Consider the following 115,343-nt stretch of genomic DNA (forward strand, 5'->3'; position numbering starts at 1 on the left):
CGCTTCAGCTCGAAACCGTGCTGTTCAACGCCCGGCATTCGCTGATCGATCAGAGCATGCATTCGCGGCTCGGCGCCACCACCACCAATGGCGACGGCTTCGGGATCGGCTGGTATGGCCATCCCACCGACATTCCGTTTCGCTACCGCTGCATTCAGCCCGCATGGAGCGATCGCAATCTACGCGAGGCCGCCCGGGCGATCCATTCGCCGCTATTCGTTGCTCATATACGCGCGGCGACCGACACGCCGTCGCAGGAAACCAACTGTCATCCGTTTCGCCACGGCCGCTGGCTGTTCGCGCACAACGGGCTGGTGCGCAACTACCCGAAGGTCCGCCGCGATCTGATGGTGCAGATCGACCCCGATCTGTTCCCGTCCATCGAGGGCTCGACCGATTCCGAGGTGCTGTTTTTTCTGGCGCTGACTTTCGGGCTGGAGCTCACGCCCGTCACCGCGCTCGAGCGGATGGTCGGCTTCGTCGAAGCCACCGGCCGCCGGCATGGCGTCGATGAACCGCTGAACATGACCGTGTGCGCGACCGACGGCGAGCAGATCATCGCGGTCCGTTATTCGAGCGAAGGCCAGTCGCGCTCGCTGTTTCACAGCACGTCGTTCCGCCATCTGCGCGAGTTGTATCCCGACGACGAGCGCATCAGGACGGCCGGCGAGAATGCGTTCCTCGTGCTGTCCGAGCCGCTCTCGGACTTGCCGGGCATCTGGGAGGAAATTCCCGAGAGCACGGCGGTGGTCGCACGCGGCGGCGAGATCGAGCAGTATGCGTTCAAGCCGCGAATGGACTGAGCCGCGCCTGGAATTTTGCGCCCTGCCGCCCTATGCTGCGGGAATGAGCAAGGTCTACGGCACAAAACGTGCGTACCGGCTCGGGAGAAACGCGGCGTGTCATCTTCGAATCCGGGACCGACGGCAGAAGACAAGCTCGCCTTCTGCGTTGCCTGCACCGCACTGGACCAGGCAACTCGCGTTCTGCAACAGCTGAGAAGTAACCCGGCAACATCGCTGAATGCGCTGTCGAAAGCGCAGCGCCACTACGAAATGACCCGGGTGCAATGGCAGCGCTGTCAGTGGCAACTGCGGGCCGCGACGGCCCACGCAGTGAAAAGACCATCACAATGCATCGGCGCGGTCGTCATCGTTGGAGACGACAAGGCGGTCCGGGATTCTCTGCGGGTTCTGCTCAATGTAAAGGGATATGGGCGCTCCAAAGCGCTCGGTTTCGACCATTGGCATGAAATATGGCTAGAGCCGTCGCGCCAATTGATCATCCTCGACGTTCCCGTCAATTCGATTACGACAGCGTTGTGGTTCGCGGAGAGCTTCGATACGAGCATCGATAAGCCGCACATCATTGCGGTGGCGCGGCCGGAAGACGCGGCCAGTTTCGCTGGCAAGGTCGATGCCGTCGTTGCCAAGCCCATCGTGCTCGAAGAACTGCTTTACGCAATCGACTTGATCCAGTTGCAGACGAAGGCTCCAGCGCATCATGGGTGACCGTATCCGTCGGCACGGCCCCAGGTTCATTCCTACCCTATAGAAGCTCGCATTCCGCGCACTTTCACCGAAGCCGCGCTTCGCATCTGCTCGACGAAGCCGCGCAACGCCGCCCCGAACACCCCGGGCCCGCAATTTGCTAAATGTGGCGGCGAGGTGACATATATGAACGACGATAAATTGATCGAGCCGGAATCCGCCGTACGCGATCCCGTCGAGCGATCCTGGATCAGACGCCTGGGCCCCGGCCTGATCACGGGCGCGGCCGACGACGATCCATCCGGCATCGGCACTTATTCGCAGGCCGGCGCGCAGTTCGGGTTCAACCTTCTGTGGGTGATCCTGATCACGTATCCGTTGATGACCGCAATCCAGCTGGTGAGCGCGCAGATTGGCCGGGTGACCGGCAAGGGCCTCGCGTCGAACATCCGCGCGCATTATCCGGCGTGGCTGCTGTACGGCGCGGTTGCCCTGCTCGTCGTGGCAAACGTGATCAACATCGCCGCAGACCTATCGGCGATGGGCGCCGCGGCCGGACTGCTGCTGCCAGGTCCGCAGCACCTTTATGTCGTCGGCCTCGGGACGTTCTCGGTCATCCTGCAGATTTTTGTCCCATACGATAGCTATGCGCGGATTCTGAAGTGGACCGCCGTATCGCTTCTTGCGTACGTCGCGGTCGCTCTCATCGTGCCGATCCCTTGGGGCGAAGTCGCGCGCGCGATTGTGTTGCCGCGCATCTCGCTGACGTCGGACTATCTGACCATGATCGTCGCGGTGCTGGGTACGACGATCAGTCCGTATCTATTCTTCTGGCAGGCGTCGCAGGAAGTCGAAGAAATGCGCTCGGCACCTGAACAGGCGCCGCTGCGCCGCGTGCCGCACCAGGCGCCGGCGCAGTTGCGAAGAATCCGCTTCGACACGTGGGTCGGCATGGGGGTGTCGAACTTCGTTGCATTTTTCATCATGTTGACTGCGGCGGCTACGCTGCATCTGCACCACATCGAAGTAAAAACCTCGGCCGATGCCGCGCGAGCGCTCGAGCCGTTTGCCGGGCGTTTTGCTTACGTACTGTTTGCGCTCGGCATCATCGGCACCGGCCTGCTCGCACTGCCGGTTCTCGCCGGCTCGGCCGCCTACGCCGCCGCGGGCAGCTTTCGCTGGCGCAGCAGTCTGGCGTTGCATCTGACGCTCGCGCGCGAATTTTATGCGGTGATCGCACTGGCCATCGTCGGCGGTGTGGCTATCACCTTCATGCATTTCGACCCGATCCGCGCGCTGTACTGGAGCGCGGTGATCAATGGCGTTACCGCGGTGCCGATCATGGTCGTCATGATGCTGATCGCGCGAAGTCGGCGGGTCATGGGACAGTTCGCCGTCAAGGGCGTGCTGGCGTGGGGAGGATGGCTCGCAACGCTCGCGATGGCGCTGGCGGCGGTTGGCGTGTTCGTGCCGTCGTAACCAGACGCGTGTTCACCACGAACCCGGCTTTCGTACGGGAAAACCATGCTTAGCAATTCGCGCCATACGGGTTGCGCAACGGCAACCGCATCTGAACTTCCTGGTTATACGTTCGTCTGAACGGTGCATCTGGCCATCGACAGTGCCGTCACATGCTGACGGTTTGCCGACAACCGCGTGGCCGCTCCCGTTCCACGACCAAGGAGGATTGCACATGCCGAAGAAGCGTTCAGACGAATCGTCACCCTCACGCGGCAACCGCAGCGGCAGGATTCTCGCCGCGCCGGTTTTCTCGCAGCCGCAGCCCACGCCGGACCCGCAAACTTTCGTGGTCAGGCATGCATCCGATACCGCGGCCTACAAGGTCATCGACGAACTGAACCGCGAGCACAAGCTGAAGGCGCTGCCGTTTCCGCCGCCGCGCGGCGGCACCGAGCCCCGGCTGACGTTTGCGGAGGTGGTGAACAACAACCAGCAGCTCATCGATACGATTAGCCAGAGTGGACAGATCGTCTTTCACGCCACCGGCGATTGCGGCAGTACGAAGGGTCCGGCCACCCAGAACGAAGTCGCGGACAAGATGGTCAGCGACTTCGACGAAACCGATCCCGCCGAGGTGCCGCAATTCAACTTTCTGCTGGGCGACATCGTCTACAGCTTTGGCGAGGCGCAGTACTACTACGATCAGTTCTATGAGCCGTACCGCAACTACCATGCGCCGATTCTCGCCGCTGCCGGCAACCACGACGGAATGGTTTCGCCGTTGAAGCATGAGAAAAGCCTGCAGGCGTTTCTGAGGAACTTCTGCTCCGACTGCTTCCAAGTCTCTCCCGACGCGGGCCACCTTTCACGGACCGCGCAAATTCAGCCAGGCGTTTTCTTCACTTTCGAGGCGCCGTTCGTGCGCATCATCGCGTTGTACAGCAATACGCTCGAGGACCCCGGTGTGATCGCGGACCGTGACATCGGCAACAGTCAGCTGAAGTTCCTGAAAGCGGCGTTATTGCGGGTGAAGAAAGAGAACTATCGAGGCGCGCTGCTGTTCGCGCATCACCATCCGCCGTATGTGGCGCGCGGGCGTCACGGCTGGAGCGTGGAAATGCAACAGCAGATCGACACGGTTTGCGATGAGGTCGGGATCTGGCCGCATGCGGACCTCGCGGGACACGCGCACAACTATCAGCGCTTTACGCGAACCCGTTCCGATGGCACCCACATCCCTTACATCGTTTGTGGCAACGGCGGTCACGCGGTGCAGCAGCTCACCACCAACGGACAGCCGCCCCTTCGCGCGCCGCAGCTGATCCAGGCCGCGTCGAAAGACACCGATGCGGTCGTCCTTGAAAGCTACGACGACCGCAACTTCGGCTATTTACGGCTCGTCGCCAACGCGAAGCAGTTGCGCATCGAATACCATCCCGCGGTCGACGGCCCCAACACGAAAACCCCCGACGATCAGGTGACCATCGATCTGGCCACCCGGCAGGTCGCGCACTATGTCGCTCGCGACTCGGGCATACCCGCTCTTGCGGAGCGCATTCGTCAATTCGCGCGGGTCCAGCCTCGCGAAGACTGACAGGTGCGCAACTCGCCTCGATCCGATGCGATCCGCGGCTCCCGCTGGTTTTCCCGCATTAAAGATCCGACTACCGGGTTGAGCGACGGCTCGAACGCTGCGAGCCGCCTCACTTTTACGATTACGGTAGATCTTCGCGAATCTTGTGCTCGGAGATTTCGAGCTGGAGTGCCATCTGCCCACGGCGCTGGCGTCGAACCAATTCGTGCTGCATTTCCAGGGTATTCACGAGCCAGCCTCTCTGGCGGTGAAAGGCGTCGAAGCACTGGTTCGATGGAACCATCCAGCGCGAGGTCCGGTGGGTCCGGCAGCTTCATCCCGATCCTGGAGGAAAGCGGGTTCATCGTCGAAGTCGGCGCATGGGTCATGGACGCGGCCCTTGCTCAACTGGCCGTCTGGCAGGCCGCCGGCAAAAAAGAGCTGTCGATGTCGGTGAACGTGTCCGCGCGTCAGCTGCGGGATGACTCGCTGGTCGCGATAGTCGACCAGGCGCTGCGAAAACGCCGGGTGCCGCCGCACTGCCTGCAGATCGAACTGACCGAAAGCGCGTTGATGGAAAACCCCTCACTCGCGCAGGCAACGTTGATGGCGCTCAAGCGCCTGGGCGTGCGCATCGCCATCGACGACTTCGGAACCGGATACTCGAGCCTGCGCTATCTGGCCGATTTTTCGCCGGACATCGTCAAGATCGACCGCTCGTTCACGGCCAGGCTGGGTCGCGACTCGGCGGCCGCGTCGATCGTCCGGGGCAGCATTCAGATGTCGCACGAACTCGGCATCAAAGTGACGGCCGAAGGCGTCGAAACGAATCAACAGTGGCATGCGCTGCGCGACGCAGGCTGCGACTTCGTGCAAGGGTTCTTTTTGACGAAGCCGATGAAGGCGGAGAATCTGGTTCAGCGCGAATACTCTGTGCCCTCATCAGCAGCAGCCGGGGCAACTAGCTTCTGCTCCCATTGAGAAACAGATCCGCGACGACCGAGCGCAGCCAGCGATTGCCGGCTTCGTGATGGTATTTCGCGTGCCAGTGCTGGCGCACCGCGAATTTGTCCACCGGGAAAGGACACGAATGGACCACGACATCATTCGCCCGCGCCAGCGTCTCGCCAATGTGGCGGGGCAAGGTAGCAATCAGATCGGTCGACTTGATGATCGATCCTAGTCCGAGGAAGCCGGGCAATTCGAGCACGACGTCGCGTTCGATGTTCTCGCGCAATAACGCCTGTTCGAGCAGTTGCCCGCCCGTGCCAGCCGCAATGACGACATGCCCCTCGCTGCGGTATTGCTTCAGACTCAGCCGCGCACGCACGCGAGGATGATTGCGGTTGGCAAGGCATACCCAGTCCTGCATATAAAGCTGTTGCTGGTACATACCGCCCCCCAGCCAGGGCACGTGCCCGATCGCAAGATCCGCCTCGCCGGATTCGAGCGCCCGCTCCGTATTGCCGTCGATCCTTGCCGCTTCGAGCCGAACGCCTGGCGCCTGCGCCCGCAAATGCGCCAACATTCGCGGCAGCAGCGTAATGTGGCTCGCGTCCGTCATGCAGATTCGAAACCGTCGTTTGGCCGTGGCGGGATCGAACGATATCTCCCACGCAGCGAACCGGCGCAGCGACTCGAGAATTTCCCTGCACGGTCCGATCAACGCGTCAGCCTGCGGAGTGGGCGTCATACCGCCCGGCGTGCGAACGAATAACGGGTCCTGCAAATGCTCGCGCAAGCGACCCAACCAGATGCTGACCGTCGGCTGACTTTGCCCGAGTTGCTCAGCGGCGCGCGTGACACTTCGCACATCGTAAAGCAGGTCGAAAAGCTGAAGCAGCTTGAGGTCCGGAAGCTCAGTGGTACTCATGGCGGTATTGTCATTTGCAATATCGCCATTGTATCCATTGCGCTATGCCCATGAACGAGCCTCCGTAACCTGGGCCTCCTCGCCCCACCGCATGCGTCAAATGAGCGGAACGCTCAGCCGGTCGATGATCGCTTGCGTCTGCGGTCGAACGCCGCGCCACCACTCGAACGCTTCGGCAGCCTGCTCGACGAGCATGCCGACGCCGTCGGCGATGCCCTGCACGCCCGCATTTCGCGCGAGCCGCAGGAACGGGGTGAGCCCCTTTCCATACGCGAGTTCGTACGCGGTTCCTGCTCGGCTGAACACGTCCGGTGGAACCGCAGGCAACTGACCGGTCAGGCTCGCCGATGTCGCGTTCACGACGAGGTCGAACTGCCCCATCCCGTCGAGTTCCCGGTAGCCGCATGCGATCAATGGGCGGCTGCTCGCGACTTGCGCGACCAACGCCTCGGCCTTGCGCACATCCCGATTCACGACGACCAGTTGCGCCGGACGCGCCGCGATGAACGGCAGCAACGCGCCACGCACCGCTCCGCCCGCACCCAGCACGAGCACGCGCTTGCCCGCCATCGGCTGAGCGAGGTTCACTTCGATATCGCGCACGAGACCGACGCCGTCGAAGTTCTCGGCAACGATCCGGCCGTTTTCGAACTTCAGCGCGTTCACGGCGCCGGCGAGCGTGGCCCGTTCGCTGCGCTCGTCGGCAATCGCGAACGCCTGCAGTTTGAACGGCGCGGTGACGTTCATGCCTCTGCCGCCCGCGGCGATGAACGTCTTGACGGTCTCGGCGAAAGCGTCGGCGGGCTCGATCGGACCTTCGATCGCCGAGTAGCTGATGTCCTGTCCGGTCGCCTGCGCAAACAGACCGTGAATCAGCGGAGATTTCGTGTGGCCGATCGGATTGCCGATCACCGCGTATTGGTCGCTCATCACGCACTCCCCTTCGAAAACAGCACGCCCTGGGTCTGCATCGCGTCGATTTCTGCGGCGCTGAAGCCCAACGACTGCGCGACTTCCGCGTTGTGCTGACCGAGATCCGGGCCGACTTCGCGGATCGACGTGTCGCAGTCAGAGAAGCGGAACGGCAGGTTAGGCAGGCGCAGCTTTCCGAAGCGCGGATGGTCCTGCTCGATCACCATGCCACGCGCGACGATCTGCGGATCGTTGACCACTTCATCGATGCGCTGCACTTTTGCGCAAGGCACGTCGACGCCATCGAGCAGCGCCAGCACGCCGGCGACCGGCCGCGCCGCAACCCACGGCTTCACGACCGCGAGGATTTCGGTGCGATGCGAGTTGCGTCCGTTCAGGCTGTGGAACCTCGCATCGGTGCCGAAGCCGGCCGGCCCGCCGTGCTGTTCGACGAGCGAAGCAAACCGCTTCCACGCATCGTCGACCTGCGCGGCGATCACGAGATCGCCGTCGGCCGCGCGGAACACGCCGTACAGCGTCGACGTCGGCATGTCGTGCCCCGTCTGCTCGGGCAGCACGCCTTGCATCGTGTAGCACTGCACCGCGTATTCGTGCATCGACACCAGCGTGTCGTACAACGCCATGTCGATATGCTGGCCGCGACCGCTCTTCACGCGGCCGAGCAAGGCGGCGTTGATCGCGGCGACCGCGTGAATGCCCGTGTACATATCGCCGAGCGAAATGCGCATCAGCGGCGGCGGTTCGCCGGGATTGCCGACCATCTGCATGATGCCGCTCTTCGCCTCGGCGATCAGACCGAAGCCCGCGCGATGCGCGTCGGGCCCGGTGTGACCGTACGCCGAAATCGAGCAGTACACGAGACCCGGATTGCGTTCGGACAACGCGGCATAGCCGAGGCCCAGCTTGTCGAGCGCACCCGGCCGATAGTTTTCGATGAACACATCGGCCGAATCGCACAGACGCCGCATGAACTCCTTGCCGCGCGGGTCTTTCATGTCGACGCTGACGCCGCGCTTGCCCATGTTCAATTGCAGGAAGTAGGCGCTTTGCTGGTCGTCGAGGATGGTCGCGTGCTGCCGGCCGGCATCGCCGCTCCCGGGACGCTCCACCTTGATCACTTCGGCGCCGAGCGCCGCGAGGCAGCGGCCCACGTACGGACCGGCAAGAAAGTGGCTGTAGTCGACGACGCGAATACCTTCGAGGGGGCGGGCTTGCATCAGTTCGCTCCCGGACGGCGCGGCACCATCAGCCGATGTTCGCCGCGCTGGACGACCTGACCGTCCTGATTGATCAGTTCGGACGGCAGCACGACGATGCCCCAGTCCGGACGGCTGTTGCTCGCGCGCATGTTGCCGACGCGGAACTTGACGTGAAGCACGTCGTTGACCTTGATCGGCAACAGGAAATCCCACGTCCAGCCGAGCGACATGCCTGGCAGGAAGCGATAGTCGCTCTGCGTCTTCAGGCCATCCGCGATCGACAGGCCGAACAGCCCGTGCGCGACGATCGAACCGAAGTGGCTCGCGTTCGCATATTCCTCGTCGACGTGCACGGGCGTGCGATCGCCGGTCAGATCCGCGTAAGCGAGAATGCGTTCTTTGGTGACGGTATAGGTCGGGCTCACGCACTCGTCGCCTTCGTTCGCGTCGTCCCAGTACTTTTCGATGATCGTGCTCATGCTTTACGCCTCCGCGCGTGGATTGATCGCCAGCGCCTGCGCAACGCACGTGGCGGGTTTGGCCTGAATCAGTTCGACCGCGAGTCCATCCGGCAGGCGCAGCCAGTTGCGCCCTTGCGGCATTTCACTGACGCCGAACGCTTGCGCCGCGGCGAGCGAAGCCTCGAGGTCCTCGCACATCACGCCGAGATGCGCGAGCCGGCCCTCGGGACCGTCGTAGCGCGGATCACTGATGAACTGCAGTCCACCGAGCGTCCAGTACTGACGCGGCTCGTCGCGCGTGCCATCCACCTCGCGCATGGTCATGCCGAAGACTTGTTCGAAGAAGCGGATATGCCAGTGGATGTCCGTCACCCAGATGGCCACGTGCTCCAGATAGGCTTTCGCGCCGCTCATGCCGTCGCTCCTTCTCGCTGACGGTCGGTCATCGCGCGCTCGATGCCCTTGATGCACGCGACGAGCGTCGAATTGACCGGCGTCGGCACGCCGAGCCGCTCGCCCCACCGCACGACCGCACCGTTGATGAAGTCGATTTCCGTGACCGAGCCTTTTTCGAGGCTCTGCAGCATCGAGGTCTTGAACGCGGGCGAGAGACCTTCGGCCGCGAGCGTCCAGGCTTGTTCCGCTTTCGTGATCGAAAGACGGACGCCGGCGGCCTTCGCGGCTGCCATCGCTTCTTCGATCGCCGCCAACGCGGAGGCTTTCAGAACGGGCTCCTCGTACAGTTGCCCATACGTCAGACCGGTGATGCCGGTGATCGCGCCCGTCGCGACGTTGATCAGCAACTTGTCCCACATGGTGCCGAGGATGTTGTCGCTGATCGTGGTCGTCAGCCCCGCACTGTTGAACGCGTCGGCGATGGCGCGGACCCGGTCGGTGACCCGACCATCGAGCTCGCCGACGATGGTCAGCTTTCCGTTCACGCCCGACTGGATGTGCCCGGGCGCCTTCAGCACGCCGCCCACATAGGTCTTGCCCGCCAGCACGCGCTCCCGGCCGACGATTTCGCCGAGCACGTCTTCATGGCCGAGGCCGTTTTGCAGCGACAACACGAGCGTGTCGGGTCCGACGAGATCGAGCGCGCCGCGCATTGCCGAATCGGTGTGGAAGGACTTGACCAGCACGATGACGAGGTCCACCGGCCCGACTTCGGCGGGGTTCATCGTCGCGCGGACTTTTACGCGGCGTGAGCCGTTGGCATCGTCGACTAGCAGGCCGTCTCGGCGCATGGCCTCGACGTGCGCCGCGAAGCGGTCGACCAGCCACGTCTGATGGCCGCCTTCAGTCAGCGCGGAGCCGATCGCGCAACCCAACGCGCCGGCTCCCAGGAATGCGATCTTCATAGATGTCTCCGTGATTTAGGGACGAAGATACGATTCCTATCTCATGCTGGCAATGCAATGAACGCAATAGGATCATTGAAAATTTTAATGTTATGGTACGCCAGCGGGGGTGGATCAACGTTCCAGTCTTTCCCCTCAATGCGTGCGCACCGTCTGACCGCTCTGTCCCGCGTTCATCGCCGCGGCTCTATCCGCTCGATGCATCGCGGCCACCTTCGCTTCCGCGGCCTGAATATCGGCGGGATACGAACCATCATCGCCCATCGACGGGTTGTATCCCGCCGCTTCCAGCTCCTCGAGTTCGTGCATGACCTCCGCGCGCGTGAGTTGATGAGGCTCGGGCTCCGATACAGTTTGCGCCTCCGCGCTTGTGCAGCCCGCCATCAACATCACACCGGCGAACACGCAGCTCAGTAGCGAGCAAACCGCGTATTGATTCAACGATTCCGATTTCATGATGTACTCCTTTTGACCTGAGGATGTATTCGCGCATCCGTATTCACTTCGGACCGTCTCGTCAGATCGTGAGTGTTACGCGATGCACATCCGGTAGACGGAGTTTTCTCGTTGGATATTCCCGGTATTTTCGTCAAGGAGCATCGTGATTAGCCAAATACTTCCGGATGTCTAGATGGAACTACCACGCAATTTCCGACGCTCGATCCCATTGCGCAATTGACCTGCGACGAACGCGCCGACGATCAGAGACAGATACAAGGCCACGAGATCGTGACGCCATGTGTTCAATGCAAGCTGATGCGCAATCAGTTTTGGATCGGGAGTTGGAAGGACTGCCCGCTTCGCTTCGACGGCTCGCATCATCCTGACAAAGCCTGCCGCGGACAACAATGGCAGCACGATGACCCATGTCAACAGCACGGGCTTCATGCGAAGCGCCCATCGCATGTGACGCAAGCGAAACCATAGTCCGAGGCATCCGTGTATCCATCCGGGCGCGAGCAGCGCAAGCTGCAAACCCTGCGTACCGGTCGTCAGCAACTGGATCACGACACGCTCGTAGTCCGGTTCGAAGCCATAGAGTGTGGACGCGAGCCGGGTCGTCACCGCATGACGGATCAGCAGCAGCGGCAGACTGAGTCCTGCCCACAGACGCACCCACTCCGCCGGAGGCAACGCCCAGTGACGGCGCGCATAAATCGTTCGCATCGCCAGCACGAAATGCAGCGCAGCCGCTCCGTATAACGCGATCGTTCCAGGCGCGCTGCGCCAGAGCCGCAGCGCCAGAACCAGACCGCGTCCGGCGAGTTCGAGCGACCAGATTCCGAGTGCGTGATTGAGCAGATGGAGAAAGAGATAGACCAGCAACACCACGCCGGAGCCGAGTTGCAATCGCCGCAGAGCGGCTTGCATCCGCAACGTCATGCGAACGTCCCGTTGATGTCGTATGTCACGTGCGGGGCAAACGCCGCCTCGTCGATCAGGTTCATTTGATCACCCATCCGATGTCAGTCTTACCTGCAAGACCATCGAGATGCGGTGCTTATTCCCGGTTCGATTCGCCGCATCATCGCCCCATCACGCGTTGCGCGCGACATCGCCCGACACCGCATACCCGACCTGCATGCCGTGAAGGTGGTGCCGGGGAGGCTTGCAGGCCTCTGCGGCGGCGGCCTGAAAGCCAGTCAAAGCGTCGCCGTCACCCCACCATCGACATAAAGAACATGACCGTTGACGAAGTCAGACGCGCCGCTCGCGAGGAAGATCGCCGCGCCGACCAGATCCTGCACATCCCCCCAACGTCGCGAAGGCGTGCGATTGACCAGCCAGTTGCTGAACGCTTCATCGTTGACGAGCGCGTCGGTCAGTTCCGTCCTGATGTAGCCGGGGCCGAGGCCATTGACCTGAATGCCATACTGGCCCCAATCGATCGCCATGCCTTTCGTCAACATTTTCACGGCGCCTTTGCTCGCGGTATAGGCGGCGATATTGGGCCGGCCGAGTTCGCTTTGCACCGAGCAGATGTTGACGATCTTGCCGCGCTTGCGCGCGATCATGTGGCGCGCGACCGCCTGCCCGACCAGAAACACGCTATCCACATTGGTCTTCATCAGCTGTTCCCATTGCGCGTGGGAGAACTGCTCGAGCGGCGCGCGCCGCTGCATGCCGGCGTTGTTCACGAGAATATCGATCGCGCCGATCTCGCTTTCGATCTGCGCCACCGCCGCTTCCACCGCCTCCGGAGCCGTCACGTCGAAACATCGCCCATGCACGGTCGCGCCTGCGTCGCGCAGGCGGCTGACCGCTTCCGCCAGCCTCGCTTCATTGCGGCCGTTCAGCACGACTTCCGCACCAGCTCCTGCCAGCCCTTGTGCCAACGCATAACCGATACCGGTACTCGATCCGGTAACGAGCGCGCGACGCCCGCTCAGGTCGAACATCTGCAGACTGTGGTTCAACTTCATCCCCCTTTTGAATTCGATGTAGCAGCGTTCGATTCGTGAAGCTAACCCGATGAATCGAGATCGTGCCGGAACCGGCGGCGCTGCGCGGCGTCGCTGATGCAAGCTTCTACCCGTTGAACGAACTCGTCGAAACTTGCGGCATGCCGCGCCTCGCGACTGGCAATCATCTTCGCGATCGGCCCCACATAGACGGCCAGCTTAACGGCGACGGCATCGATGCTGGCCTGATCGATCGCACTGCCCGGTGACGTGCCTGCGGCGCTCGCGGGCGATCCAGCCGATACCTTCGCCGCAGCCGCAGCCACCGCGACGCCTGAGCCCGGCGATGACGACGCGACCATCGACATATCGGGCGAGCCCGCCGTCAGCCGCGCGAAGGCCTGCTCGAATTCGAGCCGCGCCGTGTCGGGCAACACCGCCGCCAGTTGCGCGCCGAGCGCTGGCAGGTCGTTCGCCTGGGTGGCCGCGCGTCGCACCAGCAGGCTCGCGAGCGGGCCCATGTGGATCGCGAGTTGGCGTTCGATGCGCGCGAGCGTCTCAGGGGGCCAGTTGCGCGGCACCGAAGGCACAGGCATCGGCGGGTTGCCGCCGCCCGTCGCATGCGCTGGCAAGGCTGCGGACGCGGACCAATACGCGGAGGGCGTCACGATAGTCCGGTCATCGTCGGCCGCGGCGGGTGAATCAGCCAACGACCTCAAGCTCGCGAGCCATTCCGCGGCCGAACCGAAGCGGTCTTCTGGCCGCCTCGCAAGTGCCTTGACGAGCATCGCGTCGATCGCCGGCGGCAACGCGGAGACGATTTCCGACGGCCGGGCCGGCGCATCTTTGAGGATCTTCTGCCTGATCGTAGCCGGCGAGCCGACGAACGGCTGACGGCCGGTCAGCATCCGGTACAGCACGACGCCGGCCGAGAACAGGTCCGCGCGGGCATCGACCGATTCGCCCTCGAACTGCTCGGGCGACATATAGCTTGGCGTGCCGATCATCCATCCGGACGAGGTTGCGGATGAGCCGATGCGCGCGACGCCAAAATCGGCGACTTTCAGCAGCCCCGCCGCCGTGACGAGCAGATTCGCGGGCTTGATGTCGCGATGCACGACACCCGCCTCATGCGCATACGCAAGCGCGGCGAGCAGTTGCGCAAGCCAGTGAAAAGCGTCCGACAGCGGCAGCGGGTGGCCCGGTACCAGCAAGGTATCGAGGCCATGTCCGGCGACGTACTCCATCACGATGTAGGCCGTATCGCCGTCTTCGCCGAAATCGTGGACCGTGACGATGTTCGGGTGCGCGAGCCGACCGGCCGCGCGCGCCTCGTTTCGAAAACGCAGCAGCATGTCGCCGCTACTGTCCTCGCTGGCGAGCAGTTCGCGGCGCACGGTTTTCAGCGCCACGGGTCTTTCGAGGTGCGGATCGAACGCAAGATACACGACGCCCATCGCTCCCGTGCCCAGCACGCGGTCGATCCGGTACTTGCCAATCCGAGTAGGCGTTGCTTCGTTGCTCATGCGGGTTCCGGTCGAGAAGCGCCTGGCCGATCACGCCAGCTTACGCCCCCAGCATCCGCAGCGCTTCGACGAGACTCGTTTTCATGCGGTTGAACGACACGGCGAGCGAGGCGATTTCGTCGCCGCCGCGCGTCGAAAACGATGCGGTGTCGAGCTTGCCGAGGCTCACTTCATCGGCCGCGCGCGACAAAGCCTTGAGCCGCTTCGTCACGAGGAAATGCACCATCAGGTTCAGCGCGATCAGCACGCACCCGAACACCGCGGCGAACGACAGCATGAACGTGCGCCACACGCTGTGCGCCTGTCCCAGCGGCAGCGACATCGGCACGGACACGACCTGCGCGCCGATCGTTTCATGCAGAGGCCAGTTGAAGCCGTTGGCCGGTCCGTACTTGTCGATCATCGTGCGCGGCGCCGCACCAGGCGTGCTGTGGCATTCGAGGCAGGCGGTCGAGTCGATGCGGGTGGGCCGCGCGATGTAGAGACTCGGGCCCGACGGCGTCGCGCGTTCGCCAATCAGCTCGGGCAACTCGGGATGGTCATGCAGGCGCCGGATCACATCGGTCTCCCAGTCCGTGGCGCGGTCGCGCGGGTTGGTCGGATCGAGCATCGCGCTCTTGTACGAGAAGCCCGGAAATTTCTTCTGGATCGCAAGCAGGCTTTCGACCGCGGAATACGCGGGAATCGACTGCGGGACGAACGCGTATTTGATCTGCGTGGCCAGCAGCGGCGTCACCTGATCGGACGTGTAGTTCTGCGCCGCGGTAGCCGCTTCGATCATCAGGCTCGCGTCGCGCACGGTCGTCTGCACCGCGTTTTCCTGCAACACCCGGTCGGCCACGAAACCGGTCGCGGCGAATCCCGCGGCGAACACGACGAGGAAGGCGAGATTGAACTTCACAGTCAACGACAGGTTCATGGCTGCTCCACGCGAATGGTGTGCAAGGGCGTCAACGCCCGGTGCTGCATGGTATGTCAATGATGCTCGTAGTCCGCCGTGGGTTTGTCCCGGTATATCGAGCCGGGGCCGTATTGTGGACGCACTAGCTGCGGTGCTGATGCGGGCCCTTTGTGTGGCTCGCCCGCCGGGCGCGGCGGCGGCAATGGCGGTGGCGGCGGATGCAAAATCGGCCGCCATTCCGGCAAAACGTCCAGATGGGTATCGACCTGCGCGCGAAAGGCAGCGGTTTTGAGCCGCGGGACGAAGCGTTTGACGAAAGTGCCGCGCTCGCTGACGCTGCTCGTGAGCCAGTCGGAGACGTCGGCGTAATCGACGGCGCGCACTGGCGCGGCAAGTTCGTGTCTGCTCGGCAGCCGCCCCGCTACCCCGACCAACGCGTCCCGAAAGCCTGGCGGCATCGTGCCGATGAACTCCGCGGACGGCCGCGGTTGCGCACGCAGGGGTTCGTCGGCATGTCGCTCGAGGTACTGGCCCGCGTGCAAAGTCTGTTTGGGCGCCTGGGCAGGGGCGCGAACGACGGCGATCGCGTCATCACCCGACTCCGCGAAGATGGCGGCGCGCTCGCCGGCGGTCATGGTGACGACCGACCACGGGCCATTGCCTGAAGGCTTGATGTCGAGGCCGTGAAGCTCGATCGACAGCGGCGCTTGCGCGGCTGCGCTCGCGTTGCGGCCGACCTTGAGCCAGCCGCTCAGCATCGTGATCCGCAGCGGTCCCGCCGCGGCGTTTTGCGGCGCCGACGGCGCTTTGAGCAGCACTTGCGTTTGCGGCCCGAGCGCGATCAGCGTCCCCGCACTGTCTTCGAGCTGCGCGGATTTGCCGGCGTCGGTTTCGATGATGTCGTCGTCGCGCAGCCTCGCGCCCTCCCCGGTCCGATACAGTGAGGCGCCGCGAATCACCGACACCGGACTCTCGGCGAACGACACGACGACCTCCGCATGGGCCAGCGGCACCGCCGACCCAAGCAGCGCCAACGCGCCGCCCGCGCGTGCGCGCAGCAAGGCTGACGCCAGCATGACGAGGAAACGGCGAGCGAATCGCATCATCGGGGTCCGTTGCGTCGGTGTCTGCGGTACTGTGTATCGTAGACGGTCCGATTCGTCGAGGGGTTCACCGACGATGGCCGACACACAACGTATTTGCCCCAATCGCGGCGCGCGGACCGCCGCGCCTGCGTCAATTCGCAAACGTCGCCAGCTTGAACGTGCACGCAGTCGCCCCCGGCATCAGCAGCCCCTGCTCCACCCCGACGGGCACCTGACTCTGGCCCGGCCCGTACAGCCAGTAGGTGAAATAAAGCGCTCCCGCATGACTGACCGCGAGCCGTTCCAACGCCTGGAATGGCCCCGAATTGATCTTGCCCAATTGCGGCACGAGGTTGATATCGGTCGAACCGCCGAGCGTGTGCGGAATCGCGTGGCCGCGGTGGTAGGTCCCGCCGTTGGCGAGCGGATGTCCGCGCATCCGCGTGGCGATTGCCTTGCGCGGCACCGGACTCTTTCCCTGACTGATGCCCCACGCCGCGACGAGGCGCTCGGTCGACATGTCGAACAGATATGAAAACTGGCCCACGGACGTTTCGAGCAGGTCGCACGATGCCACGCGCCCAACGTAGTCGTCAGCCCACAGCTCGACCAGCAGCGGGGCGACCTCGTCGCTGAACGCGTCTGCCGCATGCGTTCGCGACAGGCGCGGCAAAATGCGGTTGAGTTCTGCATAATCCGTCATACGTCACCTCGACAGCGTGGGTCGCGCGTTTCGCGCGGGCTCGCTTCGTCCTCGCCTGGTCCTCGCCTGGTCCTCTTTATCCGCCCGCCCTCGCGACCGCCTCCTGCAAGCGCCGCCGCACCTTGCCGACATCGATGCCGCCGGGTCCCGGCGTATCGATGATCGGCATATAGCGCGCGGGCGTATGCAGCAAATAGGCCTGCATTTCGTCGATCACGATCCGGTCGCTCGGGTCATAGCCGAGGTTCTCCAGTTGCCGGGTCAGCTCCGCGCGTTCCTCGTAGCTCAGTACCTGCCACCAGAAGGCGCGGCATGCGTGTGCGTATGCGCCGTCCGAGAAGTACTGCCAATGACCCAATTCGTGACTGAGGATCGCGGCCCTGACGGTGGCGTCGATCGTCTCGCCGCCCGGCGCGCGACCCAGCCCGGGAATGGTGATCAGAAAATCGTGTGCGCTCGCCGCTTTCCAGGTCCCCTGCTCGTCGCGAATCAAACGCCATCGCACGAGAATCGCCTGCAACATGCGCTCGCCCTGGTTCAGCACCACCCCCTGCTCGCGCGCGAGTTGGAAAAAATGCGTCAACTCCTCCGTGCTGAAGTTGTTGCCCGCCGTCAGCCCGGTCGGGTCGGTGCCGAAGCGCCGCGCGTGAGCCGCGATGGCCGCTGCCGACACCACCCGGTCGTGCGGCATGTCGCGGCGTTCGAGCAATGCCACCACGCGCGCGAACATCGCGCCCTGTTGCTCGAGGCTGGCCGCCTGCATCACATAGAGGCCGGGATGGTCCGTCACGGTGAACAGTTGCTGGCGGGCGTCGGGAGCCAACGCGGCGGCGAGCCGGGCAAGCGGCAAGCGCACCGCGCCGGTGTCGTCGTCGACGGCGGCGGGTTTGTCGGCGGCGTCGTTCGAGGCCGGCGGACCGGCGGCGACCGCGATCGTAGTCACGCACGCGAACAACAGCATCGCGCTCGTCGCGACGTCGCAGTACACGCGATAACGTGTCATCGGCGGCAACCTCGAAAGCGCCTAATCCGTGACCGTGACGATCGTCACCCGACGGTTCTCGGGCGCCGTCGGATTGCGCTTGTTCAGCGGATCGGAAGAACCCTTGCCGAGCGACGACAGCCGCTCCGCCGCGATGCCGTCCTTCTGCGTCAGATATTCGACCACCGCGGCCGCACGGTCTTCGGAGAGCTTCATGTTGGCATCGGCCGAGCCGCGAGGATCGGCGTGCCCTTCGACGCGAAACCGGTACGCCGCGAGTTTCTCCGACTGTAATGCGCCGGCGACCTTGTCTAGCGCGGCCTTCGCGCTGTCGGTGAGCGTGGCCGAATTGGTGGCGAACGTGATCAGGATCTGCGCGGCGGGTTTTCTCGCGGGCGCGGGGCGCGGCGCGGCGGACGGCGGCTTGTTCGACAGCACGAAGCCGCGCGTCACGACGTTCTCGCCCGACTCGCTCGACTCGTCGGGTTCGAGCGCGCGTGTCACCGACTGCTCGTTGATGTCCTGCTCGTTCAGGACCGGTTCGGCCGCGCGCGCGACCGTGCACAGCAAGGCAAGCAAGCACAGCGCGGCGGACAGAACGCCGCCTGGAAGGCGTCGTACGGAACGGGAATGGGCCAGGCGTGACAGGCGTGACAGGCGTGACATACGGCGATCTCCGCGCAATGAAGTTGCGGTAAGGCCGCCAGCGCCCCGTCTCGGACCGTCGGCGAACGCCGGCGGGAACCGGCGTATGACAGCCTCATCACTTAAAGACGAATGATGGGAAGTCAATTTGAAACGCTGCCCCTCACCTGCGGCGGGCGTGTTTGTGTGAGGCCGTGACTACGCGCCAGCGTTCGAAATCACGTCGATCACTGAGTCCCACTCCTGCCTGCCGACGTCGAGCAGACTCGCGAACTGCAAGCCGGTCGTCGCGGCTGTGGAAACTCTCGCCGAAGCCGGCACCGCCGGCGAACCTTCGCTCCACCAGACCGCGTGTCCCATTGCGACGGTTCGTTCGAGCAATCCCGCGAATCCGCCGTCGGCTGCATCGGGGATGGCGAGCCGCCACGGCATCAAAGTGCGATCCTCGTTGAACAGGCTCTCGGCACACAACGCCGCGTCGAATGCATCGAGGGCGAATTCCGGCGTCAGTGTCGACAAGGCCAACGTCACCAGCCGGTCATACCATCCTTGCGCATCGGCCAGGCGCCGTTGGAGTTCGGCGCCGTCGATCGCCTCGGCGATCGTGAACGGAAAATAGCGCCCCACCCGGTCCACGCCCGGCGTCAGAACGCCCGCCCACGCGCTCGGGCCATACAGACCCGCGCCCAGCGCGAAACACCACACAGGGGCATTCAGATACAGTTCGAGCCACTGTGCGCCGAAGCGCTGCCGCGCGAGCAACATGCCTTCCTGCAAACGCTCATCCCAACGCGTGACGAACTCTGCGGCCAGGCGGCGCCCTACGAAATCGCCATGCGTGCGTACTTTGCCGAAGAAACCGGGCCCCGGCGCCGGCTCCTGCGCATGCTCGCCGCTCATAGCCGATCCGGACAGCGGAACTGCTCGAGCATCGCGCGACGAAACGGATTCACGATGCTGCTGGCCGCCAGTTCGAATTCCGCACGCCGGCCATCCGAGTCGAAGCTCAAGCGAAAGCGGTCGGGCTGCGCGGTAGGTTGCAGCCGCGCGTCGTCCATCAGATGCAGCAGTGCCCACGGTCCGTCGGCGCGCGCCGCCGGTGCGCTGCCCGCCGGCGTGAACTCGACGTGCGCCTGGCCGGTGCCCTTGCCGCTCGGCCACTGGAACACCATCGATTGCGGCGCCTCGGGTTTGACGACCATTTGCTGCCCATCGATGTCGAGCGTGAACTGGGTAATGGATGGATCGATCGTCAGCGGCTTCACCGTGAAGCGGACCGACACGTCGCGGCCGCCGGCCCGGAAGAACGCATCGCGGATCTGCGCCGCGCGCTGGAATTGCGCGAGCACGTCGACCGGGATGCCGAGCGTATCGGCGCCGCTGCGCCATTTCCATTGCGGTCCCGACATGTCGACCATCGTTGCGAGGTTCTTCTGGAAGAACTCGTCGATCAAGCCGCCGGGGCTCAGCAGCCTGCCGAAATCGTCAGGCGCGACGTCGCGGGTGGAGACACGCACCAGCGGATAGCGACCGTCGAGCGCCTGCCGGCACAGCTGCGCCACGTTCGCCTGCCACAACGCGTTCAGGCGCGCCCGCTCGCCGCCCACCATCAGCGACCCCGCGCCGCCCGCGACGTCGGTGGCCACCGTCGCGAGCGGCGGCGGCGCCCCCTGGGCCACCAGCTTGAGCTTGTTCAACGCATCGCCGGGTGGCGGCGGCAAGCCCTGGCGGCGCGCCGAGTCCGCAGCCTCCAGATAGGTCGCGGCGTCCTTCAGCGCGGCGAGTTGCGTGTCCAGCGGCACCGGGCCCGGTGCGCCGGGTTTGCCGGCCAGTTCATGCAGCGCCTGGAAATGCGCGTCGACCGGATTGAGTTCGGCAGGCGCGGGCGGCGCCGCGTCTTCCGGCTGATTGCCGAGCGCGCTCTCGAGGCGCTTTTTGGCCGCATCGAGCTTGTTGGTCAATGCGGCAACGCCTTGCTCCGTCAGCGAACCGCCCGTTCTGGTGCTGCCCAGCGTGGTTTCCTGCGCCGCGGCCAGCATCAGCGAGCGCAGCGGCGAGTCGGGCGCCGCGAGCACATTCGTCACGCGCGCTCCCTGCTGCACGCCGTCGAACGGCACCACGTCGATATCGTTGAGCAACGTGTCCCACTGGCGGATGTACTCGTCGTAGTAAAGCCGGGTGATGCCCGTCTTCAGGTCCTCGATACCGTTCGGCGTCAAGACCGATTCCTGACGGCCGAGCACCCAGTCGTCCTTCGCGATATCGATCACCGCCGCGTCGCGCAACTGGCCGAACTTCTGATAGCCGGCCCGCGTGTACGCGCCTGAAACACCGCGCGTCAACGGCGCACCGCTCTTGCGCACGAGCACGAGCGAGGCATTGCGCCCCGCCGCGTTGGCGACGCTGAACTCCGGCAGTCTGCTCTGTTCGAGATCCCGTTTGACGCGGTTGAACAGGCGCTGCGTCAGCGGCATTTTCGCGAGCGTCGCGCGCGCCTGCGCGATCAGCTCCTTGTCGAGCGGCAGCGACGCATCGAAGCGCGCCGGCTCGAACAACGCGGCGAGATGACCGTCGATATCGTTGCGCTGATCGTCGCTGGCATCGCGCAACGGCCCGCGGCGCCAATCGACATCGGCCCACAAGCGCACCGAGTCGGCGTCGAAATGCAGCGAATCGCCCAGCATCAGATACGCGCGCAAGACTTCGTACTGGAAGTCGGGATTGTTCGCGTCACCGCGGCGCAATTCTTCTTCCATCCGGCTCACCACCAGAGGCAGCAGCGTCTGCCGCAACAGCCGCCGATAACTGGCCTGCGCTTCGAGGCCGAGCTTGTCGCCCTGATAAAGGCCGAGACGCGACAGCCACGGCACGCTTTTATCGCGGTCCGCATAACCGCCGGGCAGGTCGCGCGCGGCATTGAGCAGCGGCAGCAGCGCCAGCGGGTTGTCGCCGGGCTGGGTGGTCTGCGCGAGCTTCTGCAAGTCGGTGACATGCTGTTGAACATCGGCGACGTACGCGCGATTGCGCTGATAGCTGACGAACAGCAGAACCAGCGCCAGCACGGTGACGACACCGATCGCCGCCAGCGCGGCGCGCTGAAACCACGCGCGGCGCCGCTCCAGTTTCTGGTTCACGCCCGCGAGTCCGGCTTCCTCGAAGATCACGCCGCGCAGCAGCCGCGTGATGAAGTACGCGCGGCCGCTCGCCGGATCGGGCAACACGGCCTGTTGCTGGAAGCCGAGCGCCGAGGCCACCGCGCTCATTACGCGATCGATAGGCCTGCCTTCCTGGGTGCCGCTGGTGAAATACACGCCGCGCAGCAACGCGGACTGCTCGAAGCGCGAGGTGCTGAAGGTTTCGTCGAGAAAGCTCTTCAGCACGGCTTGCAGGCCCGCGAACTGCTGCGGGAATCCATAGACGAGCGCACGCCGGCGCACGTCGGTCTCGCGCTGCATGCGGCTCAGCACGCGGGCTTGCAACTGCTTTTCCAGCGCGCCGAATTCGGCGGGGAATGCGGCCAGTGTGTCGTCGGGCGAACCGCCCTCGGTGAACGGGAACGTCATGCCCCAGACCTGTTCGCGCTCGTCGCGGCCGAGGTCGTCGAAAAATTCGGCGAAACCCGCGAGCAGATCGCATTTGGTCACGACCACGTAGACCGGAAAGCGCATGCCGAGCTTGCCGTAAAGTTCCCTGAGACGCTCGCGTACGGCTTGCGCCTGCTGCGCGCGTTGCGTGTCGGACAATTGCAGCAGGTCGCGCGTCGACAAGGCCACGATGACGCCGTTCAGCGGCCGGCGCGGCCGATACTTGCGCAGCAGTTGCAGGAAGCCGGCCCACGCGGCCTGATCGGCTTCGGCGAAACTATCCTGGGTGGTGAAACGGCCCGCGGTATCGAGCAACACCGCGTCGTCGGTGAACCACCAGTCGCAATTGCGCGTGCCGCCCACGCCGCCGATCGACTGTTTGCCGAGCCGCTCGGCGAGCGGAAACTTGAGCCCGGAGTTCAGCAGCGCAGTGGTCTTGCCCGTGCCGGGCGCGCCGACGAACATGTACCACGGCAACTGATACACGTACTGACTGCCGAAGCGCCCCTTGACCCGCGCCTTGCGCAAGGTTGCCATCGCGGCTTCGAAACGCTGCTTCAACGCGGCGATGTCGGCCTCGGATTCTTTCTTGCCGGGTGCGGGCTCGGCCGGTCCCTCCGCCACCACGCGGGTGAACCTGATGTTGGCGAGACGCATCGCGATCCAGCGCACGCCCCAGTACACGGCCCACACCAGCAGCAGCGTGATGATCGCGGTCCGGCGGCTGCTGTCGCTTTCGAGCGGCTCATGACCCGCGTATGCGACGAGCGGCCCCTCGACCCAGATGATCAGCGACAGCGCCAGCACGCCGAGCAACGACAGCACGATGGCTCGTCTGAGCCAGCCAAAGGTTTTCATACCCGGCTCTCCTGTGCCACGCGCGACGGACCGATCCCGAAGGCCTTCACGATGCCGCTCCCGGCGCCAGCACCGTGATATCGACGCGGCGGTTGCGCGCGCGATTCGCGGCGGTGTCGTTCGGCGCGATCGGCTCGGCGTCGCCGCGCCCTTCGGCGCTGAAGCGGGGCGGGTCGCCGGCCCGCGACGCGAGCATGTCGCGCACCGCTTCGGCGCGCGCCTGCGACAGATGCCAGTTCGACGGAAAGCGCGCGGACAAGACCCGCTGGTTGTCCGTGTGCCCCGCAACCACCACGTTGCCAGGCACTTCCTTCAACGCATCGCCGATGCGCTGGATCAGCGGCACGAAACCCGCGGCCACATCAGTACTGCCCGACGCGAACAGGCCGTCGCCATTGATCGTGACGACGGTCCGGTCGGGCAATTCCGAGACCTTCACGAGACCTTGGGCGATTTCCGGCGCGAGGAATTGCGACAGCTTCGGCGCGGGCTTGGGCGCGGCCGCGAGTTTCGACGCAAGCACCGGAGCCGGCGCGACGCGGATGCCGTGCAGCGCTTCGAACACGCGGTCGGACATGTCGTTGAGCCGGAAGCTCAGCACCAGATGAACGATCACCAGCACGAGGCAGGCGATTGCCGCGGCCACCCACAACGGCACGAGTTGCAGCAACGGCTTGCGCTCGACCTTGACCGGCAGCCAGTGCGGCGACAGGTCGCGTTCGGCCGCGCCGCGCTGGCCGCGAATCATCTGTTCGAGGCGTTCGCGGATCGTGTCGAGCTGAGTGCGCCCACCGTCGATCAGACGGTAACGGCCTTCGAAACCGAGGCCGAGAATCACGTAGATCAGTTCGAGCACGTCGATATTGCCCGCGGGGTTCTGCGCGAGACGCTGCAGGATCAGGAAAAAGCGCTCGCCGCCCGAAGCCTCGTTATGGAACGTCACGAGCAGGCTGCGGCTGCCCCACAAGCCCGCGCCCCACGGCGTGCTGGCGATCGCTTCGTCGAGGAACGTGCACAGGCAGTAGCGCGAGGCGCCGAGCTTCTCGTCGTCGATGCCGTTGGCGCGGCCCTGCGTCTCGAAGTTGCGCACCATTTGCATCAGCTGGTTGCGCAGGTCTTCGACATTCGGATGGGTCGGCAACTGGCGCAACGGCAGCGCCAGTTCGATCAGCGGATTGGCCGCGCGCAACAGCGGATTCAGGCCGCCGCCGGCGGGCAGCATCGGCGCTGGCGTCGCGGCGGTTGCAATGAACGGCGCGCGCGCGCCGCCCGGCGTCGGAATCAGGATCGTCGCGCCGGGATCGTCGGCGGGGCCACGCGGTTCGTCTGGACTCACGATGAACTTCCTCAATCAATGCGTCAGCGGCGAATTGCCCAGAACTCCATCGTCAGACCGGGAAAGTCGCCGGCGACGTGCAACGCCATGCCCGCGGAATTCGCGAACTGCTTCCACAGTTCGTTGCCGCGATCGAGTTCGAAGTAGGTAAAGCCCGCATGGAACGGCAGTTGCCGCGGCGCCACCGGCAACGCGCGCAGGCCGACGCCCGGCAATTGCAGATTGACGAGATCGCGAATGCGTTCGATCGGGCCGATCTTCACCTGCGGCGCGAAGCCGGTCAGGATGTGCTCGGCCGGCATTTGCGCGCGCACCGCGAGCACGAAGGTAGCGCCTGCAAACAGCGTCTTGTCCGGCACGATTGCCACGCGCAAACCGAACTTGCGCTCTTCGAGCGGGATCGCCACCGCGTGCGGGTCCATCACCATGCTCAGCGACGCGCGAATGTCGTCGATCACCGGCGCGAAGGTTTCGCGCAACCACTCATGGCGATACACCGGATACGCCGGGGGCCGCTTCGACGCCTGGCTGAAGGTTGCCAGTTCGCCGGCCAACTGCACGGCCAGCTGGTACAGCGCTTCGGGATGCAGACCGGTCATCGTCGACAGATGCGCGGCGAGCGGCTCATGGCGATTGATCAGTTGCAGCAACAGGAAATCGGCCACTTCCGCGACGCCGGTCACGCCGGGCTGCGCAAGCCGTCCGGCCAGCGCTTCGCCGCGCTGATGCAAAAGGCCCACGAGGTCGTCGACGAACGCCGCGAGCCGGCGCGCCACCCGATAGTCGAGACACGGCGGGCTGTAGTCGTTCTCGAGCACGACGCGGTTGTCGGGCAGACGCTCGAGCACGCGTGCGACGCCGAGCGCCGTGTACGCATTCGCCACTTCGGGCGCGAGCGCGAGACGCACCCGCAGTTTGCCGATCTGCAGCAGCGCCGCGCCGGCATTCGGATCGTTGCTGTCGCTGACGTCGAATTCGGCGACACGGTGTCGCGCGAAGTTCTCCTCGCTGGCTTCGTTGCCGGTTTCGGCGACGCCCGGCCTGCGCACCGGCAGCGCCAGTTGGACCAGCACGTTGCGGGTGCCTTCGGGAATCTCGAGCGGCTCGGGCAAGTCATCGTCGGCGGGCAGATCGAACGGCGTGCCGTCCGGCATCACGCCGGAGCACGACAGCAGCGCGAGCTTGCCGAGCTTGAGCAGCGGCTCGTCGATCTCCAGCGCGGTAAAGCCCCAGCTATACGGACGCAGGCCGCCCGCGCGCGTCTCCAGTTGCCGCTGCAGATAGCGGTCGTGCTGCTGCAGATGCTGGGGCTGCAGAAACATCCCCTCCGACCAGATGACTTTGCTGTTCCAGGACATGTTGTCTCGTTCAAATATTGCTAGATGGGATCGGCGGGATGCTTCGGCTGACGCTCGCGGGCCGCGCGCAGTTCGTCGATCTGGGCCTCGTACGCTTCATTGAACGCCTGACCGAAGAACTTCTGGAAGTCGTCGTCGGCATCGCGCGCGACGGCGCCCTGCAATGCGACGAACAGATCCCACAGCTTCGCTTTGCGGTTGGACAGCACTTTTTCGAGCGCGCCCGGGTCTTTCAGCTGCGCTTCGATCGAAGCGGGATTGAAGCGTCCCAGCACGTGCGCGAGCGCCGCGCGCATGCCGGCGAGGACCGCGAGCTCGTGCGCTTCGATATCGTCGAAGGCGCGCCTGAGCGCTTCGTCGGGCGGCAGATAACCGGCCGAGCGGCCGGTCAGCATCTGCGCCAGCGCGCTGTCGACGTCGGGGAAAAATTTGAGCGGGTTGTTGTCGCGCGCGACGATTATCGTCATGTCGAGACGGGCTTCGCGTTTGGTCATCGAGCGCGCGCGCAGCACGCCCATCGTGCCGCGCAGCGCTTCGCGCAGCATCGTGCCGACCAGACGCGCGAACTCCGGTTCGGGCAGATGCGGCGCGCGCGACGGGTCGAGGCCGAGGCCTTCGAGCAGCGCCTGCAGGGTGGCGGGGTTCTGGCTCGCGGTGGTGGCGGTGGCCGTTTGGCGAACCGGGGCTGGCTCTGCGCTCGGCGCCGGTGCGGCAGGCGGTGAGGCGGTCGGGCCCGCGGACGGAGCCGGCTGCTGAACCGGCTGCCCCACTGGCTGCGGGACCGGCTCCGAAGCGGGCTCCGAAGCGGGCTCCGAAGCGGGCTCCGAAGCGGGCTCCAAAGCGGACTGCACAGCAGGCGACGGCCCCGGCGCCGCAGCCGGCACGGCGACCCGCGCGGTGGTGGCCTGCGGTGCGACCACGGGCACGATCACCGGCACCACCGGCGCCAGAGGGGTCGATGGCGCGAACTGGGCCGACGGCGTGGACGGCGTGGACGGTATCCCGAACAGATCATCGAACGGTGTCGCGACCGACCCCGCCGCGCCGGGATCGAGCAATCCCGGCGGCAAGCCAGTCGGGCCACCCAGAGGCGCGGCCGACGGCGCGGGCGCAGTGGGCCATCCCGGCAACTCGTGCGCAGGACGCGGTGCGGCAGGCGACCCGCTGCCCGGCTGCCCGGGCGTTTCCCACTGCGCCAACGCATCCGCGAGCGGATCGTAGTCCGCAGGGATGCCCCCCGCGGGCGTGGCCGGCCTGCCGGGCTCGGGCCGGGATGCCTGCGGCGCCGAGAACGCCTGCAACTCCGGCGACACATGATCGCTCTCCGAGCCCGCAAAGCCCGGACGCGACGAGATCCGCTGCGGTGCGCCGAAGCCCGGTTGCCCGAGCGGATCGAGCGCGCCGATCTGCAACACGTCGCCCTGCGAATCGGCCGCCAACGGTCCACTGAGCACTTGCGCGGCGCTCAGCGGATCATGGCCGCCCGTCAGACCTCGCACGCTCGCCGCCTGCTCGCCGATCGACACTTCGAGCAGATACGGACCGATCACCAGACGGTCGCCGTCCGCGAGCCGCGCCTCGCGCGTGCCGCCCAGCGCGCGCTGATTCAACACGCTCGGATTGCTGCCCAGATCGCACAGCAGATAATCGCCGCCGCGAAACTCGACGCGCGCGTGCACGCGCGAGATCGCGCGCTGTTGATCGGGCAGCACCAGCGTGCAGTCGTTGGCCCGGCCGATCGTGCCGCCGGCGGGGCCGAACGCGATCACGATCGGCTCGGCCAGCGTCTCGTCGTTGAATCGCGCAACCCGCAACGAAAGAATCGGATAGTTCACTTGGCTCCCCACGAGCGGTCAGGTGCATCACTCACGATTTGATTTTTTTGGTTCCATCATCGGCATCTTTCGGCGCGCTCGGTGCGCTCGGGGACGAGCCGCTGCCGGAGCCCGCCGAGCCGCCCGAATTGAGCAGGATCGGCGTGCCCGACACCGCCACGCTGACCGGGCCGACCACCACGAACGCGCCGCCCGCTTTCAGCGTAATACTCGCGCCCGCTTCGATCACGATGTTCATGCCCGCCTTGATGTGGATATTCATGCCAGCGTCGATCGCGTAGTCCATGCCGACTTTTTCCTGCAGCTTCTGCCCGACCTTCAGCGACGCATTGCCGTCGACCTGGGCGTTCTGATCGCCCGTCACCGCGTCGTGGCGCGCGCCGGTGATCGCGACGAACTCGTTGCCGGTCACCTTCAGATGCCGGTCGTTGCCGACATTGCTCAGCATGTCGTTCTTGACCCAGGTCTCGTGATCCTTCTCGGCGTGGAAGAACAGTTGCTCACTGCCCTTGTCGTCATCGAAACGCATTTCGTTGAAACCGCCGCCGCCCTTGGTCGAATTGCTCTTCAGCGTCGAGAACATCTGATTGGCGGGCAACGCGTACGGCGGCATCGAGTTCGCGTTGTACACGCATCCGGTCACGAGCGGCCGGTCCGGATCGCCCTCGACGAATTCGACGACCACCTCCTGACCGATCCGCGGCAGGAAGAACGTGCCCCAGTTCTTGCCAGCCCAGCTCTGCGACACGCGCACCCAGCACCGCTTCATGCGCGCGTCGGAATCGGACGGCGGGGCGAACTGCTCCCAATGAAACTGCACCTTGATGCGGCCGTATTTGTCGGTGAGGATTTCTTCGCCGTCCGGGCCGACCACCATCGCGGTCTGCGGGCCCGCCACGACCGGCTGCGGCGTCAGCCGCTCCGAACGGAAGTGGTTTTCCTTGCGCAACGCGCTGAACGCGCAGTCGAAGAACGGCAGCGAAGGATCGTGGCGCACCGTCGACACATAGACATCCGAATTGATCTCGTACGCGGCGCTGACCACCAGATAGTCGTGATTCTGCGCGTCACAGGCGTGATTTTCGAGCTTGAACTGACCGCCCGGCCAGATGCCGCGCGCGCTCGCGCGGCCCGAGATGCTGTCGTTGCGTGCCTGGCGGATCTCGATGCCGACCTTCGCGTAGCGGTCGCCGTCGCTCGCCTGCACGTGCCCGCTCAGATGCTCCTGCATCGTGTAGACCGGCGGATCGTAGACTTTCGGCCGGGTCGCGCGCGACAGCAGCCCTTGCTGATTGCTCGACGTGGGCTTTTCGAAATCGTAGTCGTTGACTTCATACTTGCCGGTCTGCAATTCCGCGCCCGAACTCCACGCATACACGCATTCCTTCTCGTTCGAAGGCTCGTACCACGCATCGTATGAAATCGACGCATAGTGTTCGATCGGTGCGTGCACGTCGCTCGAATCGGTCAGCACCAGCGTGTGCTTGCCCCCTTTGTGCTCGAAGTAGTAGTAGATGCCCTCGTGCTCCATCAGGCGGCTCACGAACGCGAAATCGGTCTCCCGATATTGCGCGCAGTGCTGCAGCGACGGATAGGTCGCCTGGCACTTGTTGCTGACGTCGATGTTGTAGTCCTGCAGCACGCTGGTCACGATATCGAGCACGCTCTTTTCGTGGAAAAAGCGGCTGTGCGACGCGCGCGTGAGCAGCCACAGCCGCGGACGCACCACCGCTTCGTAGCGCGCCATGCGGTTGCGGGTGTTGTCGCCCGGCGCGACGATCCGGAACGCCGTGACGATGCCGTTGAATTGCCGCTCGCCGTCGCCCGGCAACGACAGCGCAATCGAGATGTCATGCCCGAGCAGATCGCCGGCTTGCAGATCGTTGCGCTTGCTCAGCAGATCGAGCCGCCATTCGCTCAGGCGCCCCAGCTCCTCGGTGCCGCGCAGATGCAGAAACAGCAGATCCTCGCCGGCAGGCGCGCAACTGACGGTGACGTGTCGGTTCGGGTTTTGCGTGGTCATATCATGGAATCATGGTCTTGACCGTCGCCGGATTGACGACCGTGACCACGCCGCCCCAGTTGCACATGCAGGTCGACACGTTGTCGAGCGACGGCTGGTTGCCGAGCAGCACGGTCGGCGCGCCCGGCGTCCACGGCGTCATGGTGGCCGGGATGCACGGCATCGGCGTCAGCACGCCCAGCGCCGCGGCCGTCGCGGCGGCGACGGTCGGGTTGGCCGGCGAGCTGCACACGCCGAACGGCATGATGTTGACGAGCGGTATGTGATCCATGATGTTGGCCGCGGGCGGCCCCTCGCCCATCACCCGGTTGATCGGCAACACCACGAGCGTCGAAGGCGCCGCGCCGAACGAACACTGCAGCGTCGCGCCCATGCTGACTTGTTGCGGCATATGAAGGCATCCTCCGGTTGGATCGATCAATCGAACGTATACAAAAATTCACCGTCGCGCGCGCCGATCTGCACTTTCGTGACCGGGCTTCCGTTCATCATGCGCGTCAGAAATTCCGTGCTGATGCGCGGCAACAGCGTGTTGGTCAGGATCGCGTCGATCATGCGTCCGCCGCTTTCGAGTTCGGTGCAGCGGCTGCCGATCAGCTTCACGACGTCATCGTCGTACGTAAACGGAATCTTGTGCGACATGCGGATGCGTTTCTCGATCCGGCCAAGCTGTAGCCGGATGATCGCGCCGAGCATTTCGTCGGACAGCGGGAAGTACGGAATCACCACGACACGTCCCAGCAGGGCCGGCGGAAACACCTTCAGCAACGGCTCGCGCAACGCCTTGGCGATGCCCTCCGGCTCCGGCATCAGCTCCGGGTCCTTGCACAGGCTCGTGATCAGATCCGTGCCGACATTGGTGGTCAACAGGATCAGCGTGTTCTTGAAGTCGATCACGCGGCCCTCGCCGTCTTCCATCCAGCCCTTGTCGAACACCTGGAAGAACAGCTCGTGAACGTCGGGATGGGCCTTCTCGACTTCGTCGAGCAGCACCACGCTGTACGGACGGCGGCGCACCGCCTCGGTCAGCACGCCCCCTTCGCCATAGCCGACGTAACCCGGCGGCGCGCCCTTCAGCGACGACACCGTATGCGCTTCCTGATACTCGCTCATGTTGATCGTGATGACGTTCTGCTCGCCGCCGTACAGCACCTCGGCGAGCGCCAGCGCGGTCTCGGTCTTGCCGACCCCCGAGGTGCCGGCGAGCATGAACACGCCGATCGGCTTGTTCGGATTGTCCAGACCCGCGCGCGAAGTCTGAATGCGCCGCGCGATCATCTCGGTCGCGTGAGCCTGGCCGATGATGCGGCGGTTCAGGTTCTCCGCGAGCTTCAGCACGTTCTCGATTTCGTTGCGGACCATCCGGCCCACCGGTATGCCGGTCCAGTCCTGCACGACGGAGGCGACCGCCTGCTGGTCGACGCTCGGCAGGATCAGCGGGTCTTCGCCTTGATGCTGCGCGAGCTGCGCCTGCAACTCGCGCAATTCGGCGAGCCGCGCTTCGCGCGTCGCGTTGTCGGTGGCGAGGCTCCCGGTCGCGCCGGGTGCGGCTGTTCCGTTCGCAGCTTCGTTCGCGTCGCTCACTTGCGCCGCGCCTTCCACCTTGCCCGTCTCGCCGCGCAGTTGCGCGCGCAGCGCGAGAATCCGCGTCACCAGTTCTTTTTCCGCCTGCCAGCGGGCGTCGAGCGTGGCGAGACGCGCCTGTTCGGCGGCGAGCTTTTCCGCCGCGGCGGCTTCACGCTCCCGCGTGTCGACGCCCACCGCGCTTTCGCGGCCGATGATCGCGAGCTCGGTTTCGAGCGCCGCGATCCGCTTGCGCGAATCGTCGACCGATGCCGGCGTCGCATGCTGGCTGACCGCCACGCGCGCGCAGGCGGTGTCGAGAAGGCTGACCGCCTTGTCGGGCAACTGCCGCGCCGGAATGTAGCGATGCGACAGACGTACCGCGGCTTCGAGCGCTTCGTCGAGCACCTGCACCTTGTGGTGCTGCTCCATCGTCGAGGTGACGCCGCGCATCATCAGGATCGCGCGGGTCTCGTCCGGCTCGCTGACCTGCACGACCTGAAAGCGCCGCGTCAGCGCCGGGTCTTTCTCGATGTGCTTCTTGTACTCGGCCCACGTGGTCGCGGCCACCGTGCGCAGCGTGCCGCGCGCGAGCGCCGGCTTCAGCAGATTGGCCGCATCGCCGGTGCCGGCCGCTCCGCCCGCGCCGACCAACGTGTGCGCTTCGTCGATGAACAGGATGATCGGCTTCTCCGAGGCCTGCACTTCCTCGATCACCTGCCGCAAGCGGTTTTCGAATTCGCCCTTCATGCTCGCGCCGGCCTGCAACAGACCGACGTCGAGCGTGCGCAACTGCACGTCGCGCAGCGACGGCGGCACATCGCCCGCCGCGATGCGCTGCGCGAAGCCTTCGACCACCGCGGTTTTGCCGACGCCCGCTTCGCCGGTCAGGATCGGATTGTTCTGGCGGCGGCGCATCAGGATGTCGACCACCTGGCGGATTTCCTCGTCGCGCCCGACGATCGGGTCGAGCTTACCGTTGCGCGCCTGTTCGGTCAGATCGGTGGTGAAGCGGCGCAGTGCCTCCTGCTTGCCTAGCGCGGCGGCCGGCACCGGGCCGCCGGTGGTGTCCGCGTCGCTGCCTTCGCGCTGCGCGCCGCCCGCCTGAAAGCCATCGCTCGCGCTCATCGCCGCTTCCGGCGACTCGCGCAGCAGGCTGTGAAATTCATCGACGAGCGAATCGAGCTTGATGCGCTCGAACTGACGCGAGATGCCGTAGAGCCCGTTGCGCAGCGACGGCGTCTTCAGGAGGCCGACCACCAGATGCCCGGTGCGCACCTGCGACTCGCCGAACATCAGCGAACCGAACACCCAGCCACGTTCGACCGCCTCCTCGACCTGCGACGAAATATCGGTCACCGAACCCGACCCGCGCGGCAAACGGTCGAGCGCTTCGGTCAGATCGCGCGCCAGCGCGGAAGGCTCGAGCCCGTAATGTTTGATGATGCGATGCAGGTCGGAGTCCTGCAGTTGCAGGATCTGATGGAACCAGTGCGACAGTTCGATATAAGGATTGCCACGCAACTTGCAAAACACGTTCGCGCTCTCGATTGCGCGGAATCCGAGCTTGTTCAGCTTGCCGAACAACGCTGCCCGTTTGATCTCGGCCATTTTTCTATTCCCTCGCTGATGTCGATGGCGGCGCCCCCGCGGACGCCTCGCGGGCCGCCACGGCAATCCGTGAACGGCCGTCAGGACCGGTCGGCCGCAACACCAGCTGACGCTGATCGCCGCGCGCCGGGCGGCCGAGCGTCCACGTGGTGTATCCGAGCCGCGTGTGGCGCCCGAGCTTCAGGCGTGGTACGTCCTCCTGCTTCAGCACCAGCCGGAGATCCCAATCGAGCCCGTCGCGCGCGTAATTGCGCACCCAGTCGACGAGGCGGTTCAGACTCTCGCCGCCCGGCAGGAAGCGCTCGTAATCAGCGCGGCTCAACGGTCCGATGACGATGCGGAACTTATGCTGGCAATCCCACACGCGCGCGCCGAGCAGCGTCGATACGCCGAGCGAGGCCGAGCCGTCCGCTGCGCCGAGGCGCAACAGTGAGTTCGCGGGCAGCGTCATCCAATGGCCGACCCACTGCTCGATATCGACCGGCAAGTCGAAAAAGCGCGCCAGCACGAGTTTCAAACCGGCTGCGGGACGGGTCGGCCCGCCCAGCAAACCGGCGAAGTGCAGTTTGGCGAAATCGGGCACCGCGTCGCGCTCGCGCAGCGTCGGCTCGCCGAGCCCGAACACGCTGCCGACATAAAACGAAAAGCGATCGCGCCCCGGACGGTCGAGACTCACAGCCGGTTGCGCATTCGCCCAGGCGCGATAGAACAGCGACACCATCCGGTGATGAAAGACATCGAGAAAGCGCGCGAAGGTCGGATCGTTCGCGTTGCGGGCGCGGTCGCGCGCGTACTCGGTCAGATGGGTCGGCAGGGGTCCGTGCGGCCCGAGCAGACCGAAGAACTTGACCGCGAGGCGCGCGGCATGATGCTCGCCGGCCGGCGTGAAGGCACCGAGCGTGGTCGGATGAAAAACCAGTTCGGGTTCCTGCACGAAGCGGATCGCGTCGTCGCGCGGCTGCATCGACTCGCCCACGCGCGGCTTGTCCGGATACGCGTTCTCCAGCAGCCGCACGACCTGAAAGAAGTCGAAGCGGCGCGCATCGTCCTCGAGCCGGCGCAGCAGTGTCAGAGCGTCCGGCATTGTCCGACCCTCGCTGGCCAGCGCATGATCTCGCCGCGCGAAAGCGTCTTCACGACGGTCTCGGTGAACGAGTTGATCGATACGTATTGCGCGAAATAATGCGCGAGCACGGCGCCGAGCAGAAACGCGCCGGCGCCTTCGAATGCGGCTTCGTCGAGCGTCAACGTCACTTCGAGACCGCGGCCGAACACGATCGGCCCAGCGCAGGGCAAGCGTCGCGTCACCGAGCGCGAATCGATCGAGCGCACGCCCTCGATCAGACGCTGACTCGCGATCTCGTCGGCGGGACAGTAGAGGCTCAGCAGATCGCGCAGCGCGCGGGCGCCCTCCTGCGCATCGCTATCGAGCAGCGACGAGTAGTTCAACGACAGGTGGCTCAATAGCCGCCACGCCACGGCCCCATGCGCATATGACGGCAGCGGCCGGCTCGGGCCGCTCACGCAGCGCACGCTTTGCACCGGCGCTTCGACATCGAGCGTGAAATCGGCGGGGCCGACGCCGACCGGCATCGTCAATGGCAGGTCGCGGTTCGTGCATAGCACCTGCAAGCCGAGTTGCCGCAGGTCGGCGCGAAACGGCGCATTGCTCGCGTCCACCAGCGCGATGAACATCTCGCTGCCGAGATAGCTCGTGCGCGGGCCGCGCTCATGCTGACGCGCAGAGGGCAGACGCTTTTCGCGGCGCACCTGGTAGTAAGCACCGGCACGATACGTCGCGCCGAGATCGCGCGCGTGATAGAACGGCTCGAAGCGCTGCTCGCCGCCGGCGCCCGCGCTATAGCCGGTCGCACTCTCGATCTGATAGATCTCGAAGTCCATCGGCCGGGTGCGATCGGCCACCACGTGGTACTCGAACTGTTCGTCCGACAGCGCGATGCGATCCGTGCGCTTCGAAAAGAGATTGATCGCGGGCGTGCAATGCAGCGCGAAATTATTGGCGTCGAGCGATTGTTCGAGCAGCGGGTCCCCGCGTTTGAGCAGCACGACGACTTCGATCTCGCTGTCCGCGCAGCGCCGCAACGCCGCTTGCAAGCCGTCGATGGCGACGAACATGAAGCGCTGCGGAAAGGCGAAATACTCCTGCAACAACCGGTAGCCCTGGAACGACTGCCGGCTGACCGGCAGCAATGCCTGATCGTCGGTAAAGCCGAGCGGCCGCAGCGCGCTCGCCGGCAACTGCACATGCCAGGCCGCCGGACGTTTGGCCGGCATCACGACGACACCGCTCACCGTACCGAGCAGACGCTCGTGGATGCGCGTGGCCATTCCGTCCGTGCCGCGCAGATACAGCGTCAGCCGGTCGAGTTTCAACTGATTGAGTTTCAGACCGGCGGTGGCGCGCAGACGCAGTCTCAGACCCGCCTTGATACCGGCGCCCGCCGCCATGCTCGCCGGCAGCGCGCTGTCGACGCCGCCGAGCGAGCCCGCGTGCGTAAAAAACCGCGCCTCCGCGATTTCGAGCGGCCAAAGCGTCAGTTCGTGCGCGCTGCGGTATTCGCAGCGCGTCGAGCCGTTCTTGTCGAGCACGCTGCGCAGCGCGCTGCCGCGTGGAACCCGCACGCCGTCCGCGAGACTGGAGCTCGTCAGGTCGGGCTGGATCTGCACCACGGCCATCGACGGCGTCGGCGCGAGGTAATGCGGATACACCAGTTCCGCGAGATGCTGGGTGAAGCGCGGAAACTCGTCGTCGATTTTCAGCTGCACGCGCGCCGCGAGGAAACTGAAGCCTTCGAGCAGGCGCTCCACGTAGGGGTCCGCGCATTCGAGGTTTTCCATTCCGAGGCGCCCGGCGATCTTCGGAAATTCGCGCGCGAACTCGCCGCCCATCTCCCGAAGATGCTGCAGTTCCTGGCTGTAGTATTTGATCAGGTCGGGATTCATGACTTCAGCGCGGCCCGCCCTGGTCGATCACGCGGATTTCGCCCACTTCCAGATCCAATTCGGTCCTGAAGTAGAGCCGCTCCGGATACGGCTGCGCCCACAGATCGCCCTCCACCAGAAACGACACGGTGTTGTGGCGCCCGGTCGTCTCTTCGAGTTGCATCGAACTGACCCGCACGGTATCGCGCAGAATGCGCGGCTCGAACGCCCAGATCGCATCGCGCACCAGCCGCTCGAGCCGCAACGGATCGATGCCTGAGGCGGTCTTGCCGGCGATGTCCGGCAAGCCGAAATTGATCACGGAAGTTGCGACATACGGATAGCCGCTCAGATCCTGCACCGAAGCGAGACCATTCGCGTTCAGCAGCCAGCCGAGGTCGCGCTGCACGCTCTCGCGCAGCGCGCGCATCGACAGAACGCGGCGCTCGCGCGCTTCCTGTTTCACTTCCGGTTCGAGATCGGTCAGCCGGTCGAGCAGCGACGGTTGCAGGCGATCACGGGCGGTCAGCTCAGCCATGATCCGGCACGGCCGCGCCGCCCTGTTCGGCAGGCGCGTCGCCGCTCGTCAGTTCGATACTGCGCACGTCGAAGAGCGCGTAGTCGTTCGCATCGGAGGCGTACATGCGCTGTCCCACCGGCCGCGCGAGCGCGGGATCGTCACCGATCCATTCGGTCAGGCGCGCGAGCCACAGCGCGCGATTCGCTTCGGCGAGCGTGCCCGGATAGCGGGCGGGAATCAGGCCGGCGGCCTGGCCGTCGTTGGCCCACGTGAAGATGGCCGGCATCCAGACCCGGTCGCGCAGGTCGGACGGCGGCTCGATTTCGATGCGCTTGATGCGCGAAAAAGGAATCCAGTAATAGCGGCCGTTCAATACCGCTTCGAGTGTCGGGCCGAGCCGGTTGTCGGCGTCGGCGAGCCACTCGAACGGTTCGCCGTTCAATGCGCCGGCGGTGGCGGGCGCTTCGTCGAGCGCCCGTGCTCGCGCGGCGGCCGCCGCGCCGCTGTCGCCCGCGGCATCGAGCCGCAATGCCTCGAGCAGCAACGCGAGCCAGCCGGTCGGCTCGCCGAAGATCAGCGGCGCGCGCTCGCCTTTGAAAACCGCTTCGCGCAGCGCCTCGCATTGCAACGCTTCACGATAGGTTTGAACCATCGGCAAAGCGGCAGCGTCGAGTTCGCCGACGACGTTCAGTTGCGTCAATGCGCGATCCCAGGCGCCCGTCACCGCGAGCAACTGGAACAGAAAGACGCGATAGGCGGCCTTCGACGGATCCTTGCGAACCTGGTTTTGCAATTCGCGCAGACATCCGTCCAGATCGCCTTCGCGCAAGCATTCTTCTGCGTTCATGCCGGTTCGCTCCGGTCTGTCTCGAGTCGTCCCACCCGCCGCCGCACTGCAGCGGCGCGGCCGGTGCAGTGCAGTCGCCCCTTTTTGCCGACAGCCGATCAGGTTTCCGCGTTGCCGGGGATGTTCCATTTCACTTCGACCACGCCGCCCTCCTTGGCGCCCTTGGCGTTTTGCGGCTGGTACTCGACATGGAATTTTTCGAAGTTGAGCGTGACGTTCTCGGTGAAGCGCTCTTCGCCGCCGGAGCCCCCCGTCGAGTACGAGCTGACCAGCACGCCTTCCAGCGTGATCTTGTAGTACTCGAGCGGATTGTCGCCGCCGGCCTTGCGCACGGTCAGCAAAGCCTTGTCGATGTGGGTGCCCTTGGTGCAGGCCGCCATGATCGGTGGACTCGCCTTGTCGCTGTATTTGGTAAACGACAGGTCCTGCACCGACACCTTGCCGGCGCCGCCGCCCGTGCCCATGTGCATCGTGCCGCTCTGGCTCAGGCCCCAGCTCCATGCGAGCACTTCGATCTCTTCCTTGTGGGTCTTGTCCTGCGACTCGCCCTTGATGTCGCCCAGCTTCATGAACATGTCGATGGCCATCTTATTCTCCGCTCAAAGCAATTCGTCACTGAATGGGGATTTCCGTCATGCCGCCTTGGCGGACGGAAGCTTCGAAACCAACCGTAGCGATACGGTCAGGCCTTCCAACTGGTAATGCGGACGCAGGAAAAATTTCGACGTGTAATAGCCCGGGTTGCCCTCCACTTCCTCGACGACCACCTCGGCGGCAGCGAGCGGGCGTCGTGCTTTGGATTCTTCGCTCGAGTGCGCCGGATCGCCGTCGACGTACTGGAGGATCCAGTTCTGCAGCCAGCGCTGCATGTCGTCCTTCTCCTTGAAACTGCCGACCTTGTCGCGCACGATGCACTTCAGGTAGTGAGCGAAGCGGCTGCACGCGAACAGATAAGGCAGACGGGCGGCCAGGTTCGCGTTCGCGGTGGCATCGGGGTCTTCGAACTCGGCGGGCTTGTGCAGCGATTGCGCGCCGATGAAGGCGGCGAAATCGGAGTTCTTCTTGTGCACGAGCGGCATGAAGCCGTTCTTCGCGAGCTCGGCTTCGCGGCGATCGCTGATCGCAATTTCGGTCGGGCACTTCATGTCGACGCCGCCGTCGTCGGTGGGGAACGCGTGCACCGGCAGATTTTCGACAGCGCCGCCCGACTCGATGCCGCGAATCCGCGAACACCAGCCGTACATCTTGAACGAGCGGTTGATATTGGTCGCCATCGCATAGGCCGCATTGGCCCACGCGTATTTGCTGCTGTCCGCGCCGGCGGTGTCTTCCTCGAAATCGAATTCCTCGACCGGATTGGTCTTCGCGCCATACGGCGCGCGCGCGAGAAAGCGCGGCATCGCGAGACCGACGTAGCGTGCATCCTCGGATTCACGCAGCGAGCGCCACGCGGCATGCTCAGGAGTCTGGAAGATCTTCGTCAGGTCGCGCGGATTGGCCAGCTCCTGCCATGAATCCATCAGCATCACCGCGGGATCGGCGCCCGCGATGAACGGCGCATGCGCGGCGGCCGAGATCTTGGCGATCTGCGTCAGCAGATCGACGTCGGGCCCGCTGTTGTCGAAGTAATAGTCGGCCACCAGCGCGCCATACGGCTCGCCGCCGAACTGGCCGTACTCCTCTTCGTAGAGCTTCTTGAAGATCGGGCTCTGATCCCACGCGGTGCCCTTGTACTTCTTGAGCGTCTTGTACAGATCGCCCTTCGATACGTTCATCACGCGGATCTTCAACGTTTCGTCCGTCTCGGTGTTGTTGACCAGATAGTGCAAGCCGCGCCACGCGCTCTCGACTTTCTGGAACTCCTCCGAGTGGATGATCTGATTGACCTGGGCGGTCAGCTTCTCGTCGATCCGCGCGATCAGCGATTCGATCGTCGCGAGCACGTCGCCCGAAATCACGTTGGTGTCGCGCAGCGCCTGTTCGGCGAGCGTGCGCACCGCCGTCTCGACGGCTTCCTTCGCCTTCTCGCTCTTCGGCTTGAATTCCTTTTGCAGCAGATTCGCGAAATCGCTCGTTTCAAGCGACGTCTCGCCGGGTTGCGCTTGCCCTTCGGTGCTAGGTTCAGCCATGGTCAGACTCCCCTGTAAATCACGCTCATTCCTGCGGCTTCGGTGCGGACGCCAACGACTGCAGCAACGCAGGATCGTTGAGCAGCTTCGCGATCAGTTCCTCCGCGCCGGTCTTGCCGTCCATATAGGTCAGCAGGTTCTGCAACTGGCCGCGCGCCTCCAGCAGTTTCGCCAACGCGTCCACCTTGCGCGCGACCGCGGCGGGCGAAAAGTCGTCCATGCTCTCGAAGGTCATGTCGACGGCGAGGTTGCCTTCACCGGTCAACAGGTTCGGCACCTGCACGGCGACGCGCGGCTTCATCGACTTCAGACGCTCGTCGAAGTTGTCGACGTCGATCTCGAGAAACTTTCGATCCGCCACCGGCGCGAGCGGGTCGGCCGGCTGACCGGACAGATCGGCCAGCACGCCCATCACGAAGGGCAGATTGACCTTCTTCTCCGACCCGTAGACTTCGACGTCGTACTCGATCTGAACCCGCGGCGCCCGATTGCGCGCGATGAATTTCTGGCTGCTTTCCTTGGCCACGACGATTCCCCTGGTTGACGCCGCACGGCCGCGAGCAGCGTGGCGCATGACTGGCGTTGCTAGTAGCGAAAAGGCACATCCCCGCCTGACTGCTTACTCGTTTTCTATACCGCCGACCTGCCGGGCCTGGCTCACGCCTTCGGGCGCGAGGTCCTGCAGAATTTCCATGAAGTTCTTGTCGACCAGCCGGCGCGCGCGCAGCAGCAGCAGCGGCACCGGGCTGGAGGGTTCGTGACGCTCGTAGTACGCGCAGATCTTGTCGATCATGCGGATCACGTCCTGACGGTCCGTGATGTCGCCGGACACAGGTACCGGTGCGGGCGCCGCGCCGGCATGTTCGCCCGGCGCCGCGTCGCCGTTCGACGCTGCTTGCGGCGCGCCGCCCGGTACATCCAGACGTTCGCCGAGAAAGTCGGCCGCACGCCGCAGCAGTCTCGACAGCGGCGACAGATCGATGGAACGCGCCGCGCCGACACGCTCGGTCAATACCGTCTCGATGCGCGTGGCGCTATGCGTGGCCGCGAGCAAGGCGGTGTGCGCTTCGGCGGCATCTTCGTGCGCGTCGGCGATCACCGCGTCGATCGAACTCAGCGACGGCGCCTCGACGCCCTTGGGCAGCGGCACTTCTCCGGTCGCATATTCGATGTCGCGCAAACTGACCACACCGTGCGCGCGCGACGACGCGAGCGGCGCGTCACGCACGTCCACCAGCATGCCGGACGCTTCGACGAGCGCGGCGAGCGCGTTGACGCGGGCGGTCGGATCGTTGTCGTCGTCGGGATCGAGCTGTGGATAGACATGGTCCCAGCGCTGCTCGAGCAGCCCTTCGACGAGCGCGAGGCCCTCGGCGAAGCCTGCGAAACGCCGGCGATTGAGCAGCGCGCGCGCCAGGTGTACCGCGACGCGCAAGTCGCGGCCTTTCGCGAGCAGATCGAGCGATAGCGCTTCGGCCACTTTCCAGTCGGGCGGAGTGGCGGCGACCATGGTCTCGCCGAACTGCACCTCCGGCTTGCCATGAACGACCTGTTCGAGCGCAAGGAAGTCAGGGTCGTACTCGAGGTCGTCCCCGCACGGACTGGCAGCTGATATGTCGGCGAGCATTTCGCCCGCGAGAAGCGTGGCCATGTCTGTATCGGTCTCGGATGAGAAGTCTCGACGCACCGTAAGTGACCGGTACGGGTTGCCCTTGCCCGCCAGGAATCAGCGTTCCCGGAAATACGCGTTAACTCTAATTAGATTGCCCGTGCCAGCTATTGCGATGTTTTTAGCGGGCATTGTCCATTCTCGGCGGCAATCCGATATGAGAATAGCACGCAGCCCGGAAAAACAAAGCCGGATAGCAATAGAAGCGGATTTTGTTTAATTAAGCGAAACAGTATATGTAATACCATTCAACTCCATAAACATTTAAAAAATTTCCGCCTTTTCGTTCCGTCACCATTAACAATCCGAAGCTCGGCCAGTCGTCCTACGACCTCGCCAGCGCGCCCTTTCAGGACAGGCGATTGGCGGGATCGCCCGACATCTAAGTAAACGAATCAAGCGCTCGAATTTTTAAAAAATTTAACCTCTCCGGACTGCCGGTAAGCGTTTACATTGCGTCCAGGGTTAATCCTGATAGCGATAGAACAACGCGACAAAGCGGTGAATAACATATTGAGTTTTACCTTGTAATAAATAAAACGTGCCAATAGACTAACTTTGTTTTCCAATCAGCGCCGGTTGCACGGCCGAATTGCCGGTATTGCAGGCGTTTGGCACTCGCATCAGCCCGATATGGCGGCAAGGCGACGGCCGGATCCGTTGGGGGCAGGAAGCCGGCGCACCAACAACGCGGCGCAATGGGTAGTGTCAGCAGCGGGCTCCGCCCCAGGAAGCGGAGTTCACCACCTCGGGGTGAAAAGTGGCAGATATCCAAAGCGCAGCAATGGCCGACCACGTTGGAGAGAGCGCACTGCCCGACCTGTGGCAACGCCGCACCTGCCTGAGCCATGACGAAATGGCGTCGATCTATACGATCGTGCGCCGCGCGCTGACCGGTTACCATCCGTCGGAATTGCAGGCGCTGGGCGAGGACAAGGAGGAACTGATCTCGCAGTTCCTCTACTTCAAGGTGTTCCGCCTCGATACCGCGCCTACGGCCTCGCCCACCTTCCCGCTGCATAGCGCGCCTTCGAACAGCCATGCCGTGTGCGCGTATTTCCGCCGCTATCTGATCGACTGTCTGCGCAGCGCGAGCCATCAGCGCAACGTGTCGCTCGACGAAGACGACGTGATGCTCGAGATCGACCGGCAAACGGCCTTTCACCCCGATCCGATCGGCTCGGTCCTGCTGCAATACGGTCTGCACGAAGCCGAAGTCCGCGAATCCGCGTCGCATTTCATCGCCTCGCTCGACGAAGCGAACCGCATGCTGCTCGCCGGCAGTCTGGGCTGGCTGTCGAATGAGAAAGGCGGTCTGTCGCAGGTCGCCGCGCGTTACGGCATCGCGTCGTACCACTACCGGGCGCGCAAGCTCGGCGTCACGCTGAAGAAAGGCTCAATACCTGCCGACTTCGCCCGCACGGAAATCGGCCAATGGATCGAGCACAGCCTCGGCATCGACATCGCGCCGGGCAATCGCATCGTCATCCTGCTGGTTCTTGGCATCCTGTCCGCGCAGTCGCACGCACAGGAATGAGGTCGACGGACCACGAGCACATGAGAGGACAACGGTGCAACTTGCCACCGCAAGCCTGACCGACCGGGGCGATCGCCCGCGCAATGAAGATTCGTTCGGCGACTGGTCGAGCGAGCGGCTCTACTATTGCGTCGTCGCCGACGGCGCTGGCGGTCATGGCGGCGGCGACACCGCCTCGCGCCTCGTCGTCGATTCGGTGCTGGCGGATTTGCGCTATCTGACCGTTGCCGAATTGCCGCCGACCGGCGAACGGCTGATCGGCTCGCTCACGCATGCCAACGAGAACATCGTCGAAGAACAGTTGCGCGGCAAGGACAATGAAAAAGACATGCGTTCGACGGCCGTGGTGCTCGCCATCGATCGCGAATGCGCGACGGCCGCGTGGGCCCATTGCGGCGATACCCGCCTCTACTGCTTCCGCCACGGCGAAATCAGCGCGCGCACGCGCGACCACAGCATGGTTCAGCAGATGGTCGACGCGCAGTTGCTCACCGAGGAGGAGATGCGCCATCACCCGCGCCGCAACGTGCTATATGCGGCGCTGGGCACCCGCAACGCGCTTTCCATTGCGGGCATCGACGGCACCTTCGCGCTGCGTGACGGCGACGCTTTCCTGATCTGCACGGACGGCCTGTGGGAGTACGCCGACGACGCCGGCATCGCCGACGCGCTGGCTCATGCCGCCACACCAGGCGACTGGCTCGATGCACTCGCGCAGCAGGTGCGCGCGAGCGCCAGCACGAATCACGACAACTTCACGGCGCTCGCGGTGTGGGTCGGTGACGATGCGCAGGCGACACAATTGATGCCAGGCCCGTCACAGACGTGACGCAGCGGATCAGCATCGCAACGGGGCTCGCATCATGCCGATCTCGATCATCATTCCCTGTCTGCAGATGGCGGCAACGCTCGGCCGCGCACTGGAGAGCTGCCTGATTCAGCCGGAGGCCGCGCAAATCATCGTCGTCGACGATGGCTCGACCGATGCTTCGATCGAAGTCGCGCAACATTACGGCCGCCTCGACGCGCGTGTGCAGGTGCTGCGCATGCACGTGAACGGCGGCGTCGCCGTCGCGCGCAACTGGGCCGCGATGCACGCGAGCGAGGATCTGCTCGCTTTCATCGACGCCGACGACGAATACCTGCCCGGCGCTCTGGCCGCGGCGAGTGGCTATCTGCAGCGCTGTCCCGGGGAGGCCTCGGTGCGGCTCGACGTCGACTATGCGGGCTTTCCTCGCGCGATCGCCGAGCATCCCGATTTCGAAAAATACGCCGCAATCCTCAGCAACACCGTGCCGAGCAGTCTGGTGATCCGGCGGGCGGTCTATCGCGCGCTGGGCGGGTTTCCGCTCGACGCGTTCTTTCGGCGCGTCGGCGGAGAAGACGGGGCGTTTGCGTGGGCATTGAGCCGGCTGTTCGGCAACCGGCGGCTGATCGACGCGAAGCGGGTGCGCCAGCATTACCACCCGGAAATTCACGCGGAACGATTCTTCCGGATTCACCTCGGCCTGGAGCAGCCCGTCCACGAGGACGTCGTCGAAGCATGGCGGCTCTCGCAGCGGTTCGTCGCGAGCGCCGAGGCCGCCATCGCGCAATTGCGCGCGCTGCATTCGCCCGAAGGCGCCGCGCCGCCGGTTCCGCCCGCTCCCCCTCGCTCCCGCTAGAAGTCGCCGCAGCCGTGCTGGGCGTTGGTCAGCATGCAGCTGTTCAGGTTCGGCTGCGAACGCACGCGCTTCCATTCGAGCGCGAGGATGTCCTGATTCTCGCCCGGCGGCGTCGTGCTGAAGAGCGGCTGATTAGAGCCGATGCAGATGTTGGTGCCCTGCAGATTGTTTTCGTAGACGAACGTCTGCTCCTGGCTGCTGAAAAACGTCTGCAGACCGCTTTGCGCGACCGGATTCGGAATCGGGCCCTGCGGGTTCGAGTTCTGTAACGGGATCACCGTCAGCGTGCCCGGCACTTCGTTGACGATATAGCCGACGCTGGACGCGAAGTTGGGGTCGATCGGATAGCCGCCCGCCGGTGACGTCAGAGTGGCCGTGGTCGTCTCCGAGCCGCTCAACGTGCCCGCGGCAGTATCGCCATTGATCAGGCCGCTCGTCGTGTAGGTGAACGCCGGATTCGGCGCGCCAACGAAGCGCGTCGCGCCATCCGCGGTGACCGTGAGCGTCGGCCGTGCGGCATAGACGAAATGATTGCCGCTGATGGGCACCGTGCCACCCCAACTACAGCCCGAGCCGAACAGGCAGCCGTAAAAATTGGGCTGCGCGGTATTCGGCTGCACGCTGCCGCGTGTCTCGCCGCTCCAGGTGCCGGCCCAGATTCGCCATGCGTTGCCGGCGCCAAGTGTGCCGGCGTTCGCATCGACGAACACGCCGTTCTCCATCACCAGATCGATCGACCCGCCCGCGCTCAGATTCGTATTCGGCGCCGTCGCGGACGGCGTGGCTGCGCCCAGCCCGATATTGCCGCTCGTGGCGGTCGCGACGAGGTTGCCGGTCAGGGAGGAGTTCGTCACGCTCATCGGGCTCAACTGGCTCGCGGCGGAGTCGAACGTCCGGCTCGTCAGCGGGCCGATCACGAAGCCATGCGAGTTCGAGAAGTCGACATTGCCGGCATTGGCCATCGCCACCACGCTGACGTCGTTTTGCGGATCGGTCAGCGTGAAGGTACCGGGGCCGGCGAGGATCAGCCCGGCGGTCTGGATGCCGCCGGGGTCCGTGACGGGACCCGCGGAAAGCAGCATCAAGGTCTGGCCCGGGGTCGAGATGCCGAAGCTCAGCTCGATCCCTTGACTGCCCGCGCCCGGGTTGGACAGCGTCAGATTGTTCGCGAAGGACGGCCGCGTCGGCACGCAAGGCGAACCGGCCGATACGCACTGACCGTTCACTATGATGAGCCCGGTTTGTGTGCTGGAACCCAGCACGATGTTCGGAATCGATGCGAAGGTCGAGAAAGTCGCGGCGTCGATGCTGAGGCCGCCGCCCGTGCCGAGCAGCGTGATCGGCGTCGCGTTTTGAGCGGTGATCGCGAAGCTCGACGGGTCCACCGAAGCCGGCGTGATCGACAGCACGCCGCCCGGCGACGTCAGCGTCGATTGCGCGATCGCGAGGCTGCTCGCGGTGCCGTCGTTGAATGCGCGCAATACGATCGAACCGGGGCTCGCGGTCGAGATCGTCACGTTGTCGGTCGCGGCATTGGCCAGCGCAGTCGTTATGCCGCCGGTGACGACGGTGGTCGGATTGAGCAGCCCGAACTCGCTCTGCTCGACCTCAGGGACGGCCAGGCCGATCGCGACGCCCGGATCGGACGTGGTAGTCGAACCGGCGATGCCGATCGTGGCGGTGCGCGTCCCGGTCGCGCCGATCGTGCCATTGGCGATCAGCACGCCATAGTCGTTCTGCAGGTTCGGACTGCTGCCGGCCCGCCCGCTCACCGCGCCGCGAATATCGATCGCCCCGCCGTTGGTCGACGTGATCGTCGTGCGGTCGGTGATCAGCACGCCCTGCACGAACGGACCGGTGCCGCTGCCGAACAGGCTTACCGTGCCCGTTCCGGTCGTCACCGATACGGGGGCCGTCTGGACGCATTCCACGCATGGCGTGTTCTCGAACATCAGTCCGATCACCGAGTCGCCGTTGACCGCGGCTCCGACGCTTTGTCCGCTGAACTTGATGTTGCCGCTCGTCGACTGGACCGACGACCCATGCATGTCGAGGCCGATACCGACGTTCATGTTCGACGACACGCTGCCGGCGGCGGAAATGTCGCCGCTGCCGGTGCTCAGCGTGGCGCCCGAAAAAAAGACGCCGTCCGCGAAGGTGCCGCCGGTGGCTGTGCCGTTGACATTTCCCGTCACGCCGATCGAGCCGGTCGTGTTCGAGATCGTGGTGTTCTGAATTTCGACGCCGAAGCTCCCTTGCGCGCTTTGCGCGACGCTACCGTTGACCGAGATCGCGCCGCCCGAACTGCTCAGCCCGGGCTGCGGCGCGGCACTCTGGCCGACCGTGGCGCCGCCGCTCAGGAACACGCCCGTCCCGCTGCTGCCTGAGGAACGACCGTTCACGCTCAGTGCCCCGCTCGTCGTGCTGGCTGAAGTGCTGGATAGAAACACGCCGATGCCCTGATCCTCGATATTTGAACTGCCGGCACCGCTGATGGTGAGCGCGCCGCTGCCGGTTTGAATCGTGTTGTTACCTTGCGCGAACACGCCGTCGTTGCCTCCGCCGCCAGCGGCCGCCGTGCCGGAGATGCGAAGCGCGCCGCTCGTCGTCGCCAGCGAGCTGGCACCTTCGATCGCCACGCCGTTGGCGTTCGCGCCCAGCGCGACGCCCGTCAGGGAGAACAGGCCGGCCTCCGTGGAAATGGTCGACGCGTCGATGAAGATGCCCGACGACGACGTGACCAGATAGCCAATCGCCACGCCATTGATCGGGAACGTGCCGGTCACCGTCAGATCGCCGCCCGACGTGTCGATGTTCGAGTTCTGGATCAGGACCGGGCTCGCGCCGCCGCTGCCCAACGTCACGCTGCCGCCGTTGGTCTTCACCGTGACGCCCTGGAGCGAGACCAGGCTGAGCGGGCTGGTACCGCCCACGTTCGCATCGAATACGAGGCTGAGCGGCCCCGCGCTCGACGTGATGGTGTTGTTGACCAGCACCGATCCCGTCGCGCTCAGCTTCAGCGTGGCGGGAAGCGTGCCGGCCGTGAGGTTGAGCGGCGCGTCGACGACGATGTCGCCCGCGCCCAGGTTGGGATCGGTCCCGGTCAGTACGGTCACCGACGTGCCGAGGCTCAGCGGGCCGGTGAGCGCCGTGTTCAGGATGAACGTGCTGCCGGTGATCGGTCCGAACGTCATCGTGTTGGAATCGGCCGCGGTCTGCGTTTGGACCGGCGCCGCGGAGACATCCGGTATCTGCGTCACGATGTCGACCTCGAACGGATCGAGCAGCCACCGGCCGCCCTGCCCTTTCGGCGCCGATGCATCGACGCTCATGCCGGTCGTATCGAGCGTGTGGCCGGACGTTTCGATCAAACCGCCGTTGCCGCCCTGCGGCCCGCCCTTCGCGGTCAACGTGCCGTAAATGCGGCTGGCCGTTTCGCTGTAAGCGACGACGTTGCCGCCGTTGCCGTCGACGAGCGCATCCGCATGGAGGCTGGCTGTCGGCGACATCCAGATCGCATTGGCATTGCGAACCGAGGGGTCCGCGCCCGCCGGGCCGCCGCCGAAGTGCACGGTGCCGCCGCCCGCGGCGCCGCTAGCATCGACGTACGCTCCGGGCAGCAGCGCCACGTCGTAGCCGGTCACGTCGATCCTGCCGCCGCTTTGCCCCGTGCCGCCGCTGGCGTCGAGCGTACCGCCCACCTGTGTGACGCCATTCGTGCCGCCGTCGAGCAGGATGTGGCCATCATGCTCGCTGAGGCCTTGTGCGCGCACGATGCCTTGCTGGTTGATGACCGTGCCGGCCAACGCATCGGCCGTCTGTGCGCTCATCACGACGGTGCCGCCATCGGCGGCCAGTGTGCCGGTATTGCCGATCAGCGCGTGCGCCGCGCCCTGCTTGATCTTCAGCGTGGTCAAACCGTCGCCGGCGAAGTCGACAGTGATATCGTTGCCCGCGCCCAGCGCGACGGTGCCCAGTTTCGCGCTGACGGTACCGCTATTGCTGACCGCGCCGCCGAGCAATGCGATGGTGCCGCCCGCTGCCGCGCTGAGCGTTCCGGCATTGCTGAGCGCCGCCGCGGACGCGCCGACGAAATGGTAGTTGCCGGCAAGGAAGTCGGCATTGGAGATATTGAGCGTCGAAGCGACCATCGATCCCACGTTCACCGATGATCCGGGCGCAAAGATCACCCCCGCCGGATTGACGAGAAACACCTTGCCGTTGGCCTGCAGGCGTCCGGCGATCACGCTTGGGTCGTTGCCCATCACGCGGTTGAGCAGCGCGGAGGAAGCCGACGGCTGCGTGATGCGGACCGCTTCGCCGCTGCCGATCGAAAACGTGTTCCAGTTGACGATCGCATTGGACGAGCCCTGCGCGATGTCCATCTGCCCCGCAGCCGGCGAGTTGATGCTGACCGTGCCGGCCACCACCTGGCCGCCGGTCGGATTCGCGAGCACGAGCGGCATATACGATGCCGCGAACAACGCGGCGACCGCGCCGGCGATCGTGCTCGCATGCGCGGGTCGCACATTGCATGGCTTGTTCATCACACACCTCGGCACAGATTTTTGCTTGTCGTCGCGTTTCGTTGCGTTTGGTTGCGTTTGGCTGGCTGCTAGAACGTCTTGGTCAGTTGCACATAAAAGCGCGGCAGCCTGTCGTTGCCGGTCGTATCGGGCCCGGTCGTGCGCCATGCGACCGTGCCCTGTAGCGAAATGCCGCCCGGCGCGGCCCAGAACGCGCCGAGACCCACGCCACTGCGCGTGATCACGTTCGCCCCCTGGCCCGGACGCGGCGTCGCGTTGTACCAACCCGTACCGAAGTCGAAGAAGGTGAACACGGTGGCCCGCGCATCGATCGCGAAGCGCCCTTCGAGGCTCGCGACGAAACCCTCGTCGACCAGTGCCTCGGACGGCGAATACGCGCGCACCGCGTGCGGGCCGCCGAGCAGGAAGCGCGACGAGCTGTCGAGCGTGGTTCCGGCCCACTGGCCGGACACGCCGGCGAACACGCTGAGCCGCTCGGTGATCGCGTTCAGGCGGTTGGCGAAGAACGTGGCGCGCACTTCGGTGCCTTGCGTGTCGCGCCCGAGCGGCGACGCGTCGAGCGCCTCGGCCTGCGCGTTGCGGAAATGCAGACTGCCGATCAACAGCTCGACATCCGCGCTGTTGAAGCCGCCGCCGAACAGCGCGTCGCGGCTTTCGTAGCTGAGGCCGACACTGCCCTCCACGAGCGATCTGGGATTGTGTTGATCGACAATGCCTACGTTGTCGATCAGATCGCGATACTCGAGATTCACGCGCGCCAACAGGCTCTGGTTGCGTGTGCGGATGAGCGGATGCGTGAGCGTGAAATCCACCACGGTCGCCTCGCCCTGCGCGTCGAGCGACGCAAATTCCTTGCCGAGCACATAGTTGAGCCGCGACAGCGCGACCCCGACACGTGTGCCTTGCGCATTGATCGGCGCCTCGTAGCCGACGCGCCCGTAAAGCGTGTCGGCGCGTTCGCTGCCGAGCAGCCGCAAGTCCAGGTTGTCGCCGATCATGAACGGCGAGTTCAGGCGCGCGAGCGCACCGAGCCGCCAGGTACCGCTGGACTCCGCGCCGAAGTTGTCGAGATCGAGCGCAAAGGTCCAGCGTTTGGCCGGTGCGACGTTGACGGTCAGATCGACCGTACCCGGCTCCTCGCCCGCTTCGATTGCCGAGGAGACCTGAATACCCGGCAGATCGGACAGCAGCAGCATGGTCCGTTCGAGTTCGTGCTGCTGCAGCGGCTTGCCCAGCGGAATCTGCGCGACCCGCGCGCGCAACAGGTCTTCGCGGATCGGCGTGCCGGCCGCGATGTCGAGCCGCACATGGCCGACGCGCCCTTCGAGTACGCTCATTTCGACGTGACCGGACGTGACGTCCTGCGGCGGGATCACCACCTGGGCGAGCAGATAGCCGTGATCGCGATAGACCTGCGTGATGCGCGCGGCAATTTCTTCGAGCCCGGCGAAACTGGTCTGCTTGCCGAGCTGGTCCTGCACGGGCGCGAGCAGTGCGTCGCTGGCGATCGTGTCGTTGCCCTTCAGCGTGATGCTCTTCAGCAGGAAGGTCGGGCCCGGCGCCGTGACGGGTGCCGCCGGCGGCGGCACGGCGGGCAGCGCCTGATTGCCGCCCGGCGGCGCTGGCCGGGTCTCGCGCGGCGCCGTCTGGTTCAGGATGCTGCCCGCGTTCGGCAATGTCTGGCCCCACGCGAGCGCACTACTGCAGGACACCGCCGCGGCGATCAGTCGGAGTCTTCTCATCGGTCTAGGGTTGGTTGGGTTCATCCCTGTTGCTGACGCGCGATGGTCAAACGCCAGCCACCCATCAGATCGAATGGCGCCCAGAAGAACGGATGCGCGAAGCGCGGCGTGTGCAGAACCGCCAGTTGCGCGGTGCGCATCGCGTCGATCGCATCATGGCCTTGCGCGAGTTGCGCGTAGAAGGTGCGCATCGTCAGCGCGCTCGATTCGTCCGCGACCGGCCACATCGACACGATCAGGCTGGTGGCGCCGGCATAGAAAAACGCCCGCGTAAAGCCGAGAATTTCGTCGCCGCGCGCGATCCGGCCAAGTCCGGTCTCGCAGGCCGACAGCGTGACGAGCGAGACGTCGTTGAGCTTCAGGTTGTAGATGTCTTTCGCGAGCAGCGAGTCCGGGCCGTCGGCGGGCTGCGTCGCGGGCGCGAGCAGGATGCTCGAGTGCAACGGATCGATGGTGTCGGCCTGCGCGTGCGTCGCCACGTGCAGCACGCGTCCGGCGGGCGCGTTGTCGCGAAAGCTCAGGCGCGTGGCATCGCTATGCAGAAACACCTCGTTGCGCGCGAACAGCGGCGCGATGCCCTGCACTTCCGCTTCGGCGCCCGGCAGCGCATAGGCCGGCGTGATGGTCGGATTGCCGAACGCGACCAGATCGCTCGCGATCTTCTGCTGGCGCTGCGCGAGTTGTACCGCGACGCTCGCCGAGGGGACGAGTGCGATCGCATGGCGTTCGATCAGAAAGCCGTCGGCATCGTGCAATGCCTGAAACGGCAGATAGTGCAGCGCGCCGTGCGGCACGATGATCAGCCGCTCGTTCGGGCGCAGGCCGAGTGGCGCGATCAGCAACGCGTTGAGCTTGTCGCCGTAGGTCAGCGAGGCCGGGCGCCGGCGCACGATCGCATTGCGCAGGTCGGTGACCGCGGCATCCATGTCCGCGCGCGCAATCGGCAAGGTGTGGCCGGTCAGGCCATCGCCACGCACCACCCAGACGATCAGCTCCTTGTCGAGACTGTGAAACTCCACGATCGCCTCGTTGGGCTCGAGCGCGTTGCGCGTCGCGGCGAGGCTCGGCACCTGCCCGTTCAGTTGCCGGTCGTCGACGCCGGTATCGACGCGATTGCGCACCACGTCGAGCAGCGCGCGCGCCCGGCTGCGTTCGGATAGATCCCAGGCAATCGCATAGTCGCCGGTTTCGACCGTCAGCGCGATCGCCTGTTCGAAGACCGTTTGCGTGTCGCCGAACAGCGCCGTCTTGAACTCGTCGCTGCGAAACCGCGCGCGGATTTTCTCGGAGTCGTCGACGGCCAGAAGATAGGCTTCGCGCGCCTGCGGCTTGTCGCCGAGCGCGAGGTCGGCGCGGCCGATGCCTTCGTGCGCCCACAGGCGGTCGTAGTTGGCGTCGCTGGAATTGCCGCTTTGGCTCAACAGCGTTTCAAACGCGTGTTTCGCATCCTCGGGCTTGCCTTCGGCCAGCAGCAGATTGCCTTCGATGCGCCGGTAGGCGGGCCCGAGCTCCGCGGTGGCCGGGGCGCCGACCGCATCGAAGGTTTGGCGCGCGCCGGGCGTATCGCCCTCGGCGAGCTGCGCGTTGATGATCGACATCAGCACCAGCGGCTTGTAACGCGGCGAGGCGGTCGTCAGCGCGTCTTCGTAGGCGGCCAGCGCCTGCTGCGGCTTGCCCCGGCGCAACGCGACATCGCCGAGCACCTTGTTGGCCGGCGCAAAGACCTGCTCGGGCGCCTTGGGTGTGGAAGCGAGCGCGTCGCGGGCATAGCGTTCGGCGTTGTCGAGGTCGCCGGCATAGCTGTAGGCGATCGCGAGATCGCGTTTGGACAGGGCCGCCAGATCCTCATTGTTGGTCTGCCCGGCCACCACCAGCGCGCGCGCCGCGGCATCGACGCTGTCGCGGAAGTCGCCGCGCTCGGCGGCCGCGACGGACATGCTGCAATAGTCGTAGGCAGGGAGTTTGACGCGATCACGCGACAGCAGCAGACGTCCCTCGGACGTCAACGTGTTGATCGTTTCGGCGTCGCGTTCGCGTTCGTCGGCCTGACGAAAGGCGAACGACTCGGGTGCAAGGGCCGCGGTGCTCGCGGGCCGCGCCGCGGCGGCGGACGGGCCGGCGGCCAGCGTATTGCTCGCGGCGCCCAACAGCATCGAGCCAATCACGAGCGCGCCCGTGATCCACGCAGCAGCGATCCGGCGGGCCCTTGCGACGAGCGCAGGCCGCGAATCGCGTTGCACGACGCTGTGTGCCATCCCGCTCGATAGGCCTTGGCGCTCGTTCACTTTAACTTCCTGCAAGAAGGCAAAAGGAAGCGGCTGGGATGGAATGCGCGCACAACCCGCAAGCTGCACGCAGCGGTTGACAACACCGTATAGACGAATTCGGCCTGCCGATTTTGAAACTGGCGGCCGCACGCGGACCGACGCTCGGGCGCGCGGGCCGGCCTGATTTCAAAAAATGGCTCGCTTGATCGTCTTAAGGGTGGACGCGCCTGCGCGTGAGGGTGGCGCTCGCGTGTGCCGGGCTCAGCCGTCGTACCCTCCAGGGAGCCAAAGCCGATGAGCAGCCCCGACGACAAAACCGTGATCGTGCAACGGGCGTCCGGACCGGACGGCCAGCAGAACCCCGCCGAAGCGGCGGGCGCGGATCGTACAGTCGTCACCCGCCCGGCCGCGCAAGGTTCGAACGCGCAACATGCGCTAGCCGCGGGCACCAGGCTCGGCGAGTTCGAGATCGTCGATCTGATTGGCGAAGGCGGCTTCGGCATCGTCTATCTCGCCTACGACACCCAGCTAGGACGTCACGTCGCGCTGAAGGAATACATTCCCGCGGCGCTGGCCACGCGCGTCGGCGCGGCCGAAGTGTCGGTCCGCTCGGAACGTCATGAAGACACCTTTCGCGCCGGCCTGAAAAGCTTCATCAACGAAGCGCGGCTGCTCGCGCGCTTCGATCATCATTCGCTCGTCAAGGTGTACCGGTTCTGGGAGGCCAACGGCACCGCGTACATGGTGATGCCGTATTACGAGGGCGTGACGCTGCGCGACGGCTTGCGCCGCATGAGCGCCCCACCCGATGAAGCATGGCTGCGCGCGCTGCTCGCGCCGCTGCTCGAAGCGCTGGCGGTGTTGCATGCGGCGCAGTGCTATCACCGCGACATCGCGCCGGACAACATCATGCTGCTCAAGGGCAGCGGCCGCCCCGTGCTGCTGGACTTCGGCGCGGCGCGGCGCGTGATCGGCGACATGACGCAGGCCTTGACGGTGATCCTGAAGCCCGGCTATGCGCCGGTCGAGCAATATGCCGAAGAGGCGGCGCTGAAACAGGGACCGTGGACCGATGTGTACGCACTCGCCGCGGTCGTCTATTTCGCGATTCAGGGCAAGACACCACCGCCTTCCGTCGGCAGGCTGATGAGCGACACGTATGTGCCGCTCGCCACTGCCGCGGCCGGCCGGTATAGCGAGCGGTTCCTGCGCGCGATCGACCATGCGCTCGCGGTGCGCCCCGAAGATCGTCCGCAAAGTGTAGAGGCGCTGGCGGACGAACTGGGCATTGCGATCGATACGCGTGATGACGCGAATGCGGCGATCGAACCGACGGCTCGCGCTTCTGTCGAGTCAGCGGGCACCGGTGCGCCGCGAACGGCGCCGGCCGCGACCGTCGAGGCGAAGCGCGATGAGCCAGGCACGGCGGCCGTTCCCGCGCCAGCCGGTAGTCAAGGGAAACGCACGGGCTTGATCGCGGCAGGTGCCGTTTGCGTCGTGGCGCTCGTGGCGGTCGGTACGTGGTTTGCGATGCGTACGCCGCCAGCCGCTGGCCCGGCAGTCGCCGCAAGCACGAATGGGCACGACACGGCTTCGCCGAAGCCGGCCGAGACTCCTGCGCCGACGCCGGGCAATGCCGTTCAAAGCCCGGCCGCCGTTGCTGCTGTTGGCCCTGTTGCGCCGGTTGCTCCTGCCTCGCCTGCCACGATCACCGCGGCCGCCGCACCACCCGCAGAAGCCGACATCCTCGCGCCCTTCACCCCCGCCAGCGAACTCGAGCGAATCGTGACGCTGGCCGATCCGTCGATTCAGGTCACCGCTACACCGGGCAGAACGTCCGCCACGATCGGCAAGGACTATCTGCAGTTCAAACTCGACAGCAACCGCGCGGGCTACGTGTATGTGTTCATGGTCGATCCGGACGGTCAGTACCTGATGCTGTTTCCGAACGGACTCGATCGCAATAACCGGATCGCCGCCGGTCAGACGCTGTCGTTGCCGCGCGCCAGTTGGCCGATGCTGGCGGGCAACCCGCCTGGCCCCAACCACTTTCTGACGCTGGTATCGACGACGCCGCGCGATTTTTCCGACGGTGGACTGAAGTCCGCGGCGCCGTTCCAGTCATTCCCCGCCGATGCCCAGCAGCAAGCGGCCGCGCGTCGCGGCCCGCGCTATTCGCCGTTCGCGGGCAAGCCGCGGTGCCCGGCAGGCACGGCGGATTGCGCCGGCGCGTTCGGCGCCGCCACGTTCACCATCGATGCCGTCAAGCCGCGCGGCTAGCGCGCGCGGCGTTTGCGATGGTTCGCAAGGAGGCCGCATGCAAAGGGCTCAGCTTCTCCTGGTTGCGCTGACAGCCACGCTCGCGGCTTGCGCGAGCAACACGCCCGCGACCAGCGTGATCCTGGGGGACGCGAGCCATGCCGCGGCATCGCCGGTCGAGCAGGCGCCGCCGACGATAGCTGCTGCTACGCCCACTCCCGCAACCACACAAGCGACGGCACCGGGCACGTCCAGCGGCTTGGATAACCCGCGACCCAAGACCGAGTCGAGCGGCGGCTTCGCGACACGCCACGCTTACTACGAGCCGACCGCTTTCGCCGACCTCCCCGGCTGGGATACGGACGACGTCACCGCATCGTGGGAAGCGTTTCGCCGCAGTTGCACCGTGCTCGGCGCGCGCAGCGGCTGGTCGGAACCGTGCAATGCCGCAAGAGCCGTGGACGTTGGCAACGTCGCGGCAATCCGGCGTTTCTTCGAAACGTATTTCAACGCGTACCAGATCCGCAATCCCGACCGTTCGCTCGACGGCACGATGACCGGCTACTACGAGCCGCTGCTCAACGGCAGTCAGCAGTACGGCGGTGCCTACCTTTATCCGGTCTATGGCATGCCGGCCGACATGCTCTATCTCGACGCGCGGCGCTTGTCGGACCGCGCGCGCGGCGGCGTGAGCGCGGCGCGCATCGATGGACGTAACGTGATCCCGCTCGGCGATGCAACGACTGGCGACCCGAAGGGCGTCTACGCGCTGGACCTGCGCGATAGCGTGCCGGATATCCGCGACAAGAAGATCCGGTTGCGGCTCGACGGCGGGCGCATCGTGCCGTACTACACCCGCGCCGAGATCGAGCGCGGCGCACTGAGGGCACCGATCCTCGCCTACGTGGACGACCCGGTGATGCTGTACTCGATGCAGTTGCAAGGCGCGGGCAAGGTCCGCATGAGCGACGGCTCGATTCGCCGCTTCGCCTATGCGGAACAGAACGGCCGACCGTTCCTTCCGCCGCTCGCGCACAACGGCACCGCGACGGCCGGCGCGCGCAAGCTCGTCGTGCGCGGCATGGAGATGGAGGTCGATGTCAGCGACGATGGCGCGGCCGCCGCGAGCAACGACAGCAACGCAGCGGCTGCCGACGGCGACGACGAACCAACGTCACCCTTGCTGCGCGGCTTCACACTGGCGACGACCACGCCAGCGAATGCCGGCGCGATCAGGCCGGCCGTCACTGGCCCCACTGGCGGGCACGCTGCCGGCAATGCGGCTGGAGCCGGAACCAACGCACAAACGTCGAACGCGCCGAAGCCTCATCCCGTGTTCGCGATTTCCGATCCGAGCTATGTGTTCTTTCGCGTGATTCCCGACTCACCGAACGGTCCGCTGGGCGCGTTGGGCGTGCCGCTGTCGGCGGGCCGCTCGGTGGCCGTCGATCCGCGCACCACGCCGCTCGGCGCGCCGGTATTCGTGTCAACGCGTGACGATCCTCAGGCACCCGGTGCGATCGACCGCCTGATGCTCGCGCAGGATTCGGGCGGCGCGATTCAGGGCGCGGTCAGAGCGGACTATTTCTACGGCTTCGGTCAAACCGCGCAGACCCAGGCGAGCCGCACCAAAGAGCGGCTGCGCATGTGGGTGCTGCTGCCCAAAGGCTTGCGCATCGCCGCGCAGCAGACGTCGTTGAAAACGCGCGGCGGAGCACCTGGTGCATCCGATGCGGATTGTCTGGTCAGCGATCCGGTGCTGTGCGTGGACGACGCGCCGTAGACGTCTGGCGGAACGCGAGCAACGCTTCGTGCTGCGGCATGAATTTTGCGAAATCCGCGTGATCGCATTCCGACACGGAGACCGACATGGACACGCGGCAAATCGAAGATCTGCGTCCGACGCAGATGACCCACGGCGCGCGCGAGGTCAGCGAAAAAGCCCGCCAATACCGATCGCTGAGCGCCCATGACCTGCAAATGGCCATTGCCGAAAAGCCGATACCGGTCGTCTGCGGACCGAACGGCATACCGTTCGCGATCGATCACCACCATGTGGCGGCGGCGCTGTGGCAGGTTGGCGTGCGCTCGGTTCCGGTCGTGCTGGTGCGGGATCTTTCCTCGTACACGTGGGCGTCGTTCTGGCTCAGCATGGAAAACGAACGATGGACCTTTCCGTATGACGCGCAAGGGGTGCGCCGGCCTTTCTCCGAACTGGCGGAGCACGTCTGGGAACTGAAAGACGACGAATATCGAAGCCTCGCGGCAGCGGTCCGCGATGCCGGCGGCTATGAAAAAACCAATGTCCCGTTGGAAGAATTTCGCTGGTCCGACTTCTTTCGCGCGATGTTGCCGCGGCCCGATAACGACGAAAAGTTCTCGGCTTTGCTCAAGGAAGCCTTGAAGCTGGCAAAGAGCGACCGGGCATTGGGACTGCCGGGCTATCTCGGTCGAAAGGATTGAGCCGGTGGCTCACTCAATCGTGGGCCACATTGCCCGCCGTCACCAGAAACTGATCCATCAACGAGATCTTCAACGGCTTGTCCGCGTCGAGCTTTTTCTTCTCGATCACATACTTCCAGGCATCCCCGTTGCCGGGATTGCGATAAAACGCGACGATCGCCACATAGTTCGTATCGGCCTGCATCGGTTGCGACAGGCTCGCCGACGCCCCCGGATTCAGCACCGATGCCATGCTCGCCTGCAAATCCTGCGCGAGCAGCGTGCGGTCGTTCTTCAGCAGATCCTCGTACGACGCGCCATCGAACACCTTGCGGTCCTTCAACTGATACACGCGCACCGCGACCGATGTCGCGCGGCCGGCGTCGTCGGGGTTCAGCGCTTCGCGCGCGGACAGATCGACGTCGAGCACCTTGATCCGCTTGAAAAACACCGCGTGATACGCGCTCGACGACGCGTCCGACATGGATTGCCATGCGCCGCAGGCGGACAGCAGCGCAACGGCCGCAACCGTGGAAACGGTAGAACGAAGATTCATCGATAGTCCTTTGGGCGCGTTGTTCATCACGCGGATCGAGTCAGGTATGGATTGGCCGCGGGCTTCGGAAACGCTTGATAAACCCCGAGCGCGACGTTGATCAGGCGTTCACTCGCGGCGGGCAGCACGGTCGTCCAGCCGAGGCGCGGCGCGGATCCAGGCGATCCGCCGTTGATCGCGCAAAGCGGCGTGAGGCGCGACGACATTTCCATCCGCAGATGCACGTCGGCCTTCACCCCGACATACAACTGCACGAACGCCATCAACTCGCGATGCAGCCACGCACCCGGCAACAGATCGTGCGCCTGGGCGGCATCGGCCGGCCGCAACCTCACGCGCACCGCCCGGCTGCGATACGCAAGCCGCTTGCCGAGCACATAGCCGCCGCCGAGGCCGCGGCGCGCGTTGTCGTCGCCGGTTGCACCAGCACGAGCGGCCAACGACGTCAGCCGTTGCGGCCTGCCGGCGCGCGCGAGCGCGGGAAAGAACTCGTCCACCCGGACATCGACGCCCGGAACCGCGAGCGCGATCACGCCCGCGAGCCCCTCAGGCGTGCGCGTGCGCTGAATCAACAGCCCGAGCAGCGCGAGCATGCGCGAATCGGGCAAGCCTGCGCGTTGCGGCTTGTCGCCCCAGCCGAAGCCGGCGAGGCACAGGAGATTGCGCGAATGCGCATCGCTGCCGCCCGCGCGAAAACTCTCCGGATAGCGGTACTTCTTCCACGCGCGATACAGCAGCGTGACGAAGCGGTGATTGAACTGATCGAGAAAGGCTTCGACCACTTCGTGCCCTTCCTCGCGCAGCACGATCTCATCGATCATGTGCGACGGCATCGCCGCGTCGACACCGTAGAGTCCCATGAAGGTCGTGCGCACGGTCGGCGGCGCATAACCTACGAAGGCATCCGGATCATCGTCGAATTCGACCGCGGCGATCTCGCCCGCCGGAAAACCGGTACGCGCACGTGGCCGGAAGCGTACCGGTTCGTGCGCCGGGGTATCGCGAGTGCCGAAACCAGTATGGTCCGGTGCCCGCAATTCGAGCAGTCGGCACAACTGCATGAAGTTCATCCGTGGCGCACGCGCGAGCAGCGCCGCGACGAACGGTTCGAGATTCGGCGGTTCGTCGCGCGCCTCGAAAGCATTCGCGTATGCGCTCATAGCGGAGCCCGTTGCGCCTTGCTGCGCGGCCAATCGGTGCGGGCCTGCGACGGCAGGCTCACGATCGATAGCTTCGTGAACAGATTGATCTCCGCATACAGCGCGAAAAACCGTTGCAGCAATTCGCCGAACAGCATCACGTCGCCCTCGCCCGCGAACGCGTGCGAATCGAGTGTCACCTCGATATGCACGCCGCGCTCGACCGAGCCGCCCGCCACCTCCTCGAGCAACTCCTGCGATACCCACAGAATGCCCGCGAGCCGCCGGCGGTTCAGTTCGTCGCTGGTCCAGTCGTATAGCGCGAGCGCGCCGCGCAGCACCTCCGCGTTCATCATCGACAGGAAATTCGGCGCGAGATGCGATAGCACACGCCACTGGAAGCGGTCGCCGGTCGGCGGATAGAGCGGCAGCGTCGGCGCGACGAGATTGTTCACGCCGACGACGTTCGGCGTGCTCGCCGCCAACTCGGCGATGCGCGCTTCGCGCAGGCCCTTGCGGGGCAACATGCCGTTCGTGCCGGTTACGCGCAGCGACAGGCTTTCCTCGGGCAGCGTGTGCATCGTCTCCCAGGCGTGACCGCCGAGCACGACCCACGTCTCGTGCAGACCCGCGACGCCGGGCCGCACGCGCGCATGGAAGTAGCGCTCCGGCGCCTCGTGTCGCAGCATGCCGCCGCGATGCCGGAACGTCGCGAACGGCACGTACTCGTAGCGCTCGGCGGTGTCGTGATCGAACGCCTCGATCGCATCGACCGAATAGGTCTCGACATGCTCGCCCTGATGACCGGCGGGCAACACGCGGTATTCGGTTTCGTGATGGTCGATCTCGATCGGCTCGGCATCGAGTTCGAACAGGTTGATCACCGGCGTGCAGAAAAGCCGCACGTTTTCCGCGCTGAAACACTGATCGGACGGATATGCGTGCTTCAGAACGATCTCCAGTTCGAAGCGCGTCGAATTGTCCGGCAGCTTCGTCACGTCGAGTCCGTACAGATCGACGAACAGGAATTTCTCGCGGAACGTGAAGTATTCGAGCAACAACTGGTATCCGGAAAACGCCGCATCGGCCTTCGGCCACAGCCTTTCGTCGGCAGAGAAACCGGCCGGCTCGATCGTCACGTTGGCGAGCGGCAGCGCTTCACCATCGCGCACTTCCGGAATGCGCCAGTGGATCGCATCGACCTCGCGCGTAAGTGCCAGATGCATCGCGAACGCGGTCGGCAGATCGGCATTCAGATACAGCCGCACGCGCGACAGGTCCATTTCCTTGCGACGCGCGGACTGATCGAGCTCGAAGCCGAGCCGGACGATCGAGCGGCCGTCGTGGCGCACGGTGGGCCCCGCGTGCGTGATCGACAGTGGCTGCAGCGTGACCGGCTGCGTGGTCCGGTACAGACATTGCACGGTCTTCGGCGTCGCCCCCTCGGCGCCTGCCGCGTTCGGCACCGCGATCGGTGCCGAGCGCACCGGCACGCCGGCCGGCACCAGCTCGGTTCGCTGCAGCTTCTCCGCGAGCGGCAACAGTTCGACGATCGACAGCGACGGAATCATCCGCAGATAGTGCGGCCACAGCAGACTCACGAGGCCTTCGGTCAACTCCGGCGATTCATCGTCGAGCTTCTGCTGAAGACGGCCGGTCAGAAACGCAAAACCTTCGTGCAAGCGCTCGACGTAGGGATCGCGATCACCGACGCGATCGAGGTTCAGCATGCGCGCGCGGTCGGGATGCGCGTTCGCGAATTCCTTGCCGGCCTCGCGCAGGTAGCGCATTTCGGCTTCGTAGTAGCGCAGGATGGGGTCGTCGTGTTTCATGCCTGGTGTTCTTATCAGAAGATCAACGCCCGCGCCGGGTCCAGCACGGTCAGCTCGGCTTGCAGTTCGCCGATGCGGCGCGCGAGCGCGGGCCTATCGGCGTCCTTGCGGTTGCTCAGCGCGTTCAACGCGCGCAGCAACTGCTGCTTCACCTCGAACACGAGCGCGGGTTCCCAGCGCGTGAGTGGCAGCGAGCGTGCGCTCGTGTCGAGTTCGGTGAGCAGTGCGAGCGCCGTGTCCGCGCGACCCGCGTGATCGGCGAGGCGCGCCATCACTAGCCGCTGCAGGTAGCGATGCCGATCGGTGCGAAGGCCGGGCAACCCTTCGAGCCAGGCAAACGCGGCCTCGATGCCACCCCGCCCCGCGAGATCGCGCGCCTGCGCTTCGATCTCGGGCCAGTCGCCGGTCGCTTCGTGGTCGTTGCCGGCCGCTACCGGCAGCGGCGCGATACTCTCGCCCGCCTCGATGTTGCGCACTACCGCGTGACGTGCGATCCATTCGAGCGATGTGTCGTCGGCGAACGGCGTGCCGTCGTTGAACGCCAGGCGCTCGATGCCAGGCAAGCGTTCGAGAAACAGCGCGAAATCCGCGCGCAACTGTTCGCGCCATGCGCTGTAGGGCGCGCCGACGTGATCGAGTGCGACGTGCTGGAAATACTGCAGATCGAACCACAGGTGATTGACGCCCTCCAGGAATGCGCCCTCGACGCGTTCGAGCAGCTCATGCCACTGCTTTTGCAGCACGAGCCGTTTCATCTGCTGACGCAGCTCGCCGCGCGGTGGCATCAGACGTGTGCGTGATGCCGCATCGGCGGGCGGCACTTCGTGCAGCGTGTCCCAGCGAACCGTGCGGACGAGCCGCACCGACGATAGGTAACCGTTCTCCTCGTCGCGTAGCCACAGCGCCATTGAGCGGGCCTGATCGAGCAGGTCGCGCGTCGATGCGATCGAGACGTTCGGGCTGCCTGTAAAAGCTGGGCCCGGCGATGGGGGTGAGGTTGCGGAATCGAGTTCATTGCCACGCGTCGATGCGTCGTTCTGCTCGAAGCGCGCGACCAGCGCGGCGAAATTCGGCCGAGCTGCGTCGGTCCATGTGGCCGTACGCGTGACAAGCAGATCGAGCGCGGCGATCGCGCGTTCGAGGTCGGCCGCCGCGAACTCGCCGCGACTCTCGAGCAGTTCGATGACGCGTGTGGTGGCAAGCATGTCGAGCGCGCCCTTCTTTGCCTCGGCGCGCGCGGGCAGCACATTCTCGCCGAAGCGCTCGACGAGCGACGCCGCGAGTTCGAGCCCGTCTGCGAAGCCGGAAGGACCGTCCGCGCGCAGACGTGCAAACGCGTAGTAACCGGCGACACGCAGATCCTTGCCGGTCTCCTTCAGCAACTGCTCGCACGAACGGACGACCAGGCTGTGGTCGATACCGGAGAGTTTTTGCGTTTCGTCGCGCAACTCGAAGAACAGGTCTTCATAGCCCGGGTCGCGGCCGCAGCCGTGCTCGCCGGGCAGCGGCTGCAGCCATGCGCTCCACGCATCGAGACGCGCGCGTACGCGTTGTTCCTCGTCGCGCGACGGGAACAGCGTCTTCAACAAACTCGACAGCATTTATTCGACCTCCGGCAGCGAACCTTGCGGCAAGCCCACGGTCGCGTGCTTCGCCGCGTTGAGCGCCGCGGGCGGCAATGGTGGCGGCGGGTTCGCCCCGGATACCTTCGGCGCGCTCTTTGGGTTGCCGGTCACGAAGATTCGCGCGGGTAGCTTGAAGTGACGCAGCGAGAGCACTTCGAGCGGGCCCGCGCCCGTCTCGTTGCGCAGCTGCACGCGCAATGGGATGCCCTCGCTCTGGTCGGGCTGCCACGACAGCACATAGCGCGCGGCGTCCTGTTGCGACACCTGCGCTCGTTCGAGCAGACGGATCAGGCCAAAGCGGCCTTGGGCGTCGAGTGCCGAGCGCAGGCCGCCGTGTTCGGTCTGCCATTCGATACGCGACAGGTTTTCGAGCGAATCGCCGGGCCACAGGAATGGCGTCCACTCTTCCTTCTGGTTGAAGTAATGCAGTTCGCGGCCCGACAGCACGAAGCGCGTGTCGGTGACGCCCGGCGTCGGCACCGCGCGCAATTCGTAGCGCAGGTGGGCGTCGCCGGACGGGAACAGCACCGTCGATGCGCGCGTAATTTTGTTTAGTCCGTCGAGGAACGTGGGATCGAGCGTCAATGCGCGGCCGTGGCTCGCGCCCTGCGCGGCGATCCAGCGATCGCCCTGGCGTTCGACCACACCCGCCAGTTGCGTCGTCACGAACTGCGTAATCACGCCCTTCTCGGGGCGCATGAAGCGCGCCATTTCCGGCAGCGACGCGTCGTTGTCGGAGTCCGCGAACGGATAGCGCCCACCGAACGCGCCGTTCCAGTCAGCGACAATCGCCGTGCGCCAGATCTCGTTGAGGCTCGCCGCGGCCGGCTGCACCAGCACCTGCCAAGTTTGATCGAGCGGCGCCTGGAACAGCCCGCCGAAGCCGGCCCACCGTTCGCCGAGACTCGCGGCAAGGCGGCTCGCGTAATCGCGGCTGTCGGCGATGTCCGAGGTCTTGCCCTGCAGCACCGCCTGCGCGGCGATGCGCGACATCGCGTCGGTGTCGGGACTCGACACGATCTGCCCGATCTTCAGACGCATCGCGGTCACGCGTTCGAGATAGCGCGCGACGCTGAGATCACCGGTCGCGGCCAGTTGCGCGGTGGAGTTCGCGTTCGCCCGCGTGGCGCCGGACGCGAGATCGTTGCCGGCAAGCCGCAGGATCGGCCCGAACGCGACCGCGAGCGGTGCAAGCGGCGGCGGCGTTTGCTTCGACGGATTTTCTTGGTCTGCGTGGACCAGTTGCTGCGCTTTGCTGACCAGCGTGTCCGACAGCGATTGCGGGCGCGCGCCCGTGCCCGCCTGATAGACGATCGCGTTCATCAGCATCACGAGCGGCGAGCGCTGTGGGTCGCCGAGCAGCGTTAGCTGATCGGCGGTCGCGGACAGCGTCGGTGCCGATTGCCAGCGCAGGCTGTTCAGGAACAGGCCCCAGGCGCGCGCGTAATCGTCGAAATAGCGCTGACGCAGCCCGGCTTTCAGCGACGACGGCGGCTCGGTTTTGTTTTCGACGTCCGACAGCACCCAGTCGCCCGTGACGTTGCTCTGCTCGCTCGCGTCGTCGATCGCTTTTGCGATGCGTTCCTCCCACGCCGTGCGCGTGAAGACGCCGGGGACCGTGGCCGTCGTGCTGAACAGACCGCGGCTCGATGTGTCGCCGAGCAGCGTCGCGAGCGACACGGGCGGATACTTGGCTTTCGCGTCGTCGAGGATCTGCTGATAGACCGCGTCCGTCGAGTTCTGGATACCGCGCACGCCGATGATCGTTTGGCGCGTCGCCGAGATGAGTCCGATGTTATCGACGATCGCGAGCGACGAGCCGCTTGTCGATGCACGACGCCCTAGATGATTCGCGAAGAAGGTGATGGTGTGCTGACGCAGGTCCTCCCATGCGCCGGCCGACAGCGGCGAGTTGTCGGGACGCGTGGGCGCGGACGTCGCGGTGAGCTGCGGTGCGAGGAAGGCAGCGGCCGCGCGTTCGGGCCTGGCGAGCATCATGTAGGTCTTCAGCGTGTCGTAGGCGGCCTGCTCCTCGCCGCTGCCGCCGCTCGCAATCTCGGCGTCGGTCAGTGACGCAAGCTGATGCAGCCGCGCCTCCAGCTTCTCGCGGATCGGGCCGACGAGAATGCGGCCAGCGGCGTTTTCATAGCTGGGCCACAGGGCGTTTAGTAGCGCGGTGTCGCGGTTCAGGCCGAAACGTGCGAGGTGTGGGGCGCCGTCAAGCTGGTGGGATTCGAGTGTGTCGATCTGCTTGTCGAGTGTGTCGAGCGTTTGTATCGATCGGGTTGGGTCGTGTGCTTCTGCGAGCTTCGTTAGAGTGTCGGCGGCGGTTTGGATCGTTGTGCGGTTCGTGAAACCCGAGATCATCGTGCCGGTGATCCATAGGGTGATCGCCGCGGTGACTGTCCACGCGGCCGTGGTCGATAGAGAGAAGCCGATGCGGTGGCCGTGGAGCTTGCGACTGTGGTCGGCGATGGTTTGCCAGACGGTGCGGTGTTGGGGGGCGATGCGTTCCGCCTCGGCGTCTTCACCTGCCTTGTCTTTGTCGTCGCCCAGGGTCGCGGGCGCGGCTAGTTCGCGCTCCTTGAAGAGCGGCGCGAACAGAAGGCCGTGGACGCCCTGGCGCCAGTAACGTGAATGCGCCGTTTGTGCGATCACTCCTGACAACGCGCTGGAAAGCCTTTCGATGTGTTGCGATAACTCCGCGGGGTAACGATCGTGTTTGTCGTCGGCGAGGCGCAGGACGCCGGCGTCCGCGAGGTGGCGGGTGAGGTTTTGTAGCGAGTCGTCGATGTGGGCCGCGTGCATGCGCGCGTTTGACCACGTTAGGCCGATCGCTTCGTCGTCGCACTTCGGTTCGGTGCTGAAGTCCGTTACGTTGAGCAGATAGGCAGGCGCGGACCAGCGCAGTGCACGCGCGTGGCGCGCGAGGCGTTGGGCGAGCGCGTCGGCGTTGAAGGGGGAGTTGGCTGAGCTGCGGTTGCTGGTTATTGCGACGATTGCGTCGATCGGCCGGCGGCGGCGCAGGCGGCGGATTTGGGTGAGCCAGGTGGTGTCGAGGGTCGTGCTGGTTTGAGCTGCGTAGAGCAGGACTGTGTTGCCGGTGATGGCGTAGCCGGTTTCGGCGAGGCCCGGGGCGAGGCGTTTTACCAGGGGGAGGTCGCCGGTTAGCAGGAGCCAGCGGTTGCGGTAGCGCCAGTGGCGGCCGTGGAGGTCGCGGAGCGCTTCGCGCAGGCTTTTGCCGCGATGTGCATTGCGGTCGAGTGTCGCATCGCGTGTAGCTGCACCGACACGAGCCGACGGGTCACGGTCATACTGCCTCGCAGAGCGGCCAGGCGCATTGCGCGCGAAGACTCTCCAGCCACAGGAAAGCGGCGCGCGCAACAGAAGAACAGCGCTTCCGACCAGCACTACCACCAGCACCCGATACGAAGGTGATGGATTAAGAGCGGCGCCTTTGAAATATGCGAGGATGGCCGCGATTGCCGTCGCTGAGCAGACGAGAATCCAGTATCCCTGGATTTTGCGAATAGTCATGCTTTGGGTGCCATTTCTTCTTGTCCGCGAGCAGCGTTGACAACAGCGAATCTCAATGTCGCTTCGTGCCACGCGATAAGTTGAGGTGCCGCTGTTTGCATCGCACTTTCAATACCAAGCGCAACGGCGAGCCACCCAGCGCAGACGCCCGGCATACCGACGGCCAGATCGATGTCGTGTACGCCCGGAAGTCCCACTGTTTGGGCTACACCCAGATTCACTTCCGAGGCAACTCGAAGCAGGTCCGCCTTGAGCGTGCCCGTCAAACCGGCCTGCCAAAGAACTTTGATACCGGCACTTGTCGCGTTGCCCCACAGCAAGGCTCGGGAAATTCCCGCTTTCAAATCTCCAGCTTCGGTTTCCACAGGCCGATGCAGCAATGCCTTCGTCTTCAACGCACACCGCTCAGCAAGGGGAGCCCACGCAAGCAGCACGCAAACCGCCGCTTCCGCACTCGATTGCGACGCGTGCTCATGCAGTTGAACCGAAACATACAATGTCGCTTTTTCCAAGCCCGAGCCGCCGCGGACATCGAGCCATTGATCGAGCGCCATCAGACCTTGAATCACGCTCAACGTCTTCGTCTTCGTCGGCCGCAAATTTTTTGCAGCCCAGCACACTTCCCACGTCCGAAGCAAGGATTGCCGATCTCCATCAGCTGGCAAATGCAATCGAACGCTGAACGGCACCTCTTGCGGTATCGCCGTCACCGCGTCGCTAATTCGCTCCAACAGCGCATCAAAGCAAGCGCGGTAACGGGAAAGTATGTCCGTGCCCTCCAATGTTAGTGCGGTGTGCCGCACCGCGACCATCCCGTTGCGCGATGTTCGTGCACTCAACATGGATTCGCCCTTGGCGATTCTGGCGGCGACTTTCTCATGGCCCAACGCAGTCAAATATTCGAAGCCCAGAACCGCCAGCGGCTCGCTACCGAATCGAAGTGCCGCGTCTCTGTCCCGTGACCGAACCTCTCTTTCTGCCTGAAGTCGCTGCATCTCTTCGCCGTAGTAGTGCAAACGCAAGCCGAACAACGCAAACCACGTCAAGGCGGGAAACCCGAGCAGACGTATCCAAAACCACAAGGTATTGATGGGTTCGCCCGTCGACCATGTCAACAAGGCGACGATCACACCCGCGAGCATGACTACGACAAATAAACCAAGCCAGGCTATCGCGCGCGGAAGTTCCGGCGGGACCTCGGATGACTCTAATTCGGGCAGTTCTACTGGCATAGCCTGCCCTTCACAATAGACTCGAAATCAGATGGCATCCACACATGGCTCGATAGCCATGTCGAGCGATCGGCACGCCGCCATCCAACAAGGCTTCGTCCCCGTCGACGATGAGATTAGGACGAGTATCATGCCGCGGGCACGTCACCTCATCGCCTTTACGTGCAACATATCTGCCATCGAAACACATCGTGTCGGAGGCCGATATGACCGTCCCTCCATGGTCGGTAGCGTCGCCCAAACGAATCAAATCGATCATTTTCTCTAAAACACTCCGGACCAGACTGACCAAGGACCACCCGCGCCTTCAGAAAAACAGGAGCCCCAATTTCCCGTTCAAGAAACATCCGTCTCCAACACCAGAGCTCCGCTCGATCAGGATCTCCGCATATTTAGGCTTGCTTGACTCCACGTCGATGGTGATCGTGATACTTCCGTTTGGAACTGTGCCTTTGAAGATATTCGTCTTCACGACATCGCCGTTACGCAAAAAGGCCGAATCGTCCTCGCGGTCATCGAACTTTGCAGTGAACTCCGCCTTTCCTTCAAACGTTGCAGGGCAAATGGACGAACTGGTCACGATTCGGTATGCGATCACACGCTTACCTGAAACCGTACTTCCCGCATCTCGAAGTGAAATAGTCGCTGGATATGGCGACTCATATGCGCTCAGCGTTGTGGTCGTGAATGCGTTCGCCGTCGCAGGAAGAGTCGTGAATGACGCGATAAGTGTTGCGGAAACGAATTTATTCTTCATAACGTCGAGTAATGTCCCTGTAGTGACCGACCAATAGACTCAGCGCGTCGAAGCAGCCGTCATTGCAGCCGAATCGACTTGAACTTTATCCAGCTCATAATCTTCGTCTAATTCCACATAGCCAACAGGGAAGCGATAATGCACGACCCATGACGCCGGCAATTTACTGTGGCTCACCTCATGCGCATGTCCTTGATTCCCGCCTAACGTCGCGATCAGCCGTCCATTGATCACGTTTGAAGGTCTGCCATTGACAAACGTGACGTGATAACCGCCCTCGGGAAAGTGCACCAGCGCAACGGCGCCATATGCCGGTTTGTTTCCACGGGTTGCCCGCCCCCATTTCGCGAATGAGTTGGCCATTGCACTATGGCTTCCGTTGTATCCAGATTGGGTCAAGCACCAATTAATGAAGGCAGCGCAATATGCAATCGTGTCAGTCTTCTGTCGACCAGCCGACGTCGCCGTGAAGTACTCGAGGATGTGCTGATCTGGATGCTTCGCGCCACGTTGGCGAACGCCTGCTTTGAACTCTCGCTCGGCAATTTCCATCCATGGCGCGTGGCGGCCCAGCATCAAATCGGTTTGCGGATGATCTGCTTCGCTCCGGTATTGAATGACATGAAGCGCATTGCCTTGCTTCGTATCATGCGCTTTATGTACCGCAACCTCGGAGGTAGGCGTTTCCCCCTTTCTCGCTGTACTCAGGGGAACTTTGATGATCTGACCCGGATAGACATAGTACGGCGATACAATTCCGTTCAGCTCTGCAAGAGTAACGTAGCTTGTCGAGTGAGCTTTCGCGATACGGCTGAGCGAATCGCCCTTCTTGATCGAATATGTTTCGTATTGACTCTTGCCCAGAACGACCGCCGGCTCGCTGGACGCCGCGGAATCTGGTGGACCTGGCGACGCACTGGATTGCTTGTGAGGCTCGGTGGACAGAACGACTGTAATCGTCGGCGCGATCAACGTCATGGCCGTCGGTGCAGGCGTCGGCGTCACGGTTCCATCAACGGTCGCCCACTGATGGTCATGCTCAGACCATACCCATACAGACACAGGCCCACCGGATTGCGCCGCCTGAATCTGCGCGTGACCGGCCGAGTCTGTCGAAAGCTCAGCCGTCTTCGCGCCTTGCGTCACCTTGAGTTTGGCATTTGCGATCGGTTGCCGCCCGGCATCGAGCACTCGCACGTTGACTACGGGCAAGCATCCTGCACAACCTTCCGCTCTCGCGGCAGTAATCGCGCGTTGCATTGACCGCCCTTTATAGACCTTTTCCAACTCTGACGCATAATTCGGATCAGTCGCGTAACCCGCCTTCTGCAATACTTTGGCTTCACTGACGAGGTCACCTTTGACGTCCGCTTCAAAAAGACCAGCGCGAGCAAATCGAGGGTTAGCCGCGAGAAATCTCTGCCGATCGCGCAAACTGTCAAGCACGCTCTCATAAACACGAAACAAGTCGTCGACCCATACCTTCTCTCCGCCGGTGCTCATCTCCCAGACGTGAAACATTCTCGACTCGCCGCGCCAACCCGCGTCTGCCTTGATGTTGAAGATATTGTTCGTCCCGGGAAGCACATGCTTTCCCCAGCCGGTTTCCTGCACCGCCTGTGCGAGAATCAGTTCCCACGAACACCCCGTTTCCGCCGCAACCTGTCGTGCAGGACAATAGAGTTTTTTCACGAACGCAAGCTTGTCCTCGTACGTGTATTCGCTCATGATTCTCCTCGCCGTCACTGTGCTTCGTGCCGCAGCACAATGCCGCGATCGCCGGTGTCTACCACTGCCGCCCACGTGTCTCCATCGAAGCGCGCAGCACTTATCTTCCCGGTGATACGGCGAGTCAAAACGGCTCGTTGAGTTGCCAGATCGATTTCAGCAAGAGTACTCACACGCGGCTTGTCGCATGTGGTTCCGATCACGTCAATCCTCGAACCACGCACGCCAATCGATGTGAGGTCACAGACAATCTTCTGTGTCGCAAACTGCTGGACCAGCTTGCCCACAGGTGAAACGACCGCCACGAACAGTCGGGTCGGCGTCGTCGCCACATAATATGCGCTCCCGTCTGGCCCGAACACCGAGGTTCGGGCACGTTCGTCTGGCGCCGAAACATACGTCGAAAACAGGTACCGCTGTCGGTCGACGTCGATCTTTGCGACCGCAAATGCATCTTGCCCCCCCGAAATCCCACCTTTGGTGGGGAGGAACTGACCTGCGACTCTCAACTGGTTGACCTCTATTGCCGCATTTGCATCGGTCCAAAATGCGCCGCTGGTCATTACGGTCAGGGCCGTGCGTTCGAGTTGCCCATTGAATCGCGCAATGTAGGTGGCCAGTTTGCCCTTGCGATCGAGTTCATCGCCGGTACCGCCCGCAATCGTAATGGCATCACCGTTGACGTCGAGTAGATACGCCCACTCGTCGAATCCGACACTTAATGGCTGCTGCATCAATAGCTTGCCATCCCGCCCTAGCTTGCTAAGCATCACTTTGGTCTGGTTAATACTCGCTTCTGTATGCGTCTGCTCCTGGGTAAGCACGAAATAAGCATCGTTTGTCCGCACGCAATACAGCGCGTAGTTGCTGACGTACGGTTGTTTGAACGGGAGACGTGTCTTCCATACCGTTTTTCGAGCGCCAACATCGACCAGAGCAACCCACGCAGTGTTTGTGAGCGCGGTGTCATCGACAGACCGTCCGCTTACGCAGTACTGTCCGTCAGCGACTCTGTTGACCGATGACGCGATAAACCCCGCAGGCGAGCCGAGCGGAACTTCCTGCGCATGCGCAAAGCCTGCAAATACTGCAATCGTAGCTGCCAACATCAGTGACAGACTTGCGACTCGACACTTCATCTCTATTGTTCCTCTTGTCAACGAGCGCGCCGTTAAATATCCGACGTATTGCTCTGTCGTTGGTCCCGACTGCTGCTGGTCTTACCGGCGATCAACTCGTCATGATCTTCGTAGTCGAAAATAGCGCGATGCTGATCGCCCAGGCTTTCCCGGGGGAAGTGGAATGGATCGTCGTACTTCACGTGGGTCCAGCGACCCTCGCGAAGATCGATAACAGTCTTTACTTTCTGCGATGTATCAGTAAACGTCCGCAATGTCTTCCCGGCATGGTCTAGTACACCCGCGCCAAGCAGCACGTTTGTTTCGTCGAAGATCTGATATTTGATCGGTGTATTGATTTCAGAAAAGTGATTCAACGCCGCGTCAACAGAAATCTGCTGGCTGAATAGACGTTCCTGTTGACTGTTAAAGAATGCTTGCCGTTGCAATTGGACACTAGTCGATCCTTGCTTGCTCCACGCTGCACACTTCTCGAGAATGTCGCCGGGTGTACCGTTCTCGATCCGGTTGGCATTGATGCTGATATACGAACCGCCTGCGCCAATCCAGATCTCCTTGGCCGCGGACAATACAACCCGGCCCTCGGAACTGGTGATCGTCATGTCCTTCAGCGCCGCCAGCGCCATCTCGTCGGCCTGTGCCTGGATCGCCACCTTCCCTTTCGCTGCGAACAGCTTGATCCCGAGCTTGCCGGCAAACATCGAAACCGCCTCACCCGCGGCCACCGTGAATCGCCTGAGAACACCGATATCTGCATTGCCACGCGCCGTCGCGATCAGATTTCCGCTTGCTGTCAGTTGCAGGTGATCGCCAGAGACCATTCCCATTCCGTCCGGCGCACTGAGCAGAACGCCGGCTTTCTTTAGCTCGTTCAGCGTCCCGTCAAAGAGAGCTTTTTGCTTTTCATAGTCGGCCGCGATCGCTTGGGAAGCTTGCGCTGCGTCTGCCAGCACCTGCATCTGCCGCAGTGCCTGCTCAAGCAGACTCTGAGCTGGGCGCATATCGAGTTGCCTGCCTGAGGCGCCGCTTTGCGCATCGGCGGAAATGTAGATCCCCTTAGCCCCCCGCACCGCCACATGCTCGTCCGTGCGCAGTTCCGCACCTTTTCCCCGCTGCCTCCTCTCCCCATCAACCATATGCCCCAGATTGAGCTCACTAGCCTGAAACGGCGTAGCCAGATGGATATGCTCAACCCCTTCCTTATCCTCCATCCGCAACTCATTCTGCGCCGCGGTCCGAACGATATTGCGAGTGTTGTTGAGGTTATTGACGACATCGGGATGCAAACTGTCGTGCATCGCCCCGATGATCACTGGCCGATCCGGATCCCCAGCGGTAAACACGATCGCCACTTCCGCCCCATCGATCAACGGAAAGTGATGCCCGTAACCATCTCCGCTATACGGCTTCGCAAACCGCACCGGCCGGCTCGTTCCACCCGGACTCCACTGGTCGAGATCGAACGGCAGCACAATCACATACCAACCTTGCCCGGTCAGATACGCATACTTATAGTTGCCGGGCGACGTAACCCGCGCCGGCAAGATCCCATCGATGGCAGGCCGAGAAATCGACGTCATCGAAGTTCGCCACACTCGATCGGACGGGATCCCCTCGAATGTCACCTGATACGCTTGATCCCGAGCGCCCCGTGACTTCACTGAAGTCACGAAGATTCCGTGCCTCGCATCGGCTGGATTCGGATGGATCGACATGACCTCACCTGCCTCGAGCCAAAACGGATTCCCCGTGCCGGTAAAAGTAACCTGAGCGGCCAGATGCGCCTCATGCCGCAACCCGGCAATTCGCTGCCCCTCTTCAGGTGTTTCGTAGTGCTCGCCCCAGTGGTAGTCGACCGCGTTCGTCGTGCTGTCGCCGCGTACCGTGTTCTCCTCGACAAGCAACGACACATCCGCCTGGCGATGGTTATAGTCATGCAGCCGCACCGATTCGGTCACCCGCCGCGTTCGCCGTTCGAGCGAGGTGATCGCATCCGTGCCGACACTCTCGAGCCCCGAATCGCGCCGCAACGACACCGTTCGCTGCTTGCGTGCGTACGCATCGAGATCGTCGCCGAACACGATCATTGCGCGGTCTTTCTTCTGCTCCCACCGGAACCACATCCCTTCCCGAGCGCACAACCTCTGAATAAATCTGAAGGTCGTCTCGTGATACTGCGTGACGTACTCATGCCGCTTGTACTGCCCACGCAACTGAAACACGAAGTCGACCCCGCTGCGATACCCGTAGTGGCGCAACGCATCGGTAATGATTTCCTCGACCGACTGTTTCTGAAACAGCCGGCTCGTCACACCGCGATCGAGGTCGGCGAGTTTCGGTTCCAGCACGACCCGATAGCGCGTTTCATCAACCGACGTGTCGAACTCGTCGAACTGCGTCACGATGCCGTGAATCGTGTGCGCGGGTGGCCTCGCACTGAACTGCTCGGCGTTCTCGCCAAACATTTTGCGCAGATAGTCGATATCCGGATCTCCCGGTTCAATGGCGAACCGTGCCCGACGTCCCAGCACCTGATCCATCGGAATACCCGCTACCGGGCTTGTGAATTCGATCTCGTACTTGTACAACTGGCTGACCTGATCGACACCAGTGAATCTCAAGACGGAGAATGGCGCCGGGTGCGGAGCCAGCTTCAATTCATAAGCCTGCAACGGCGATACCATCGACATGAAATTCCTCTTGAATGCGCAAGTGTCAAGACGTGGCCAGAGGCAACCGCTAACGACTGCTCCGGCAACTCCCCCGCAAACTCTTGCAAGAAAACTCCCGCTCAGTTCTTCGCCTTCGGCATCTGCGACACCAATGACAGGCCGATATCCATGCCCTCGACCTGGAAGTGCGGGATGATGAAGAGCTTGATGCGGAAGAAGCCCGGGTTGTCCTCGATGTCTTCGACCGTCACCTTCGCTTCACGCAGCGGGTGCGACGCCTGCAACTCATCGCCCGGGTCCTTCATCTCGGTCACGAGACCCTTGATCCAGTTGTTCAGCTCGATTTCCAGTAGCCGTCGATCCTTGGTCGTCCCAATGTTTTCTCGCTGGATCAGCTTCAGGTAGTGCGCGATGCGCGATAGCAGGAAGATGTACGGCAACCGCGCGTTGATGCGGCTATTGGCAGTCGCTTCCCTGGTTTCATACTGCGCCGGCTTCTGCGTCGAATTCGCCGAGAAGAAACACGCGAAGTCGTGGTTCTTGTAGAACGACAACGGAATAAAGCCGAGATTCGCAAACTCGAACTCGCGCGTTTCCGGAATCAGCACCTCGGTCGGGATTTTCGGCTGCACGCCAGTGCCGAGGTCATACAGGTGGACCGGCAGGTCCTCGACTTTGCCGCCCGCCTGCGGACCACGAATCTGCACGCACCAGCCGTTGTTCACAAAACTGCGAGTCATGTTCGCCGCAAACGCGAACGACGCGTTGACCCACAAATAGCGGTCGTGGTCCGGTCCCTTCACCGCTTCCTCGTAGTTGAACGCGCGCACTGGTGTTGTATCTTTGCCATAGGGCAGACGACCGAGCACGCGCGGCATCGTCAAGCCGACGTAGCGTGCGTCGTCGGTCTCGCGGAAGCTCTTCCACTTGATGTACTCGGCACGATCGAAGTAGTTGCCGATGTCCTGGATCGCCGCAACTTCTTCCATCGACTTCTTGCCGAAGAACGGTGCGCCGACCGAGCCGATGAACGGCATGTGCGCCGCCGCCGCGACCTTCGAGATATTGCGCAACAACGCCACGTCCTGCGGCGAATTCGCAAACTCGAAGTCACTGATCAGCGCGCTGATCGGCTGGCCGCCCGGCGTGTCGTATTCCTCGATGTACGTGAGGCGATACAGGCCGCTCTGGATCAGCTCAGGCGTGTCTTCGAAGTCGCGTTGCAGTGCATCTTTCGACACATCGAGCACCTCGATACGCGCGTTCTTGCGGAAATCCGTGCGCGACACCAGCATCTTCAAACCGCGCCAGCGGCCTTCGAGCGCCTGGAACTCGGGCGTGTGCAGCACAGCATCGAGCTGGCGGCTGATCTGACGATCGAGCTGGCCGATATGAAAATCGAGCAGCGATTTGTCGAGGCGCTCGACCGGCTGGCTCGATTGCGCAACGAGTTCGAGAAACGCGCCGATGCCGCGCGCGATGCGCTCGTCGGCCGACACCTCGGACAGCATGTCGTTGTCGCGGAACGCCTCGAGCGGGCGCGCCTCGGAAACGGGTTTCAGGTTGATCTTGTTGCACAGCGACGCGTAGACGCTGTCGCCGGCGAAGGACGCGTCCTGAGCGGCATCAAGCACAACGGTCTGGGTCGCGCCCTGACGCGATTCATTCTGTTCCATTTGTATTCCTGTCTGCGTTTTTTCAGCGATGTAGTTGCGCAAGGCCGCGAAGGCCTTGTTCGCCCCTACCCGCTCAGGCATGGCCTTCCGGCTGGGTCGCGGCCGTCGCGATCTGCCCGAGCTCGCCGCGCAGCCTGTCCGACAGACGCTTGTCCTTCAGGACCTTTTCGAACTCGCGGCGGAATGTCCCGTTGTCGAGCAGATTCGACTTCAGGTCGCGCAGCAGATTGCGCATCGCCAGCAGCGCCTGCAACTCGGGAATCTGGCGCGCCACCTGCTCCGGCTCGAAGTCCTTCATCGAGCGGAAAGCGAGCTTGACCGGCAGCTCGGACCCGTCGCCGGCGAGCGTGTTCTCGGCGGCGATCTTCAGGTCCGGCGCGTAATCGGCCAACACGGCGTCGAAGTTGGTCTTGTCGATGTTGACTTTCTTGCGCTCGGCCAGCGGCGCCTGCTCGCGTCCCGCGCTGAAATCACCGGCGACCAGCAGCTTCAGAGGCAGCTCGACCCTCTTCTGGGCGCCGCCCGTGTGCAGGTCCAACGTGATTGAGACGCGACTCTTCGGTATTTCGCGCTGAAAGCTGTCCATACGTATTCCCCATGTAGTCCGATTTACCCTTCTTCAAGGCTTCGACGTGCGCGGCTTTTAACTGCATCGATATTAAAGCAGGTTTATTGTCGCGGCGTCAAAGCCTATTGATAACTCAAAAACCGACAAAATGTGAAAAATAGTGAAGCAATGCAAATTCGGAATTATCTGACTACGGCTCCGCTATTAGGCCATATACTTCCTTATCTACTTTCCGCGAAGAACCGCTGCCCTGAGCGCGGGTCAGCGAATTCAGCGCGATCGAACATTTGCCCGAATTTGTTAATTTATCTTTCATAGTTTTTAACACTGTCTCAATTAAATATCGCTTCGCCAGGATAAATGCATCCCACATCTCAATATAAAATTCTTGAACTTTTGTGATATTTTCAATTTCCATCGAAATAGAGGTATACGACTTCCAAATGAGACATATAGAATCCGCAATCCCAGAGTAATCCGGATTAAATGACCAACACGCGAGAGACCAAAACACCTATGCGGATCGACAAACCGCTCTGGCACGAGGGCCTCATCCTCACGCAGCAGCACTTCCAGCAGCAGGAACGCTGGGCCGGTTTCGCGCTACAGCAGTTCGCTACCTGCGCGCTCGCCGAGCCGTGGGGCACACTTGGCGTCGAGGTCGACGAAGAAGCATTAGCGACGGGCCGTCTGAAGCTCACGAGGCTCAAGTTGCGCTTCGCGGACGGCACGCCGATCGACACCACGCTTAGCGACGCTCTGCCCGCCGCGCGCGATCTGACAAAAGGCGTGCCCGCCAACCTGCAAAGTGTCGTCGTGCTCGCAGCGCTTGCGTTGCCGGATGCGAACGGCAATAACTGCCGGTTCGACGAAACATCGCTTGCGCGTCCACGCCGCGCGTATCGCGAGTTCGTCAAGGTCGTGGATCTGAACGGCGGCAGCGAAACCGAGATCGCGTCCGAGCGCCACGCAGTGCGCTTGCTGTTCGACTTCGAATCGCATGCCGACGACACGGTATGCGCGATCGCACGGCTCACGCGCACCACCAGCGGCCAGTTCCAGGTCGATCATCGCTTCGTGCCGCCGTGCCTGACGCTCGCCAGTCACCCGCGGCACCTCGAGCGCATCGAACGTCTGGCCGATATCCTGCAGGCGAAGAGCGTCGCGCTCGGAGCGCGTCGCAACGAACGGCTCGAGCAGGTCGCCGAATATGGTGTCGCCGACGTGCAGCTGTTCTGGCTCTTGCACTGCATTCACGCGGCGTGGCCACAACTGCGGCTCTATGCGACGCATCCGCGCCGCTCGCCCGAGCAGCTGTATACGACGCTCGCGCAACTCGTCGGCACATTGATCACGTTCTCGACGCGCGCGCAGCTCACCGACATTCCCGCCTACGACCACGCGCGCGCCGACGAGGTGTTCACGAAGCTCGAGGCCACGATCCGCGAATTGCTCGACGCGATCATTCCGTCGCGCGTCGTGTCGATCGGCCTCACGCGCAAGAGCGCGACCACGTGGGCGGGTCGGTTCCTCGAAGAGCGCATCGTCGAAGGCGCGGCCGACTGGTATCTGTCGGTCAGCGCGCCGATGCCGGCGTTCGAGCTCGCCGAGCAGTTCCCGCGCCTGTGCAAGATCGGCGCGCCCGACGACGTCGAGCACATCATCAATTCGGCGCTGCCCGGCATTCCACTGAAGGCGGTAGCGCGCGTGCCGTCCGCGATTCCGGTGCGCCTCGACAATCAATACTTCGCGCTCGATGCAGCGAACGCGGCGCACGCGAAGATGCTCGCCGCGCGCGCTTGCCAGATCTATCTGCCGGCGTCGGTGCCCGACGCATCGCTCGAACTTTACGCGGTACTGCGCTGATGAACGCCCTGCCCCGAAACGCCACCGAGGCGGCGTTGCTCGATAGCATGGCCGGCGCGCCCCGGGTCACGCGTGAAGGCATTCGCGATCTGCTGCGAGACACCGCGCTGCTCGTCACGACGCTCACACCCGGCGGCCACGTGGACCACGCAACCGACTTCCGCAATCGTTGCGGATCGCTGATCGCGAACTTCTCGACTGCGCTCGAGCGGCGCGGCTATGCGGACGAAGTACGCCGCGAAGCGTTGCTCGCGCAATGCGGGCTGCTCGATGAAGTCGCGCTGCGCTATCTGCCGGCAGAGAGCCGAGCGGCGTGGGAACTCAAACCGCTGCAAGTCGAGCTGTTCAACCTGCACGACGCGGGCGAGCGCGTGTTCGAACGGCTCGAGGCTCGCATGCGTGAAGCGTCGCCGCACGTCGACCTGCTCGAATGCTACGCGGCGATTCTGAGCCTCGGCTTCATCGGCCGGTTTGCGCGCGACGGCGAAGCGGGGCGCACGGCGTTGACGACCTCGCTGCATGCGCAGTTGGAGAAACTTCGCCCGGCGCCCGCAAGTACCTTCATTGTCGATCGCCCCGGTCGCCGCTTGTCCGACTGGTTTTACCGGCTCTCGCCATGGGCAATCGCGGGGCTCGCATGCGGTGCCGCCGCCATCGTCTGGCTGGTGTGGTCGACCGCGCTCGACGCACAGCTAGCGCAACTCGTGCAAACGAAGGTCACGCGGCCGTGATGTCCGAACTGCGCATCCTGCCCGCGACGCCGGCGCGTACGCCCAAGCGTGCGTACGAGTGGCTTGGTTATCCATTGCGCGCGATGCTCGCGTTCGCGGCTGTGCTGGCACTCGGGGTGATCTGGCTAGTGCTGCCGGGCGGACGTGGCGTTGCTCCGGCGCTGACGACGGTCGTCGCCTTGCTCGTGGGCGTACTCGTCGGATGGCGCACGCTATGGCTGTCCCGCGCGAACGAATGCAGTGCGCAAGTGTTGGCCGCGCTCGGCGCCGCGACCGCCGGGATTCCGCCGAAGCTGCGAATCTGTATGCCGCTCGTGCTCGTCACCGGCGACGGTCTGCCAGCTCTGTTCGATCGCAATGACGAGAAGCACTTCGCACACGTGGGCGACGGCGCTATCTGGTTGCGCGTCGATGATCCGCAGCAGTTGCCGCGTTTCGCGGTGGCGCTCAGGCAGTGGCGCGACGGACGCGCGCCCGATGGCGTCGTGCTGTCGGTGGCGCCCGCGCTGCATGTCGGGGCCGACATGCTCACCCAGAAGCTGCGCGTCGTGCGCCATTGCGTCGCCGATGCTGCCCGCACGCTTGGCACGAGCCTGCCCGGCTATGTCGCGGTCTATCAGCGGCTGACCACGAGCCCGCCCGGTCGGTCGGTGCCTGCGTGGCACGGGGTGTCGTCGGCGAAGCGAATCGTCGATGCCGAGCGTTTCGAACTCATGGTCCGCGCGGCCGAAGCCGAGACTCGGCGCCTGCCTGGCGACGCGGGCATTAGCACGGCTGACACCACTGCCACAGGTGCCGCGCGCGCGGCGGCGCTCGCGTCGCTCGTCGGCTGGACGCAGCGCGTCGTGATCGGCACGTTGACCGACCGGATGCAGCCCGCCGCGCCGTGGGAATTGTTCGGAGCCGGTTGGATCGATTGCGGTCCGGCAAGCGGTTCGGCCGATCCGTGGGGACGCGACGTGCAGAGGCAAACCTGTGTGACACGCTCCACCGTCAGCGCATCGCCGCTGCCGTGGCCACTACCGCAACCGCTGATCGAAGCAACCCCGCGGCACTACTGGATGTCGCCGCGCCGCATCGCCGGCGCGCATGCGCTTACGCTGCTCGCCTGCGCGGCGGCCGTCGCATCGTGGTCCGCCGCGAAAAACAACGAAGCGCTGCTCGATCGCATCGGCGCCGATCTCGGCCGTTATTCGATGATTCCGGCCGCGCACGATAACGCGAAACGCGACGCACTGCACGCGCTCGTCGTCGATCGCGATCAGCTCGACCGTTACGCGCGCATCGGTGTGCCGTTGCGACTGGCGTTCGGCATGTATCGCGGTGCGCGGTTGCTGTCGACGCTCGACACCGCGATCGCATCGTACGTGCCGCCGCCTCCGCCGCCGGCGGTCGTCACGCTAGACGGCATGTCGCTATTCGACAGCGGCCGCGCCGAGCTGAAGCCTGGCTCGACTCGGGCCATGGTCGGTGCGCTCGAAATGATCAAGGCGCATCCGGACAAGCGGATTCTGGTCGCCGGGCACACCGACAGCGTCGGCAATCCGCAGAGCAATCTGAAGTTGTCCACGGCACGCGCGCAAGCCGTGCGCGACTGGCTGATCGACGTGTCGGGCACCGCGCCGACGCAGTTTGCGATTCAGGGCTATGGGGATACGCGGCCGATCGCGAGCAACGCGTCGGACGAGGGACGCGCGAAGAACCGGCGTGTCGAAATCACGCTCGTGCCGGACGCTCGCACCACCCAATAAAGACTACAGTCTTTCGCCCCCGAAGCATCGCGCTTCGGGATTCAGAAGCTCGGGGGCTGCTCCGGGCGATTTTCGCAGTAGAAAAATCAAGGAGTGGAAGGTATGGCAATTCCGGCCTACATGTGGCTCAAGGACGACGGCGGCGCTGATATCAAGGGTTCGGTGACGGTGCAAGGCCGCGAAGGCAGCGTCGAACTCGTCGCGTTCGATCACGGCGTGCATATCCCGACCGACGGCAACACCGGCAAGCTTACCGGCACCCGCGTGCACAAACCCATCACGCTGACAAAAGAAACCGACTCGTCGACGCCGTACTTGTACAAGGCGGTCACGAGCGGTCAGACGCTGAAGTCGGTCGAGATCAGGTGGTACAAGATCGACGACGCCGGCAAGGAGAAGGAATACTTCAACACGAAGCTCGACAACGTGAAGATCGTCGCAGTCAAGCCCAGGATGTTCGACATCAAGAACCCCGACTACGAGAAGCACAACCACCTCGAAGACGTCGAACTGCGCTACGAGACGATCACGTGGTCGTACAAGGACGGCAACATCATCCACAAGGATACCTGGAACGAGCGTTCCTGATTTGCGCGTGATTCGCGAGACCAGCGCGTCGACGCGCCGTTACCGGTTCGCGTGCCGGGCTGGTCCTTTTTCATCGGCGAGTGCACAGCGCGCTTGCCGCCTGCATCCTTGACCGGACTGCCGACATGACCTTGTGCGACGACCGAAGAAGCGCCTTTTGGGACACCACTCAACTGCTGCGCCGACTGAACCCACACTGCGCGCAGGCTCTCGAAGCGGCCGCGAGCCTTTGCCAGACGCGGCTGGCTGACGAGATCACGGTCGAGCACTGGCTGCTGAAGCTGATCGAAGCTGGCGACGGCGACATCCCCGCTATCGTGCGGCATTACACGATCGATATCGACGCGCTGTGGGATGCGCTGCTCGGTGCCATCGATCGTCTGCCGCGCAATCTGCGCGGCAAGCCCGCGCTGTCGCCGCAGCTTGCGGCACTGCTTGCGGATGCATGGCTTCACGCGTCGTCGGGAAGCGAAGACGCGCGAATCCGCTCCGGGAATCTGTTGCAGGCGATCGTCGATGCGCCCCATATACTGCGCGCGCAGCATGCGTGGCCATTGCTCGCCGTCAGCAGCGCGCAGATCGAGCGTTTGCTGCCGCGAATTGCGCATCGGTCGTGCGAAAGTGAAATCGAAAGCGAAGATGACGAACGGCAACCCGAACGGCCGCAACCTTCGGCGACCGCCTCGGCGCCGAACGTCGTCTCTCGCACAAAGGAGACCACGCCCGCCAGCGCCGACGCCCTCGCCCGCTTCGCGTTCGACCTGACCGACAAGGCGCGTCGCGGCGACATCGATCCGGTATTCGGGCGCGACCGCGAGATCCAGCAGATGGTCGACGTGCTCGCGCGCCGTCGCAAGAACAATCCGATCCTCGTCGGCGAGCCGGGTGTCGGCAAGACCGCGCTCGTCGAAGGGCTCGCGTTGCGAGTCGTCGAAGGCAGCGTGCCGATCGTGATCCGCGACGTGCGCATCCTCACGCTCGATCTCGGCTTGCTGCAAGCGGGCGCCGGCGTAAAAGGCGAATTCGAGCAACGCCTGAAGAACGTGATCGACGAGGTGCAGGCTTCGCCCGTGCCGATCCTGCTGTTCATCGACGAAGCTCACACGCTGATCGGCGCCGGCAACGCCGCGGGCGGCGCCGACGCCGCGAACCTGCTGAAGCCCGCGCTCGCGCGCGGCGAATTGCGCATGATCGCGGCGACCACGTGGTCCGAATACAAGCAATTCTTCGAGCGCGACGCCGCACTGGAACGCCGCTTCCAGATCATCAAAGTCGACGAACCCGACGACGACGCGGCCTGCCTGATGCTACGCGGCCTGAAAGCCCGCTACGCGCAGTTCCATCAAGTGCACATTCGCGACGAAGCACTGGTCGCCGCGGTCAAGCTGTCGCGTCGCTACATACCAGCACGGCGGTTGCCGGACAAGGCCGTCGATCTGATCGACACCGCCGCCGCACGCGTGCGCATGGGCCTCGACGCCCCGCCGGCCGAGTTGCAACGCGCGTGTGCCGTGGTCGCCGCGCTGGCGCTCGAACACGCGACGCTCGCAGACGACGAGCGCGCCGGCATCGACGACGGCGAAGCACGCCGCGGCGCGCTGGACGCCGCGCTCGCGAACGCGAAGACCGAGCTCGCGGCGCTGCAAACACGTTACGAACAGGAACTCGAACTCGTCCAGGCGCTGCACCGCCAACGCGACAGCGACGCTGTCACGCGCGATCCCACCGCGTTCGCGCAAGCACGTCGCGCGCTCACGACCGCCCAAGGCAAGGCCCCGTTGATCTTCGCGGACGTCGACGCCCAGGCGATCGCACGCGTCGTCGCCGAGTGGACCGGCGTGCCGGTTGGCAGCCTCGTCGAAGACGAACTGCAAAGCCTGCTGACGCTGGAAACGCAGCTCGCGACACGCGTCGTCGCGCAGCACGACGCGCTCGCCGCGCTGTCCCAAAGCCTGCGCACCGCCAAGGCGGGGCTCAAGAATGAACATGCGCCGCTCGGCGTGTTTCTGCTTGCTGGACCATCGGGCGTCGGCAAGACCGAAACTGCGCTCGCGCTCGCCGACCTGCTGTTCGGCGGCGAAGCCGCGCTGATGACGATCAATATGTCCGAGTATCAGGAGTCGCACACGGTCTCGCAACTGAAGGGCTCGCCGCCCGGCTACGTCGGCTACGGACGCGGCGGCATTCTGACCGAGGCGGTGCGGCAGCGTCCGTATTGCGTCGTGCTGCTGGACGAAGTCGAAAAAGCGCACGGCGACGTGCTCGATATGTTTTATCAGGTGTTCGATCGCGGTATGATGCGCGACGGCGAGGGCCGCGAGATCGACTTTCGCAACTGCGTGGTCCTGATGACGTCCAATCTCGGCAGCGCGCAAATCGATGAAACGACCGCGGAAAATCCCGGCGTCTCGCACCACGAGCTGCTCGACGCGATTCATCCGCAACTCGTCGGCCACTTTCAACCGGCGCTGCTCGCGCGCTTCCAGACGCTCGTGTATCGCCCTCTCGATGCGAGCGCGCTGGCCTCGATCGTGCGCCTGAAGCTCGCTAAAATCGCGCAGCGTCTACACCGCCAGCACGGCGTCGAACTGAACTGCGACGAAGCGCTGATCGATGCGATGGCCGAGCTGTGTCTCACGCGCGAATCGGGCGCACGCAATATCGATGCGTTTCTGAATCAGCGCATTCTGCCGACGGTGTCGCGCGAACTGCTCGCGCGCATGGCATGCGGAATAGCACCCTCCAGAATCTTGCTGACCAGTTCCCCCGAAGGCAATCTGACGATCGAAATTGTCGATCGCGACGAAGCCGTCGCTGAACATTCAGCGCACGGTTGACGGTGCGCCACCCGATGCCGGCGGGACCGTCCCTCTACGACATGCTGCTCGGCCAGATCGGCGGCGAGCGGCTCGGCGCCTACGACGACCGCACGCTCGAATGCCTGAGCGTGCAGCAGAACGTGCAGCGCATTCTGAACACGCGCGCGGGCGCGTTGAAGCACCTGCCCGACTACGGTCTGCCGGACATGACGAACATCTACAAGGCATTGCCGTCGTCGGCGCACGCGCTGAAGCAGCAGATGGAAGCGACGCTGTTGAAATACGAACCACGTATTCGCACTATCGACATCGACATCCTCGAGGACGATGATCCCGGCGTGCTGGTCAGTTTCGAAATGACGTGTCATTTGAAGAAGGCCGGGCTCGTGCGCTTCGGCACGTATTTCGAGCCGCCCGGGCGGCTGCATGTACGACGCCGGATGCAGGAGCGCGGGTAATCAATGCTACGCGTATCCGACTGAGACATTTGTTCACAATTGCTCGACCGACAACTCGCTATAGTGGGCAAGGTCGATCACGGGTCCGATCGACCTTCCCAGACAGGCATTGAGTGTCCTTCGGCAGCCTCGATCGCGCTTCGCGTTCGAGGGCTTTTTTCTTGTGTTTTCTGTTGTCGTGCCGATGTGACAGTGCGTTATCGAGCGCCCGCGATTTCAATCAGGCAAAAAAATCCCGCACAGGGGAGCGGGATTAAAACAACAGGACGCTGAGGAGACGGGCTCGTCCTGTCTGGGACCCACACGCACCGCGGGGATCATGTATCGATGCTGCATCATTCTCGACTCGTAATTGTCAAAAATTGTCAGATCTTCGGCGATTTTCGGTTAGGGCTTTCCCTGTTTTCGGCATGCCAATTCCGACGTCGCACATGGCCAATAGTGGGTATCATCGGACGACAAAGCGAACTACAAATTGATAATGCCAATTCAGATCAAATTGAATAGATCGTGACGAATCAAGCCGTGCGGAAGATCTCGAAATAAAAAAGCTATATCCCAAAATCAAGACCGGAACTCGCCCGGCGCTTCAGTGGTCCGAACACTATCATTGCCCATCGCGGCACCTTCTGGCGAGCCTGGCTCCAACAGGTTCGCCGTCATCCGCTTGTGGTCCGATAAAGTACTTTGCGTCTGATCGCATCGTCCGTCGAGTTTGAATAAGGCGTCTGTACCGGTACGTCGCTCTATCGCCAGCGGCAACGATCGTGTCATTGCAAACCGTAGAACGTTTGTCGGATTGAATGAGCTTGAATAAGGAATTGCTGGTGAAACATCTCGCTGGTTCAATATCGCAATCGTGGCGGCTTTCTCTGCCTGCCGGTTTTATGCCTCTTCGCGCAAGTTACCTCGCTGCCACGATGATCACGCGTTCGCGCCGCCGCGAAACGTGGGAGCATGCACGATGAGCGTCTTCCAGATTGCCGGCGCGCTGTTCGCCATCGTCGCGCTGTTCGGCGTCCTCAACTATCGGTTCATCAGGTTACCCGACACCCTCGGCATCACCGCAGTCGGGCTCGTCGTTTGCGTCGGCATTTCGGCGCTCGGCTTCTACTATCCGGCAATGGCGATCGCCGCGCGCAAGATCGTCGTGCAGATCGATTTCGCCGACATCGTGTTTCACGGCCTGCTAAGCCTGCTGCTGTTCGCCGGCGCACTGCACGTCGATCTGTCGAAGATGCGCACGCAGCGGCGCGCAGTGCTGATGCTCGCGACGATCGGCGTATTGATTTCGATCGCGGTGGTCGGCTTCGGCTTTTACTACGCGGCGCAATGGCTCGGCCAACCGGTCAGCCTGCTGTGGTGTCTCGCGTTCGGCGCGCTGATCTCGCCGACCGATCCGATCGCGGTGCTCAGCGTGCTCAAGCGTGCGGCGGCGCCCGAAAGCCTCGAAACCAAGATCACCGGCGAATCGCTGTTCAACGACGGCACGGCCGTGGTCGCGTTCGTCACGCTAGTCGGACTCGCGACCGGCGCGAACGAGTTTTCCGCGGGCGCGATCGCGTTCGATCTGCTGCGCGAAGTCGCCGGCGCGCTCGTGCTCGGCGCGGCGCTCGGCTTCGGCGCGTCGCTGCTGCTGCGAGGCATCGACAGCTATCCAGTCGAGATCCTGATCACGCTCGCACTCGCGACCGGCGGCTATAGTCTCGCCGAAGCACTGCACGTGTCGGCGCCTCTGGCGGTCGTGATCATGGGGCTCGTGATCGGCAATCACGGCGCGTCGACATCGATGTCGGAGAAGACGCGCGAGCATCTGTTCAACTTCTGGGACCTGCTCGACGAGTTGCTCAATCTCGTGCTGTTCGGGCTGATCGGACTCGAAATCATTGCGCTGTCGCTGCGCTTCGAGATCGTCTGGCTCGGGCTAGCGGCGATTCCGGTCGTGCTGTTCGCGCGCGGCGCCAGCGTCGCGATTCCGTTGCTCGCGCTGCAGAAGTTCCGGCGGCTCAGTCCGCATTCGGCTGTCGTGCTGACCTGGGGCGGACTGCGCGGCGGCATCTCGATTGCGCTCGCGCTGTCGCTGCCCGAGTTTCACGGACGCGAAATGTTCATCGGCGTCACGTATCTGGTCGTCGTGTTCAGCCTGCTGATTCAAGCGACGACCTTGGGTCCGCTGATCCGCCGGCTCAATTTCTCGGACGCTCACGTAACCCAGCCGGCCGCGCCGGACTCATCGCCTGCATAAAACGCGCGCTAATCGTAAAGTGGATACCTACGCGGATCTGCACCGCGAGGTTGGTGAGAAAATCCCAAAGACAGTCCGAGACCGGCGCGAGCAGTTCGCGCGCCGATTTCAACGTTGGATTGGAGCGCCCGATTTAAGCGTCTTCTGAGCAGTGCCCGCCGTGATTCCGACTCGCGGCGGCCCACCATGAGGCAGGACCGATGGCGAGCGAATCGCCGCGGTCTTCCCTCCGGCCACGGTTCGCGCCGCGGCCCTGGCTCGGGCTTGAACGAGTCCGCCGCCAGTTTCTGGCTTACTTTCCGCCAGTTTCCGGACCGTCGCGTCTGCCGCGGCGCCGGGCATTTGGCCGTCAATGCCGGTTCTCCCACATACCTGGCAGGCGCGGTTTGTCATCCTGTCGATTCAGGCGTTGGAAGGAGTTCGCCATGTCGGTCTATGTCGATGAGGGGTTTCGGCCCTGTGTGACGGAATGCGCGACGGTCGCGTTCCGGGTGTGCTGCGACGATCGCGCGCAGGTTTTTGAAGTCAGCGCCGACGCGCTGGTCGAGTTCTGCGGCGCCGAGAGCCGTCGCAAGGAGGACCTGCTGGTCGCGTTCGAGGACGCGCAGGACGAGATCCTCTCGGTGGCCGCGCAGCGCTGGCAGTACACGCCGAGCGAGCCGGTGCGGCTCGGTCTGGACGATTTCAAATTGGTCAGACATTAGGCGTGCGAGAAACGCCCTTCATGAGCTGGATCGCTGCCCTGCCGATGTACAACGTGACGCCCGCGCTCGACCTCGAATGGCGCGAGTGGCTCGACGACGTGCTGCACCGGGTCAAGCCCGCGTGCCGCATCGTCGAACCGGACGAGGAATTGCACGGCTTCTGGCGGCGCCCGAACCTGCTGATCTCGCAGACCTGCGGTTATCCGCTGATGCACGGGCTTCACGCGCAGGTGCAATTGGTCGCGACACCCTGCTTCGATGCGCCGGGCTGCGACGGCGCGCATTACTCGAGCGTACTAGTCACGCGCGCCGACGCGCGCTTCGACTCACTCGCCTCGTGCCGCGGCGCACGTGCCGCCTACAACCAGGACGATTCGAACAGCGGCATGAACGCGTTTCGCCACGCGGTCGCGCCGCTCGCTCGCGCCGGCATGTTCTTCGGCTCCGTGCTGCGTACGGGCTCGCATCTTGGCTCGCTGCGCGCGGTCGCGGACGATCGCGCGGACGTCGCCGCGATCGACTGCGTGACCTTCGCCTTCGTTGGCGATGTGCTGCCCGAACTGGCGCGGCGCGTGCGCGCGATCGGCATGACCGCCGCGTCGCCGGGCTTGCCGCTGATCGCCGCGGCCAATGTGCCGCCGGCCACGATCGCCGCGCTGCGCGACGCATTGAACGAGACGCTGAGCATCCGCCCCGAGCGAGCGAAACGCCTGCGTTTGAGAGGTTTTTCGGCGCTGCCGCTGACCGACTACGCGCGCATCGGCGAGCTCGAAAGCGAGGCGCGTGCCGCGGGCTACGCGCGGCTCGCCTGATTCACGCCGTCCTCATCTTCAAGTCGGCGCGCTCATCCACCAGCCTGCTGCACGTCTAGCACCAGCAGCTGCGCGCCGTCGGTGACCTGATCACCGACCGCATACAGCACCTCGGCGACGGTGCCGGCCGCCGGCGCGCCGATCGTATGCTCCATCTTCATCGCTTCCATCACGATCAGCGGCGCGCCCTTCTCGACCACCGCGCCCGGTTCGACCAGCACCGCGATCACCTTGCCCGGCATCGGCGCGGTCAGACGGCCTTCGCCGTGCTCGGCATCCGCAGCATGCGCGAGCAGGTTCTGCCATTCGAATGCGAGCGTCTCGCCGTGGCAGAACACGTGGAACCTGTCGCCGTCGACAAATACGCGCCCCGTCACGCGCGCATCGCCGATCGTCGCGCGGAATTCGTGGGCGCCCGCGCCGACCGACCAGCTGAAGTCCTCGCGCACGCCGTCGTGTTCGAGGGTTTGCACGAGCGCTTGCGTGTCCCCGTTGCGCGCGAAAACGACCGTGAACGACTCGGGGCTGTCGTCGTTGGCGCGGTCGTCGATCACGCGCCAGCCGAGCGTTTGCGTGTAACCACTATTGAGCCGCCAGTGCGACAGCGCGTCCCACGGCGATGCGCCGTGCGCGGTGCCGCCCTCGCGCGTCAGCAGCGCGGCGCACGCGAGCGCGAGCGCTTCCTTGAACGGCTTCTGCATCGGCGCGAACAGCGCGTCGTGATGACGCTCGATCAAACCGGTGTCGAGGTCACCGCTCGCGAACGGCTCGCTCGCGACGATGCGCCGCAGAAACTCGACGTTCGTATGCGGCCCGACCACCTCGCACGCATGCAGCGCGCGTGCGAGCCGCGCCAACGCCTCCTCGCGCGTCGCACCGTGAACGATCAGCTTCGCGATCATCGGATCGTAGAACGGCGTGATCGTGTCGCCCTCGCGCACGCCGCTGTCGATGCGCACCGGCGCCTTGCGTCCCGGCTCGCCGAGTCCGGCCGCGCCTAAGCCGGCCGCGTCGATCGCGAACTCGACGCCTTCGGGCATGCGCAGATGCTTGAGCACGCCGGTGGACGGCAGGAAACCGCGGGCCGGATGCTCGGCGTAGATGCGCGCCTCGATCGCGTGGCCGTCGAGCTTCAACTGCTGCTGCGTGAGCGGCAGTGCCTCGCCCGCGGCAACGCGCAGTTGCCATTCGACGAGGTCCTGCCCCGTCACCATCTCGGTGACCGGATGCTCGACCTGCAATCGCGTGTTCATCTCCATGAAATAGAACTCGCCGGTCGGCGTCATGATGAACTCGACCGTACCCGCGCCGACGTAATTGACCGCGCGCGCGGCGGCCACGGCCGCTTCGCCCATCGCGCGTTTGACCTCGGCCGACAGCCCCGGCGCGGGCGCTTCCTCGAGCACTTTCTGATGCCGCCGCTGCACCGAGCAGTCGCGATCGAACAGATAGACCGCGCCGCCGTGGCTGTCGGCGAACACCTGAACTTCGACGTGGCGCGGCCTGGTCAGATACTTCTCGATCAGCACGCGGTCGTTGCCGAAGCTGCTCGCCGCCTCGCGCTTGCACGACAGCAGCGCGGCGGCAAAATCGGCGCTGCGCTCGACCACGCGCATGCCCTTGCCGCCGCCGCCCGCGCTCGCTTTCAGCAACACCGGATAGCCGATCGCGTCGGCCTCGCCCTGCAACAACTGCGGCTGCTGGTCATCGCCGTGATAGCCGGGCACGAGCGGCACCGCGGCCGCGTGCATCAGCGCCTTCGCGGCGGCCTTCGAGCCCATCGCGGCAATTGCTTCGACCGGCGGTCCGATAAAGACGATGCCGGCTTCCTCGCACGCATGCGCGAAGTCTTCGTTTTCGGAAAGAAAGCCGTAGCCCGGGTGTATGGCCTGCGCGCCGGTCGCGCGCGCGGCTTCGATGATGCGTTCGATGCGCAGATAGCTTTGCGCCGCCGTCGAGCCGCCGACATGCACCGCTTCGTCGCAGACGGCGACGTGTTTCGCGTTGGCATCGGCGTCCGAATAGACGGCCACGCTCGCGATGCCGAGCCGCTTGCAGCTCGCCGCGACGCGGCATGCAATCTCACCCCGGTTGGCGATCAGGATCTTGTTGAACATGAGTGTCTCGATGAAATAGGCCGTACGGGGCGGTTGTTGTTGGCGGGGCCTGTCAGTTGCGCCAGCCCGGCGTGCGCTTTTCGAGGAATGACGCGACGCCCTCGCGGCCTTCGGTGCCGGCTCGCGTCTTCGCAATCCGCACTGCCGTGTCTTCGATCAGCGCGTCGCTCAATTCGCGGCCTGCGATGTCCTGCACGAGCCGCTTGCAGGCGCGCACCGCTTGCGGGCCGTTCGCGCACAGCGTCTGCGCGAGCTGCGCGACCGTTGCGTCGAGCTGCTCGGCACTGGAGACCGCTTCGCTGACGAGACCCAGCCGCAACGCGGTCGCGCAGTCGAACGCTTCGGCGGTGACGAAGTAGCGCCGCGACGCCTGCTCGCCGAGCGCGCGAATCACATACGGCGCGATCGTCGCGGGAATCAGCCCGAGCCGCGCTTCGGACAGGCAGAAGTGCGCGCTGTCCACCGCGACGACGACGTCGCATGCGGCTATCAGGCCCATGCCGCCCGCGTACGCGTCGCCATTCACGCGCGCGATCACCGGCTTGTTGCAGCGATATACCGCCGACAGCATGCCCGCGAGACGCATCGCATCGGCGCGGTTCTCGTCGTCCGAGTAGCCGGACATTTTCTTCATCCAGTTCAGGTCGGCGCCCGCGCAGAACGCCTTGCCGTTCGCGGCGAGCACGACCGCGCGCACGTCGTCGCGGGTGTCGAGCGCGGTGAATGCGGCGGTCAGCTCGGCGATCATCGTTTCGTTGAACGCGTTGCGCACGTCCGGACGATTGAGCGTGACCGTCGCGATCTGGCCGGCAACCTCGACCTTCAGCGTTTCGTATTGCATGCGTAGCACTCCTTTGGCTGGCTTTCCCGCAGCGCGGCGCCGCGCGCCATCACATTCTGAACACGCCGAAGCGCGTGTCTTCGATCGGCGCATTCATCGCCGCCGACAGGCCGAGGCCGAGCACGTCGCGGGTCTGCGCCGGGTCGATCACGCCGTCGTCCCACAGCCGCGCGCTCGCATAGTACGGATGGCCCTGATGCTCGTATTGCTCGCGGATCGGCTGCTTGAACGCCTCTTCTTCCTCCGCGCTCCAGCTGCCGCCCTTCGCTTCGATGCCGTCGCGCTTGACCGTGGCGAGCACCGACGCCGCCTGCTCGCCGCCCATCACCGAAATGCGGGCGTTCGGCCACATCCACAGAAAGCGCGGCGAATACGCGCGGCCGCACATCCCATAGTTGCCCGCGCCGAACGAGCCGCCGATGATCACCGTGAACTTCGGCACCTTAGCGGTCGCGACGGCCGTCACCATCTTCGCGCCGTTTCGCGCGATGCCTTCGTTTTCGTACTTGCGGCCAACCATGAAGCCGGTGATGTTCTGCAGGAACACGAGCGGAATCTTGCGCTGGCAGCACAGCTCGATGAAGTGCGTGCCCTTTAACGCCGACTCCGAAAACAGAATGCCGTTGTTCGCGACGATGCCGACCGGATGCCCCCAGATATGCGCGAAGCCCGTCACGAGCGTCGTGCCGTAGCGCGCCTTGAATTCGTCGAACGCGGAATCGTCGACGATGCGCGCGATCACCTCACGGATATCGAACGGCTTGCGCGTGTCGACCGGAATCACGCCGTAGATGCTGTGCGTGTCGTAGCGCGGCGGCTTCGGCTCCTGCAACGCGAGCGGCGTCGGCTTCACACGATTCAGATTGCCGACGATGCTGCGCGCGATCCCGAGCGCATGCGCATCGTTCTGCGCGAGGTGATCGACGACCCCCGACAGACGTGTATGCACGTCGCCGCCGCCGAGATCTTCGGCGCTGACCACTTCGCCGGTCGCGGCTTTGACGAGCGGCGGTCCGCCGAGAAAAATCGTCCCCTGGTTCTTCACGATGATCGACTCGTCGCTCATCGCCGGCACATACGCGCCGCCCGCGGTGCACGAGCCCATCACGACCGCGATCTGCGGAATGCCCGCCGCCGACAGATTCGCCTGGTTGTAGAAGATGCGGCCGAAGTGATCGCGATCGGGGAACACGTCGTCCTGATTCGGCAGATTCGCGCCGCCCGAGTCGACGAGGTACACGCACGGCAAGCGGTTCTCGCTGGCGATTTCCTGCGCGCGCACGTGCTTCTTGACCGTGACCGGATAGTAGGTGCCGCCCTTCACGGTCGCGTCGTTGCAGACGATCACGCACTCCTGCCCCGCGATGCGGCCGATGCCGGTGATCACGCCCGCGCCCGGCGCGTCGTCGTTGTACATGCCGTACGCGGCCAGTTGCGACAGTTCGAGAAACGGCGTGCCCGGATCGAGCAGGTATGCGATCCGGTCGCGCGGCAGCAGTTTGCCGCGGCCCGTGTGCTTGTCGCGCGCGGCCTGGCCGCCGCCCTGCGCGAGCTGCTCGATCTTCGCGCGCAGATCGGCGACCAGCGCTTCGAGCGCCGCCGCGTTCGCGCGGAAGTCGTCCGAGCGTGGGTTCAGTTTTGATTCGATGATCGGCATGACGTGACTTCTCCAGAGGGCCGTTCGTTTTGCATCACAGCGTTTCGGCGAACAGCTCCCGGCCGATCAGCATGCGGCGGATCTCGCTGGTGCCCGCGCCGATTTCATAGAGTTTCGCATCGCGCCACAGGCGCCCGACCGGATACTCGTTGATATAACCATTGCCGCCGAGAATCTGGATCGCTTCGCCGGCCATCCACGTGGCTTTCTCCGCCGTGTACAGGATCACGCCCGCGCAGTCCTTGCGGACCTGGCGCACGTGGTCGTTACCGAGCGTGTCCAGTTGGCGGCCCACCGCGTATAGATACGCACGGCATGCCTGCAAGGTCGTGTACAGGTCGGCGACCTTGCCCTGGATCAGCTGGAACTCGCCGATCGACTGGCCGAACTGCTTGCGGTCGTGGATATACGGCACCACCGCGTCCATTACCGCGACCATGATGCCGGTCGGGCCGCCCGCGAGCACCGCGCGTTCGTAGTCGAGACCGCTCATCAGCACTTTGACGCCGCCATTCAGTTGGCCGAGGATGTTTTCCTCCGGCACTTCGACGTCCTGGAACACCAGCTCGCCGGTGTGCGAGCCGCGCATGCCGAGCTTGTCGAGCTTCTGCGCGACCGAGAAACCCTTCATGCCCTTCTCGACGATGAACGCGGTAATGCCGCGCGAATTCGCTTCGGGATCGGTCTTCGCATAGACGACCAGCGTGTCGCAGTCGGGACCGTTGGTGATCCACATCTTGGTGCCGTTCAGCACGTAGCGATCACCCTTCTTCTCGGCGCGCAGCTTCATGCTGACCACGTCCGAGCCTGCGTTCGGCTCGCTCATCGCGAGCGCGCCCACGTGCTCGCCCGATACGAGCTTCGGCAGATACTTGCGCTTCTGCGCTTCGGTGCCGTTGCGATGAATCTGGTTCACGCACAGATTCGAATGCGCGCCGTACGACAGGCCGACCGAGGCCGACGCCCGCGAGATTTCCTCCATCGCGACCATGTGCGCGGTGTAGCCCATGTTCGCGCCGCCGTACTCTTCGGAAACAGTCATGCCGAGCACGCCGAGATCGCCGAACTTGCGCCACAGGTCCATCGGAAACTGATCGGTGCGATCGATTTCTCCGGCGCGCGGCGCGATTTCTTTGGCGGCGAACGACGCAATGCTGTCGCGCAGCATTTCGATCTCTTCGCCGAGCGGGAACTGCAAACCGGGCAGATTGGGCATTGCGGTGTCTCCTGAGTTCGTGGGCGGCCGCTGACGGAACGCGAAGCGGCACGCGAGAGCATGTCATCGCGCATTTCACGCCAGATTGACGTAAGCGTCAATAGGTATTTTTGAGTGTTACTCAGAAAATTCGCAAAGCCGCGCCACCCCGCCGATTCAGTGATAGGATCACGTTCATCGGGTCCACGAGCGGCATCAAAACACCGTTTCCAGCCCCAATTCACAGCACGAATCTGAATTTGACTCATATGACGGTTGCCGAGAAGGCCGGATTACCTGTCTCGCGCCGCCAGCCGGCCGGGCGCAAGTCACAGCAGCGCGTGAAGGAGATCCTTCAGGCGGGGCGCGACGTGTTTTCCGAAAAGGGCTACGAGCGCGCGACGACCGCGGAAATCGCGCAGCGCCTCGGCATTTCCGAGGCGACGGTGTTCAGCTACTTTCGCGGCAAGCGCGAGCTGTGCGCCCGGGTCATCGGCGACTGGTACGACGAGATCATCGACGCGATCGAAGCGGGCCTGCCGCGCGACGGCGACGTGCGCCAGCAGTTCGCGTTCATCGTGCGCATGCATCTGCGGCTGATGCTCGTGAACGGCACCGACCTGTGCGCACTCGTGCTGTCCGAGGGTCGCGCGCGGCATCACGAACTCAGCGAAGCGTTGACCGAGTTGCAGCGCCGCTACACCGCGCCGTTGATGCGCGTGCTCGCGCAAGGCCAGCAAAGCGGCGAGATTCGCGCCGACATGCCGCTGCGCCTGCTGCGCTCGATGGTGTTCGGTCCGATGGAACACGTGCTGTGGGATGCGACGCTCGCGAACCGGCAGATCGATATCGAGGCCACCGCCGATCAGCTGATCGACGTGCTGTGGGCCGCGCTGACGCCCCCCGATCTTGCGCTCAGTGCATTGCAGCGTTTTCGCGTGGAAGTGGCGGCGGCGAGCCGGCGCTTTGACGAAGCCAGCGCCGCGCGCCGCGAAAAAAGCGGCTAATCTACGAGCTTTCCCGCCGCAGCCCGAAGGAGAGCCCAAGTGCCCGCAGCGAAAAGCGCGAAGGAAAGCAGCAAGCAAAGCGACAAGTCCGGCGAAGAACGCGGCGACAAGCCGAAAGCCACAAAGAAAGCGCCAACGAAAAAATCAACCGAAGCGCCGGCAAAGTCCGCGTCCGCCGCACGCATTCGCATCGGCATCGGCGGCTGGACTTACGCGCCGTGGCGCGGCCCGTTTTATCCGGAAGACCTCACGCAAAGCCGCGAACTCGAATATGCGAGCCGGCACCTGACCTCGATCGAAATCAACGGCACGTTCTATGGTTTGCAGAAACCGGCCAGCTACGAAAAGTGGTTTCAGGAAACCCCCGACGATTTCGTCTTCTCTCTGAAGGCGCCGCGTTACGCGACCAATCGCAAGGTGTTGGCCGATGCGGGCGACACGATCGAGCGCTTCTTCGCCAGCGGCGTGCTGTTGCTCAAACAGAAGCTCGGACCGATCAACTGGCAGTTCGCGCCGACCAAGAAATACGACGCCGACGATTTCGAGTCCTTTCTGAAGCTGCTGCCCGCGAGCATCGAAGGACAGAAGCTGCGGCATGCGGTGGAGGTTCGTCACGATTCGTTCAGGACCCCGGAGTTCATCGCGCTGGCGCGCAAGTACAAGGTCGCGGTCGTGCTCGCGGCCGACAGCGAGTATCCGCAGATCGCCGACATCACCGCGCCATTCGTGTACGCGCGCATCATGGGCACGAGCGACAAGCACGCCAAAGGTTATTCGACGAAAGAGCTCGACGCATGGGCCGAACGCGTGCGCCAACTCGCCGCGGGCATCACACCGGACGATCTGGAGACATGCGCCGAGCCGCCCGCGACAGCAGCGAAGCGCGACGTCTATCTGTATGTGATCAGCGGCTTCAAGGAGCGCAATCCGGCCGCCGCGATGGCGTTGATCAAGAAGCTCTGAATCCGCCTGCCGCCAGGCCGGCACGAGTGTCATAATCGCGCCAGCGCATCCGTGCGCGGTCGCGGCGGCGTCGCGTCAAGCCGGACGCAACACGTTGCGCCGAACCTCGCCCGAGGCACGCAGCCAGCCAGCCCGCACGGTCCACGTCAAACCCACGCAGCGCCCGCGCGCCCACGTCGCGGCGGCGCTCGCATAGTCAGGCGGCAAGACCGCCTCATCAACCGATTGCGGAGAACATCTTGAGCGCCCTCGACAATCCCCTGCACGATCAGGAAGTCGGCTCGGCCGACGCCACCCAGGACACCACGCGCATCGACGACGTGCGCATCGGCGCGGTCCGTCCGCTGATTTCGCCGGCGCTGCTGCAGGACGAACTGCCGGTGCCGCCCGCGGTGCAGACGCTGGTCGAGAAGACCCGCGTCGAAATCGCCGACATTCTGCACGGCCGCGACGACCGGCTCGTGATGATCGTCGGGCCCTGTTCGATTCACGACCACGACCAGGCGATCGAATACGCGCGCAAGCTGAAGGCCGCCGCCGATCACTACCGCGACGATCTGCTGATCGTGATGCGCGTGTACTTCGAGAAGCCGCGCACGACGGTGGGCTGGAAAGGCTATATCAACGATCCGCGTCTGGACGGCAGCTTCCGCATCAACGAAGGGCTGCGTCGCGCGCGGCAGTTGCTGCTCGATATCAACGGTCTGGGTCTCGCCACCGCGACCGAATTCCTCGATCTGCTGAGCCCTCAATACATCGCCGATCTGATCGCGTGGGGTGCGATCGGCGCGCGTACGACCGAGAGCCAGAGTCATCGTCAGCTCGCGTCGGGACTGAGCTGCCCGATCGGTTTCAAGAACGGCACCGACGGCGGCGTGCAGATCGCCGCCGACGCGATCGTCGCGGCGCGTGCGAGCCACGCGTTCATGGGCATGACGAAAATGGGCATGGCCGCGATCTTCGAAACGCGCGGCAACGACGACGCGCACGTGATCCTGCGCGGCGGCAAGAAAGGACCGAACTACGACAGCCCGTCGGTGCAGGCGACCTGTGAGGCGCTGCGTTCAGCGGGTCTGCGCGAACAGGTGATGATCGACTGCTCGCATGCGAATTCGAACAAGTCGCATCTGCGGCAAATCGAGGTCGCCGACGATATCGCGCGGCAACTGTCGGCGCGCGAAGACCGCATCATCGGTGTGATGCTCGAAAGTCATCTGGAAGAAGGCCGTCAGGATCTGAAGGCCGGTGTGCCGTTGCGCTATGGCGTGTCGATCACGGATGCCTGCGTGAGCTGGGCGCAGACCGAGCCGGTGCTCGCCACCCTCGCCGAGGCAACCCGCAAGCGCCGCGCCGGCTGACAGCGCAACGCACGAACCGCGCGACCGCGGTTCGGCGACGGCTCCACTCGCGACCCGATCGGGACCGATCGAGGACGAGAACGCCAGGCCCCAAGGGACCAGGCGCACGCGCCGCGCCAGTTGCCGGGCAAACCGCCTGGCCGGGTTGGTCAGCGCGTGAACCTCACGCCTATCGCATCATTCACGCGTGCGCCTCACAGGAAGCTGCAAAGCGCACCGCGAATGCTCCGGCGTGAAGCGCGTTGCTTACGACGCGTTGACGGCTTCCTTGAACGCCTTGCCCGCGGTGAACTTCACCGTCTTGGCCGCGGCGATCTGGATTTCTTCGCCCGTCGACGGATTGCGGCCCACGCGTGCTGCGCGCGCGCCGGTCGAGAACGAACCGAAACCGACCAGTTGCACCGTATCGCCGCCCACCACGGCCTTGGTCACTGCCTCGACGATCGCGTCGATGGTCTGGCCGGTTGCCGCTTTGCTTTCGCCCGTCGCTGCGGCGACTGCATCAATCAGTTCCTGTTTGTTCATAGCACTTCCCGTATGGTAATCATGGAACCGGCGCCACTCTGAGGCGCCGGGACCGACACACTAACGCATAGGCGCACCTTCGCGCAAACCCTTGGTGTAAGGCTTGTATCAAGGCCGGAGCGCCGGTTTGACGTTTTTCCGTCGCAAACTGCCATAAGAATCGCGGGCTTATGTGCGCGCGCCATCTCATGAGCGTTTGCCGCGCATCACAATCCGTTGCAATTTCAGTACTTTAGGTCGCGTTATGCGAGCCCGCGCGGCCTTCCCGATGACGATAGCCCTTTTCGTGAAGCGCGGGCGCGCCATTTGCGAAACACATCACAAGAAAACTTTCTGCAAGACATAAAAAAGTGAGAATTCGCCACTTTGCAACATGCGCGCTGCTCTGCGCGTTGTCATCGGTGGTCGCGGCTGCCAGCGACAACCCGTGCGCGACCCTCGTCGGCGCAACCAATTCCAGCGCCGCGCAGGGCTTTTTGCTACGCGACGGCGAACCGGTCGACTTCGTCGGCGGCGGAACAACGGTGCACGGCAAGCTGCTCGTGTTCAGCGACGGCGACGTGTTTCGCGCGTACTGGCAGCCGGACGACAGCCCGGAAAAATACGTGCTCGCGAATGCGGGCGCCGACGCGGTCCGGCTCGTCTCGTCAGCGCCGCGAGGCGCCCCTGCTCCAGCCGGCCAGCCCGGCACTGCCATGCAGCCGCAGCGGGTGCTGTCGTGCCCCAACTTCGAGCATGCGCGATAGCCAGCTTTCGTCGAGAGTTCCGCCATCGGCATCCGGCATAAACGCCTGCTTCCGGCGCCGCCAGGTAGTACTTACCGCACGACGATTCGCAAGCATGCCGTCGGGTTCACGGACCCTTGGCTGCGATGCTCTTTAAGTCCCGGAACGCTCAAGTTAACCATCTTCGCGCCGATATAAACAGCTGCGTTTAGCGCGCAAACGTTAAAAGGACGGTGATGGTTTGGCTCGCAAGACTGAAGCAGGTACTGTCGGTCGCCGACGGTGACCGTGCGCTGATGCGTGCGCGCTTGCACGCGTTCAGCCGCCAGGTACCGCTTCTCTACTTCATCCTGCTCGTCAACACGGCGGCGGTCGCGGCGACGCATCTGGACAGCGCGCCGGCCTGGCTGTCCATATATGTGCCCGGCGCGCTCGGCGCGCTGTGTGTGCTTCGCTGCGTGCGCTGGTGGCGCAAACGCAACCGGCCGATGACGGACGCCCAGGCGGTCCGCGAATTGCGAGGCGTGACGTGGATGGTCGGCCTGTTCGGCGTCGCGTTCAGCGGCTGGTCGCTGCTGCTGTTCCCGTACGGTGGTGCGTATCAGCAGGCGCAGGTCGCGTTCTACATGGCGACGACGCTGGTCGGCAGCATGTTCTGCCTGATCCACCTGCGCAAGGCCGCGCTTCTGCTGCTTTGCATCGTCCTCCTGAGTTTCTCCGGGTTCCTCGTGTCCAGCGGCTCGCCGGTGTTCTTCGCGATGGCCGTCGATATGACGCTGGTCGGCGTCGCGCTCGCGGTGGTCATCCAGCTTTACTGCCGCACGTTTGCGGACGCCGTGCGAGCGCAACGCGAACTACAGGCAAGCCATCAAAGCACCCAACGGCTCAGCGACGACAACTACCGGCTCGCCAACATCGACAGCCTGACCGGCCTGCCGAACCGGCGCAGCTATTTCGCGGCGCTGAGCGCAATACTCGAGCAGGCGCTCGAAACCGGCGGCGGCTTCAACGTCGGGCTCATCGATCTGGACGGCTTCAAGCAGGTCAACGACATATATGGTCACGCGAGCGGCGATCTCGTGCTGCAGGAAGTCGGCACGCGGCTCGTGTCGATCAGCGAGACGGGGCTGATGTTCGCGCGTCTGGGCGGCGACGAATTCGGCGTGCTCGTGCGTCACAAGATGTCGAACGAAGCGCTGGTTCAGTTGGGGCAGCGGATCTGCGACGCGCTCAGTCGGCCTTACCAGGTCGCCGACAATGTCGCGGAGCTGTCGGGCACGATCGGCTGGGCCGCGTTTCCGGACGCGGGCTCGACGGTCGCGCAAGTGTTCGAACGCGCCGACGCCGCCCTCTATGTCGGCAAGGAAAACCGCCGCGGCATGCCGGTGATTTTCTCGACCGAACACGAAACGCAGATGCGGCGGCTAAGCCTCGTCACCCAGGAGTTGCGCCACGCGGATCTCGAAGCGGAGCTGTTCCTCGAGTTCCAGCCGATCTACGATCTGCTCACCCACCGGCCGATCGGCCTCGAAGCGCTCGGGCGATGGCACAACGCGCGGCTCGGCATGGTCAGGCCGGAGGAATTCATTCGGATCGCAGAGCGTACCGAGCTGATTCTCGGCATCACCGATGTGCTGCTGCGCCAGGCGCTCGCCGAAGTCGCACACTGGCCGGCCGATCTGTATCTGTCGTTCAACCTGTCCGCGATCGATATCTCGACGTCGGCACGCGCCCGCCGCCTGATCGACATCGTCGCCGCAAGCGGTGTGTCGCCGCATCGCGTGACGTTCGAAATCACCGAAACCGCGTTGACGCGCGATTTCGAGCAGGCGCACAGTGCGATGACAATGCTGAAGCAGGCCGGCTGCCGGATGTCGCTCGACGATTTCGGCACCGGCTATTCGAGCCTCAGCTACGTGCACCGCTTGCCATTCGACGCGATCAAGATCGATCGCAGCTTCGTCTCCGACGTCGATACCAACAGCGCGTCGAAGAAGATCATCAAATCCGTGATCGACCTGTGCCGCAACCTCGGACTCGAATGCGTGGTGGAAGGACTCGAAACGCCGTTGCAGGCCCAGGTCGTGAAGGCGCTCGGCGCGCGCGCGGTGCAAGGCTATCTGTTCAGCCTGCCGATGCGGGCAAGCGCGGTCGGCACGTTCCTATGGACCGCGCTCGCGCAAAGCCATGCGGCGGAGACGCATTCGTAGCGCTCGATCGCTTTGCGGCCGTGCCGCTCAGTACGCCAGCTTCGGATACCAGTCGGTGCCGCGGCCGCCGGGGGTCATGTCGAGGATCGTCCATAGGGGCATCAGATCGGGCGCGCCGCGCGGGTCCTGCCCGGGGTCCGACGTCGACGGCCCCATCTCCTCGGCCCAGAAGTGCCGCACGACACCGCCCGCGCGCGTGAATACGTTGAGCGCGGGAACGTCGTCGCCGGCGGGATCTTCGGCTGCGTAATCGCGATTGAACGTATTGCCGCCCGACGAATAGAGCCGCAGATGCCGCCAGCCACGCTCCTGCTTGAACGCGACGAGCCTGTCGATCGGCGAGCGGCCGATCACCACGAACGCGACGCGCTGCAGGATATCGGGCATTTCGCCGTCCCACGCACTCAATAGCGACGTGCACATCGGGCACGGCCGCGCGCGTTGCGGTCCGAACATCCAGTTGTAGGTCCCCAGTGTGTCGTGCGCGCCGAACATCTGCGATAGCGTGAGCTGGCCGGCTTCGCCGTCGAAGCGGTAATCCTGCGGCACGATGCCGCCCGCCGGCAGCGCGCGGCGCTGCGCGGCGACGCGCTCGATCTGGCGGCGCAGCTCGATCTCTTCGGCTAGCAACGCGTTGCGCGCGCGTCGATATTCGGCGCTCTCGCCGGGAAAGCGTTGAGGCAGGTCGGCCAGTTCGCGGGCCGGTTTTAGCGTATGCATCGATGTGTTTGCGTCGCTCATCAGCCATCTCCTTGTGAGAAGTCGTGCGAAAAACGGACGGAAGACGGGCGGCTGCCTGTGCTTTGCCGCCCTTCCTACAAGCGACGACGGATGAGACCGCGAAAAATCGACAGGCCTAGCGACGATTTTTACGCGGCAGCCTTTTGCGGCGCTTTTGCCGACGGTTCGACAACACACTCGCGAGGCGCCACCGCAAGGTATGCTTGCGCCAAACAGCACGCCCATCACACCCGCCAACACCACGCGGCACGCGCGCCCCGCGCGACGCGGCCGCCCTGGGGAATGCACATGCCGCTTCGTCTGCCACCCCTGCCAGCGCTCCGTTTTTTCGAAGCGGCCGGCAGGCATCAAAGTTTCAAGCTCGCCGCCGCCGAGCTGAACGTCACGCCGAGCGCGATCAGTCATGGCATCGTCGGGCTCGAGGAAGCGCTCGGCGTCGAGCTGTTCGTGCGCGAGCCGCGCGGCATCTCGCTGACGGCGGTTGGCGCGGATTATCTGTCGTACGTGTCCGAGGCGTTTTCGCTGATCGCGATCGGCACGCAGCGTCTGCCCAATCACCGCGCGGATCGGTCGATCACGCTCAGCTGCGCGCCGACCTTCGCGTCGCGTTGGCTGCTGCCGCGCCTCGCGGGTTTTCGCGCGCGCTGGCCAAATATCAACGTGAGCGTGGATACATCGCGTCGCCAGGTGGGTTTCCCGGTCGACGGCTTCGATTTCGCGATCCGCATGAGCCGCGCGCCGGTCGCCGGCACCGCATGGACGCGCCTGTTCGGCGAGCGTTTCGTGCCCGTGTGCAGCCCCGCTCACCTGGCGACGCTGCGCGACGAGCACGGCGTCCCGAGCCTGCGACGCGCGACACTGATTCACGTGAACGCCGCGAGTGAAGACTGGCAGGCGTGGCTCGATGCAACCGGCACCGGCGGCACCGATATGGACGCCGGCTTGCACGTCGACACGATCCAGCTCGCCTTCGAAGCGGCCAGTATGGGCCTCGGCGTTGCGCTCGGCCGCAAGCCGCTGGTCGATGGCGATCTGGCGAGCGGCGCGCTGGTCGAGGCTTGCGCGCCCACCATCGCATCCACCACCGCCTACTGGCTGGTCAGCGCGGAGAATGCGGACAGCGCGATCCGGCGGCCCGAGCTCGCCGATTTCAGGCGCTGGCTCGTCGACGAGGCGGCGGCCTTCGACGCGCATGCCGACGCGGCCGCGGACGGCGATCTGGCAGCGCACAGGTGAGCGCCGCTCACCTGTCGTCGAAATCTTTTCCTTTGTCGGCCACGCGGCGGGCTGCGAGGATGGTGGCCAAGGAGAAGCCGCCATGTCGACCACCCGCACCACGCAACTCACCCCCGCCCTCGCTCCGGCGACGACCGTCACCACGACACTCGTGATCGTCGCCGCCGCGCTGATCCTGAGCGCCGCGATGGGCATCCGCCAGACTTTCGGCCTGTTCATCGGCCCGTTCTCATTCGACCGCGGTCTGCCGGTCACGTTGATCGCCTTCGCGATCGCGCTGCACAACCTCGTGTGGGGCTTCGCGCAGCCGTTCGCGGGCGCGGCTGCGGATCGCTATGGCTCGGCGCCGGTCGTCGCGTTCGGCGCTTCGACGTTCGCGGCCGGCCTCGCGCTGTCGGCGGTCGCGCCGAGCGGCGCACTGCTGGTGATCGGCATGGGGCTGCTGGTCGGCATCGGCGTCAGCTGCACGACCTTCGGCGTGGTGTTGCCGGCGGTCGGCCGCATGGCGTCGCCGGAGAAGCGCAGCGTCGCGATGGGCCTCGTCAGCGCCGGCGGCTCCGCCGGACAGGTGCTGATGGTGCCGCTCGTGCAAGCCATCCGGTTGCACGCGGGCATCGCAACCTCGCTATTCGTGCTCGCGTTCGTGATGCTGCTGATCGCGCCGCTCGGCATCGTGCTCGACCGTCGCGCGCGGATGCATGCGGCGGCCCAGGTCCGGTTCGACGACGCGCCCGCGACTCCGCTGCGCGAAGTTCTGTCACAAGCGACGCGCCATCGCGGCTACCGCCTGCTGACGCTCGGCTTCTTCACCTGCGGCTTCCAGCTCGCGTTCATCGCGACGCATCTGCCCGCGTATCTGACGCTGTGTCATATGCCGATCGGGCTGGGTGCCACCGCGCTTGCGCTGATCGGCCTGTTCAATATGGCGGGCAGTTGGGCGTGCGGCTGGCTCGGCGGCCGGTTCCGCCAGCATCATGTGCTCGGCTGGCTTTATCTGATTCGCAGCGCGACGATCGCCACCTTCTTCGCGCTGCCGAAAAGCGCGGTGTCCGTGGTGATTTTCGCGGCCGTGATGGGCCTGACGTGGCTCGGTACCGTACCCCTGACGAGCGGCCTCGTCGCCAAGGTGTTCGGCACGCGTCACCTCGGCAGCCTGTTCGGCGTGTGCTTTCTGAGCCATCAGATCGGCTCGTTTCTCGGCGCGTGGCTCGGTGGCCTCGTGTTCGATCTGACGGGTTCGTACTCGCTGATCTGGGTAGCGACGGTCGCGGCGGGATTGCTCGCGGCGCTGCTGCATTTCCCGATCGACGACACGGCAGTGACGACGCCCGCGCGGCATGCGCCGCGTCCCGCGCAGGCGTGATGCGCAATGCCGATAGAGACGCTGAAGCAATGCCAGTCGCGGCTACTTCTTCGGCGCCTCCGCGGCGGCTTTCGGCACGCGCCCCATCAGATAGAACTCGTCGTTCGGACGCATCGAGATCACGTTCGCCATCCGGTTCGATAGCCCGAAAAACGCGGTGATTGCCGCGATGTCCCAGATGTCTTCATCGGTGAAGCCGTGGCCGCGCAGCGTCTGGAAGTCTTCTTCGTCGACCGTGCCCGACGCGCGACACACCTTCAGCGCGAAATCGAGCATCGCCTTCTGGCGCTCGGTGATGTCGGCCTTGCGATGATTGACCGCAAGCTGATCGGCGAGCAGCGGCGCTTTCTCGTAGATGCGCACAATCGCGCCGTGCGCGACCACGCAGTAAAGACAATCGTTGACCGCGCTCGTCGCGACCACGATCATCTCGCGCTCGCCCTTGGTGAGACCGCCCTCTTTCAGCATCAACGCATCGTGATAGGCGAAGAACGCGCGAAATTCATCGGGCCGATGCGCGAGCGTCAGAAACACGTTCGGCACGAAACCGGCTTTGTCCTGCACTTCGAGAATGCGGGCGCTGATGTCTTCGGGCCACTCGCTCGGCTCGGGGACCGGGTAGCGGCTGATGGGCTGAAGCGTGGCCATGCGCTGTCTCCGTGATCTTGGTCGGGGGTATGCCGATCATTGTAGCAACGCGTTTTCGCGGTCGCGCGCGCTTCACCAGGTCCGATATTGCCGCCCGAATCGTCTAGACTTTCAGTTCGGCATGCATGAAGCCGCCCGGCACGGCGGCGACGAAAGGAGCGACCATGTCAAACGTCAGGCACGACGCGCGGGCCCCTGTGATCAAGGTGCGCCCGGAACGGGAAATGGCGACGATGCAGCGGTTGCCCTATTTCGTCGGCATTTCGGCGGGCACCGCGGGTGCCACCGGACTGTCGATGTATATGGTCGTGGTGCCGCCCGGCGGCCATGCGCAGCCGCACTATCACGCCGACTACGAAACCGCGATCTATATGCTCGAAGGCAAGATCGAGACCCGCTATGGCCCGGGCCTGCGCGAGTCGGTCATCACCGAGCCGGGCGACTTCCTGTTCATTCCGCCCGGCGTGCCGCATCAGCCGTTCAATCTCGATGCGAACGCCGCGGCGCGCGCGATCGTCGCGCGCAATCACGCGGACGAGCATGAGCGCGTGGTGCCCTATGATCCCTCCGAAGATGCGTAAGGCGACAGGCCGCTTTTTGGACCGCCTCGCCTGAAGCGAGGCAAATCCCGCTGCTCAGTCCGCGTTGATCCACCTGCCGCGCGGCGCATGCACGCGGCATGGCGCGGTGCGCCATGCGCATTCGTCGCTCGCGCGCCACTTTGTCGGCGCACTTTCATAACGCCGACTCGCCACCTGTGCTTAAATCCGTCTTTCGCGTCGCTAGAGGCTCGTATCGAGCCTCGGCGCAGAGCATTCTTTTCCCTTTATTTGGCTTATCAGGAGCGCGGTTGTGTGGCAATTCCCGGTCGCTATTCCACCGTCTGCGGGCGTGTGGGCCGTCTTCATGAGCGTGCTCGTCACGCAGCTCGGCATGCCGATTCCAGCCGCGCCGATGCTGATTCTCGCGGGAACGATGGCCGCGGTGGGCGAAGCCTCGTACGTCAACATGATCTGCGCGGCGGTCGGTGCGACGCTGATCGCCGACTCGCTGTGGTTTTTCACCGGACGCGCCTATGGCCGCCGTCTGCTCAATTACCTCGTGCGCTTCTCGCTGTCGCTGGACACCACGGTGCGCGTCGCGCGCAATACCTATGAGCGCTATGGCGCGCCAATTCTGACGGTCGCGAAGTTCCTGCCCGGTCTCGGCCTGATTTCCGCGCCGCTGCTCGGCACGACCGCGATCGGCGTCGGCGTGTTCTTGTTGTGGGACATGGTCGGTGCGACGCTGTGGGCGAGCGTCTGGATCATCGGCGGCGCCGCCTTGCACGATGAGATCGTCCAATTGATGCTGTTCGTGCGGCACAACGGCGGCACGATCTTCGATACGTTCGCGGTGATCTTCGCGGCGGTTCTGCTGTATCGCTGGCTGCGCCGTTTGCAGTTTCGCCGCTGGCTCGCGCATGCACGCATTTCGCCCGATCAGCTCGACGCGATGATTAAGTCGAACGAACCGCCGCTGATTCTCGACGCGCGCCCGCACACCGTGCGCGAAAAGGAATCGCATCGCATTGCAGGCGCACGGCCGCTCGATCTCGAGTCGCCCGATCCGATTCATCCGGAGTATCTGAAGCGGCCGATCGTCGTCTATTGCGTGTGTCCGAACGAAGCGACCGCGAAACGCATCGTCAGGCAATTGCATCGCAAGAACATTCATCATGTGCGCGCCCTTAAGGGCGGACTCGACGCATGGGAAAAGCGCGGCTATCCAGTCGAACCACTGCCACCCGACTTCAATACGGCGATGGCGCACATGCTCGAAGACAAGGGCAACGAAGGCGAATACACGGTGCGCGCTCGCCTCGCGGAGTGAGCGAATAGCAGAGCAGGCAGACGGCATCACGCTTGATGCCGTCTTGCCAAAAAACAAAAATAAATTGACGGCATTTTTAGCTCGTATATCCTAGCTATTGGGAGATTGCGTGAGCGGCGCTGGGAACTAACCCGTTACCGTCCAGTACCGTTTCTTCTCGATCGACCCGCGTCCTGTTTCTTCAATATCCGCTGTGGATTCGAAACAGAGCGTTCAATACCCTCAACTACGCCAGTCGAGTGTCATCGTGAGAGTCCGAGGCCCTTTGGTGAATTGGAATCGCAGTCAGGCGCGTTGTATTTGCGCTGACGGCGCCAGCGCCGACGGCAGCAACGGCAGCCTTGCGTTTCGCCGCTTTCTGTCCGTCATCACAGTCCTGTCGCGTCGCTCCGTTCGACGCCGCAACGTCCTCTCCGCACGCGCGTTCATCGCGGTGCGCACAGACGAAGTCGCCTCGCTGCTGCCGTAGCGCCTCTCTTCTCTAGTCTCTTTTCGCTGCTCGATTCGTCCGTTTGCACGCGTTTTCGCGAGCTGTCTGCTTGCGTCCGCGCGGCGCTGACTGATTGCCGCGCATTACGACGGATTCAATCGAAGCGCTTCTAATCTGAATAGCGCTGCGCGTTATTGCGCGGGTTCGCTTTGGCTTCGCCTCGCCTTCGCGTTTTCCCATTTCGTCGCGCGCGCTATTTAACGCCGTTCACGTGGTGTGCGGCGTGGGATCGACACGCCTATTCGTTATGCGAAACCAACCAATAGTAGGCATCACCGCCGATAGAACGATGCTCGGCGCTCATCCATCGCACGTGGCCGGTGAAAAGTACATCGCCGCGATCGTCGAGGGCTCGCACGCGCTCGCGATGCTGGTGCCGGCTCTCGGTGAGCGCCAGTGCGGCGACGATGTGCTCGCCGCTGTCGATGGCTTGCTATTCACCGGCAGCTATTCGAACGTCGAGCCGCACCGTTACGGCGGCGCTTGGAGCGAGCCCGATACATTGCACGACCCGGCGCGCGATGCAACCACGTTGCCGCTTATTCGCGCTGCGGTTGCGGCCGGCGTACCGGTTCTCGCCATCTGCCGCGGCTTGCAGGAAATGAACGTGGCATTCGGCGGAACCTTGCATCAAAGCGTTCATGCGGTCGGCGGACTGAACGACCATCGCGAGAACAAGGACGACTCGCTCGACGTGCAATACGCCACCTCGCATTCGATCGTGCTGACGCGCGGTGGCATGCTGCAGCGCCTTGCGGGCGGCGCCCACGAAGCGCGGGTGAATTCTTTGCACGGTCAGGGTATTGCGCGACTTGGCTCAGGCCTCGACGTCGAAGCACTCGCGGCGGACGGCCTGATCGAAGCAATCAGCGTCAGCGACGCCCGCGCATTCGCGCTCGGCGTGCAATGGCACCCGGAATGGAGACACGCGGACGACGCGTTATCGACCGCGATATTTCGCGCCTTCGGCGACGCGTGCCGCCAGCGCATGAATACACGCAACCCTGCACGCATGTCCCAGGTCGCGGCTCAAAACAGAGAGAACAATCATGCATGACATCGACGATTTTCTGAAAAAGCATCACGTCACCGAAATCGAAGCGATTATTCCGGACATGGCCGGCATCGCGCGCGGCAAGATCATTCCGCGCAGCAAGTTCGAATCGGGCGAATCGATGCGTCTGCCGCAGGCGGTGATGATTCAGACCGTGACCGGCGATTATCCGCAAAGCGATTCGCTGACCGGCGTCACCGATCCCGACATGGTGTGCGTACCCGACTCGAGCACGATCCGGATGATTCCGTGGGCAGTCGACCCGACCGCCCAAGTGATTCACGACTGCGTTCATTTCGACGGCACGCCGGTCGAAATCTCGCCGCGCTGCGTGTTGCGCCGCGTGCTCGATCTATACAAGGCGCGCGGCTGGAAACCGGTGATCGCGCCGGAACTCGAGTTCTATTTGGTCGATATGAACCGCGATCCCGACCTGCCGCTGCAACCGCCGGTTGGACGTACGGGCCGGGCGGAAACCGGACGCCAGGCGTATTCGATCGAAGCGGTCAATGAATTCGATCCGCTGTTCGAAGACATCTACGAGTACTGCGACGTGCAGGAACTCGAAGTCGACACGCTGATACATGAGGTCGGCGCCGCGCAGATGGAAATCAACTTCATGCATGGCGATCCGCTCAAACTCGCGGACAGCGTGTTTCTATTCAAGCGCACCGTGCGCGAAGCGGCGTTGCGCCACAAGATGTACGCGACCTTCATGGCGAAGCCGATGGAAGGCGAGCCGGGCTCGGCGATGCACATGCATCAGAGCCTCGTCGATATGGAAACCGGCCGCAACCTGTTTACCGCCGCGGATGGCGAACCGACATCGCTTTTCACCGGCTATATCGCCGGCTTGCAGAAATACACGCCGGCGCTAATGCCGATCTTCGCGCCGTACATCAACTCGTATCGGCGCCTGTCGCGTTTCATGGCCGCGCCGATCAACGTCGCGTGGGGTTACGACAATCGCACGGTGGGCTTTCGCATTCCGCATTCGACGCCGGTCGCGCGCCGCATCGAGAACCGCATTCCGGGTGTCGATTGCAATCCGTATCTGGCGATTGCCGCGACCTTGGCCGCCGGCTATCTCGGCATCACGCAGCGGCTTGCCCCAACCGAACCGCTGGCGAGCGACGGCTATGCATTGCCCTACCAATTACCGCGCAATCTCGAAGAAGGCCTGACGTTGATGAGTGCGTGCGAGCCGATTGCCGACGTACTCGGCGAGCAGTTCGTCCGCGCGTACCTCGCGCTGAAAGAGACCGAATACGAAGCGTTTTTCCGCGTGATCAGTTCGTGGGAGCGCCGGCATTTGCTGCTGCACGTGTGAGTGCCGCGGGTCAATCGGTCAATGAGAACTTTGAAAAGACGGAGGCAGTATGAGCTATAAGACTGACGATTTGATGTATGCGGAGAAGGAGACGCCCGAGCTTGGCGGAACGATAGACGCGCCGATCTCGCAAGCCCCGTCGCGCAGCACCGCCGAATACCGCGCGCTCGATGCCGCGCATCACATTCACCCGTTCTCGGATATGGGCTCGCTCAATCGCGCGGGTTCGCGCGTGATCGTAAAGGCGCAAGGCGTGTACCTGTGGGACTCGGACGGCAACAAGATCATCGACGGCATGGCTGGACTGTGGTGCGTGAACGTCGGCTACGGACGCCATGAACTCGCCGACGCCGCCTTCCGGCAGATGCAAGAACTGCCGTACTACAACACCTTCTTCAAGACGACTCATCCGCCGGTGATCGAACTGTCGGCCCTGCTCGCCGAGCTGACGCCCGCGCCGTTCAATCACTTCTTCTACTGCAACAGCGGCTCGGAGGGCAACGACACCGTGCTGCGCATCGTTCATCAATACTGGGCGACGCAACGCCAGAGCGCGAAGAAGTTCGTCATCGCGCGCAAGAACGCTTATCACGGGTCGACGATCGCCGGCGGCACGCTCGGTGGCATGGCTTATATGCATGAACAGATGCCGTCGAAAGTCGAGAACATCGTGCATATCGATCAACCTTATTTCTTCGGCGAAGCGGCGAGCGGTCAGACGCCGGAAGAATTCGCGCTGGCTCGCGCGCGGCAGCTCGAAGCGAAGATTCTCGAACTCGGTGCGGACCATGTCGCCGCGTTTATCGGTGAGCCTTTCCAGGGAGCCGGCGGCGTGATCTTTCCGGGCGACACTTACTGGCCGGAAATCGAGCGTATTTGCCGCAAGTACGACGTGCTGCTCGTCGCGGACGAAGTGATCGGCGGCTTCGGCCGAACCGGCGAATGGTTCGCGCATCAGCACTTCGGTTTCGAGCCGGACCTGATCACGCTCGCGAAGGGACTCACGAGCGGTTACGTGCCGATGGGAGCGGTCGGCCTGCATGATCGCGTCGCCCGTGCACTGATCGACAATGGCGACTTCAATCATGGCCTCACCTACTCCGGGCATCCGGTCGCGGCGGCCGTCGCGCTTGCCAATCTGAAACTGCTGCGCGACGAGAAGATCGTCGAGCGCGTCAAAGCGGATACCGGTCCGTACTTTCAGAAGAGACTGCGTGAGACGTTCGCCGCTCATCCTGTCGTTGGCGAGATCAGCGGCGCGGGCCTCGTGGCGGGTGTGCAACTCGCCGAGGAGCCGCTCGCGCGCAAGCGCTTTGCGAATGGCGGCGATGTCGGCGCGCTGTGCCGCGACTTCTGCTTCAACGGCAATCTGATCATGCGCGCGAGCGGCGACCGGATGTTGCTGTCGCCGCCGCTCGTGATCAGCCGCCCGGAAATCGACGAAATCGTCGCGAAGGCAAAAGCGGCAATCGATGCGACCGCGCGGCAGATGGGCATGCTATGGTAAGGCGGATGAATGACCATTCGACGATAACGTCGTACAGAGTGTCATTTTTTTATCCGTTCAACGCATCACAGGACACCCATGACCCACCAAATCGTTTTGCTCCCTGGACTGCTCTGCGACGGCGCAGTGTGGGCCGATCAGCGCGGCGCGCTTGGCGCGTTCGGCGACTGCTTCGTGCCCGACTACGGCATGCGCGACTCGCTCGGCGCGATGGCCGAACTCGTGCTCGAGTCGGTTTCGGGAGATCGCCTGCTGGTCGCGGGTCATTCGATGGGGGGACGGGTCGCGCTTGAAGTGTTCCGGCGCGCACCGCAACGCATCGCCGGGCTCGCGTTGCTCGACACCGGTTGCACGCCGCGTGCCGCCGGCGAGGCCGGCGAAAGCGAGCGCGCGCAGCGGCTGCGACTGCTCGAACTCGCGCGCGCGAAAGGCATGCGCGCGATGGGAAACGAGTGGGCGCCCGGCATGGTCAACGCCGATCGCCACGATTCCGCCATCTACGAGGCGGTGCTCGACATGATCGAGCGAAGCACGCCAGATAAATTCGCGGCGCAGATCCGCGCATTGCTGGATCGTCCCGATGCGACAGCGCTGCTTCGCGACATCGCGTGCCCGACGATGATCGTGTGCGGACGCGATGACAAATGGAGTCCGTTGGCGCGTCACGAGGAGATGCACGCGCAGATTCGCGGCTCGAAGCTTCGTGTGATCGAACGAAGCGGTCATATGTGCACGATGGAGCGGCCCGACGATGTGACCGACGTGCTGGTCGAATGGGCTCGGTGGGCGGCCGGGTACGAAACGGCTCGTTGATCTGTTCGAGGTTCGCCGCGCCGTCTGCACGATCTTGTTTATCGACGCGTCGCACCATATGCTGGGTGCGAGTCGCTCTCCGTTCATCAACTTCGACAGGGTCATTCAGTCATGAACGAATACTGCATGTTCAAGGGAAAACTGCTGCGCGCGGCGCCTTTCAAAGATTCGTATGTGGGCAGTCCGCACTATGTGATTACGGTTACTGGCAACGACAACACGCCATTCAATATCGTCGTCAATTCGGCATCGACGCAACCGGGCGCAAGCGGTAACGACGACGTGTACTTCTATGCCGATCTGAACTTCGCCGATCCGCTCACCGCGAAACTGCAGGCCCTGAACCTCGGCCTCTACACCAGCGGCTTTCCGCGGCTCGACTACTTCCAGGACAGCAGCCTGCTCGACATTCACCGCATGCGGCCGGTCCCCTACGAGGATCAAAACGGCAATCGCGCCGACGTCAATGACATCATCGACGAAATCCTGACCATCGACGAAAGCAAGCCGTCGCAAAGCCTGCCCTACGACAACGGCAGCGGTCAGTTGCAAAACCGCGATTTCTGGACTCCGACGACCGCAGGCATCGTCGTCTATGGGTTCGGCTTTCTGTTTCTGCCGAAGAAGGACGGTCTTCACGAAACCCACATGAATCAGGGCAATCCGCGCGGGCCGCACTACAACGAAAACGGCGCGTTCCAGGACGGCGCGGTGATCGTGCAGCGCGCCGATGGATTTGCCGCGATGTTTACCGCGTTTCAGACGCAATATTTGCCGACCAATGCGGCCGGCGATCCGGCCGCGAATGCGGTGGCATTGCCTGTTTATATTCAACGAGGTTGATAGCGTCGGTACGTGCGCCGGGGCATCGCGACGGCCCCTTCGCATCGGTCAGCGCACGCTTGCGGCGCCTCGTCGCGGAATGTGCCGCCGCACCACCGCCAGCGCGATCAGCACGATGACCATCGCGATACCGAGCATCAGCAGATAGCCCGATGCGCCGCCGGCCGTGATCACCGCGGCGCCCGCGAACGCGCTCAGAATCGCGCCGACGCGGCCGATCGCGAGTGCCGACGCGGTGCCAGTGGCCCGCACGCTAGTCGGATAGACGTAGGCGCACAGCGCGTACATCGTCGATTGCACCGCATTGACGAACAGCCCATGCAAGCCGAGGCCGACGATCATCAACGCCGTATGCTGTGTCGCGCTGACGCCGAGCAGCATCCATGCGCTCGCGACGCCGCCCGCGCAGCACAGCAGCAGCGGCCAGCGCGAGCCGTAGCGCCCGATCGCCAGCGCGCACAGCACCGCGCCGATTACGCCGCCAAGGTTGTACGCGCTCAGGCCATAGCCCGCGAGCGACACGCTGAAACCCTCGCTCGTCAGCATCGACGGCAGCCAGCTGAATGCCGCGTACACCGCGAGCAGGCACATGAAGAACGCGCCCCAGATCGCGACGGTGTCGCGCGAACGGCCATCGCGAAACAGCGCGGTGAAGCCGACGTGTTTCTCGGCGCTTTGTTCGCGCACGTCGGTAAAGCTCGCATCGGCCGACACGTCGCGCGCCATGCGCCGCAGCAGCTTCGCGAGTTCTGGCCAGCAATGCGGACGGCGCGCCATAAACCGCGGCGATTCCGGCAGCGCGGCGACGAGGACGATGCCGAGCACGAGCGGCAGCACCCCACCCGCGACGAACAGACCGCGCCAGCCATAAATCGGCAACACCTGCCCGGCGAACAGTCCCGCGACCATGCCACCGAGAGGCACGCACAGAATGGTCGCCGTGACCGCGAAGGTACGAAAACGCGCGGGCGTGAACTCGGCGGTCAGCGTCGTCGAGGTCGGCAGCGCGCCGCCGATACCGAGCCCCGCGACAAAGCGCAGCACCGCAATGGCCGCGACGTTCGGCGCCAGACTGATCGCGCAGGTCGCGAGACCGAACACGAACACGCTGCCGATCACGGCCCAGCGGCGGCCGAAGCGATCGGCGAACAGCCCCGCGAACGCACTGCCGATGCCCATGCCGATCAGCCCCGACGCGACCACCGGCGCAAACGCATTGCGCGTGATGCCCCACTCCTTGATCAGCATCGGAATCGCAAAGCCGATTAGCTGGCTGTCGAAACCATCGACGACGATCGACAGCGCCGCGAGCACCACCGCGATTTTCTGCAGCAACGTATAGGGGCCGTCGTCGAGCGCATGACCGATGTCGACCGTGTTGCCGCCGCGCGCAATGCCGGCGAGCGCCGCGTCGTCGCGCGCGGTCGAGGTCGAGGGCGCGGCCGAAGCGGGAGGAACGTAGTTCATCGACATGTCTCCGTTGTTTGCGCTGCGCGCGCGTTGTTCGATTTTTTGGTGTCGGCAATTAGAACGGATAGTGACGCGGCGTGGTTTGCAGCGTGACCCAGCGCAGATCGGTGAATTCCGCGATCCCCGCCTTGCCGCCGAAGCGGCCGAAGCCACTCGCCTTCACGCCGCCGAACGGCATCTGCGCTTCGTCGTGCACGGTCGGACCGTTCACGTGACAAATGCCCGACTCGATGCGCTTCGCGACGTTCAGCGCACGCGCCGTGTCGCGGCTGAATACCGCCGCCGACAGGCCGTATTCGTTGTCGTTCGCGCACGCTATCGTGGCTTCTTCGCCGCGCACGCGCACGATCGGCTTGACCGGCCCGAACGATTCGTCGTGATAGATGCGCATGTCCGGCGTCACGCGATCGAGCAGCGTCGCGGGCATCAATGTGGTTTCGCTCTTGCCGCCGCACACGAGCGTCGCGCCTTTGGCGAGCGCGTCGTCGATCAGCGCGTTGCAGCGCTCGACGGTGCTCATATCGACCACCGAGCCGAGCACGACCGGCCCATTGCGCGGGTCGCCGAGCGGCAACGCGCGCGCACGCGCGGCGAGCCGCTCGACGAACGCATCGGCGATGCTGTCGTCGACGATGATCCGCTCGGTCGACATGCAGATCTGCCCGGAATTCGCGAAGGCGCCGAACACTGCCGCATCGACGGCAGCGCCGATATCGGCGTCGTCGAGCACGACGAGCGGCGCTTTGCCGCCGAGTTCGAGCACCGAGGGCTTCAGATTGCGCGCGCAGGTTTCGGCGATAAGACGCCCCACGCGAGTCGAGCCCGTGAAGTTGACGCGCCGCACGGCCGGGTGTTCGATCATCGCGTCGACGATGCGTGCGGCGTCGGCCGGCGCATTGGTCACGAAGTTCACCGTGCCGCGCGGCAGACCCGCCTGCTGCATCGCCTCGATGATCAGACCATGTGTGGCCGGGCAGATCTCCGAGCCCTTCAGCACGACCGTGTTGCCGCATGCGAGCGGCAACGCGATCGCGCGCACCGCGAGAATCACCGGCGCGTTCCACGGCGCGATGCCGAGCACGACGCCCGCGGGCTGGCGCACGCCCATCGCGAGACTGCCGGGCACGTCGGACGGAATCAGTTCGCCGGCGATCTGCGTGGTCAGCGCGGCCGCTTCGATCAGCCCGGCCGCCGCGAGATGGACGTTGAAGCCGGCCCAGATGCCCGACGCGCCGGTCTCGGCGGCCATTGCGGCGGCGAACGCGTCGGCCTTCGCTTCGAGCGCGTGCGCGGCCTTCGTCAGCAACGCGCGGCGCTCGCTCGGTCCGAGCGCGGACCACACCGGAAAGGCAGCCGCGGCGGCATCGACGGCGGCGACGGCATCTTCGACGGTCGCGGCCGGCGCGCGCGACGCGACTTCGCCGTCGAGCGGATTGCGGCGCTCGAAGGTCGCGCCGTTGCGCGCCTGTGCCTGTTCGCCGCCGATCAGCATCGATACGTTTTTCATCGCAGGACTCTCTTCTTTTCGTGAATGGGAAGCGCCGTTACGCGACGATCATCTCGACGAGCGTGGGACCGCTTTTCCCGTCAGCGTCGGTCAGCGCGCGACGCAAC

The 115,343-nt window shown here is 64.2% G+C and carries 91 protein-coding genes and 1 pseudogene (2 of these 92 cut by a window edge); 35 read left to right on the forward strand and 57 right to left on the reverse strand.

Translation table 11 applies throughout. The features are described 5' to 3' along the window. The 5 genes and pseudogenes from AB3X96_RS20750 to AB3X96_RS20770 all read left to right on the forward strand — a co-directional run. On the forward strand, positions 1 to 803 hold the 3' portion of the coding sequence (locus AB3X96_RS20750; protein WP_176120320.1) for a class II glutamine amidotransferase. 31 nt of this gene lie to the left of the window's left edge; only the last 803 of its 834 coding nucleotides appear in the window; its start codon lies off the left edge, out of view; its stop codon occupies positions 801 to 803. A gap of 96 nt (positions 804 to 899) precedes the next feature. Beyond that, complete coding sequence (locus tag AB3X96_RS20755) at positions 900 to 1,511, forward strand: response regulator receiver protein (RefSeq protein WP_368591159.1); 612 nt, start codon at positions 900 to 902, stop codon at positions 1,509 to 1,511. Between the two features lie 165 nt (positions 1,512 to 1,676). Continuing rightward, complete coding sequence (locus AB3X96_RS20760) at positions 1,677 to 2,969, forward strand: NRAMP family divalent metal transporter (protein ID WP_176106323.1); 1,293 nt, start codon at positions 1,677 to 1,679, stop codon at positions 2,967 to 2,969. A 214-nt stretch (positions 2,970 to 3,183) separates the two neighbouring features. Beyond that, a complete protein-coding gene (locus AB3X96_RS20765) occupies positions 3,184 to 4,545 on the forward strand; it encodes a metallophosphoesterase (RefSeq protein WP_368591160.1) in 1,362 nt (453 codons plus the stop codon). A 205-nt stretch (positions 4,546 to 4,750) separates the two neighbouring features. Then, positions 4,751 to 5,505, forward strand: a pseudogene (locus tag AB3X96_RS20770) (putative bifunctional diguanylate cyclase/phosphodiesterase). On the opposite strand, the gene AB3X96_RS20775 reads toward AB3X96_RS20770, so the two are convergent. The 31 genes from AB3X96_RS20775 to tssA (AB3X96_RS20925) all read right to left on the reverse strand — a co-directional run bounded on the left by AB3X96_RS20775 (position 5,486) and on the right by tssA (AB3X96_RS20925) (position 40,853). After that, positions 5,486 to 6,397, reverse strand: coding sequence for a LysR family transcriptional regulator (locus AB3X96_RS20775; RefSeq protein ID WP_368591161.1), 912 nt, complete (start codon positions 6,395 to 6,397; stop codon positions 5,486 to 5,488). The pseudogene AB3X96_RS20770 and the gene AB3X96_RS20775 sit on opposite strands and share 20 nt — an antisense overlap. Positions 6,398 to 6,493: 96 nt before the next feature. Beyond that, positions 6,494 to 7,327, reverse strand: coding sequence for a shikimate dehydrogenase (gene aroE / locus AB3X96_RS20780; RefSeq protein ID WP_368591162.1), 834 nt, complete (start codon positions 7,325 to 7,327; stop codon positions 6,494 to 6,496). Next, a complete protein-coding gene (locus AB3X96_RS20785) occupies positions 7,327 to 8,547 on the reverse strand; it encodes a CaiB/BaiF CoA transferase family protein (RefSeq protein ID WP_368591163.1) in 1,221 nt (406 codons plus the stop codon). The genes aroE and AB3X96_RS20785 overlap by 1 nt, the downstream gene beginning before the upstream one ends. Next, a complete protein-coding gene (locus AB3X96_RS20790; RefSeq protein ID WP_368591164.1) occupies positions 8,547 to 9,008 on the reverse strand; it encodes a MaoC family dehydratase in 462 nt (153 codons plus the stop codon). The genes AB3X96_RS20785 and AB3X96_RS20790 overlap by 1 nt, the downstream gene beginning before the upstream one ends. A 3-nt stretch (positions 9,009 to 9,011) precedes the next feature. After that, complete coding sequence (locus tag AB3X96_RS20795) at positions 9,012 to 9,404, reverse strand: VOC family protein (protein WP_368591165.1); 393 nt, start codon at positions 9,402 to 9,404, stop codon at positions 9,012 to 9,014. Further along, complete coding sequence (locus tag AB3X96_RS20800) at positions 9,401 to 10,351, reverse strand: ketopantoate reductase family protein (protein ID WP_368591166.1); 951 nt, start codon at positions 10,349 to 10,351, stop codon at positions 9,401 to 9,403. Before AB3X96_RS20800 ends, AB3X96_RS20795 begins: the two co-directional genes overlap by 4 nt. Before the next feature lie 135 nt (positions 10,352 to 10,486). Continuing rightward, positions 10,487 to 10,807, reverse strand: coding sequence for a DUF4148 domain-containing protein (locus AB3X96_RS20805; protein WP_368591167.1), 321 nt, complete (start codon positions 10,805 to 10,807; stop codon positions 10,487 to 10,489). 171 nt (positions 10,808 to 10,978) lie between these two features. Next, positions 10,979 to 11,734 (reverse strand): hypothetical protein, encoded by a 756-nt coding sequence (locus AB3X96_RS20810; protein ID WP_368591168.1) that lies wholly within the window; start codon positions 11,732 to 11,734, stop codon positions 10,979 to 10,981. Between the two features lie 260 nt (positions 11,735 to 11,994). Further along, positions 11,995 to 12,774, reverse strand: a complete 780-nt coding sequence (locus AB3X96_RS20815) for a glucose 1-dehydrogenase (protein ID WP_368591169.1) — start codon at positions 12,772 to 12,774, stop codon at positions 11,995 to 11,997. 41 nt (positions 12,775 to 12,815) lie between these two features. Continuing rightward, positions 12,816 to 14,279, reverse strand: a complete 1,464-nt coding sequence (locus AB3X96_RS20820; RefSeq protein WP_368591170.1) for a serine/threonine-protein kinase — start codon at positions 14,277 to 14,279, stop codon at positions 12,816 to 12,818. 40 nt (positions 14,280 to 14,319) lie between these two features. Further along, positions 14,320 to 15,198, reverse strand: coding sequence for a DUF3365 domain-containing protein (locus AB3X96_RS20825; RefSeq protein WP_368591171.1), 879 nt, complete (start codon positions 15,196 to 15,198; stop codon positions 14,320 to 14,322). Between the two features lie 56 nt (positions 15,199 to 15,254). Next, positions 15,255 to 16,286, reverse strand: a complete 1,032-nt coding sequence (locus AB3X96_RS20830; RefSeq protein WP_368591172.1) for a hypothetical protein — start codon at positions 16,284 to 16,286, stop codon at positions 15,255 to 15,257. A 130-nt stretch (positions 16,287 to 16,416) separates the two neighbouring features. Then, positions 16,417 to 16,968, reverse strand: a complete 552-nt coding sequence (locus AB3X96_RS20835) for a hypothetical protein (RefSeq protein WP_368591173.1) — start codon at positions 16,966 to 16,968, stop codon at positions 16,417 to 16,419. 76 nt (positions 16,969 to 17,044) lie between these two features. Further along, positions 17,045 to 17,971 (reverse strand): hypothetical protein, encoded by a 927-nt coding sequence (locus tag AB3X96_RS20840; RefSeq protein ID WP_368591174.1) that lies wholly within the window; start codon positions 17,969 to 17,971, stop codon positions 17,045 to 17,047. 21 nt (positions 17,972 to 17,992) lie between these two features. After that, a complete protein-coding gene (locus AB3X96_RS20845; protein ID WP_368591175.1) occupies positions 17,993 to 18,616 on the reverse strand; it encodes an OmpA family protein in 624 nt (207 codons plus the stop codon). A gap of 177 nt (positions 18,617 to 18,793) precedes the next feature. Continuing rightward, positions 18,794 to 19,495 (reverse strand): type VI secretion system-associated protein TagF, encoded by a 702-nt coding sequence (gene tagF, locus AB3X96_RS20850; RefSeq protein ID WP_368591176.1) that lies wholly within the window; start codon positions 19,493 to 19,495, stop codon positions 18,794 to 18,796. Continuing rightward, complete coding sequence (gene tssM / locus AB3X96_RS20855; protein WP_368591177.1) at positions 19,492 to 23,037, reverse strand: type VI secretion system membrane subunit TssM; 3,546 nt, start codon at positions 23,035 to 23,037, stop codon at positions 19,492 to 19,494. Before tssM ends, tagF begins: the two co-directional genes overlap by 4 nt. A 46-nt stretch (positions 23,038 to 23,083) precedes the next feature. Beyond that, positions 23,084 to 24,373 (reverse strand): DotU family type VI secretion system protein, encoded by a 1,290-nt coding sequence (locus AB3X96_RS20860; RefSeq protein ID WP_368591178.1) that lies wholly within the window; start codon positions 24,371 to 24,373, stop codon positions 23,084 to 23,086. A 23-nt stretch (positions 24,374 to 24,396) separates the two neighbouring features. Further along, complete coding sequence (gene tssK / locus AB3X96_RS20865) at positions 24,397 to 25,731, reverse strand: type VI secretion system baseplate subunit TssK (protein WP_368591179.1); 1,335 nt, start codon at positions 25,729 to 25,731, stop codon at positions 24,397 to 24,399. Positions 25,732 to 25,751: 20 nt separating this feature from the next. After that, positions 25,752 to 27,566, reverse strand: a complete 1,815-nt coding sequence (gene tagH, locus AB3X96_RS20870) for a type VI secretion system-associated FHA domain protein TagH (RefSeq protein WP_368591180.1) — start codon at positions 27,564 to 27,566, stop codon at positions 25,752 to 25,754. A gap of 31 nt (positions 27,567 to 27,597) precedes the next feature. Continuing rightward, a complete protein-coding gene (locus AB3X96_RS20875) occupies positions 27,598 to 29,589 on the reverse strand; it encodes a type VI secretion system Vgr family protein (protein ID WP_368591181.1) in 1,992 nt (663 codons plus the stop codon). A gap of 1 nt (position 29,590) precedes the next feature. Next, positions 29,591 to 29,980 carry a DUF4280 domain-containing protein gene (locus AB3X96_RS20880; protein ID WP_368591182.1) on the reverse strand — a complete coding sequence of 130 codons (390 nt, stop codon included), beginning with the start codon at positions 29,978 to 29,980 and terminating at the stop codon, positions 29,591 to 29,593. Positions 29,981 to 30,006: 26 nt separating this feature from the next. Continuing rightward, a complete protein-coding gene (gene tssH, locus AB3X96_RS20885) occupies positions 30,007 to 32,763 on the reverse strand; it encodes a type VI secretion system ATPase TssH (protein WP_368591183.1) in 2,757 nt (918 codons plus the stop codon). Between the two features lie 4 nt (positions 32,764 to 32,767). After that, complete coding sequence (gene tssG, locus AB3X96_RS20890; protein ID WP_368591184.1) at positions 32,768 to 33,847, reverse strand: type VI secretion system baseplate subunit TssG; 1,080 nt, start codon at positions 33,845 to 33,847, stop codon at positions 32,768 to 32,770. After that, positions 33,832 to 35,727, reverse strand: coding sequence for a type VI secretion system baseplate subunit TssF (gene tssF, locus AB3X96_RS20895; RefSeq protein ID WP_368591185.1), 1,896 nt, complete (start codon positions 35,725 to 35,727; stop codon positions 33,832 to 33,834). Before tssF (AB3X96_RS20895) ends, tssG (AB3X96_RS20890) begins: the two co-directional genes overlap by 16 nt. A gap of 4 nt (positions 35,728 to 35,731) precedes the next feature. Then, on the reverse strand, positions 35,732 to 36,244 hold the full coding sequence (tssE, locus tag AB3X96_RS20900; RefSeq protein ID WP_368591186.1) for a type VI secretion system baseplate subunit TssE: 513 nt from the start codon (positions 36,242 to 36,244) through the stop codon (positions 35,732 to 35,734). After that, positions 36,237 to 37,073 (reverse strand): type VI secretion system accessory protein TagJ, encoded by an 837-nt coding sequence (locus AB3X96_RS20905; protein ID WP_368591187.1) that lies wholly within the window; start codon positions 37,071 to 37,073, stop codon positions 36,237 to 36,239. Before AB3X96_RS20905 ends, tssE (AB3X96_RS20900) begins: the two co-directional genes overlap by 8 nt. A gap of 98 nt (positions 37,074 to 37,171) precedes the next feature. Next, positions 37,172 to 37,660, reverse strand: a complete 489-nt coding sequence (locus AB3X96_RS20910) for an Hcp family type VI secretion system effector (RefSeq protein ID WP_368581717.1) — start codon at positions 37,658 to 37,660, stop codon at positions 37,172 to 37,174. 45 nt (positions 37,661 to 37,705) lie between these two features. After that, complete coding sequence (gene tssC / locus AB3X96_RS20915; protein WP_368591188.1) at positions 37,706 to 39,202, reverse strand: type VI secretion system contractile sheath large subunit; 1,497 nt, start codon at positions 39,200 to 39,202, stop codon at positions 37,706 to 37,708. A 25-nt stretch (positions 39,203 to 39,227) separates the two neighbouring features. Beyond that, positions 39,228 to 39,728, reverse strand: coding sequence for a type VI secretion system contractile sheath small subunit (gene tssB / locus AB3X96_RS20920; protein WP_368581715.1), 501 nt, complete (start codon positions 39,726 to 39,728; stop codon positions 39,228 to 39,230). Positions 39,729 to 39,821: 93 nt separating this feature from the next. Beyond that, positions 39,822 to 40,853, reverse strand: coding sequence for a type VI secretion system protein TssA (tssA, locus tag AB3X96_RS20925; protein WP_368591189.1), 1,032 nt, complete (start codon positions 40,851 to 40,853; stop codon positions 39,822 to 39,824). An 802-nt stretch (positions 40,854 to 41,655) separates the two neighbouring features. Between tssA (AB3X96_RS20925) and AB3X96_RS20930 the strand changes: the two genes are divergently transcribed. Genes AB3X96_RS20930 through AB3X96_RS20940 form a run of 3 tightly spaced genes read left to right on the forward strand, consistent with a single transcriptional unit; the run spans position 41,656 to position 44,072 of the window. Then, the gene (locus AB3X96_RS20930; protein ID WP_368591190.1) at positions 41,656 to 42,408 is read left to right on the forward strand and encodes a hypothetical protein; all 753 of its coding nucleotides are present in this window, start codon (positions 41,656 to 41,658) and stop codon (positions 42,406 to 42,408) included. A 34-nt stretch (positions 42,409 to 42,442) separates the two neighbouring features. Further along, a complete protein-coding gene (locus AB3X96_RS20935) occupies positions 42,443 to 43,237 on the forward strand; it encodes a PP2C family serine/threonine-protein phosphatase (protein ID WP_368591191.1) in 795 nt (264 codons plus the stop codon). Between the two features lie 31 nt (positions 43,238 to 43,268). After that, positions 43,269 to 44,072: a glycosyltransferase family 2 protein gene (locus tag AB3X96_RS20940; RefSeq protein WP_368591300.1), complete on the forward strand. Its 804-nt coding sequence runs from the start codon at positions 43,269 to 43,271 to the stop codon at positions 44,070 to 44,072. Here AB3X96_RS20940 and AB3X96_RS20945 read toward each other — a convergent pair. The 3 genes from AB3X96_RS20945 to AB3X96_RS20955 form a co-directional block, all read right to left on the reverse strand. Next, positions 44,069 to 48,619, reverse strand: coding sequence for a beta strand repeat-containing protein (locus AB3X96_RS20945; protein WP_368591192.1), 4,551 nt, complete (start codon positions 48,617 to 48,619; stop codon positions 44,069 to 44,071). The two genes, AB3X96_RS20940 and AB3X96_RS20945, sit on opposite strands and share 4 nt — an antisense overlap. A gap of 68 nt (positions 48,620 to 48,687) precedes the next feature. Continuing rightward, positions 48,688 to 50,361 carry a ShlB/FhaC/HecB family hemolysin secretion/activation protein gene (locus AB3X96_RS20950; protein ID WP_368591193.1) on the reverse strand — a complete coding sequence of 558 codons (1,674 nt, stop codon included), beginning with the start codon at positions 50,359 to 50,361 and terminating at the stop codon, positions 48,688 to 48,690. A 20-nt stretch (positions 50,362 to 50,381) separates the two neighbouring features. After that, a complete protein-coding gene (locus tag AB3X96_RS20955; protein ID WP_368591194.1) occupies positions 50,382 to 52,646 on the reverse strand; it encodes a CHAT domain-containing protein in 2,265 nt (754 codons plus the stop codon). A 276-nt stretch (positions 52,647 to 52,922) separates the two neighbouring features. Between AB3X96_RS20955 and AB3X96_RS20960 the strand changes: the two genes are divergently transcribed. The 3 genes from AB3X96_RS20960 to AB3X96_RS20970 all read left to right on the forward strand — a co-directional run bounded on the left by AB3X96_RS20960 (position 52,923) and on the right by AB3X96_RS20970 (position 57,350). Beyond that, positions 52,923 to 54,908 carry a protein kinase gene (locus tag AB3X96_RS20960; RefSeq protein WP_368591195.1) on the forward strand — a complete coding sequence of 662 codons (1,986 nt, stop codon included), beginning with the start codon at positions 52,923 to 52,925 and terminating at the stop codon, positions 54,906 to 54,908. 37 nt (positions 54,909 to 54,945) lie between these two features. Next, on the forward strand, positions 54,946 to 56,670 hold the full coding sequence (locus tag AB3X96_RS20965) for a murein transglycosylase A (protein WP_368591196.1): 1,725 nt from the start codon (positions 54,946 to 54,948) through the stop codon (positions 56,668 to 56,670). An 86-nt stretch (positions 56,671 to 56,756) separates the two neighbouring features. Next, entirely contained in the window at positions 56,757 to 57,350 is a 594-nt protein-coding gene (locus tag AB3X96_RS20970; protein ID WP_368591197.1) for a ParB-like protein, read from the forward strand. A 13-nt stretch (positions 57,351 to 57,363) separates the two neighbouring features. Here the strand turns inward: AB3X96_RS20970 and tssJ are convergent, their stop codons facing one another. From tssJ to tssB (AB3X96_RS21035), 13 genes are all read right to left on the reverse strand, one after another. Then, entirely contained in the window at positions 57,364 to 57,885 is a 522-nt protein-coding gene (gene tssJ / locus AB3X96_RS20975) for a type VI secretion system lipoprotein TssJ (protein WP_368591198.1), read from the reverse strand. Positions 57,886 to 57,911: 26 nt separating this feature from the next. Beyond that, the gene (gene tssG / locus AB3X96_RS20980) at positions 57,912 to 59,045 is read right to left on the reverse strand and encodes a type VI secretion system baseplate subunit TssG (RefSeq protein ID WP_368591199.1); all 1,134 of its coding nucleotides are present in this window, start codon (positions 59,043 to 59,045) and stop codon (positions 57,912 to 57,914) included. Continuing rightward, entirely contained in the window at positions 59,042 to 60,856 is a 1,815-nt protein-coding gene (tssF, locus tag AB3X96_RS20985) for a type VI secretion system baseplate subunit TssF (protein ID WP_368591200.1), read from the reverse strand. The genes tssG (AB3X96_RS20980) and tssF (AB3X96_RS20985) overlap by 4 nt, the downstream gene beginning before the upstream one ends. Positions 60,857 to 60,870: 14 nt before the next feature. Then, positions 60,871 to 62,457, reverse strand: coding sequence for a type VI secretion system protein TssA (gene tssA, locus AB3X96_RS20990; protein ID WP_368591201.1), 1,587 nt, complete (start codon positions 62,455 to 62,457; stop codon positions 60,871 to 60,873). Continuing rightward, the gene (locus tag AB3X96_RS20995; RefSeq protein WP_368591202.1) at positions 62,458 to 66,018 is read right to left on the reverse strand and encodes an ImcF-related family protein; all 3,561 of its coding nucleotides are present in this window, start codon (positions 66,016 to 66,018) and stop codon (positions 62,458 to 62,460) included. Continuing rightward, positions 66,015 to 67,250 carry a hypothetical protein gene (locus AB3X96_RS21000; RefSeq protein ID WP_368591203.1) on the reverse strand — a complete coding sequence of 412 codons (1,236 nt, stop codon included), beginning with the start codon at positions 67,248 to 67,250 and terminating at the stop codon, positions 66,015 to 66,017. Before AB3X96_RS21000 ends, AB3X96_RS20995 begins: the two co-directional genes overlap by 4 nt. A gap of 10 nt (positions 67,251 to 67,260) precedes the next feature. After that, positions 67,261 to 67,509: a PAAR domain-containing protein gene (locus tag AB3X96_RS21005; RefSeq protein ID WP_368591204.1), complete on the reverse strand. Its 249-nt coding sequence runs from the start codon at positions 67,507 to 67,509 to the stop codon at positions 67,261 to 67,263. A 48-nt stretch (positions 67,510 to 67,557) separates the two neighbouring features. Continuing rightward, the gene (locus tag AB3X96_RS21010) at positions 67,558 to 68,007 is read right to left on the reverse strand and encodes a hypothetical protein (protein WP_368591205.1); all 450 of its coding nucleotides are present in this window, start codon (positions 68,005 to 68,007) and stop codon (positions 67,558 to 67,560) included. Positions 68,008 to 68,046: 39 nt separating this feature from the next. Next, on the reverse strand, positions 68,047 to 69,735 hold the full coding sequence (locus tag AB3X96_RS21015; protein ID WP_368591206.1) for a TIGR02594 family protein: 1,689 nt from the start codon (positions 69,733 to 69,735) through the stop codon (positions 68,047 to 68,049). 14 nt (positions 69,736 to 69,749) lie between these two features. Continuing rightward, entirely contained in the window at positions 69,750 to 70,874 is a 1,125-nt protein-coding gene (locus tag AB3X96_RS21020; protein WP_368591207.1) for a hypothetical protein, read from the reverse strand. Positions 70,875 to 70,906: 32 nt separating this feature from the next. After that, positions 70,907 to 73,564 (reverse strand): type VI secretion system Vgr family protein, encoded by a 2,658-nt coding sequence (locus tag AB3X96_RS21025; protein WP_368591208.1) that lies wholly within the window; start codon positions 73,562 to 73,564, stop codon positions 70,907 to 70,909. A 101-nt stretch (positions 73,565 to 73,665) separates the two neighbouring features. Then, positions 73,666 to 75,222 (reverse strand): type VI secretion system contractile sheath large subunit, encoded by a 1,557-nt coding sequence (tssC, locus tag AB3X96_RS21030; RefSeq protein ID WP_368591209.1) that lies wholly within the window; start codon positions 75,220 to 75,222, stop codon positions 73,666 to 73,668. Positions 75,223 to 75,295: 73 nt separating this feature from the next. Continuing rightward, complete coding sequence (gene tssB, locus AB3X96_RS21035) at positions 75,296 to 75,808, reverse strand: type VI secretion system contractile sheath small subunit (RefSeq protein WP_368591210.1); 513 nt, start codon at positions 75,806 to 75,808, stop codon at positions 75,296 to 75,298. 498 nt (positions 75,809 to 76,306) lie between these two features. On the opposite strand from tssB (AB3X96_RS21035), the gene tssK (AB3X96_RS21040) reads away from it, so the two are divergent. The 9 genes from tssK (AB3X96_RS21040) to AB3X96_RS21080 all read left to right on the forward strand — a co-directional run bounded on the left by tssK (AB3X96_RS21040) (position 76,307) and on the right by AB3X96_RS21080 (position 87,764). Further along, on the forward strand, positions 76,307 to 77,656 hold the full coding sequence (gene tssK / locus AB3X96_RS21040; RefSeq protein ID WP_368591301.1) for a type VI secretion system baseplate subunit TssK: 1,350 nt from the start codon (positions 76,307 to 76,309) through the stop codon (positions 77,654 to 77,656). Further along, entirely contained in the window at positions 77,656 to 78,387 is a 732-nt protein-coding gene (locus AB3X96_RS21045) for a DotU family type IV/VI secretion system protein (protein WP_368591211.1), read from the forward strand. The genes tssK (AB3X96_RS21040) and AB3X96_RS21045 overlap by 1 nt, the downstream gene beginning before the upstream one ends. Beyond that, the gene (locus AB3X96_RS21050; RefSeq protein ID WP_368591212.1) at positions 78,384 to 80,138 is read left to right on the forward strand and encodes an OmpA family protein; all 1,755 of its coding nucleotides are present in this window, start codon (positions 78,384 to 78,386) and stop codon (positions 80,136 to 80,138) included. The genes AB3X96_RS21045 and AB3X96_RS21050 overlap by 4 nt, the downstream gene beginning before the upstream one ends. Before the next feature lie 102 nt (positions 80,139 to 80,240). Beyond that, complete coding sequence (locus tag AB3X96_RS21055) at positions 80,241 to 80,726, forward strand: Hcp family type VI secretion system effector (protein ID WP_176120289.1); 486 nt, start codon at positions 80,241 to 80,243, stop codon at positions 80,724 to 80,726. 125 nt (positions 80,727 to 80,851) lie between these two features. Beyond that, the gene (gene tssH, locus AB3X96_RS21060) at positions 80,852 to 83,563 is read left to right on the forward strand and encodes a type VI secretion system ATPase TssH (RefSeq protein ID WP_368591213.1); all 2,712 of its coding nucleotides are present in this window, start codon (positions 80,852 to 80,854) and stop codon (positions 83,561 to 83,563) included. A 14-nt stretch (positions 83,564 to 83,577) separates the two neighbouring features. Continuing rightward, positions 83,578 to 84,003, forward strand: coding sequence for a type VI secretion system baseplate subunit TssE (gene tssE, locus AB3X96_RS21065; protein WP_368591214.1), 426 nt, complete (start codon positions 83,578 to 83,580; stop codon positions 84,001 to 84,003). A 964-nt stretch (positions 84,004 to 84,967) separates the two neighbouring features. Beyond that, a complete protein-coding gene (locus AB3X96_RS21070) occupies positions 84,968 to 86,248 on the forward strand; it encodes a cation:proton antiporter (RefSeq protein ID WP_368591215.1) in 1,281 nt (426 codons plus the stop codon). A gap of 425 nt (positions 86,249 to 86,673) precedes the next feature. Next, positions 86,674 to 86,952 (forward strand): DUF1488 family protein, encoded by a 279-nt coding sequence (locus AB3X96_RS21075; protein WP_018434317.1) that lies wholly within the window; start codon positions 86,674 to 86,676, stop codon positions 86,950 to 86,952. Between the two features lie 20 nt (positions 86,953 to 86,972). Then, positions 86,973 to 87,764, forward strand: coding sequence for a phosphate/phosphite/phosphonate ABC transporter substrate-binding protein (locus tag AB3X96_RS21080; RefSeq protein ID WP_368591216.1), 792 nt, complete (start codon positions 86,973 to 86,975; stop codon positions 87,762 to 87,764). 32 nt (positions 87,765 to 87,796) lie between these two features. Here the strand turns inward: AB3X96_RS21080 and AB3X96_RS21085 are convergent, their stop codons facing one another. From AB3X96_RS21085 to AB3X96_RS21100, 4 genes are read right to left on the reverse strand one after another with little or no spacing between them, the layout of a single operon-like run. Beyond that, positions 87,797 to 89,881 (reverse strand): biotin carboxylase N-terminal domain-containing protein, encoded by a 2,085-nt coding sequence (locus tag AB3X96_RS21085; RefSeq protein WP_368591217.1) that lies wholly within the window; start codon positions 89,879 to 89,881, stop codon positions 87,797 to 87,799. Positions 89,882 to 89,933: 52 nt separating this feature from the next. Continuing rightward, entirely contained in the window at positions 89,934 to 90,722 is a 789-nt protein-coding gene (locus AB3X96_RS21090; protein ID WP_368591218.1) for an enoyl-CoA hydratase/isomerase family protein, read from the reverse strand. Between the two features lie 49 nt (positions 90,723 to 90,771). After that, positions 90,772 to 92,379, reverse strand: a complete 1,608-nt coding sequence (locus AB3X96_RS21095) for a carboxyl transferase domain-containing protein (RefSeq protein WP_368591219.1) — start codon at positions 92,377 to 92,379, stop codon at positions 90,772 to 90,774. Positions 92,380 to 92,413: 34 nt separating this feature from the next. Continuing rightward, positions 92,414 to 93,595 carry an isovaleryl-CoA dehydrogenase gene (locus AB3X96_RS21100; RefSeq protein WP_176365915.1) on the reverse strand — a complete coding sequence of 394 codons (1,182 nt, stop codon included), beginning with the start codon at positions 93,593 to 93,595 and terminating at the stop codon, positions 92,414 to 92,416. 248 nt (positions 93,596 to 93,843) lie between these two features. Here AB3X96_RS21100 and AB3X96_RS21105 point away from each other — a divergent pair, with 248 nt between their 5' ends. The 3 genes from AB3X96_RS21105 to AB3X96_RS21115 all read left to right on the forward strand — a co-directional run bounded on the left by AB3X96_RS21105 (position 93,844) and on the right by AB3X96_RS21115 (position 96,902). After that, positions 93,844 to 94,581 carry a TetR/AcrR family transcriptional regulator gene (locus tag AB3X96_RS21105; protein WP_176379418.1) on the forward strand — a complete coding sequence of 246 codons (738 nt, stop codon included), beginning with the start codon at positions 93,844 to 93,846 and terminating at the stop codon, positions 94,579 to 94,581. A gap of 39 nt (positions 94,582 to 94,620) precedes the next feature. Further along, positions 94,621 to 95,544 carry a DUF72 domain-containing protein gene (locus tag AB3X96_RS21110; protein WP_368591220.1) on the forward strand — a complete coding sequence of 308 codons (924 nt, stop codon included), beginning with the start codon at positions 94,621 to 94,623 and terminating at the stop codon, positions 95,542 to 95,544. 239 nt (positions 95,545 to 95,783) lie between these two features. Then, positions 95,784 to 96,902, forward strand: coding sequence for a 3-deoxy-7-phosphoheptulonate synthase (locus AB3X96_RS21115; protein ID WP_368591221.1), 1,119 nt, complete (start codon positions 95,784 to 95,786; stop codon positions 96,900 to 96,902). A gap of 246 nt (positions 96,903 to 97,148) precedes the next feature. On the opposite strand, the gene AB3X96_RS21120 is transcribed toward AB3X96_RS21115, so the two are convergent. After that, positions 97,149 to 97,427, reverse strand: a complete 279-nt coding sequence (locus tag AB3X96_RS21120; RefSeq protein WP_167039836.1) for an HU family DNA-binding protein — start codon at positions 97,425 to 97,427, stop codon at positions 97,149 to 97,151. 350 nt (positions 97,428 to 97,777) lie between these two features. Here AB3X96_RS21120 and AB3X96_RS21125 point away from each other — a divergent pair, with 350 nt between their 5' ends. Then, a complete protein-coding gene (locus tag AB3X96_RS21125; protein WP_368591222.1) occupies positions 97,778 to 98,173 on the forward strand; it encodes a hypothetical protein in 396 nt (131 codons plus the stop codon). Between the two features lie 215 nt (positions 98,174 to 98,388). Further along, positions 98,389 to 100,362 carry a putative bifunctional diguanylate cyclase/phosphodiesterase gene (locus AB3X96_RS21130; RefSeq protein WP_368591223.1) on the forward strand — a complete coding sequence of 658 codons (1,974 nt, stop codon included), beginning with the start codon at positions 98,389 to 98,391 and terminating at the stop codon, positions 100,360 to 100,362. Between the two features lie 27 nt (positions 100,363 to 100,389). Here AB3X96_RS21130 and AB3X96_RS21135 read toward each other — a convergent pair whose 3' ends face one another. After that, positions 100,390 to 101,103 carry a DUF899 family protein gene (locus tag AB3X96_RS21135; protein WP_368591224.1) on the reverse strand — a complete coding sequence of 238 codons (714 nt, stop codon included), beginning with the start codon at positions 101,101 to 101,103 and terminating at the stop codon, positions 100,390 to 100,392. Between the two features lie 288 nt (positions 101,104 to 101,391). Between AB3X96_RS21135 and AB3X96_RS21140 the strand changes: the two genes are divergently transcribed. Next, positions 101,392 to 102,339 (forward strand): LysR substrate-binding domain-containing protein, encoded by a 948-nt coding sequence (locus AB3X96_RS21140; protein ID WP_368591225.1) that lies wholly within the window; start codon positions 101,392 to 101,394, stop codon positions 102,337 to 102,339. Positions 102,340 to 102,421: 82 nt separating this feature from the next. Next, entirely contained in the window at positions 102,422 to 103,702 is a 1,281-nt protein-coding gene (locus tag AB3X96_RS21145) for an MFS transporter (RefSeq protein ID WP_368591226.1), read from the forward strand. A 42-nt stretch (positions 103,703 to 103,744) separates the two neighbouring features. Here the strand turns inward: AB3X96_RS21145 and AB3X96_RS21150 are convergent, their stop codons facing one another. Next, positions 103,745 to 104,350, reverse strand: coding sequence for a peroxidase-related enzyme (locus AB3X96_RS21150; protein ID WP_368591227.1), 606 nt, complete (start codon positions 104,348 to 104,350; stop codon positions 103,745 to 103,747). Positions 104,351 to 104,514: 164 nt separating this feature from the next. Between AB3X96_RS21150 and AB3X96_RS21155 the strand changes: the two genes are divergently transcribed. From AB3X96_RS21155 to AB3X96_RS21190, 8 genes are all read left to right on the forward strand, one after another. Beyond that, complete coding sequence (locus AB3X96_RS21155; protein WP_176106472.1) at positions 104,515 to 104,931, forward strand: cupin domain-containing protein; 417 nt, start codon at positions 104,515 to 104,517, stop codon at positions 104,929 to 104,931. 271 nt (positions 104,932 to 105,202) lie between these two features. After that, positions 105,203 to 106,222: a rhodanese-like domain-containing protein gene (locus AB3X96_RS21160; protein WP_368591228.1), complete on the forward strand. Its 1,020-nt coding sequence runs from the start codon at positions 105,203 to 105,205 to the stop codon at positions 106,220 to 106,222. Positions 106,223 to 106,469: 247 nt separating this feature from the next. Further along, positions 106,470 to 106,691, forward strand: coding sequence for a hypothetical protein (locus AB3X96_RS21165; RefSeq protein ID WP_233853204.1), 222 nt, complete (start codon positions 106,470 to 106,472; stop codon positions 106,689 to 106,691). A gap of 268 nt (positions 106,692 to 106,959) precedes the next feature. After that, entirely contained in the window at positions 106,960 to 107,769 is an 810-nt protein-coding gene (locus AB3X96_RS21170) for a gamma-glutamyl-gamma-aminobutyrate hydrolase family protein (protein WP_368591229.1), read from the forward strand. Next, positions 107,762 to 109,096 carry a glutamine synthetase family protein gene (locus tag AB3X96_RS21175; RefSeq protein ID WP_176120271.1) on the forward strand — a complete coding sequence of 445 codons (1,335 nt, stop codon included), beginning with the start codon at positions 107,762 to 107,764 and terminating at the stop codon, positions 109,094 to 109,096. Before AB3X96_RS21170 ends, AB3X96_RS21175 begins: the two co-directional genes overlap by 8 nt. A 49-nt stretch (positions 109,097 to 109,145) precedes the next feature. Then, on the forward strand, positions 109,146 to 110,603 hold the full coding sequence (locus AB3X96_RS21180; RefSeq protein WP_368591230.1) for an aspartate aminotransferase family protein: 1,458 nt from the start codon (positions 109,146 to 109,148) through the stop codon (positions 110,601 to 110,603). Between the two features lie 78 nt (positions 110,604 to 110,681). Then, complete coding sequence (locus AB3X96_RS21185; protein WP_368591231.1) at positions 110,682 to 111,416, forward strand: alpha/beta fold hydrolase; 735 nt, start codon at positions 110,682 to 110,684, stop codon at positions 111,414 to 111,416. A 111-nt stretch (positions 111,417 to 111,527) separates the two neighbouring features. Next, complete coding sequence (locus AB3X96_RS21190; protein ID WP_368591232.1) at positions 111,528 to 112,259, forward strand: DUF2278 family protein; 732 nt, start codon at positions 111,528 to 111,530, stop codon at positions 112,257 to 112,259. Positions 112,260 to 112,307: 48 nt separating this feature from the next. Here the strand turns inward: AB3X96_RS21190 and AB3X96_RS21195 are convergent, their stop codons facing one another. The 3 genes in view from AB3X96_RS21195 to mdlC are tightly spaced (at most 58 nt apart) and all read right to left on the reverse strand, a layout consistent with a single transcriptional unit that may run on beyond the window. After that, the gene (locus AB3X96_RS21195; RefSeq protein ID WP_368591233.1) at positions 112,308 to 113,726 is read right to left on the reverse strand and encodes an MFS transporter; all 1,419 of its coding nucleotides are present in this window, start codon (positions 113,724 to 113,726) and stop codon (positions 112,308 to 112,310) included. Between the two features lie 58 nt (positions 113,727 to 113,784). Further along, positions 113,785 to 115,236: an aldehyde dehydrogenase gene (locus AB3X96_RS21200; RefSeq protein WP_368591234.1), complete on the reverse strand. Its 1,452-nt coding sequence runs from the start codon at positions 115,234 to 115,236 to the stop codon at positions 113,785 to 113,787. A 37-nt stretch (positions 115,237 to 115,273) separates the two neighbouring features. Further along, positions 115,274 to 115,343, reverse strand: partial view of a benzoylformate decarboxylase gene (gene mdlC / locus AB3X96_RS21205; RefSeq protein WP_368591235.1) — the final stretch only. 1,574 nt of this gene lie beyond the right edge of the window; only the last 70 of its 1,644 coding nucleotides appear in the window; its start codon lies off the right edge, out of view; its stop codon occupies positions 115,274 to 115,276.

The sequence above is a fragment of the Paraburkholderia sp. BR13439 genome (genome assembly GCF_040948805.1).
In the GTDB taxonomy this organism is placed as follows: Bacteria; Pseudomonadota; Gammaproteobacteria; order Burkholderiales; family Burkholderiaceae; genus Paraburkholderia; species Paraburkholderia youngii.

Bases quoted from the DNA above. Each gene is read 5' to 3' on its own strand.
- AB3X96_RS20760 (WP_176106323.1), top strand. From the start codon at position 1,677: ATGAACGACGATAAATTGATCGAGCCGGAATCCGCCGTACGCGATCCC.
- AB3X96_RS20765 (WP_368591160.1), top strand. From the start codon at position 3,184: ATGCCGAAGAAGCGTTCAGACGAATCGTCACCCTCACGCGGCAACCGC.
- AB3X96_RS20775 (WP_368591161.1), bottom strand. From the start codon at position 6,397: ATGAGTACCACTGAGCTTCCGGACCTCAAGCTGCTTCAGCTTTTCGAC.
- aroE (WP_368591162.1), bottom strand. From the start codon at position 7,327: ATGAGCGACCAATACGCGGTGATCGGCAATCCGATCGGCCACACGAAA.
- AB3X96_RS20785 (WP_368591163.1), bottom strand. From the start codon at position 8,547: ATGCAAGCCCGCCCCCTCGAAGGTATTCGCGTCGTCGACTACAGCCAC.
- AB3X96_RS20790 (WP_368591164.1), bottom strand. From the start codon at position 9,008: ATGAGCACGATCATCGAAAAGTACTGGGACGACGCGAACGAAGGCGAC.
- AB3X96_RS20795 (WP_368591165.1), bottom strand. From the start codon at position 9,404: ATGAGCGGCGCGAAAGCCTATCTGGAGCACGTGGCCATCTGGGTGACG.
- AB3X96_RS20800 (WP_368591166.1), bottom strand. From the start codon at position 10,351: ATGAAGATCGCATTCCTGGGAGCCGGCGCGTTGGGTTGCGCGATCGGC.
- AB3X96_RS20805 (WP_368591167.1), bottom strand. From the start codon at position 10,807: ATGAAATCGGAATCGTTGAATCAATACGCGGTTTGCTCGCTACTGAGC.
- AB3X96_RS20810 (WP_368591168.1), bottom strand. From the start codon at position 11,734: ATGACGTTGCGGATGCAAGCCGCTCTGCGGCGATTGCAACTCGGCTCC.
- AB3X96_RS20815 (WP_368591169.1), bottom strand. From the start codon at position 12,774: ATGAAGTTGAACCACAGTCTGCAGATGTTCGACCTGAGCGGGCGTCGC.
- AB3X96_RS20820 (WP_368591170.1), bottom strand. From the start codon at position 14,279: ATGAGCAACGAAGCAACGCCTACTCGGATTGGCAAGTACCGGATCGAC.
- AB3X96_RS20825 (WP_368591171.1), bottom strand. From the start codon at position 15,198: ATGAACCTGTCGTTGACTGTGAAGTTCAATCTCGCCTTCCTCGTCGTG.
- AB3X96_RS20830 (WP_368591172.1), bottom strand. From the start codon at position 16,286: ATGATGCGATTCGCTCGCCGTTTCCTCGTCATGCTGGCGTCAGCCTTG.
- AB3X96_RS20835 (WP_368591173.1), bottom strand. From the start codon at position 16,968: ATGACGGATTATGCAGAACTCAACCGCATTTTGCCGCGCCTGTCGCGA.
- AB3X96_RS20840 (WP_368591174.1), bottom strand. From the start codon at position 17,971: ATGACACGTTATCGCGTGTACTGCGACGTCGCGACGAGCGCGATGCTG.
- AB3X96_RS20845 (WP_368591175.1), bottom strand. From the start codon at position 18,616: ATGTCACGCCTGTCACGCCTGTCACGCCTGGCCCATTCCCGTTCCGTA.
- tagF (WP_368591176.1), bottom strand. From the start codon at position 19,495: ATGAGCGGCGAGCATGCGCAGGAGCCGGCGCCGGGGCCCGGTTTCTTC.
- tssM (WP_368591177.1), bottom strand. From the start codon at position 23,037: ATGAAAACCTTTGGCTGGCTCAGACGAGCCATCGTGCTGTCGTTGCTC.
- tssK (WP_368591179.1), bottom strand. From the start codon at position 25,731: ATGTCCTGGAACAGCAAAGTCATCTGGTCGGAGGGGATGTTTCTGCAG.
- AB3X96_RS20875 (WP_368591181.1), bottom strand. From the start codon at position 29,589: ATGACCACGCAAAACCCGAACCGACACGTCACCGTCAGTTGCGCGCCT.
- AB3X96_RS20880 (WP_368591182.1), bottom strand. From the start codon at position 29,980: ATGCCGCAACAAGTCAGCATGGGCGCGACGCTGCAGTGTTCGTTCGGC.
- tssH (WP_368591183.1), bottom strand. From the start codon at position 32,763: ATGGCCGAGATCAAACGGGCAGCGTTGTTCGGCAAGCTGAACAAGCTC.
- tssG (WP_368591184.1), bottom strand. From the start codon at position 33,847: ATGCCGGACGCTCTGACACTGCTGCGCCGGCTCGAGGACGATGCGCGC.
- tssF (WP_368591185.1), bottom strand. From the start codon at position 35,727: ATGAATCCCGACCTGATCAAATACTACAGCCAGGAACTGCAGCATCTT.
- tssE (WP_368591186.1), bottom strand. From the start codon at position 36,244: ATGGCTGAGCTGACCGCCCGTGATCGCCTGCAACCGTCGCTGCTCGAC.
- AB3X96_RS20905 (WP_368591187.1), bottom strand. From the start codon at position 37,073: ATGAACGCAGAAGAATGCTTGCGCGAAGGCGATCTGGACGGATGTCTG.
- AB3X96_RS20910 (WP_368581717.1), bottom strand. From the start codon at position 37,660: ATGGCCATCGACATGTTCATGAAGCTGGGCGACATCAAGGGCGAGTCG.
- tssC (WP_368591188.1), bottom strand. From the start codon at position 39,202: ATGGCTGAACCTAGCACCGAAGGGCAAGCGCAACCCGGCGAGACGTCG.
- tssA (WP_368591189.1), bottom strand. From the start codon at position 40,853: ATGGCCACGCTTCTCGCGGGCGAAATGCTCGCCGACATATCAGCTGCC.
- AB3X96_RS20930 (WP_368591190.1), top strand. From the start codon at position 41,656: ATGGCCGACCACGTTGGAGAGAGCGCACTGCCCGACCTGTGGCAACGC.
- AB3X96_RS20945 (WP_368591192.1), bottom strand. From the start codon at position 48,619: ATGAACAAGCCATGCAATGTGCGACCCGCGCATGCGAGCACGATCGCC.
- AB3X96_RS20950 (WP_368591193.1), bottom strand. From the start codon at position 50,361: ATGAGAAGACTCCGACTGATCGCCGCGGCGGTGTCCTGCAGTAGTGCG.
- AB3X96_RS20960 (WP_368591195.1), top strand. From the start codon at position 52,923: ATGAGCAGCCCCGACGACAAAACCGTGATCGTGCAACGGGCGTCCGGA.
- AB3X96_RS20965 (WP_368591196.1), top strand. From the start codon at position 54,946: ATGCAAAGGGCTCAGCTTCTCCTGGTTGCGCTGACAGCCACGCTCGCG.
- AB3X96_RS20970 (WP_368591197.1), top strand. From the start codon at position 56,757: ATGGACACGCGGCAAATCGAAGATCTGCGTCCGACGCAGATGACCCAC.
- tssJ (WP_368591198.1), bottom strand. From the start codon at position 57,885: ATGAATCTTCGTTCTACCGTTTCCACGGTTGCGGCCGTTGCGCTGCTG.
- tssG (WP_368591199.1), bottom strand. From the start codon at position 59,045: ATGAGCGCATACGCGAATGCTTTCGAGGCGCGCGACGAACCGCCGAAT.
- tssF (WP_368591200.1), bottom strand. From the start codon at position 60,856: ATGAAACACGACGACCCCATCCTGCGCTACTACGAAGCCGAAATGCGC.
- tssA (WP_368591201.1), bottom strand. From the start codon at position 62,457: ATGCTGTCGAGTTTGTTGAAGACGCTGTTCCCGTCGCGCGACGAGGAA.
- AB3X96_RS20995 (WP_368591202.1), bottom strand. From the start codon at position 66,018: ATGACTATTCGCAAAATCCAGGGATACTGGATTCTCGTCTGCTCAGCG.
- AB3X96_RS21000 (WP_368591203.1), bottom strand. From the start codon at position 67,250: ATGCCAGTAGAACTGCCCGAATTAGAGTCATCCGAGGTCCCGCCGGAA.
- AB3X96_RS21005 (WP_368591204.1), bottom strand. From the start codon at position 67,509: ATGATCGATTTGATTCGTTTGGGCGACGCTACCGACCATGGAGGGACG.
- AB3X96_RS21010 (WP_368591205.1), bottom strand. From the start codon at position 68,007: ATGAAGAATAAATTCGTTTCCGCAACACTTATCGCGTCATTCACGACT.
- AB3X96_RS21015 (WP_368591206.1), bottom strand. From the start codon at position 69,735: ATGAGCGAATACACGTACGAGGACAAGCTTGCGTTCGTGAAAAAACTC.
- AB3X96_RS21020 (WP_368591207.1), bottom strand. From the start codon at position 70,874: ATGAAGTGTCGAGTCGCAAGTCTGTCACTGATGTTGGCAGCTACGATT.
- AB3X96_RS21025 (WP_368591208.1), bottom strand. From the start codon at position 73,564: ATGTCGATGGTATCGCCGTTGCAGGCTTATGAATTGAAGCTGGCTCCG.
- tssC (WP_368591209.1), bottom strand. From the start codon at position 75,222: ATGGAACAGAATGAATCGCGTCAGGGCGCGACCCAGACCGTTGTGCTT.
- tssB (WP_368591210.1), bottom strand. From the start codon at position 75,808: ATGGACAGCTTTCAGCGCGAAATACCGAAGAGTCGCGTCTCAATCACG.
- tssK (WP_368591301.1), top strand. From the start codon at position 76,307: ATGCGGATCGACAAACCGCTCTGGCACGAGGGCCTCATCCTCACGCAG.
- AB3X96_RS21045 (WP_368591211.1), top strand. From the start codon at position 77,656: ATGAACGCCCTGCCCCGAAACGCCACCGAGGCGGCGTTGCTCGATAGC.
- AB3X96_RS21055 (WP_176120289.1), top strand. From the start codon at position 80,241: ATGGCAATTCCGGCCTACATGTGGCTCAAGGACGACGGCGGCGCTGAT.
- tssH (WP_368591213.1), top strand. From the start codon at position 80,852: ATGACCTTGTGCGACGACCGAAGAAGCGCCTTTTGGGACACCACTCAA.
- tssE (WP_368591214.1), top strand. From the start codon at position 83,578: ATGCCGGCGGGACCGTCCCTCTACGACATGCTGCTCGGCCAGATCGGC.
- AB3X96_RS21070 (WP_368591215.1), top strand. From the start codon at position 84,968: ATGAGCGTCTTCCAGATTGCCGGCGCGCTGTTCGCCATCGTCGCGCTG.
- AB3X96_RS21075 (WP_018434317.1), top strand. From the start codon at position 86,674: ATGTCGGTCTATGTCGATGAGGGGTTTCGGCCCTGTGTGACGGAATGC.
- AB3X96_RS21080 (WP_368591216.1), top strand. From the start codon at position 86,973: ATGAGCTGGATCGCTGCCCTGCCGATGTACAACGTGACGCCCGCGCTC.
- AB3X96_RS21085 (WP_368591217.1), bottom strand. From the start codon at position 89,881: ATGTTCAACAAGATCCTGATCGCCAACCGGGGTGAGATTGCATGCCGC.
- AB3X96_RS21090 (WP_368591218.1), bottom strand. From the start codon at position 90,722: ATGCAATACGAAACGCTGAAGGTCGAGGTTGCCGGCCAGATCGCGACG.
- AB3X96_RS21095 (WP_368591219.1), bottom strand. From the start codon at position 92,379: ATGCCGATCATCGAATCAAAACTGAACCCACGCTCGGACGACTTCCGC.
- AB3X96_RS21100 (WP_176365915.1), bottom strand. From the start codon at position 93,595: ATGCCCAATCTGCCCGGTTTGCAGTTCCCGCTCGGCGAAGAGATCGAA.
- AB3X96_RS21105 (WP_176379418.1), top strand. From the start codon at position 93,844: ATGACGGTTGCCGAGAAGGCCGGATTACCTGTCTCGCGCCGCCAGCCG.
- AB3X96_RS21120 (WP_167039836.1), bottom strand. From the start codon at position 97,427: ATGAACAAACAGGAACTGATTGATGCAGTCGCCGCAGCGACGGGCGAA.
- AB3X96_RS21130 (WP_368591223.1), top strand. From the start codon at position 98,389: ATGGTTTGGCTCGCAAGACTGAAGCAGGTACTGTCGGTCGCCGACGGT.
- AB3X96_RS21135 (WP_368591224.1), bottom strand. From the start codon at position 101,103: ATGAGCGACGCAAACACATCGATGCATACGCTAAAACCGGCCCGCGAA.
- AB3X96_RS21140 (WP_368591225.1), top strand. From the start codon at position 101,392: ATGCCGCTTCGTCTGCCACCCCTGCCAGCGCTCCGTTTTTTCGAAGCG.
- AB3X96_RS21145 (WP_368591226.1), top strand. From the start codon at position 102,422: ATGTCGACCACCCGCACCACGCAACTCACCCCCGCCCTCGCTCCGGCG.
- AB3X96_RS21150 (WP_368591227.1), bottom strand. From the start codon at position 104,350: ATGGCCACGCTTCAGCCCATCAGCCGCTACCCGGTCCCCGAGCCGAGC.
- AB3X96_RS21155 (WP_176106472.1), top strand. From the start codon at position 104,515: ATGTCAAACGTCAGGCACGACGCGCGGGCCCCTGTGATCAAGGTGCGC.
- AB3X96_RS21170 (WP_368591229.1), top strand. From the start codon at position 106,960: ATGCGAAACCAACCAATAGTAGGCATCACCGCCGATAGAACGATGCTC.
- AB3X96_RS21175 (WP_176120271.1), top strand. From the start codon at position 107,762: ATGCATGACATCGACGATTTTCTGAAAAAGCATCACGTCACCGAAATC.
- AB3X96_RS21180 (WP_368591230.1), top strand. From the start codon at position 109,146: ATGAGCTATAAGACTGACGATTTGATGTATGCGGAGAAGGAGACGCCC.
- AB3X96_RS21185 (WP_368591231.1), top strand. From the start codon at position 110,682: ATGACCCACCAAATCGTTTTGCTCCCTGGACTGCTCTGCGACGGCGCA.
- AB3X96_RS21190 (WP_368591232.1), top strand. From the start codon at position 111,528: ATGAACGAATACTGCATGTTCAAGGGAAAACTGCTGCGCGCGGCGCCT.
- AB3X96_RS21195 (WP_368591233.1), bottom strand. From the start codon at position 113,726: ATGAACTACGTTCCTCCCGCTTCGGCCGCGCCCTCGACCTCGACCGCG.
- AB3X96_RS21200 (WP_368591234.1), bottom strand. From the start codon at position 115,236: ATGAAAAACGTATCGATGCTGATCGGCGGCGAACAGGCACAGGCGCGC.